General features: G+C 63.6%; 94 protein-coding genes and 2 pseudogenes. 43 read left to right on the top strand and 53 right to left on the bottom strand.

Going from position 1 to position 115,343, the window contains the following annotated elements:
• The first annotated feature begins 104 nt into the window (after positions 1–104).
• From HV675_RS05300 to HV675_RS05290, 3 genes are all read left to right on the top strand, one after another.
• Positions 105–965, top strand: a complete 861-nt coding sequence (locus tag HV675_RS05300) for a MurR/RpiR family transcriptional regulator (RefSeq protein ID WP_175109738.1) — start codon at positions 105–107, stop codon at positions 963–965.
• Positions 966–1,113: 148 nt separating this feature from the next.
• Entirely contained in the window at positions 1,114–2,460 is a 1,347-nt protein-coding gene (locus HV675_RS05295; RefSeq protein ID WP_175109737.1) for an aspartate aminotransferase family protein, read from the top strand.
• 41 nt (positions 2,461–2,501) lie between these two features.
• Complete coding sequence (locus HV675_RS05290; protein ID WP_175109736.1) at positions 2,502–3,056, top strand: carboxymuconolactone decarboxylase family protein; 555 nt, start codon at positions 2,502–2,504, stop codon at positions 3,054–3,056.
• Positions 3,057–3,114: 58 nt separating this feature from the next.
• On the opposite strand, the pseudogene HV675_RS32385 reads toward HV675_RS05290, so the two are convergent.
• The 4 genes and pseudogenes from HV675_RS32385 to HV675_RS05275 form a co-directional block, all read right to left on the bottom strand.
• Positions 3,115–3,237 (bottom strand): annotated as a pseudogene (locus HV675_RS32385) (amino acid ABC transporter substrate-binding protein); the annotation flags it as partial.
• 11 nt (positions 3,238–3,248) lie between these two features.
• Positions 3,249–4,322, bottom strand: a complete 1,074-nt coding sequence (locus HV675_RS05285; protein ID WP_175109735.1) for a DUF6765 family protein — start codon at positions 4,320–4,322, stop codon at positions 3,249–3,251.
• Between the two features lie 175 nt (positions 4,323–4,497).
• Positions 4,498–5,472 (bottom strand): alpha/beta hydrolase, encoded by a 975-nt coding sequence (locus tag HV675_RS05280; protein ID WP_175109734.1) that lies wholly within the window; start codon positions 5,470–5,472, stop codon positions 4,498–4,500.
• Positions 5,473–5,748: 276 nt separating this feature from the next.
• A complete protein-coding gene (locus HV675_RS05275) occupies positions 5,749–7,071 on the bottom strand; it encodes a TIGR00366 family protein (RefSeq protein WP_175109733.1) in 1,323 nt (440 codons plus the stop codon).
• Positions 7,072–7,326: 255 nt separating this feature from the next.
• Here HV675_RS05275 and cuyB point away from each other — a divergent pair, with 255 nt between their 5' ends.
• From cuyB to HV675_RS05235, 8 genes are all read left to right on the top strand, one after another.
• Positions 7,327–8,076: a cysteate racemase gene (gene cuyB, locus HV675_RS05270; protein ID WP_175109732.1), complete on the top strand. Its 750-nt coding sequence runs from the start codon at positions 7,327–7,329 to the stop codon at positions 8,074–8,076.
• 161 nt (positions 8,077–8,237) lie between these two features.
• The gene (locus tag HV675_RS05265; protein ID WP_217478028.1) at positions 8,238–9,581 is read left to right on the top strand and encodes a dicarboxylate/amino acid:cation symporter; all 1,344 of its coding nucleotides are present in this window, start codon (positions 8,238–8,240) and stop codon (positions 9,579–9,581) included.
• Positions 9,582–9,810: 229 nt separating this feature from the next.
• On the top strand, positions 9,811–10,521 hold the full coding sequence (locus HV675_RS05260) for an NADPH-dependent FMN reductase (protein WP_175109730.1): 711 nt from the start codon (positions 9,811–9,813) through the stop codon (positions 10,519–10,521).
• 259 nt (positions 10,522–10,780) lie between these two features.
• Positions 10,781–10,996 carry a transcriptional regulator gene (locus HV675_RS05255; RefSeq protein ID WP_175109729.1) on the top strand — a complete coding sequence of 72 codons (216 nt, stop codon included), beginning with the start codon at positions 10,781–10,783 and terminating at the stop codon, positions 10,994–10,996.
• Between the two features lie 211 nt (positions 10,997–11,207).
• A complete protein-coding gene (locus HV675_RS05250; RefSeq protein WP_175109728.1) occupies positions 11,208–12,110 on the top strand; it encodes a ferritin-like domain-containing protein in 903 nt (300 codons plus the stop codon).
• A gap of 90 nt (positions 12,111–12,200) precedes the next feature.
• The gene (iaaH, locus tag HV675_RS05245; protein WP_175109727.1) at positions 12,201–13,649 is read left to right on the top strand and encodes an indoleacetamide hydrolase; all 1,449 of its coding nucleotides are present in this window, start codon (positions 12,201–12,203) and stop codon (positions 13,647–13,649) included.
• Between the two features lie 19 nt (positions 13,650–13,668).
• Positions 13,669–14,415, top strand: coding sequence for a CDP-diacylglycerol diphosphatase (locus tag HV675_RS05240; RefSeq protein ID WP_175109726.1), 747 nt, complete (start codon positions 13,669–13,671; stop codon positions 14,413–14,415).
• A gap of 227 nt (positions 14,416–14,642) precedes the next feature.
• The gene (locus tag HV675_RS05235) at positions 14,643–15,695 is read left to right on the top strand and encodes a fatty acid desaturase (protein WP_175109794.1); all 1,053 of its coding nucleotides are present in this window, start codon (positions 14,643–14,645) and stop codon (positions 15,693–15,695) included.
• Here HV675_RS05235 and HV675_RS05230 read toward each other — a convergent pair.
• The 3 genes from HV675_RS05230 to HV675_RS05220 form a co-directional block, all read right to left on the bottom strand.
• Positions 15,674–17,185, bottom strand: a complete 1,512-nt coding sequence (locus HV675_RS05230) for an aldehyde dehydrogenase (protein ID WP_175109725.1) — start codon at positions 17,183–17,185, stop codon at positions 15,674–15,676. The two genes, HV675_RS05235 and HV675_RS05230, sit on opposite strands and share 22 nt — an antisense overlap.
• A gap of 35 nt (positions 17,186–17,220) precedes the next feature.
• Complete coding sequence (locus HV675_RS05225) at positions 17,221–18,624, bottom strand: MFS transporter (RefSeq protein WP_175109724.1); 1,404 nt, start codon at positions 18,622–18,624, stop codon at positions 17,221–17,223.
• Between the two features lie 200 nt (positions 18,625–18,824).
• Complete coding sequence (locus HV675_RS05220) at positions 18,825–19,556, bottom strand: enoyl-CoA hydratase/isomerase family protein (protein WP_175109723.1); 732 nt, start codon at positions 19,554–19,556, stop codon at positions 18,825–18,827.
• A gap of 182 nt (positions 19,557–19,738) precedes the next feature.
• On the opposite strand from HV675_RS05220, the gene HV675_RS05215 reads away from it, so the two are divergent.
• Both HV675_RS05215 and HV675_RS05210 read left to right on the top strand, forming a co-directional pair.
• Positions 19,739–20,494: a GntR family transcriptional regulator gene (locus HV675_RS05215; RefSeq protein ID WP_246270103.1), complete on the top strand. Its 756-nt coding sequence runs from the start codon at positions 19,739–19,741 to the stop codon at positions 20,492–20,494.
• A gap of 97 nt (positions 20,495–20,591) precedes the next feature.
• Positions 20,592–21,392, top strand: coding sequence for a phosphate/phosphite/phosphonate ABC transporter substrate-binding protein (locus HV675_RS05210; protein WP_175109722.1), 801 nt, complete (start codon positions 20,592–20,594; stop codon positions 21,390–21,392).
• Between the two features lie 46 nt (positions 21,393–21,438).
• On the opposite strand, the gene HV675_RS05205 is transcribed toward HV675_RS05210, so the two are convergent.
• From HV675_RS05205 to HV675_RS05190, 4 genes are all read right to left on the bottom strand, one after another.
• Positions 21,439–23,469, bottom strand: a complete 2,031-nt coding sequence (locus tag HV675_RS05205; RefSeq protein ID WP_175109721.1) for an acetyl-CoA carboxylase biotin carboxylase subunit — start codon at positions 23,467–23,469, stop codon at positions 21,439–21,441.
• Between the two features lie 109 nt (positions 23,470–23,578).
• Positions 23,579–24,373 carry an enoyl-CoA hydratase/isomerase family protein gene (locus tag HV675_RS05200; RefSeq protein ID WP_175109720.1) on the bottom strand — a complete coding sequence of 265 codons (795 nt, stop codon included), beginning with the start codon at positions 24,371–24,373 and terminating at the stop codon, positions 23,579–23,581.
• A gap of 95 nt (positions 24,374–24,468) precedes the next feature.
• Positions 24,469–26,076 carry a carboxyl transferase domain-containing protein gene (locus HV675_RS05195; RefSeq protein WP_175109719.1) on the bottom strand — a complete coding sequence of 536 codons (1,608 nt, stop codon included), beginning with the start codon at positions 26,074–26,076 and terminating at the stop codon, positions 24,469–24,471.
• A 73-nt stretch (positions 26,077–26,149) separates the two neighbouring features.
• Entirely contained in the window at positions 26,150–27,331 is a 1,182-nt protein-coding gene (locus tag HV675_RS05190; RefSeq protein ID WP_175109718.1) for an isovaleryl-CoA dehydrogenase, read from the bottom strand.
• Positions 27,332–27,606: 275 nt separating this feature from the next.
• Between HV675_RS05190 and HV675_RS05185 the strand changes: the two genes are divergently transcribed.
• Positions 27,607–28,392 (top strand): TetR/AcrR family transcriptional regulator, encoded by a 786-nt coding sequence (locus tag HV675_RS05185; protein ID WP_175109717.1) that lies wholly within the window; start codon positions 27,607–27,609, stop codon positions 28,390–28,392.
• Positions 28,393–28,617: 225 nt separating this feature from the next.
• Here the strand turns inward: HV675_RS05185 and HV675_RS05180 are convergent, their stop codons facing one another.
• Positions 28,618–29,439, bottom strand: a complete 822-nt coding sequence (locus HV675_RS05180; RefSeq protein WP_175109716.1) for a hypothetical protein — start codon at positions 29,437–29,439, stop codon at positions 28,618–28,620.
• 463 nt (positions 29,440–29,902) lie between these two features.
• Between HV675_RS05180 and HV675_RS05175 the strand changes: the two genes are divergently transcribed.
• Entirely contained in the window at positions 29,903–31,438 is a 1,536-nt protein-coding gene (locus HV675_RS05175) for a class I adenylate-forming enzyme family protein (protein ID WP_175109715.1), read from the top strand.
• 197 nt (positions 31,439–31,635) lie between these two features.
• Here HV675_RS05175 and HV675_RS05170 read toward each other — a convergent pair whose 3' ends face one another.
• Complete coding sequence (locus HV675_RS05170; protein ID WP_175109714.1) at positions 31,636–31,971, bottom strand: hypothetical protein; 336 nt, start codon at positions 31,969–31,971, stop codon at positions 31,636–31,638.
• A gap of 467 nt (positions 31,972–32,438) precedes the next feature.
• Here HV675_RS05170 and HV675_RS05165 point away from each other — a divergent pair, with 467 nt between their 5' ends.
• The 3 genes from HV675_RS05165 to HV675_RS05155 all read left to right on the top strand — a co-directional run bounded on the left by HV675_RS05165 (position 32,439) and on the right by HV675_RS05155 (position 35,503).
• Entirely contained in the window at positions 32,439–34,031 is a 1,593-nt protein-coding gene (locus tag HV675_RS05165; protein ID WP_246270102.1) for an amidase, read from the top strand.
• A gap of 338 nt (positions 34,032–34,369) precedes the next feature.
• Positions 34,370–34,792 carry a winged helix-turn-helix transcriptional regulator gene (locus HV675_RS05160; RefSeq protein ID WP_175109713.1) on the top strand — a complete coding sequence of 141 codons (423 nt, stop codon included), beginning with the start codon at positions 34,370–34,372 and terminating at the stop codon, positions 34,790–34,792.
• A 267-nt stretch (positions 34,793–35,059) separates the two neighbouring features.
• Positions 35,060–35,503 carry a hypothetical protein gene (locus tag HV675_RS05155; RefSeq protein WP_175109712.1) on the top strand — a complete coding sequence of 148 codons (444 nt, stop codon included), beginning with the start codon at positions 35,060–35,062 and terminating at the stop codon, positions 35,501–35,503.
• Positions 35,504–35,606: 103 nt separating this feature from the next.
• Here the strand turns inward: HV675_RS05155 and ilvC are convergent, their stop codons facing one another.
• The 3 genes from ilvC to HV675_RS05140 all read right to left on the bottom strand — a co-directional run bounded on the left by ilvC (position 35,607) and on the right by HV675_RS05140 (position 38,021).
• Positions 35,607–36,623, bottom strand: coding sequence for a ketol-acid reductoisomerase (gene ilvC, locus HV675_RS05150; RefSeq protein WP_175109711.1), 1,017 nt, complete (start codon positions 36,621–36,623; stop codon positions 35,607–35,609).
• A gap of 226 nt (positions 36,624–36,849) precedes the next feature.
• Positions 36,850–37,422, bottom strand: coding sequence for a TetR/AcrR family transcriptional regulator (locus tag HV675_RS05145; RefSeq protein ID WP_175109710.1), 573 nt, complete (start codon positions 37,420–37,422; stop codon positions 36,850–36,852).
• 86 nt (positions 37,423–37,508) lie between these two features.
• Positions 37,509–38,021, bottom strand: coding sequence for an HPP family protein (locus tag HV675_RS05140; protein WP_217478026.1), 513 nt, complete (start codon positions 38,019–38,021; stop codon positions 37,509–37,511).
• Between the two features lie 666 nt (positions 38,022–38,687).
• Between HV675_RS05140 and HV675_RS05135 the strand changes: the two genes are divergently transcribed.
• Positions 38,688–40,241, top strand: a complete 1,554-nt coding sequence (locus tag HV675_RS05135) for a GMC family oxidoreductase (RefSeq protein ID WP_217478025.1) — start codon at positions 38,688–38,690, stop codon at positions 40,239–40,241.
• A gap of 63 nt (positions 40,242–40,304) precedes the next feature.
• On the opposite strand, the gene HV675_RS05130 is transcribed toward HV675_RS05135, so the two are convergent.
• Positions 40,305–41,177, bottom strand: a complete 873-nt coding sequence (locus HV675_RS05130) for a LysR family transcriptional regulator (RefSeq protein ID WP_175109708.1) — start codon at positions 41,175–41,177, stop codon at positions 40,305–40,307.
• 100 nt (positions 41,178–41,277) lie between these two features.
• On the opposite strand from HV675_RS05130, the gene HV675_RS05125 reads away from it, so the two are divergent.
• The 3 genes from HV675_RS05125 (at position 41,278) to HV675_RS05115 (ending at position 44,167) form a co-directional block, all read left to right on the top strand.
• Positions 41,278–42,288 (top strand): HPP family protein, encoded by a 1,011-nt coding sequence (locus tag HV675_RS05125; RefSeq protein ID WP_175109707.1) that lies wholly within the window; start codon positions 41,278–41,280, stop codon positions 42,286–42,288.
• Positions 42,289–42,352: 64 nt separating this feature from the next.
• Positions 42,353–42,889 carry a carboxymuconolactone decarboxylase family protein gene (locus HV675_RS05120; protein WP_175109706.1) on the top strand — a complete coding sequence of 179 codons (537 nt, stop codon included), beginning with the start codon at positions 42,353–42,355 and terminating at the stop codon, positions 42,887–42,889.
• Positions 42,890–43,156: 267 nt separating this feature from the next.
• Positions 43,157–44,167, top strand: a complete 1,011-nt coding sequence (locus tag HV675_RS05115) for a DUF2891 domain-containing protein (protein ID WP_175109705.1) — start codon at positions 43,157–43,159, stop codon at positions 44,165–44,167.
• Here the strand turns inward: HV675_RS05115 and HV675_RS05110 are convergent, their stop codons facing one another.
• Positions 44,168–45,574: a tetratricopeptide repeat protein gene (locus HV675_RS05110; RefSeq protein WP_175109704.1), complete on the bottom strand. Its 1,407-nt coding sequence runs from the start codon at positions 45,572–45,574 to the stop codon at positions 44,168–44,170. It abuts the gene before it with no gap.
• Between the two features lie 397 nt (positions 45,575–45,971).
• Between HV675_RS05110 and HV675_RS05105 the strand changes: the two genes are divergently transcribed.
• On the top strand, positions 45,972–46,847 hold the full coding sequence (locus HV675_RS05105; RefSeq protein WP_175109703.1) for an alpha/beta fold hydrolase: 876 nt from the start codon (positions 45,972–45,974) through the stop codon (positions 46,845–46,847).
• 362 nt (positions 46,848–47,209) lie between these two features.
• Positions 47,210–48,556 carry an oxalate/formate MFS antiporter gene (oxlT, locus tag HV675_RS05100; RefSeq protein ID WP_175109702.1) on the top strand — a complete coding sequence of 449 codons (1,347 nt, stop codon included), beginning with the start codon at positions 47,210–47,212 and terminating at the stop codon, positions 48,554–48,556.
• A 165-nt stretch (positions 48,557–48,721) separates the two neighbouring features.
• Here the strand turns inward: oxlT and HV675_RS05095 are convergent, their stop codons facing one another.
• Positions 48,722–49,708 (bottom strand): aldo/keto reductase, encoded by a 987-nt coding sequence (locus tag HV675_RS05095; RefSeq protein ID WP_377700547.1) that lies wholly within the window; start codon positions 49,706–49,708, stop codon positions 48,722–48,724.
• Between the two features lie 862 nt (positions 49,709–50,570).
• Between HV675_RS05095 and HV675_RS05090 the strand changes: the two genes are divergently transcribed.
• From HV675_RS05090 to HV675_RS05075, 4 genes are all read left to right on the top strand, one after another.
• The gene (locus HV675_RS05090; protein ID WP_175109700.1) at positions 50,571–51,575 is read left to right on the top strand and encodes a sugar ABC transporter substrate-binding protein; all 1,005 of its coding nucleotides are present in this window, start codon (positions 50,571–50,573) and stop codon (positions 51,573–51,575) included.
• Between the two features lie 156 nt (positions 51,576–51,731).
• Entirely contained in the window at positions 51,732–52,727 is a 996-nt protein-coding gene (locus HV675_RS05085; RefSeq protein ID WP_175109699.1) for an ABC transporter permease, read from the top strand.
• 112 nt (positions 52,728–52,839) lie between these two features.
• Complete coding sequence (locus HV675_RS05080; protein ID WP_175109698.1) at positions 52,840–53,649, top strand: ATP-binding cassette domain-containing protein; 810 nt, start codon at positions 52,840–52,842, stop codon at positions 53,647–53,649.
• A 71-nt stretch (positions 53,650–53,720) separates the two neighbouring features.
• Positions 53,721–54,944: an ROK family transcriptional regulator gene (locus tag HV675_RS05075; RefSeq protein ID WP_175109697.1), complete on the top strand. Its 1,224-nt coding sequence runs from the start codon at positions 53,721–53,723 to the stop codon at positions 54,942–54,944.
• A gap of 64 nt (positions 54,945–55,008) precedes the next feature.
• On the opposite strand, the gene HV675_RS05070 is transcribed toward HV675_RS05075, so the two are convergent.
• Complete coding sequence (locus HV675_RS05070; protein WP_175109696.1) at positions 55,009–58,098, bottom strand: biosynthetic peptidoglycan transglycosylase; 3,090 nt, start codon at positions 58,096–58,098, stop codon at positions 55,009–55,011.
• A gap of 290 nt (positions 58,099–58,388) precedes the next feature.
• Here HV675_RS05070 and HV675_RS05065 point away from each other — a divergent pair, with 290 nt between their 5' ends.
• The 3 genes from HV675_RS05065 to HV675_RS05055 all read left to right on the top strand — a co-directional run bounded on the left by HV675_RS05065 (position 58,389) and on the right by HV675_RS05055 (position 60,753).
• Complete coding sequence (locus tag HV675_RS05065; RefSeq protein WP_175109695.1) at positions 58,389–59,666, top strand: NAD(P)/FAD-dependent oxidoreductase; 1,278 nt, start codon at positions 58,389–58,391, stop codon at positions 59,664–59,666.
• 302 nt (positions 59,667–59,968) lie between these two features.
• Entirely contained in the window at positions 59,969–60,316 is a 348-nt protein-coding gene (locus HV675_RS05060) for a hypothetical protein (protein ID WP_175109694.1), read from the top strand.
• Positions 60,317–60,480: 164 nt separating this feature from the next.
• Complete coding sequence (locus tag HV675_RS05055; protein WP_175109693.1) at positions 60,481–60,753, top strand: hypothetical protein; 273 nt, start codon at positions 60,481–60,483, stop codon at positions 60,751–60,753.
• Between the two features lie 15 nt (positions 60,754–60,768).
• Here the strand turns inward: HV675_RS05055 and HV675_RS05050 are convergent, their stop codons facing one another.
• The 6 genes from HV675_RS05050 to HV675_RS05025 all read right to left on the bottom strand — a co-directional run bounded on the left by HV675_RS05050 (position 60,769) and on the right by HV675_RS05025 (position 66,067).
• Positions 60,769–61,104, bottom strand: a complete 336-nt coding sequence (locus tag HV675_RS05050; RefSeq protein ID WP_175109692.1) for a hypothetical protein — start codon at positions 61,102–61,104, stop codon at positions 60,769–60,771.
• 42 nt (positions 61,105–61,146) lie between these two features.
• Positions 61,147–61,959 (bottom strand): AraC family transcriptional regulator, encoded by an 813-nt coding sequence (locus tag HV675_RS05045; RefSeq protein WP_175109691.1) that lies wholly within the window; start codon positions 61,957–61,959, stop codon positions 61,147–61,149.
• Positions 61,960–62,171: 212 nt separating this feature from the next.
• The gene (locus tag HV675_RS05040; protein ID WP_175109690.1) at positions 62,172–63,560 is read right to left on the bottom strand and encodes an NAD(P)/FAD-dependent oxidoreductase; all 1,389 of its coding nucleotides are present in this window, start codon (positions 63,558–63,560) and stop codon (positions 62,172–62,174) included.
• Between the two features lie 6 nt (positions 63,561–63,566).
• Positions 63,567–63,836, bottom strand: coding sequence for a (2Fe-2S)-binding protein (locus HV675_RS05035; protein WP_175109689.1), 270 nt, complete (start codon positions 63,834–63,836; stop codon positions 63,567–63,569).
• The gene (locus HV675_RS05030; RefSeq protein WP_175109688.1) at positions 63,829–65,016 is read right to left on the bottom strand and encodes an NAD(P)/FAD-dependent oxidoreductase; all 1,188 of its coding nucleotides are present in this window, start codon (positions 65,014–65,016) and stop codon (positions 63,829–63,831) included. The genes HV675_RS05035 and HV675_RS05030 overlap by 8 nt, the downstream gene beginning before the upstream one ends.
• Before the next feature lie 94 nt (positions 65,017–65,110).
• The gene (locus HV675_RS05025; RefSeq protein WP_175109687.1) at positions 65,111–66,067 is read right to left on the bottom strand and encodes a 4-hydroxyproline epimerase; all 957 of its coding nucleotides are present in this window, start codon (positions 66,065–66,067) and stop codon (positions 65,111–65,113) included.
• A 380-nt stretch (positions 66,068–66,447) separates the two neighbouring features.
• Here HV675_RS05025 and HV675_RS05020 point away from each other — a divergent pair, with 380 nt between their 5' ends.
• Positions 66,448–67,353: a dihydrodipicolinate synthase family protein gene (locus tag HV675_RS05020; RefSeq protein ID WP_175109686.1), complete on the top strand. Its 906-nt coding sequence runs from the start codon at positions 66,448–66,450 to the stop codon at positions 67,351–67,353.
• Between the two features lie 194 nt (positions 67,354–67,547).
• Entirely contained in the window at positions 67,548–68,690 is a 1,143-nt protein-coding gene (locus HV675_RS05015) for a branched-chain amino acid ABC transporter substrate-binding protein (RefSeq protein ID WP_175109685.1), read from the top strand.
• 73 nt (positions 68,691–68,763) lie between these two features.
• On the opposite strand, the gene HV675_RS05010 is transcribed toward HV675_RS05015, so the two are convergent.
• On the bottom strand, positions 68,764–69,489 hold the full coding sequence (locus tag HV675_RS05010) for a response regulator transcription factor (protein ID WP_175109684.1): 726 nt from the start codon (positions 69,487–69,489) through the stop codon (positions 68,764–68,766).
• Positions 69,490–69,700: 211 nt separating this feature from the next.
• Between HV675_RS05010 and HV675_RS05005 the strand changes: the two genes are divergently transcribed.
• The gene (locus tag HV675_RS05005; RefSeq protein ID WP_175109683.1) at positions 69,701–71,227 is read left to right on the top strand and encodes an MFS transporter; all 1,527 of its coding nucleotides are present in this window, start codon (positions 69,701–69,703) and stop codon (positions 71,225–71,227) included.
• Between the two features lie 156 nt (positions 71,228–71,383).
• On the opposite strand, the gene HV675_RS05000 is transcribed toward HV675_RS05005, so the two are convergent.
• Positions 71,384–71,656 carry a hypothetical protein gene (locus HV675_RS05000; RefSeq protein WP_175109682.1) on the bottom strand — a complete coding sequence of 91 codons (273 nt, stop codon included), beginning with the start codon at positions 71,654–71,656 and terminating at the stop codon, positions 71,384–71,386.
• Positions 71,657–71,730: 74 nt separating this feature from the next.
• Positions 71,731–72,162 carry a DoxX family protein gene (locus HV675_RS04995; protein ID WP_175109681.1) on the bottom strand — a complete coding sequence of 144 codons (432 nt, stop codon included), beginning with the start codon at positions 72,160–72,162 and terminating at the stop codon, positions 71,731–71,733.
• Between the two features lie 261 nt (positions 72,163–72,423).
• On the opposite strand from HV675_RS04995, the gene HV675_RS04990 reads away from it, so the two are divergent.
• A complete protein-coding gene (locus HV675_RS04990; RefSeq protein ID WP_175109680.1) occupies positions 72,424–73,149 on the top strand; it encodes a DeoR/GlpR family DNA-binding transcription regulator in 726 nt (241 codons plus the stop codon).
• Between the two features lie 94 nt (positions 73,150–73,243).
• Here HV675_RS04990 and HV675_RS04985 read toward each other — a convergent pair whose 3' ends face one another.
• The 8 genes from HV675_RS04985 to deoC all read right to left on the bottom strand — a co-directional run bounded on the left by HV675_RS04985 (position 73,244) and on the right by deoC (position 83,067).
• Positions 73,244–74,293, bottom strand: a complete 1,050-nt coding sequence (locus tag HV675_RS04985) for an ABC transporter permease (protein ID WP_175109679.1) — start codon at positions 74,291–74,293, stop codon at positions 73,244–73,246.
• A 46-nt stretch (positions 74,294–74,339) separates the two neighbouring features.
• Complete coding sequence (locus tag HV675_RS04980) at positions 74,340–75,872, bottom strand: sugar ABC transporter ATP-binding protein (RefSeq protein ID WP_175109678.1); 1,533 nt, start codon at positions 75,870–75,872, stop codon at positions 74,340–74,342.
• 108 nt (positions 75,873–75,980) lie between these two features.
• A complete protein-coding gene (locus HV675_RS04975; protein ID WP_175109677.1) occupies positions 75,981–76,985 on the bottom strand; it encodes an autoinducer 2 ABC transporter substrate-binding protein in 1,005 nt (334 codons plus the stop codon).
• Positions 76,986–77,082: 97 nt separating this feature from the next.
• Complete coding sequence (locus tag HV675_RS04970) at positions 77,083–78,126, bottom strand: ABC transporter permease (RefSeq protein ID WP_175109676.1); 1,044 nt, start codon at positions 78,124–78,126, stop codon at positions 77,083–77,085.
• A gap of 31 nt (positions 78,127–78,157) precedes the next feature.
• On the bottom strand, positions 78,158–79,096 hold the full coding sequence (rbsK, locus tag HV675_RS04965; RefSeq protein WP_175109675.1) for a ribokinase: 939 nt from the start codon (positions 79,094–79,096) through the stop codon (positions 78,158–78,160).
• The gene (locus tag HV675_RS04960) at positions 79,093–79,572 is read right to left on the bottom strand and encodes an RbsD/FucU family protein (protein WP_175109674.1); all 480 of its coding nucleotides are present in this window, start codon (positions 79,570–79,572) and stop codon (positions 79,093–79,095) included. Before HV675_RS04960 ends, rbsK begins: the two co-directional genes overlap by 4 nt.
• Positions 79,573–79,622: 50 nt before the next feature.
• Entirely contained in the window at positions 79,623–82,028 is a 2,406-nt protein-coding gene (locus HV675_RS04955; RefSeq protein ID WP_175109673.1) for an aldehyde dehydrogenase family protein, read from the bottom strand.
• Between the two features lie 28 nt (positions 82,029–82,056).
• On the bottom strand, positions 82,057–83,067 hold the full coding sequence (deoC, locus tag HV675_RS04950) for a deoxyribose-phosphate aldolase (RefSeq protein WP_175109672.1): 1,011 nt from the start codon (positions 83,065–83,067) through the stop codon (positions 82,057–82,059).
• Positions 83,068–83,501: 434 nt separating this feature from the next.
• Between deoC and HV675_RS04945 the strand changes: the two genes are divergently transcribed.
• Positions 83,502–84,398, top strand: a complete 897-nt coding sequence (locus HV675_RS04945; protein WP_175109671.1) for a fructose bisphosphate aldolase — start codon at positions 83,502–83,504, stop codon at positions 84,396–84,398.
• Between the two features lie 423 nt (positions 84,399–84,821).
• The gene (locus HV675_RS04940) at positions 84,822–85,760 is read left to right on the top strand and encodes a LysR family transcriptional regulator (protein WP_175109670.1); all 939 of its coding nucleotides are present in this window, start codon (positions 84,822–84,824) and stop codon (positions 85,758–85,760) included.
• Here the strand turns inward: HV675_RS04940 and HV675_RS32380 are convergent.
• Positions 85,724–86,056, bottom strand: coding sequence for a hypothetical protein (locus HV675_RS32380; protein WP_246270101.1), 333 nt, complete (start codon positions 86,054–86,056; stop codon positions 85,724–85,726). The two genes, HV675_RS04940 and HV675_RS32380, sit on opposite strands and share 37 nt — an antisense overlap.
• Positions 86,057–86,093: 37 nt before the next feature.
• Entirely contained in the window at positions 86,094–86,462 is a 369-nt protein-coding gene (locus HV675_RS04930) for a nuclear transport factor 2 family protein (protein WP_175109669.1), read from the bottom strand.
• Positions 86,463–86,894: 432 nt separating this feature from the next.
• On the opposite strand from HV675_RS04930, the gene HV675_RS04925 reads away from it, so the two are divergent.
• The 3 genes from HV675_RS04925 (at position 86,895) to flhC (ending at position 89,334) form a co-directional block, all read left to right on the top strand.
• Complete coding sequence (locus HV675_RS04925; protein WP_446687007.1) at positions 86,895–87,764, top strand: helix-turn-helix domain-containing protein; 870 nt, start codon at positions 86,895–86,897, stop codon at positions 87,762–87,764.
• 588 nt (positions 87,765–88,352) lie between these two features.
• Complete coding sequence (gene flhD, locus HV675_RS04920) at positions 88,353–88,673, top strand: flagellar transcriptional regulator FlhD (RefSeq protein WP_175109667.1); 321 nt, start codon at positions 88,353–88,355, stop codon at positions 88,671–88,673.
• Between the two features lie 16 nt (positions 88,674–88,689).
• A complete protein-coding gene (gene flhC, locus HV675_RS04915; RefSeq protein WP_175109666.1) occupies positions 88,690–89,334 on the top strand; it encodes a flagellar transcriptional regulator FlhC in 645 nt (214 codons plus the stop codon).
• A 56-nt stretch (positions 89,335–89,390) separates the two neighbouring features.
• Here flhC and HV675_RS04910 read toward each other — a convergent pair whose 3' ends face one another.
• The 6 genes from HV675_RS04910 to HV675_RS04885 all read right to left on the bottom strand — a co-directional run bounded on the left by HV675_RS04910 (position 89,391) and on the right by HV675_RS04885 (position 99,196).
• Positions 89,391–90,713: an Nramp family divalent metal transporter gene (locus tag HV675_RS04910; RefSeq protein ID WP_175109665.1), complete on the bottom strand. Its 1,323-nt coding sequence runs from the start codon at positions 90,711–90,713 to the stop codon at positions 89,391–89,393.
• A 62-nt stretch (positions 90,714–90,775) separates the two neighbouring features.
• On the bottom strand, positions 90,776–91,969 hold the full coding sequence (locus HV675_RS04905; RefSeq protein ID WP_175109664.1) for an acyl-CoA dehydrogenase family protein: 1,194 nt from the start codon (positions 91,967–91,969) through the stop codon (positions 90,776–90,778).
• 280 nt (positions 91,970–92,249) lie between these two features.
• Positions 92,250–93,779 carry an efflux transporter outer membrane subunit gene (locus tag HV675_RS04900; protein ID WP_175109663.1) on the bottom strand — a complete coding sequence of 510 codons (1,530 nt, stop codon included), beginning with the start codon at positions 93,777–93,779 and terminating at the stop codon, positions 92,250–92,252.
• A gap of 22 nt (positions 93,780–93,801) precedes the next feature.
• The gene (locus HV675_RS04895; protein WP_175109662.1) at positions 93,802–96,987 is read right to left on the bottom strand and encodes an efflux RND transporter permease subunit; all 3,186 of its coding nucleotides are present in this window, start codon (positions 96,985–96,987) and stop codon (positions 93,802–93,804) included.
• A gap of 55 nt (positions 96,988–97,042) precedes the next feature.
• Positions 97,043–98,266 carry an efflux RND transporter periplasmic adaptor subunit gene (locus tag HV675_RS04890; RefSeq protein ID WP_175109661.1) on the bottom strand — a complete coding sequence of 408 codons (1,224 nt, stop codon included), beginning with the start codon at positions 98,264–98,266 and terminating at the stop codon, positions 97,043–97,045.
• A 36-nt stretch (positions 98,267–98,302) separates the two neighbouring features.
• Positions 98,303–99,196, bottom strand: coding sequence for an alpha/beta hydrolase (locus tag HV675_RS04885; RefSeq protein WP_175109660.1), 894 nt, complete (start codon positions 99,194–99,196; stop codon positions 98,303–98,305).
• Positions 99,197–99,420: 224 nt separating this feature from the next.
• Here HV675_RS04885 and HV675_RS04880 point away from each other — a divergent pair, with 224 nt between their 5' ends.
• Entirely contained in the window at positions 99,421–100,425 is a 1,005-nt protein-coding gene (locus tag HV675_RS04880; protein ID WP_175109659.1) for a LysR family transcriptional regulator, read from the top strand.
• Between the two features lie 159 nt (positions 100,426–100,584).
• Complete coding sequence (locus HV675_RS04875) at positions 100,585–100,845, top strand: type 2 periplasmic-binding domain-containing protein (protein WP_175109658.1); 261 nt, start codon at positions 100,585–100,587, stop codon at positions 100,843–100,845.
• A gap of 224 nt (positions 100,846–101,069) precedes the next feature.
• On the opposite strand, the gene HV675_RS04870 is transcribed toward HV675_RS04875, so the two are convergent.
• The 4 genes from HV675_RS04870 to HV675_RS04855 form a co-directional block, all read right to left on the bottom strand.
• Complete coding sequence (locus tag HV675_RS04870; RefSeq protein WP_175109657.1) at positions 101,070–102,185, bottom strand: purine-nucleoside phosphorylase; 1,116 nt, start codon at positions 102,183–102,185, stop codon at positions 101,070–101,072.
• A gap of 373 nt (positions 102,186–102,558) precedes the next feature.
• Positions 102,559–103,464, bottom strand: coding sequence for a cation diffusion facilitator family transporter (locus HV675_RS04865; RefSeq protein WP_175109656.1), 906 nt, complete (start codon positions 103,462–103,464; stop codon positions 102,559–102,561).
• 45 nt (positions 103,465–103,509) lie between these two features.
• Positions 103,510–104,574, bottom strand: a complete 1,065-nt coding sequence (gene selD / locus HV675_RS04860) for a selenide, water dikinase SelD (protein ID WP_175109655.1) — start codon at positions 104,572–104,574, stop codon at positions 103,510–103,512.
• A 241-nt stretch (positions 104,575–104,815) separates the two neighbouring features.
• On the bottom strand, positions 104,816–109,666 hold the full coding sequence (locus HV675_RS04855; RefSeq protein WP_175109654.1) for an NAD-glutamate dehydrogenase: 4,851 nt from the start codon (positions 109,664–109,666) through the stop codon (positions 104,816–104,818).
• Between the two features lie 528 nt (positions 109,667–110,194).
• Here HV675_RS04855 and HV675_RS04850 point away from each other — a divergent pair.
• Positions 110,195–111,745, top strand: a complete 1,551-nt coding sequence (locus HV675_RS04850; RefSeq protein WP_175109653.1) for a coiled-coil domain-containing protein — start codon at positions 110,195–110,197, stop codon at positions 111,743–111,745.
• An 87-nt stretch (positions 111,746–111,832) separates the two neighbouring features.
• Here the strand turns inward: HV675_RS04850 and HV675_RS04845 are convergent, their stop codons facing one another.
• From HV675_RS04845 to HV675_RS04830, 4 genes and pseudogenes are all read right to left on the bottom strand, one after another.
• Complete coding sequence (locus tag HV675_RS04845) at positions 111,833–113,608, bottom strand: hypothetical protein (RefSeq protein ID WP_175109652.1); 1,776 nt, start codon at positions 113,606–113,608, stop codon at positions 111,833–111,835.
• A gap of 7 nt (positions 113,609–113,615) precedes the next feature.
• Entirely contained in the window at positions 113,616–114,395 is a 780-nt protein-coding gene (locus HV675_RS04840; protein ID WP_246270100.1) for a C39 family peptidase, read from the bottom strand.
• A gap of 14 nt (positions 114,396–114,409) precedes the next feature.
• The gene (locus HV675_RS32375; RefSeq protein ID WP_246270099.1) at positions 114,410–114,925 is read right to left on the bottom strand and encodes a hypothetical protein; all 516 of its coding nucleotides are present in this window, start codon (positions 114,923–114,925) and stop codon (positions 114,410–114,412) included.
• A gap of 181 nt (positions 114,926–115,106) precedes the next feature.
• Positions 115,107–115,343, bottom strand: a pseudogene (locus HV675_RS04830) (hypothetical protein); the annotation flags it as partial.

The raw sequence follows: 115,343 nt of genomic DNA, 5'->3' as shown, positions 1-115,343 counted from the left end.
CTGCGCCGCGCGGCGACACGTCCGGCGGCCGGCTTCGCCGCCTGGCCGGACAACACTTTGCTCGTGGTTAAATAACGCCGGCGCAGCCAACCACGAGACCCCCGGTGACCCAGACCTTCGACGAACTCGCGGCAACGATCCGCGAGAGGTTTCCTGAATTGAGCCCGCAGTTTCAGCTTGCGGCGGCATTCCTGCTCGACAATCCCGACGAAGTCGCCGTGCTGTCGATGCGCAAGGTCGCCGAACGTGCGAGCGTGCAGCCGGCCGCGATGGTGCGTCTTGCGCAATACCTCGGTTTTCCGGGCTGGAATGAGTTGCGCGAAATTTTCGTCGGACGCGTGCGGACCCGGCCCGAACCGCTGACCGCGAAAGCGCGTTCCCTCGTGAAAGGCGGCTCCGGCAGCCGGCTGACGCAGGAGCTCGCGCTCGCGCAGGCACACAATCTCGACACCACCGTCGCACACAACACGAGGCTCGTCGAGCAAGCCGCGAAACTGATTCGCCGCGCGCCGCACGTGCACGTCGCGGGCTTTCGCTCGTGCTTTCCGGTTGCGTTCGGGATGGTCTACGGATACCGGCTCTTCCGCTCGTCGGTCAGCCTGATTTCGGCGGAAGCCGGCACGCTGGAAATGCAGTTGCGCGCCATCGACAAGCGCCACGCGACAGTGGTGATCAGCTTCGCGCCTTATTCGGCCGAAGCGGCGCGCGTCGCCGACGCCGCGGTGCGACAGGGCTCGCGCCTGATCGCGCTGACCGACAGCGCGGTATCGCCGATCGCGCTGAATGCGGACCACACGCTGATTTTCTCGCACGAGACACCCTCCTTCTTTCCGTCGCTGGTCGCCGCGTCCGCGCTCGCCGAGATGCTGGTCGCGCATCTGCTCGCGCTAGAAGGCAAGGAAGCGCTTTCACAACTTGAAGAAGCAGAAGCCGCGTTGCATGCGGGCGGCGCTTACTCCACATAAAAGCCCTGCCGTGCCGCGCACGAATCGGCACTCGCGCCAGATTGCCCCGCCTTCCCCCATCTCCACGCGCCTTCCCTTATTGACAACATTTGTTGTTGACGATGTATAATTTGACATCGTATGTTTCAGACGATCAGGAGGCGGGAAAATGACCAGCGTTTTCCATCGCGCGCCGCGCGCCACATTGCCGGTCGCGGTAGCCGGCGACGGCATCGAGATCATCGATTCGCAAGGCAAGCGTTATATCGATGCATGCGGCGGCGCCGCCGTTTCGTGCCTTGGGCACAGCAACCCGCGCGTGATCGACGCCATCCGGCGCCAGCTCGAGCAACTGCCGTACGCGCATACGTCGTTCTTCACCACCGAAGCCGCCGAGCAACTGGCCGGGCGTCTCGTCGCTGAGGCGCCGCCCGGCTTGAGCCATGTCTATTTCGTGTCCGGCGGTTCCGAGGCGATTGAAGCGGCGCTGAAGCTCGCGCGCCAGTATTTCGTCGAGAAGGGTCAGCCGCAACGGCGCCATTTCATTGCGCGGCGCCAGAGCTATCACGGCAATACGCTCGGCGCGCTGGCGATCGGCGGCAATGCATGGCGCCGCGAGCCGTTCCTGCCGATCCTGATCGAAGCGCACCATGTGAGCCCGTGTTTCGCGTATCGCGAACAGCACGCCGGCGAAACCGACGAAGCGTACGCGCAGCGTCTGGCCGACGAACTCGAAGCGAAGATTGTCGAACTCGGGCCGGATACGGTCGCGGCCTTCGTTGCCGAAACGGTGGTGGGTGCGACGGCGGGCGCCGTGCCGCCGGTGCGCGAATACTTCCGCAAAATCCGCGCCGTATGCGACAAATACGGCGTGTTGCTGATTCTCGACGAGATCATGTCCGGCATGGGCCGCACCGGCTATCTGTTCGCATGTGAAGAAGACGGCGTCGCGCCGGACCTGCTGACCATTGCGAAAGGCCTCGGAGCCGGCTATCAGCCGATCGGCGCAACGCTCGTCAGCGACGCAATCTACCGGACCATCGTCGGCGGCTCGGGCTTTTTTCAGCACGGGCACACTTATATCGGCCACGCGGTGGCCTGCGCGGCCGCCCTCGAGGTACAAAAGGTGATTGCCGACGAGCGGCTGCTCGATAACGTGCAGGCACGCGGCGAGCAGTTGCGCGCGCTGCTGCGCGAGCGCTATGCGAACCATCCGTCGATCGGCGACGTGCGCGGCCGCGGGCTGTTCGTCGGCGTCGAACTCGTGCAGGATCGCGCGACCAGAGCGACCTTCGATCCGAACCACAAGCTACATGCGCTGATCAGACGCGAAGCGATGCAACGCGGCCTGATGGTGTATCCGATGGGCGGCACCGTCGACGGCAAGCGCGGCGATCATGTACTGCTTGCGCCGCCGTTTATCTGCACCGAGCAACAGATTGCGACGATCGTCGAGAGGCTTGGCGGCGCGATCGATGCGGCGCTGACGACGATCGGCGCGGCAGTCGCGCGCTAGCGCGATGCGCGGCAACGCACCCTACTCACCTGAAAACCACCATGAGCCCAAGACTTCCGGATTTCCAACCCGCCGCAGCCACCGGCGAACAGAAAGCCGTTCTCGATGAGATTCTGAGCGGCCCGCGCGGCAACCTGAATGGCCCGTTCCTCGGCTGGATCTTCAGCCCTCAGCTCGCGCAACACGCGCAGCGCCTCGGCGCGTTCTGCCGCTACCAGACCGGTCTGCCACTGCGTCTGTCGGAACTGGCGATTCTCGTCACCGCGTCGCGCTGGCAAGCGCAAGCCGAGTGGTATATCCACTATCCGATTGCGCTGCAGGCGGGCCTTCCCGCGGACCTCGCCGAAGCGATCCGGGTCGGCGCCGAACCTGCATTCGTCGATACGGACGACCATCTCATCTATCGCTTCGCAACCGAACTGTACGAGACGAAACGCGTGTCCGATGCGACCTACAGGCAGGCCGTCGACCGCTTCGGTCATACCGTGGTCGTCAATCTGGTCGGCCTGCTCGGCTATTACGCGCTGGTTGCGATGACGCTCAACGTGTTCGATATGCGCGCCGAAGGTCAACAGTCGTTGCCGTTCCCGGAATAAGCGCCGGCGCAAAAAGCGATGCGCGCCGCCAGCTCAACGCGCGCGTCGTGGTTCATCGCTTGATGCCGGAATCCTTACGCGTCAGCAGCCGTGTGGTCGCGACGAAAAACGGTTCGGAGCACGCGACCTGATTTTGCCGCGCCGTCAGATTCGTCGTGCCCCCGCATTCAAGGTCGACCGACGGACATCCGCTTATGCAAGCCGCAGCCCGCTGGCCGGCAGAATCTCCTGCACCACCACGAAGCGGTGTTCCTTCACCGCGTCGTGAAACTTGCGATAGTCGCTCGTTTCGAAGCCCGGCGTCCATTGCGGGAAATCGTCGCCGTCGTCGGCAACCTTGATGCCGGTCGCGAGATGCTTCCATGAACCCACGCCCTTGGCGATGTAGTCTGGAATACGCTCCTTGATGCCCGGTATCGATCCCGCGGCGACCGCATCGCGAATCACGTCGAGCCGCTTTAGTTCGTCCATGTTGATATTGTTCGCGAGCAACTGCTGCAGCGCCGTCTTCGCGGCGGCCGGCAAGCCCGGCTGGTCGACGAAATCGTCCGTCTTCGCGACCCACGCCTGCACGACGCGGCAAGCCATGTCCGCGGCCTCGGTGAATTGCGGCAGGTTGTCCCGATGCACCGGCTCGCCCTTGCCATTCACGTAGTGCCATTTCGCCCAGGGCAGGTCGGGGTACGTCAATGCGGCGCCGTGCCCGAGCGGCAGCGCGCGCGCCACCACGTCCGATTGCAGCCGGTCCAGCAGATGCGCGGTGAAACGCTCGAGGCGTTCGAGCCAGTCTTCGCGCGTGCAATCGTCCGCTTCGAGGTACGACACCTTGTTGTAGTCGGATTCGATGCCCGAGAAGCCCTGATGCGCCCACGTATCGACATATGTATGCAGCGTCACGCCGAGCCGATGCAGCGCGTTGTCCGCGTCGCGGCGCGCCAGCGCATGCCTGACGAGATTGCGTGCGACCTCGCTGTCGGGTCTGCAGATCGCGCGTTGCTCCAGCGTCTCGCCGATGCCCGCGGGCAGAAAATGAAACGGCGTCCAGACAAGCCGGTTCAGGTCGTCCTGCACATTTTCATAGTCGAACAGCTTGTGCGCGGACGCGAAGCGTTCAAACTGCGCGCCGCCGTCGAACTTCAGGAGTCCCGGTGTCGTCGCGTCGTCGATGTACTGGCATGCATGCGCGACTGTTTGCGCGTCTTGCGCGGACAGGCCGCCGAGCCGCGCGGCGATATAGACCACCCCGTAGTGGAAATCGATATTCATGAAGTCTCCTGTCGTTTTTCGCAAACCATCGCTGATATGCCGTTCAGGCATCGCCCGGAATACACCGGCCGTGCCCGACGCACGTCCCTCATCGGGAAATCGAATCAGCTATGCCTGCTTTTTAACGAGAAGAGTCTTCGTCAGTCAATTAATCAGAATTTTTTATGACAGAACGTCATGACAGCGCGCCGCGCAGCGCCGCTGCGGACCGTTCGATCAGCGCCTTGCCCGCATCGAGTGCGCCGGCCATCGACGCGAAGCCGTGCACCATGCCTTGCCAGCAGACATGTTCGACCTTGACGCGCGCGCCGCGCAGTTTGGCCGCGTACTCGTTGCCTTCGTCGCACAGCGGGTCGTGGTCGGCGGTGACGATCAGCGCCGGCGCAAGGCCGGACAGGTCCTGCGCAAAGAGCGGCGAGACCTCGGGCGATGCACGGTCGATTTCCGGCGGCAGCCACGCGTCGTAGCGCTCCTTCATATCGTGACGGTCGACCAGATACGCCGACGTGCCGAATGACTGCCAGGACGGGCGCGACATCGTCGCGTCGGTGTTCGGATAGAGCAGAAGTTGCAAACGCAACGACAGGCCCTCGCGTTTCGCGCGTTGCGCGACATGCGCGGCCAGCAGCCCGCCCGCGCTGTCGCCGCCCACCGCGAGACGCGCGGCGTCCACCTTCACGTCGGCCGCGTGATCGGCCAGCCATTGCAATGCCGCCCACGCGTCGTCCGTCGCCGCCGGATACGGATGCTCAGGGGCGAGCCGGTAATCGACCGCGACGACGACGCACCCTGCGCGATTCGCAAGCGCGCGCATCAACACGTCGTGACTGTCGAGGTTGCCGGCAACGAAGCCGCCGCCGTGATAGTAGACGAGCGCCGGTGCGGGTTCGGCAGCCGCACCGTCCAAGTGATCGCCGCGCGGATCGTAAATACGCACTGGAATCGGACCGCCTCGTCCCGGCAGCGTTCGATCGGCTACGCTCGCGACGGCTTCCGGCGTGCCTCGCAATGGGGTCGGGCGGGCGATGCGCGCACGCATGGCGGCAAGCCGTTCGAGCCACGTTGCGGGGGGCGCAGCAGTGGACTGTAAAGCAGCCTGCCGCCGCATTTCCTCGAGCATGGCCACTACTTGCGGGTCCAGTTCCTTCATCTGTATGCCTTCCGTCACGGGATTGGTCGATGTCTCCCTAACGTTTGGGCCAGTGCAATATTCCGCGTCGCGGCCGTGAGTCGACTGGGCAGTTGCCTGACCCGCCGTTCCGCTCACGCGAAAGAACTGCGCGGCCGACGTGCCGCGCATGCCATCGCCGGCGGAAAGCCCAACCAGCAGTGGTGAACACGCTGATCGATACGCCTGCCCGCACGAGTCTGCTCACGCGGGACTTCGTCTATCACGTCGCATACACGCGCGAATAATTGGCAGATCTTAGAACAGGTACATCCCGGCGACGAATATGACGCCCGAGAACAGCAGCGCGGTCACGCAATAGCCCATGATGTCGCGTACGCCGAGCCCGGCAATCGCGAGCGCGGGCAGCGCCCAGAACGGCTGCGCCATATTGGTCCACGCTTCGCCGTACGCAATCGCCATGGCCGACTTGCCGAGATCCGCGCCGAGCGCCTGCGCGGCCGGCATCACGAACGGCCCCTGCACGACCCAGTGGCCGCCGCCGCTCGGCACCGCGAAATTGATTACCGCGGAGCTCAGGAACGCAAGCAGCGGGAACGTGTGCACGTTCGCGATATCGACGAACCATTTCGTAATCACGCCGGCCAGACCCGAGTGATCCATCAGCGCCTGAATGCCCGCATAGAACGGGAACTGGATCATGATGCCGGAGGCGCCGCGCGCCGCCGCGGCCACTGCGCGCGCATAGGCCATCGGCGTCTTGTGCAGCAGCATGCCGGTCGCGAGGAACGCGAGGTTCACCGTATCGATGTCGAGCGTGAAGCCCTTCGTCACCGTGCGCACGACGAGATACCCATAGCAGACCAGGGCGACCAGCATCGCGAGCAGGCGGCTTTCTTCGAGGCGTTCAGCAAGCGTCGCATTGGCGGGCAGCTTGCGTTCGACGCTCGGCGGCTCCTCGAGCAGCGCCGGGTCCACCGCCACCACGTCCTGCGGCTTCGGCATCATCAGGCGCGCGAGAATCGGCAGCATCACGATCAGGCCGAACGTGATGAACGCGTTATAGCCGGTGAAAATCGTATGCGACACCGGAATCAGGCCGATGGTCTTTTCCATCGGATTGCCTTTGGTCGCCGCGACCAGCGGTATCGAGCCGGACAGGCCGCCGTGCCACGTGAGAAAGCCCATGTACGCGCACGCGACGAGCAGCCGGTAGTCGGTGCCGCGCACGCGCCGCGCGACTTCACGCGAGAGCATCGCGCCGAGCACGAGCCCGAAACCCCAGTTGATCGCGCACGCGACCGCGCCGACGAACGCGACCAGCATCACGGCCTGGCCCGGCGTGCGCGCCGAGTTCGCGAGCGCGACCAGCACCCGTTTGACCGGGCCGGAACTCGCCAGCGCGTGCCCGGTGACGAGAATCATCGCCATCTGCATCGAGAACGCGAGCAGATTCCAGAAGCCCGCGCCCCACAGCGAAATCAGCTCGGCGGGCGGCTTCGGCGTGAGGCCGAACGCGAGCGCGAAGGTCGCGATGGTCAGGAAAATCGCGAAAATCAGGGGGTCGGGAAGCACGCGGTGCACGACCTGCGTGAAAAACTGCGAGATGCGCTGAATCAACTGTCTACTCCTTGTCGCGTATTGGTTGGTATATGGCTGGCTGCTGCGCCGATGGCCGGGCGACCTTTCGTTTTTATTCATCGCGCCGCCGGCAAGGGCAGAATTTTTGCATAAAACGGCCGCGCGCGTGGCGGGACGTATGCAATTCGCAAGCCTTGCACCGCTGCCAAACATCGCTGCCGCAAAAGATTCTGGAAGATTACGGCCCTGAAAACTATCATCGACGGCATCACACTTCGGCTATCGGGTATCGTCATGGCGAACGGCGCACCACCGGCAACTCTCGTGATCGGCGTACTGGGCGGCATGGGCCCGCAAGCGACCGCCGACTTTCTCGCGAAGTTGACTGCCGCGACGCCGGCCGAATGCGAGCAGGACCATCTGCGCGTGCATATCGATTCGAACCCGAAGGTGCCCGACCGCAGCACAGCGCTTACCCGTGGCGGCGAATCGCCAGGCCCCGTGCTCGCCGCGATGGCCGCCGGCCTCGAACGCGCGGGCGCCGATTTTCTCGTGATGCCGTGCAACACCGCGCACGCGTACGAGGCCGAGATTCGCGCGGCAGTTGGCGTGCCGTTCGTCAGCATGATCGACGAGACCTGCGCCGCCTGCGAGCTCACCTTTCCGGATGCGCAGCGTTTCGGGCTGCTAGCGACCAGCGGCTGCGTCGAAGCCCGTCTCTATCAAAGCGCTTTCGCGCGCGCCGGCCGCGCGACGATCGTCCTTGCGCCGGCGGATCAGGAGCGCCTGACGGCGCTGCTGTATCGAATCAAACTCGGCGATCGATCGCACACGGTACACGACGCAATGCGCGCGTTCGGCGAAACGCTGATCGACGCCGGGGCGGACGCGGTCGTGGCGGCCTGCTCCGAAGTGCCGCTCGTTCTCGGCGACGGCGAGCTCTCACGGCCGTTGCTCGACGCGACCCTCCAGCTCGCGCGGCGCTGCGTGCGTTACGCGTACGGATGCGAACCCTTGCCTGCGGTCTGTCTGTCAGCTACGTGACAGCCAGCGCCCGCATCCCACGCTGCGGTGCATCGTCGCCGCAGGCGGCGCAATGAATTTTGGTCGACGAAGATACGCATGCCGCACGCGAGGCAGGCCATCGCGCGCGGCTCGCAACGCATAAGTCCAACTCGATGCGCACGATGCGCGGGAGACAAAGCGTGAAACAGAACAGATTGGGACTCGCGATCGTCGTCGGCATGCTGGCGGGCATCGCGGCCGGGTACGTGTGTCACCAGAGCGCCGACTCGCCGGCCGCGGCGAAAGCGATGGCCAGCAACTTCTCGTTGATTACCGATATCTTTTTGCGGCTAATCAAGATGGTAATCGCACCGCTCGTGTTCAGCGGCCTCGTCGCGGGACTCACCGCGATCGGCGACGCGAAAGTGGTCGGGCGCGCGGGCCTGAAGGCGCTCGGCTGGTTTTTCTGCGCGTCGTTCACGTCGCTGCTGATCGGCATGGTGTTCGCGAATGCATTCGATCTCGGGCACGCGATGAATCTGCACGTGCCCGAGGCCGGCGCGAGCGCGGCTGTCAGCACCGCGGCGTTCAATCTGCATAACTTCATCACGCATATCGTGCCGGCCAGCGTATTCGAAGCGATGGCAAACAACGAGATCTTGCCGATTCTCGTGTTTTCGCTGTTCTTCGGCATCGCGATGGGCTCGATGAAGGACCGGCTGCCGAGCGCGCTGCTCGCATCGATCGAGGGGATCTTCTCGATCATGCTGAAAATTACCGGCTACGTGATGTGGTTCGCGCCGCTCGGCGTATTCGGCGCGGTAGCCGCGGTGATCACCGTGCAGGGCCTCGGCATGCTTGTCACCTATGGCAAGTTTATCGGCGCCGTCTATTTCAGCATGATGGTGTTGTGGTGCGTGCTGCTCGCCGCGGGCTACGGCGTGCTCGGCAAGCCGATCTTCGCGCTGATGAAGCTGATCCGCGAACCGATGATCATCGCGTTCTGCACGTCGAGCAGCGAAGCCGCCTACCCGAAGACCATCGAACAGCTGACGCGCTTCGGCGTGAAAGCGCGCATCAGCAACTTCGTGCTGCCGCTTGCGTACTCGTTCAACCTGGACGGCTCGATGATGTACCAGGCGTTCGCCGCGCTCTTTATCGCGCAGGCCTACGGCATTCATCTTTCGTTCGGGCAACAGTTCTGGATGCTGCTCGTGATGATGTTGACCAGCAAGGGCGTGGCCGGTGTGCCGCGCGCGGCGATCGTCGTGATCGCCGCGACGCTGCCGCTGTTCGGCTTGCCGGTCGAGGGCGTGGTCCTGCTGCTCGCGATCGACCAGTTCATCGACATGGGCCGCACGACCACCAATGTGGTCGGCAACAGCATTGCATCGGCGGTCATCGCGAAATGGGAGAACGGCCTCGAGCCGTGGACCGGGCGCGAACATCCGTTGTCCGATGCAACGCCGGCCATGCACGGCCAGATGGATGACGGGCGCAACGCGGCGCCGGCCGCGCTGTCCGCATCACAGTCTTCGCATTAGCCTGCTGCCGCAGCGGGCGGCGCAAAGCTCACCGGTTTTGAACTTCGCGCCGCCGCGTCATGGCGGCGCGAAGTGGCCTATATCGGCCGCACATCAGGTGGTCTGCCTGCAGACACGCGTGGTTCGGTATATCGTTAGCACGAAAAGTCGGTTCGCGCCGCAAGAACCGAACTCTAAAATAGCGATTCCAGCCGGTTGCCTTGATTCTCGCGTACGCAGTTCGCACTGCATGCGCAACGGCCGTCGCGGCGACCGGCGCCGTACAGGAGCCATTCATTTGAACCGTATCGATCACCCCCGCAAGCCGCTCGTGGTCGGCATCGGCGGCACGACACGCGCCGCATCGTCGACTGAGCGCGCGCTTGCATTGGCGCTGCGCGGCGCGCAGGAGGCCGGCGCGCAGACGCGTCTGTTCGACGGCGCGTTCCTGCACCGGCTGCCGCATTACGCGCCTGAAAGCGTCGAGCGCACCGGCGAACAGCTCGAACTGATCGAAGCGGTACGCTCGGCCGACGCGATCGTGATCGCGACGCCCGGCTATCACGGCGGCGTATCGGGGCTCGTAAAGAATGCACTCGATACTTTCGAAGACCTGCGCGACGATGCGCGCCCGTATCTCGATGGCCGTGCGGTCGGTTGTATCGTGACCGCGTATGGCTGGCAGGCCGCGGGCTCGGTGCTCACGTCGCTGCGCTCGATCGTGCATGCGCTGCGCGGCTGGCCCACGCCGTTCGGCGCAGGCATCAACACGCTCGAAACCCGCTTCGACACCGCCGAGCGCTGCTCGGACCCGAAGGTCGTGGAACAGCTCGCAACGGTCGGGCGGCAGGCCGCGCAATTCGCGCTCGCGTTCGGCGCGCAAACGCGGGCGGGCGACGCCGCCGCGCCCGGCGGCGCCTCGCCGGCAAGCCTCGCCGGCATCTTCGCGCTGGCCGACTAGCCGCGCATCACGCGCGTCATGGTGCGGCGCGGCCTTTCAACCTCGTGCATCGGCCTTGCTCATTGGCCTGACTCGACCACCTCGCCGACCGCTTCGCTCATGCATCCGCCGATTCGCCGGACGCGGCGGCCAGGCGGGCGAGCTATGCGGCCATCCGCACAGAGCGTCTTGCGAAACGGTGTGCCAGCCCACAGACGCGCGACCATTGGCGACCGATAGTCGCGTCACCGGACGAACAAAAACCGGACGCACGAGACACATGAACCGACTGATTCGCTACAAGGGTTACCAGGTCGCCCCGACCGCACAGCGTTTGCCAAACGGACTGTTCGCGGCCAATCTGACCATCGAGAAAAGCGCCGCCGAGCCGGGCCGCGCGTACTCGTTCGACGCACTCGACTATTTCTTCGACGAAGAACACGCGCTCGCCTATGCGTTCCGGTGGGGCCGTCTGTGGGTCGATGACCATCAGTAAGGCGGCAGCGCCCCGCTCGCTTTCCGTCGAACCAACCGCCTGAAAGCAGGCGATCGCACGCCTTCGCGAGCGCCGCGCAGGGCCTCGCCGATCCCTCGCAAAAGCGCGCCAGCCGCGCCCAGCGGGGCTGTGCAAGCGGCCATGCGGCAGGTTATGACAAAATAGGGCGCCAGATCCGCCCTATCTGCGACAAGCCGCGAATAACCCTGCCATGTCCGATACCCTGACAGACACAGACGCTGCCCATGACCACGCGCTGCGACACTGGACCTTCCGCGACCAGACCCGCATGCGGCCAGGCTCCGACGCCCACAAGCAGATGTTCTGCCGCATGCTGCTCGAGACCCATAACCCGTACAAACCCGCTGTCCTGGACTGGCCGCCGCTCGACCCCGACGCGCTGCGACGCCTGACGTCCCTGCCGATCTGGGACATCGCCGTACAAACCGAAGGCCGCGCATCGATCCGCGTCTCCACTTACGCCGCCACGCTCTCCGACCCGCTGTTGCGCGAAGCGATCGAGATGGATGCGGCCGAAGAAGCGCGTCACAAGCATGTGCTCTCGCGTCTGGTTGCCGCGTATGGCATCGAACTGGCGCCGGAACCCGAGTACCCGGCGCCGCGCGATGCCGAATGGGCGTGGATGTTCACCGGCTATAGCGAATGCATCGACAGCTTCTTCGCATTTGGCCTGTTCCGTTCGGCCCAGCAGTCCGGCTACTTCCCCGAAGCGCTCGTCGAGACCTTCGAACCGGTCATTCAGGAAGAGGCGCGCCATATCCTGTTCTTTATCAACTGGGTCGCGTGGTACCGCCGCACTATGCCGTGGTGGCGCAGGCCGTGGCATTCGCTGCGCGTTGCCGCGATCTTTGTCAAACTGGTGTGGGACCGGGTGGGCATCGCGAACGGCATCGATGCGGACGGCGTGATGCACGACTCGAACTTTCTCGCCAGCAACAGCGCGACGATCGGCGACGGACTCGATGCAAGGCAACTGCTCGAGCTGTGCCTCGTCGAAAACGAGCAGCGCATGAGCGGGTACGATGCAAGGCTCATCCGCCCCACGCTGATGCCGCGGCTCGTGCGGCTCGCGCTGCGGTTCATGAAGAAGTAGCAGGCGCACCCCTGGCGGTGCCCGTTGCGCCCGGCTCGACCGTGCGGGCGCGGGCACGGCTGTGTGCGTCCGACCGGGAGAGAACACTGCATGGCATGGAGCGTCGACGAACAACTGGCACTCACGGCAAGCGAAGCGGTCGCCGCGATCCGGACGGGCAAGCTGCGCGCGACCGATTACGTCGCGACGCTGCTTGCGCGCGCGGCGGCGCTCGCGAGCCTCAACGCGCTGACGGTGCTGAATATGGAAGGCGCGCTGGCCGCCGCGCAGCGTATCGACGCGCTATCGCCGGATGAGAAGGCGCGCCTGCCGCTCGCGGGGTTGCCAATCGTCGTGAAGGACAACATCAATACCGCGCAGCTCCAGACCTCCGGCGGCACGCCCGCGCTCGCCGGCTTCACGCCGAAGACCAATGCGCGGTCCGTGCAGCGGCTGCTCGACGCGGGCGCGGTGTTGCTCGGCAAAGCCAATATGCACGAACTCGCGTGCGGGATCACCAGCACCAATCTCGCCGCGCACGCGGGGCCGGTGCGCAACCCATACGACCCCGGCCTGATTCCGGGCGGCTCGTCAGGCGGCAACGCGGTCGCGGTGGCCGCGCGCATCGCCCCGGCGGGCCTCGGCACCGATACGAACGGCTCGAACCGCATTCCGGCCGCGCTGACCGGATGCGTCGGCTTTCGTCCGTCGGTCGGCAATGGCGGTGCGGAGCGCCGCTATCACGATCCGGACGCGGTCCTGCCGTTGAGTCATACGCGCGACACGGTCGGCCCGATCACGCGCACGGTGGCCGACGCCGCGCTGCTCGACGCGGTGATCACCGGCGACGACGCGCTGCCTGCGGTGACGCTCGCCGGCTTGCGCATCGGCCTGCCCGCGCCGCTGTGGGACGATCTCGACCCCGCGGTGGAAGCGGTCGCACGCACCGCGCAGCGCGCGCTCGAAGCAGCCGGCGTGAGCTTCGTCGAGATCGGCATGCCCGAGCTGATGCGGTTGATCGAACAGACCTCGCCGGTCACCGCGCACGAAACGCTCGACGATATGCGCGCATGGCTCGTCGCGAACGATGCGCCGGTGCAGACGCTGCAGGAACTCGCACTGTCGATTGCCAGCCCCGATGTGCGCAAAGTCTTCGCGGCCATTCTCGCCGACCCGTTCGCGCCGCTCTATCAGGCGGCGCTCACCACGTGGCGGCCACGGCTGCAGCAGCTTTACGCATCGACGTTTGCGACCGACCGCGTGGACGCGCTGCTGTTCCCGACCACCTGCCTCGCGGCCGCGCCGCTCGATGAGATTCGCGGCTCGTCGATGGTGTCGGTCAACGGCACGGCGCGCGACACGATGACCGCCTACCTGCGCAACACCGAGCCGGCGGCCAGCGCCGGGCTGCCCGGCCTGTCGCTGCCGGCAGGCCGTACCGCGGATGGCCTGCCGGTCGGTATCGAGCTCGACGGGCCCGTTGGCAGCGACCGGCGTCTGCTTGCGATCGGCAGCGCATGTGAACAGATTCTCGGCGCGCTCGCGCCACCCATTATCTAACTACCGATGAGTCTTCCCGATGCTTCAGTTTTTGCGAAAAACCCTCGTCTTTTCGCTGGCCGTGTTCGCAGGCGGCTGTGCGACGCTGGCGGCCAGCAACCCCGATGCGTTATGGAAAATCGTTCATGAACAATGTGTGCCGGCCGAACAGGCCAACGGCAAACCCGGCGTCTGCACCGACGTCAACCTGACGAAACGCTACGCGATCCTGAAGGATATCGTAGGCGACACGCAATTCCTGCTGATTCCGACCGATCGCGTGACCGGCATCGAAAGCCCGCTGATTCTCGCGCCGGATGCGCCGGATTACTGGGTCGATGCGTGGGATTCGCGGCACTACGTCGACGAGCGGGCGAAGGTCCAGTTGCCGGATAACCAGATCGGGCTCGAGATCAACTCGCAGTTCCGGCGATCGCAGAACCAGTTGCACATTCACATCGATTGCATGCGGGAGGATGTCGTTGCCGCGCTCGCGCCATATCGCGATCAGGTACTCGACAGGTGGCGGCCGGTCACGCTCGACAAGCAGCACTATCGCGTGATGCGGGTGACGAACCTGATGGCGCAGAACAATCCGTTCCGGGTCGTGGCGCGCGATCGCCCGGGTTCGGATCAGATGGCCGAGCAGACCATTTTTGTGACGAGCGCGGGGCCGACCACCAGGGACGGCTGGCTGATCGTCAATAGCGCGCTGAATATCGAGGATGGCAGCGGCACCGCCGAGCCGTTGCTCGATCACGCGTGCAAGATCGCGAAGCACGGTTAAATAACCGGGTGCCGTGTGGGTGCGCGCCGTATGCGGTGCGCGTCCTGTACGTGTACCCGGCACACGCTTCGCATCGCATCGCTTCGCTAAGCGTTTTTTCAGCGAAGCTTTGCGTGACAAATTGGTTTTGTCGCGCGCGGCCAGCCGGTAGCATCGCTTTCAATCGGCGTTCGGGCGCCTCCCACCCGAACGCCTTGAAAATGATCGAACGACGACCGGTGCCGCCGATGGCCTTCTATCTCGACGACGCTCAGCGTCGCATGCTGTTACGCCGCCGCGCCAGTTGGACCTGGCGCAGCGAATGGCCGACATGGCTCGTGATCGTCGCGATTTACAGCGGATGGTTCGGCGCCGCGACGCACGCTCACGCGCTCGGTCTGCCGGCGACGCTCGCGCTGCTCGCGCTGTTCGGCGCATGGTATCTGTCGCTGCAGCACGAATTGCTGCATGGGCATCCGACGCGTTCGCCCTTCGTCAATGCGCTGATCGGTTTTCTGCCGCTCGCGGTGTGGTTTCCGTATCGCGTGTATCGCGACCTGCATTTGCGGCATCACGACAATGCGCATCTGACGCATCCGGAACAGGATCCGGAAAGCTATTTTGTCAGCCATGCCGCATGGCATCGCGCAGGCCCCGTTCTGCGCGCGTTGCTCACGGCGCGCAACACGTTTGTCGGCCGCCTGCTGCTCGGCCCGGCGTTCTCGCTCGCCGCAACGGTCAGCGATGCATGGCGCAAGCTCGCGCGGCACGATTTCAGCGACGTGCCGGCGTGGCTCGCTCATGGCGCGGCGCTGGTCGCGTTGACGCTGTGGCTCGCGCGCCATTGCGGCATTCCACCGTGGCTGTTTATCATCGGCGTGGGCTATCCGGCGCTGGCGCTGAATTCGATTCGCTCGTTTCACGAGCATCGTGTCGCTCACGCGCACGAACACCGCTCGGTGATCAACGAAGCCGCATGGTTCTGGCGTCTACTGTTTCTGAACAACAATTACCACGTGGTGCACCACGATTTGCCCGCATTGCCGTGGTTCGCGCTGCGCGGCGTGTATCGCGAGCGCCGCGCGGACTACCTGCTGCGCAATGGCGGATTTCTCGTCAACGGATACCGCAACTGGTTGACGTCGTATGCGGTGACGCCGGTGGCGCATCCGTTGCACGCCAATATGAACGCCGATATGAAAACCGGCGCCGCTTTGAGCCGGCGCCGGTCATTGCAACGGAAGCTTCCGCTACGGCTGCTTCGCATGCAGCAACGGCTTCAGTTCAGACGCTTCAACTGACCGTCATCCGCATACCAGTCGACTGTCTTGCCGGTCGTATTGATCGTCACCGCGCGCGGTTCGCTGAACTGGTCGAACGACTCGATACCGGTTTCGCGACCGACGCCGCTGTTCTTGAAGCCGCCCCACGGCGATGCCGGGTCCAGCCGGTGATGGTCGTTCACCCACACCATGCCGAACTCGAGCTTGCTCGCCACGCGATGCGCCCGCGCGACATCGTTCGTCCATATCGATGCGGCGAGGCCGAACTGCGAGTCGTTGGCGATGCGGATCGCGTCCGCTTCGTCCTTGAACGGCATCACGACCGTCACCGGGCCGAATACTTCGTCCTGGCCGATCTCGCACTGCGGGTCGACGTCGTACAGCACTGTCGGTTCCAGATAGAAGCCTTGCGACAGATGCGACGGAATCTTGCCGCCGGTCAGCAGTTTCGCGCCGTCCTGCTCCGCGCGCGCGAGCATGCCGAGAATGCGTTGCCGCGAACGGTCCGAGATCACCGGGCCGAGTTGCGTCTTCGGGTCTTCCGGGTTGCCGATGCGAATGCCCGCCGCCTTGGTGCGGAAGCGTTCGAGGAACGCCTTGTAGATCGTTTCGTGAACCAGAATGCGCGAGCCGCATACGCACGTCTGTCCCGCGCCGATGAATGACGCGAACGCGGCGCCGTTGACTGCGCGCTCGAGGTCCATATCGTCGAACATGATCACCGCGCCCTTGCCGCCGAGCTCGAGCGTCGTCAACGCGAACGTGCGCGCCGCCGCTTCGCCGATCGAGCGGCCCACTTCAGTGCCGCCGGTGAACACCACCTTGCGAATCAGTTCGTGCTTCGCGAGCGCCGCGCCGCATACCCGGCCTTCGCCGTTCACGACATTGACCACGCCCTTCGGCACGCCCGCTTCTTCGAGCAGACGTACGAGACGCACCGTCGTGAGCGGCGTCTGCTCGGACGCCTTGATCACGACGCTGTTGCCGGTTGCGAGCGCCGGCGCGAGGCTCTTCGACAGGATCATCAGCGGATGGTTGAACGACGTCATCAACGCGACGACGCCGAGCGGCACGCGCTGCGTGTAGCACAGGTACGGACCCTCGATCGGAATCACGTCGCTGCGACGCGTCAGCGCAAGCGCGGCGAAGTAGCGGTAGAACTGCGGCAAACGTGAAATCTGCGCGCGCGTCTCGGAGATCGGCCGTCCGTTGTTCAGCGTTTCGAGCTTGTAGAAGTTCTCGAGATCCGCTTCGAACAGATCGGCGAAGCGATTCAGCAGGCGCGCGCGCTGCTGGATCGGCATATCGCGCCATTCGCCGCGCTCGAACGCCGCGTGGCCGGCGCGCACCGCGCGATCGACGTCCGCTTCCGAAGCGGCCGCGAGACTGCCGATCACCGCGCCGGTTGCCGGATTCACGACGTCCATCGTGCGTCCGCTTTCAGCGCCGGTCCATTCGCCGTCGATCAATAACTGGGCTTCGAGGTGCTGCTTGTTGACTGCATCCATTGCGATTTCCTTTCCGGTTTCCTTGCGGTTTCCCATCAGCGTGACTTGAGCGGCGACACCCGGGCGGCGGCGTTCACGCCATCGTGTGCGGGCGCGTCGCCGGGTTGGAGGTCTTCGAGACGCTGGCCGGTCGGTTCGACGCCCAGCCATGCGACTACGACAATCTGAATGGCGAGCAGGCCGATCATCAGCGCGAGCACACCGACGACGCCATGCTGGGCAAACAGCGCAACGACGATAAACGGCGTCACGATGGTTGCCCCACGCCCCAGCGTATTACAGATGCCGGATGCGCGCAGGCGCACTTCCGTCGGAAACAGTTCGGGCACATAGACCGCGAACAGCAACGCGACCAGCACGTAAATCGGCACGGTCAGCAGGAAGCCGACCACCGGCAGCAGCAGCGGATTGCTGACGAACGGATACATCGCGCCGAACACGATCGCGAGCAGCGACGCGCCGATGATGGTCTTCTTGCGCCCCCATGAATCAGCGGTGAATGCGCCGATTGCCGAGCCGACCGGCGCGCCGATCGACATCACGAGCGCATAGCCGAACGACTTCGCGATACTGAAACCCTGGTGTACGAAGAACGTCGGCAGCCACGTGACGAAGCCGTATAGCAGCGTGTTGATTACGATCAGACACACACAGCCGACAATCATTCGCTGCAACATCGTGCCGACGAATAGCGAACCGACGCCAAGCGACTGCGGGCGCGCCGGCCTCGCGGTTGCGAGCGCCGGTTGCGGCAACGGTTTGCCCTGTTCGTTTGCGACTTCCCGCTCGATGCGCTGCAGGATCGCTTCCGCTTCCTTCTCGCGGCCCGCGGCCTCGAGCCAGCGCGGCGACTCCGGCAGCGACTTGCGCGCGTACCAGACGCCGAGCGCGCCGATGCCGCCCAGCACGAACATCGCGCGCCAGCCGAACGCGGGTATCACGAGCAGCCCGATCAGCCCCGCGACCGGCAGGCCGGTCACGACGAACACCGCCATCAGGCCCTGCAGCCGGCCGCGCTTGCGCGGCGGCACGAACTCCGCGAGCGTCGAATAACCGACCACGTTCTCCGCGCCGAGTCCGACCCCCATCAGGAAGCGGCACGCGATCAGTACGTTCATGGTCGGCGAAATCGCGGCGCCGAGCGACGCGATGCCGAAGATCGCGAGATTCACCTGATAGGTGAAACGGCGGCCGAAGCGGTCGCCGAGAAAGCCGGTGACGAGCGAGCCGAGCATCATGCCGACGAACGTCAGCGACACGAACAGCGCGGTCTGCGGGAGCGTCGAGAAACCTGACTTCAGCGTCGCGCCGAGCACCGTCGACGCGACATAGATGTCGAAGCCGTCGAAAAACATGCCGATGCCGATCAGCCACATGATCCGGCGATGAAATGCAGACATCGGCAGCCGGTCGAGTCTTGCACCTGCGTTCACGTTCATGTCTTACGTCTCCAGCCCGTTTCCGGTCAGTTCTTGTTTTGCGCGGCGCGGGCGAGTGGCCGCGGTTGCGTCGGTTGCGTCGTTTGATACGTCGTTCGTTGCGTCGTCGGATCGTTCGGTCGCTGCGTCGTTCGTTGCGGCCTGGGTCCGCGGCTCAGTTCTGCGGCTCAGTTCTGCGGCTTTGCTTCAGCGGCTTTGTATCAGCGGTTCTGCATCAGCCGCAGGCTCGTCACCGTCAGCGTTTCAGTCGCAAAGCGGAAGTTCTGTTCCAGCGCATTCTCTTCAGTTGCCTGGAAGAACGCCTTGCATTGCCGCGCCCCGGCTTCGTCGAGCGCGAGGATGCGTTCGATCAGCGCAGCGGTGGCGCCGCCCAGTTCGCCGGGCGCGGCCACCTGTGTGATCAGGCCCGCGTCGAGCGCGGCAGCGGGCGCGATCGGGTCGCCGAACAGCACCAGCGGAAACACGCGCTTGGGCAACGCATAGCGGCCGAGGTACGCCATGATCGCCGCGGGCGGCAAGCCCGCTTTCATTTCGGGGAAGGCGAGGCGCGCATCGCTCGACACGATCGCGAAGTCGCACAGGATGGCGAGACCGAAGCCGAAGCCCAACGCATCGCCTTGCACTTCGGCGACACTGATCAGCGAGGTGCCGCGCAACAGCCGTTTCAATTCGATCAGCCGCTCGACCTCCGCATGTATCGACACGGCGTCGCGGCCCGCGCGCTCGCGGCCCGTGCAGAACGCGTTGCCGGTGGCGCGCAGGCGCAGCACGCGCGCGCTCGGCTCAATCGCTTCGCTGCGTAATGCGGCAATCATCGCGTCGAACATCGGCCCGGTGATTTCGTTGCCGGCATCCGGATTGTTGAGCGTGAACGTGAGCACCGCACCGGCCTTTTCGATCGATACCGGCTGAGGCAAAGAGACGTGATCCACGGGTTCTCCGATGTTGTATAATCTGTATACAGCGTATTCAATCACTGCCGCAGTGTCAACCGCATCGCGTCGACCGGCATGCCGGATGCGACGTTTTTACGGCAGGTTGACTGATGGCGGGGAACGGATGGCAAGCGCGCCGCCACGCGTCGCCACCGTAACCGGGAGAAGGGAGCTCCGATTTGCGAACCGCAAAAAAGGCTGAAAAAAGCCAGCGTCAGGACATACCGCTGGCGCCGCCGCTCGATACGATCGGCCGCAAGTACCACGCGCGCATGCGCACCATTCACGCGGCCAGCGATTCATTGAGCGAAGGCGTGGTCGTGCCCGCGCTGCGCGAAGCGATCGTCGAAGGCGTGCTCGCGCCCGGCAGCCGGCTGTCCGAGGTGCAGGTCGCGAGGCAGCTGAATGTGAGCCGCACACCGATGCGCGAAGCGTTCGCGCAGCTCGAACGCGAAGGGCTCGTCACGGTGTTGCCGCGAATCGGCGCATTCGTGCGCTCGGTCAGCGTGCGTGACGTCGAAGAAATCTATACGGTGCGCGCGGCGCTCGAATGCCTCGCGGTGCAGCTCGCCGCGGACCGCATCGCCGCGCTCGGGCGCGCGCAACTGGATGACGTGGTCAGCGTGATGGAGGTGGCCGTCGCCGCCAACGATCCCGCAAGCTATGTCGACGCGCTCGACCGCTTCTATACGGTCGTGATGACGATCGCCGACAACCGCACGCTGCAGGAGAGCCACGCCGCGCTGATCGGCCCGGTGCGGCGCGTGCGGCGCATCGCGATGGCGCGCGGCGGACGGATGCGCGCGTCTTTCGAACAGTCAGTGCGGATTCGCGATGCGATCGTGAACCATGATCCGCGCGTGCAGGATTTGATGCGTGAGCAACTGCAGGGCGCGTGCAAGGCGGCGCTGGATGTGCTGAATCACGTCGAGTGACGCGTCGGTGTCGCGCTAGCTCCGGGTTGAGTGCCGGTTGTGCGCAGGTTAGGCGCAGGTTGAGCGTCAGGTCGGCCGATGTGCCAGAATCGGCCGCATGAATGCTACTCAATGGGTTGCCGCGCTGCCGATGTACAACGTCACGCCATCGCTCGAAGCGTGCTGGCGTGATTGGCTTGCGGATGTACTTGTGGCGGCCGGAACGGCGGCACAGGTCGTCAATGTGCGCGATGAGCTCACCGCGCTGTGGCGCCGCGACGATCTGCTGCTGTCGCAAACCTGCGGCTATCCGCTCACGCATGGCTTGAGCGATGCGGTGCAGCTGGTCGCGACGCCGTGCTTCGATGCGCCAGGCTGCGATGGTCCGAACTATGCGAGCGCGATCGTCACGCATGCGGACGCACCCTTTTCAACCTTGGAAAGCTGCCGCGGCACGCGTGCCGCATTCAATCAGCTCGACTCGCACAGCGGCTTCAATGCGTTGCGGCATGCGGTCGCCCCGCTTGCTCACGGCGGCCGGTTCTTCGGTTCGGCCGTGCAAACAGGTTCGCATCTTGCGTCATTGCAGGCGCTCGCCGAACGCCGCGCGGACGTCGCTGCCATCGACTGCGTCACCTTCGCGTTGGTGCGAGACGAACGGCCGGCACTCGCGCAGGCAGTGAAAACAATCGGCTGGACCAGCATGTCGCCCGGCTTGCCGTTGATCGCTTCGAAGCGCGTGCCGGCCGATCGGATCGAGGCGTTGCGACGCGCGCTGCGCGAAGCGATCGCTGCGCAGCCGGAGCGTGCCCGGCGCTTACGATTGAAGGGTGTCGACGTGTTGTCGATGGACGACTATTCGCGCATCACGCTACTGGAAAACGAGGCGGTCGAACTCGGCTATCCGCAGCTTGCGTGATCGCGACAGCGCCGGCTCGCGCGTTGCGCGCGCCGGCCGCGTTTCATCATTCGCTTTCCAGCACCAGCAATTGCGCGCCGTCCGCCACCTGGTCGCCGACCTCATACAGCACCTCCGCGACTGTGCCCGCAGCCGGCGCGCCGATCGTATGCTCCATCTTCATCGCTTCCATCACGATCAGCGGCGTGCCCTTTTCGACCTTCGTGCCCGACGCCACCAGCACCGCGATCACCTTGCCCGGCATCGGCGCGGTCAGCCGGCCTTCGCCGTGCTCGGCATCCGCCGCGTGCGCCAGCAGGTTCTGCCATTCGAACGCGAACGCTTCGCCACGGCAAAAAACGTGAAACGTGTCGCCGTCGATAAACACGCGGCCTGTTACGCGGGTATGGCCAAGCGTGGCGCCGTATTCGTGCGGCGCGCCGCTGGCCCACCATGCGAAAGGCGCGCGGCGGTCCGCATACTCCAGTTCCTGTACGTCCCGGTCGCGAACAAAAGTGACAGCAAGCTGCACATCGCTTTCGACGTCATTCCAGTTGAACGTGCGTCGATAGTCGCCATTCAGGCGCCAGTGCGCGAGCGCGTCCCATGGCGACGAAGCGCGCGCCGCCGCACTGCCCTCACCGTTGCCCTCGCGCTCCAGTAACGCCGCGCAGGCGAGCGCGAGCGCAGCATCGAGCGGCTTGTGCGACGGCGCGAACAGCGCGTCGCGATGCCGCTCGATCAACCCGGTGTCCAGATCGCCGCTTGCGAACGCTTCGCTCGCGACGATGCGCCGCAGAAATTCCACATTCGTATGCGGCCCGACCACTTCGCATGCCTGCAGTGCGCGGCTCATCCGCTGCAACGCGTCCGTGCGAGAGGCGCCGTATGCGATCAGCTTCGCGATCATCGGATCGTAGAACGGCGTGATCGTGTCGCCCTCGCGCACGCCGCTGTCGATACGCACCGGCGCGCGCGGGCCGCCGGCGTGTGCACTCGTCACGAACTCGACGCCGTCGGGCATCCGCACATGCTTGAGCGTGCCTGTCGACGGCAGAAAGCCGCGCGCCGGATGCTCCGCATAGAGACGCGCTTCGATTGCGTGCCCGGTCAACTGCAATTGCTGCTGCGTGCACGGCAGCGGTTCGCCGGCCGCCACGCGCAACTGCCATTCGACGAGATCGTGTCCGGTCACCATTTCGGTAACCGGATGCTCGACCTGCAGCCGCGTGTTCATCTCCATGAAATAGAAGTCGTCGCCGGTCATGATGAATTCGACTGTGCCGGCGCCGACATAATCGACCGCGCGCGCCGCTGCGACCGCCGCTTCGCCCATCGCGCGGCGCAATGCGTCGGACAGCCCGGGCGCGGGCGCTTCTTCGAGCACTTTCTGATGGCGCCGCTGCACCGAGCAATCGCGGTCGAACAGATATACCGCTGTGCCGTGCGTATCGGCGAACACCTGCACTTCGACGTGGCGAGGCCGCGTCAGATACTTTTCGATCAGCACGCGATCGTTGCCGAAGCTGCTCGCCGCTTCGCGCTTGCACGACGCGAGCGCCGCCGCGAAGTCTTCGCCGCGCTCGACCACGCGCATACCCTTGCCGCCGCCGCCCGCGCTCGCCTTCAACAACACCGGATAACCGATCGCATCCGCTTCGCGACGCAGCAGGTCGGGGCTTTGATCGTCGCCGTGATAACCGGGCACGAGCGGCACCGCTGCCGCGTGCATCAGCGCCTTTGCGGCTGCTTTCGAGCCCATCGCGGCAATCGCCTCGACCGGCGGCCCGATGAAAACAAGGCCGGCCGCCTTGCAAGCCTCCGCGAAATCTTCGTTCTCGGATAGAAAGCCGTAGCCCGGATGCACCGCCTGCGCGCCGCTCGCACGCGCCGCCTCGATGATCCGTTCGATGCGCAAGTAGCTTTCCGCCGCCGCCGGGCCGCCGATATGCACGGCCTCGTCGCAAGCCGCCACATGCTTCGCCTTGGCGTCCGCATCGGAATAGACCGCCACGCTCGCGATGCCAAGCCGCTTGCATGTGGCCGCAACGCGGCACGCAATTTCGCCACGGTTCGCGATCAGGATCTTGTTGAACATATGTTTGCCTTGGCGCCGTGGTCGGATGGGTTCGCTTGGTTCGCGTGCGTTGCGGGTTTGCTTGCGTTGCGGATGCGTTTGCGCGGGTTCGTTCGTCAGTCAGCGCATGTCAGTTGCGCCACGATGGCGCGCGCTTCTCGAGGAACGACGCAATGCCTTCGCGGCCTTCGACGCTGGCGCGCACCCGCGCGATGCGCGCGGCCGTCTCTTCGAGCAATGCCCGGTCGAGGTCGCGGCCCGCGATGTCGTGCACCAACTGCTTCGATGCGCTCACCGCCAGCGGCCCGTTCGAGCACAGAATCGCGGCGAGTTGCTGCACGGCGTCGTCAAGCCGGTCCTCGCTCACGGCTTCGCTGACAAAGCCCAGACGCAGCGCGGTCGTGCAATCGAACTGCTCCGCGGTCGTGAAGTAGCGGCGCGACGCGCGTTCGCCGAGCGCGCGAATCACATACGGCGCAATCGTTGCGGGAATCAGGCCGAGGCGCGCTTCGGACAGACAGAAGTGCGCGGTGTCCACCGCGATCACGATGTCGCACGCCGCGATCAGGCCCATGCCACCCGCGTACGCGTCGCCGTTCACGCGCGCAATCACCGGCTTGCCGCAGTGGTAAATCGACCACAGCATATCGGCAAGACGCAACGCGTCGGCACGGTTCTCGTCCTCCGAGTAGCCGGCCATCTTTTTCATCCAGTTCAGGTCCGCACCCGCGCAAAACGCCTTGCCGTTCGCACCCAGCACCACCGAGCGCACGTCGTCGCGCGCACTCAGGTCGCGAAACACCGCCGTAAGCTCGGCGATCATCGTTTCGTTGAACGCATTGCGCACCTCCGGACGATTCAGCGTGACCGTCGCGACCCGGTGCGCGAATTCGACGATCAGCGTCTCGTGCTTCCGTTCATTCATGATTCGACACTCCTTGCGCGGGCCTTATCACTTCCTGCACGTCGCATTCCGGGTATTGCGTTTTGCGCATTGCATTCAGCTCAGCATCCTGCGCATCACATTCTGAATACGCCGAAACGCGTGTCTTCGATCGGTGCATTCATCGCGGCCGACAAACCGAGGCCGAGCACGTCGCGCGTTTGCGCCGGATCGATCACGCCGTCGTCCCATAGCCGCGCACTGGCATAGTATGGGTTCCCCTCACGCTCGTATTGCTCGCGGATCGGTTGCTTGAACGCCTCTTCTTCGTCGGCGCTCCACGCGCCGCCCTTCGCTTCGATGCCGTCGCGCTTTATCGTTGCGAGCACCGACGCCGCCTGCTCACCGCCCATCACCGAAATCCGCGCGTTCGGCCACATCCATAGAAAGCGCGGCGAATACGCGCGGCCGCACATTCCATAGTTCCCCGCGCCGAACGAGCCGCCGATGATCACGGTGAATTTCGGCACCTTCGCGGTGGCGACCGCAGTCACCATCTTCGCGCCGTTGCGCGCAATGCCTTCGTTCTCGTATTTACGCCCGACCATAAAGCCCGTGATGTTCTGCAGAAACACGAGCGGAATCTTGCGCTGGCAGCACAGTTCGATGAAATGCGCGCCCTTCAATGCCGACTCGGAAAACAGAATGCCGTTGTTCGCCACGATGCCGACCGGATGACCCCAGATATGCGCAAACCCCGTGACGAGGGTCGTGCCGTAGCGGGCCTTGAACTCGTCGAATGCGGAATCGTCGACGATACGCGCGATCACTTCGCGGATATCGAACGGCTTGCGCGTATCGACTGGAATCACGCCGTATATGCTGGCCGCTTCGTAGCGCGGCGGCTTCGGCGCCTGCAGCGCAAGTGGCGCGTCCTTGCGCCGGTTCAGATTCGCGACGATGCTGCGCGCAATCGCCAGCGCATGCGCGTCGTTTTGCGCAAGGTGGTCGGCGACGCCCGATAGCCGCGTATGCACGTCGCCGCCGCCGAGATCTTCCGCGCTCACCTCCTCGCCGGTCGCCGCCTTCACGAGCGGCGGGCCGCCGAGAAAAATCGTGCCCTGGTTCTTTACGATGATCGACTCGTCGCTCATCGCCGGCACATACGCGCCGCCCGCCGTGCACGACCCCATCACGACTGCGATCTGCGGAATGCCCGCCGCGGACAGGTTCGCCTGGTTATAGAAAATCCGGCCGAAGTGATCGCGATCGGGAAACACCTCGTCCTGATTCGGCAGATTCGCGCCGCCGGAATCGACGAGATACACGCACGGCAAATGGTTCTCAGCCGCGATCTCCTGCGCGCGCACATGCTTCTTGACCGTCATCGGATAGTAGGTGCCGCCCTTCACGGTCGCATCGTTGCAAACGATCACGCATTCCTGCCCGGCGACCCGTCCGATGCCGGTGATCACGCCGGCTCCGGGTGCGTCGTCGTTATACATGCCGAACGCGGCGAGCTGCGACAGCTCGAGAAATGGCGTACCCGGGTCGAGCAACTGCGCGACGCGCTCGCGGGGCAGCAGCTTGCCGCGCGACACATGTTTGTCGCGCGCGGCTTCGCCGCCGCCGAGCGCGAGCTTGCCGATGCGCTCGCGCAGCTGCGCGACGAGCGCTTCGAGCGCAGCCGCATTCGCGCGGAAATCGTCGGAGCGCGGATTCAACTTCGTTTCGATGACCGGCATTGCGTGCCTCTCCTCGTGCTCTTGTGCGCAGCGGACCGGCACTTCGGCGCTGCGATGCTTCGCGTGCGTACGATTACATCGTCTCCGCGAACAGCTCGCGGCCGATCAGCATGCGGCGGATCTCGCTCGTGCCCGCGCCGATCTCGTACAGCTTCGCATCGCGCCATAAGCGGCCGACCGGATATTCGTTGATGTAGCCGTTGCCGCCGAGAATCTGGATCGCTTCGCCCGCCATCCAGGTGGCCTTCTCGGCGGTATAGAGAATGACACCGGCGCAGTCCTTGCGCACCTGGCGTATATGGCCCTGACCCAGCGAGTCGAGATTGCGGCCCACGGCGTAAAGATACGCACGGCAAGCCTGGAATGTCGTGTAAAGATCGGCGACCTTGCCCTGGATCAGCTGGAATTCGCCGATCGATTGACCGAACTGCTTGCGGTCGTGAATATATGGCACGACCGCGTCCATCACCGCGGCCATGATGCCGGTCGGGCCGCCCGCCAGCACCGCGCGCTCGTAATCGAGCCCGCTCATCAACACCTTGACGCCGCCATTCACTTCGCCGAGCACGTTTTCTTCCGGCACCTCGACATTGTCGAACACCAGTTCGCCGGTATGAGACCCGCGCATTCCGAGCTTGTCGAGTTTCTGCGCGACAGAAAAACCCCGCGCATCTTTCTCGACGATAAACGCGGTAATGCCGCGCGCGCCCGCTTCGATGTCCGTCTTCGCATAGACGACCAAGGTATCGCAATCGGGACCGTTGGTAATCCACATCTTGGTACCGTTCAGAACGTAATGGTCGCCCTTTTTGTCCGCGCGCAATTTCATGCTAACGACATCCGAGCCCGCATTCGGCTCACTCATGGCGAGCGCCCCGACGTGTTCTCCCGATACCAGCTTCGGCAAATACTTGCGCTTCTGCACGTCGGTGCCGTTGCGATGGATCTGGTTCACGCACAGATTCGAATGCGCGCCGTAGGACAGGCCGACCGACGCCGACGCGCGCGAGATTTCTTCCATCGCCACCATGTGCGCCGTATAGCCCATGTTTGCGCCGCCGTACTCTTCGGACACCGTCATGCCGTGCACGCCGAGGTCGCCGAACTTGCGCCACAGGTCCATCGGAAACTGATCGGTACGGTCGATCTCGGCGGCACGCGGGGCGATCTCTTTCGCGGCGAACCCCGCGATGCTGTCACGCAGCATTTCGATCTCTTCACCGAGCGGGAAATGCAGGCCGGGCACAGTGCTCATTCGTAGCTCCCAAATAACCTGCCGGATGGACAGCACGCATGCCGCAGCGCGACATCCGGCAATTTCTGAGCGAGGCTCAGTATTTTCCGCGACCGCCCGAACGATGTACCGTTCCGGACGCCATGACATTACGCATTTCACGCCAGATTTACGTAAGCGTCAATAGGTATTTCTGAGCGAAGCTCATAAAACAGGACACGTACTGGAACCTTACGTGCCATGCTAGTATCGAAGCGTGCCGGACCCATCCGGCACTGAATCTGAATTGGGCTCATATGATGCGCGTAACAAGGGACGAGACGCCGGCCTCGCGCCGGCAGCCGGCCGGACGCAAGTCGCAGCAGCGTGTGAAGGAAATTCTCGAAGCCGGCCGCGACGTGTTCTCCGAAAAAGGATACGAGCGAGCGACCACCGCGGAAATTGCGCATCGGCTCGGTATTTCCGAGGCCACCGTATTCAGCTATTTCCGTGGCAAGCGCGAGTTGTGCGCGCGCGTCATCGGCGATTGGTACGACGAAATCATCGAAGCGATCGAGGCGGGGCTGCCGCGCGACAGCGGCGTGCGCCAGCAGTTCGCGTTTATCGTTCGCACCCATTTGCGGCTGATGCTCGTCAACGGCACCGGGCTGTGCTCGCTCGTGCTATCCGAAGGACGAACGCAGCAGCACGAGTTGAGCGAGGCGCTCACCGGCCTGCACCGTCGCTATACCGCGCCGCTGATGCGTGTGCTTGCGCAAGGCCAGGCCACCGGGCAGGTGCGTGCGGACATGCCGCTGCGGCTGTTGCGCTCGCTGGTGTTCGGACCGATGGAGCATGTGCTGTGGGAAGCGACCCTCGTGAACCGCCGCACCGATATCGACGCCACGGCGGACCGGTTAATCGATGTGCTGTGGTCCGCATTGCAGCCACCGGACATTGCGCGAACGGGGCTCGTCCAGTTTCGCAACGACGTATTCGAAGCGGCCCGCCGGCTCGAGCAGGCCGAGCGTGCACACTGCGAAGCGCCAGTTGCACGCGACACACGGCGTTCGCGCAAGGAGAACGGTACCGACGGCACGTAGGCGCCGCCCGGTCGTCGCCCATCTTCGACACGGCTGCCAGGAACAATGGCTTCGACTGCGCATTCGCGACGGGTGCACGCCATGACAAGCAGACATCGGATTGCTTTAATTCCGGGCGACGGAATCGGTGTCGAAGTGATGCACCAGGTAGAGCACTGAGGCCTGCGCGTATTGATGGCCATGCTCGCATTCCGGATCGCATTACATTGGCGATGCCCGCCGACGTCACGAACTCCAATGCGACAGATTGATGCTGTCCAGTTCTCTTCTAATCGACAGCAATTCGATATTCGCATAGGAGAATTTGCTCGATTCGGAACTCCTTTCGCGATTGATCTCGTCTTCTTCGCGCTTTAACATCAGTGCATCGGCCCTCAGTCTGGCACTTTCATACAATATCTCTGCGCTCGCGGGTCCATGCGAACGGCGCTCGAGTTCCGCGACCCTGCGGTCGATTTCGTCGCACCTGCGTGCCAGGTCTGTAGAGCGCCGATCGAGCTGCATCATTCGGTCCTGGCATCGACGCATCTCGGCTTCAACTGACTCTTTGCGATTGGTGAGTTCGCTGAACCGTTGCGACTGGGTATCTCCGCCGCCCTTCAGTCCGACATCGGAATGGATGCGCCAGGTTCCATCATCGCTTCGTGTAACGGGAATTCCAGGCTTTGCGGGATTATCGGGTTGCCAGATCCGCCAGGTCCGATTGGACGCGTCGTACTTGACCGGGTAACCACGGTCGCCGCTCACAATAAACTCTCTTCCTTTCGCATCGACCATGACGCCTGGTGTCGGCGAATGGCTGTATTCGTCCGGTAATTTTGCTAATGCGTAGCTTTGCGGCCAGTTGGACTGGGCGCCTGTCGAACCCGACGCGCTACGCGGACGGTTGCCGTTCTGATGTGTAGCGATGCGCACTTTGCCGGTCGAACCTGAAGACCCGCCCTTCTTTACCACCTCTGCGGAAGGACCTGGTCGCACCACTTCGGCCGGAACCTGCTCGACATGGGGCGTACTCGGTATGGACTCGCGATGAACAGACGGCAGCATATGACCTCTTTCAAAATGGAGAAATTCGATGCAACCCGCAACAGGTTTGCCAGCGCAATACAGGAAGTTGCGCGCGCAAGCATCGAAGTCCGTTGCGGTTGTTTCGCCATTAAATCAATCGCGCAATGGACCAGGTAGTAATCCGGAACCCAGCCGGAACTTGCGCGCTCCCGCACTCGAACCCGGCATGTTGTATCACCGGGTTCGCGAGCTCTTCTAGCCGAACGCTTGCGCGTACCTGATGACAGACTAAAAAGTCCGTACAGCGTCGGAATTCGAACGCCTACTTCGTTGGAACGCTTTGCCATGAGCGTCGCGCCTATGCTTTACTAAAGATCATTTTTCCGGAGATCGGATACCGCTGCATGCGCTCTATCGACCACCGCTGTTGTCCGCACCGTTACCGGGGCAACGCAGCTCCCGGACAGCTGATTGATCGCGCAGGCAGTACCGAAGGAGCAGCATGACTGCCGGGACGAATAGGTCGACGTCGCCCCTCGCGGCGCTCGCCGCACGCGCCAGAGTGGCGCCCGACAAAACGGTCCTCATCTGCGGCAGCAGGCATTGGACCCCCGCCCGTCTGCTGGAGGATTGCGACCGGCTGGCGTCCGCGCTGGCCGCACGCGGCGTTCGGCCTGGTGATCGCGTCGCCCTTCACATGCTGAACATCGCGGAAGCCGTGATCGCCTACCTCGCCTGTTTTCGCATCGGCGCGATCGCGACACCACTCAACACGCGCTTCAAGACTGCGGAGCTGTCTCACTGGATCGAGCGGACGACGCCTGCGATCTACCTTGGACAAGGCGACCTGTATGAGAATTTCGCCGACGTCCCACAAGACCTGCTGCCAGACACGGCACGCTATGTGGTGGGCTCGACCGGGTCCATCGGCAAGGCACGGACCTGGGTGGAGCTGATGGAAACGGGTCGACCCCGTCGCTTCTTTGCCGCCCCTGATCCTGATGCCGCGGCCGTTTTGCTGGCGACGTCCGGCACGACAAGCGGGCGCGGCAAGCTCGTGGTCTGGACTCATCGCACCCTCGCCTCGTTCGGCCCGGTTGCGGCAGCGCGCGGGCCTGCGGGAGAAATGGTGTTTGCGGTAGTCGCTACGTTGATGCACACCTCCGGTATGGTCATTTCCATCATCTCGCTCATCCGGGACTTCGTGATGGTGCTGATCCCACGATTCGATCCGGACATGGTGCTCGACGCAATCGAACATCATCGCTGCACCAGCATCGGTGGCCTTCCCTTCATGTATGCCGCCCTCGCGCAACGACAGAAACTCAAGCCGCGTGATGTCGCCTGCCTGCGCGCCTGCACGTATGGCGGCGATACGTGTGCGACCGAAATCGCCGAATCGTTCGAAGAGCAATTCGGCGTGCATTTGCGCTCGATATGGGCAGCCACCGAAGAACCGGGCGTATCCACGCCTGGCACAAGGGCCGGTCCATATTTCGGCTTGGTGCCGGAAGCCGAATTCCGCGTCATGAATGAGGCGGGCAATCCTGTGCCGGACGGCGAAACGGGCGAGATGTGGCTGAGATCGCCCACTACCGCGCCGGGCTATTGGGAAAGCCCCGGCGTCATCACTTCGCTACCGGATGGCTTCTTCCATTCCGGCGATCTTGTACGCGTGAGTGGCGAACGCGAGGTTCAGTACATAGGCCGCAAGAAGGATCTGATCGTCCGCGGCGGCTCGAAAATATCCCCACTCGAGGTCGAAGCGGTGTTGCAGGATCACCCGAACGTTCGCGAAGTGGCGGTTGTGGGTCTTCCCGATCCCGTGCTCGGGCAACGGGTTGGCGCGCTGCTGGTCCTGAAAGACGGGGCGGACGCCGCGCCAATCCTCGCGGCGGCGAAGAAGAGACTGGCCGACCATAAAGTGCCCGAGATCTGGGCGATGATCGACAAGCTGCCGCGCAATGCGCTGACCAAGATCGACCGCAACGCGGTGGCGGAAGCCATAGCCAAAGATGGTGAGCGCCTGGATGTCTGATCACGCCACATTCGCCCTTCGATCACGCGAATACGATCGCGCCGCCGCATCGAAATAAGGCTCGCTCTTTAGATACCGGCCGCCGATTCGTGGATGGGTCCCTGCAGCGAATACCTATGGCGGCGCGGCCTCTTGCAATCTCTCGCTCGATGCAACGCATCTGAACCCGTGCGACAGGCGTGAGTTCGAGGAACGCGCTACTTGTACTCCACCAATATCTCGCGATAGCGCTTGTCTCCCTCATTTCGCGCTTTGTGAGTGACGGGAACGCGGGTCCCCTTGCCGACACTCGACAGTATTTCAAGGTATCCGTTTTCACACAGCAAGGAATAGACCCCGCCCGTCGATACCTCGAAGACGCCGAGGTCGCTGCCGTGTTCGTCGTAGATGCGCAGCGGAGCGCCTTCAATGGCGTACCACATGTATGAACGCATATGGGTATGTACAGGTGTCTCTTCGCCTGGATCGAGAATGAGATCCCATACGATGATCTTGTCGTTTTCAAATACCTTCTCGGTACCCACGTCGGCCATGATTTTCTCCTTGAATTTTCGTAAGCGATCGGTCCAGATGTCACGATTCTCCACGCCAACGTCGTGAGCCGCCCGCGAACCCCGGAAGACCAGAGGTATTGCGCGAAGCGCCCGACCCCGTAATTTCGCTAACCTGGCTGCGCGGACACGCGACGTGCCCCCTGGATCATCGCCGGACCAGCATTTTGAGCGCCGGCTGTAATCCCGCACCGATGGTTGTTGACGAGTTGAATGGCAGCCTCTACCATTCACCTAACCTAACGTTAGGTAGGTACACGACCTCGTGCATCGACGTGCAGTGAAATGGATCGCGTCGCTAGGTACGGCCAGCCACGGCCAAGGTTTAACCAACCTCTCCTGAAGCAGGCGATGCGTGTATTCGTGTATATACACATACAAACTTGCGAATGGGGCGCTTAGGGCCCATTCGTCGATGGAACGACCGCGTTCTCCCTGGAGGAAAACTGATGACTGTCACTCGCCGGCATATTCTCGCGACCGTCGGCGCCGTCGCCGCGACCCTGGCCGCTTCGAAGAGCGCCTTCGCCGGGTCAAACAGCCAGGACCATCGGAGTCGTACTGTGTCACAACCCGATCGCCGTGAAAACACACGCATTCCGCCGGCGGAACCGCCGATGCACTACAAGGACGCAACGGAGATTGCCGCCTTGATACGATCCAGGCAGGTCTCTCCTATCGAAGTAATGCAATTGCATCTTGATCGAATAGCGTCGGTAAACCCGAAGTTGAACGCAATTGTCACCCTCGTAAGCGAGCAGGCACTGGAGAACGCCAAAATCGCGGAAGCGGCCGTCATGAACGGATCTGCACTGGGCCCGCTTCATGGTGTGCCATTTACCGTCAAGGATGCGATCGACACGGCCGGCGTTCTAACGCAACGTGGCTCACATATCTTCAAAGGACGCATTCCCGGCACGGACGCAACAGGTGTCGCACGCCTGAAGTCGGCTGGCGCGATCCTGATGGCGAAGACCAATCTTCCCGAATTTTCATTCGGTATCGAGACCGACAATGTCTTGACCGGAAGAACCAATAATCCGTGGAATATCGATCACACGCCAGGCGGATCGAGCGGAGGAGAAGCGGCCGCGATCGCCGCGGGCATGTCGCCGCTCGGATTTGGCAGCGACGTTGGTATCTCGATCCGCGGACCTGCCGCCCATACCGGAATCGTAGGATTCAAGCCGACGCACGGACGCATTCCAACAACCGGACACTGGCCGCAAGTCCCGCGCCGATACTGGCACGTCGGCCCGTTAGCCCGAAGCGTGAGAGACATCGTGTTGGCTTACTCGATCCTTGCAGGCCCAGACGGCGTCGATGGATACGCGCAGAGCCCGTTGGACATGGACGCGTACGTGCAGCGTAAGTCCGATCGCCCGTTGCGAGTCGGATGGTTGGCAGAGCCAGGATTTGGCCCGGTTGCGTCTGACGTTGCCGCTACTGTCAAGGCTGCAGCGTATGCGTTGCGAGATTTGGGTTGCCTTGTCGAAGAAGTTCGACTGCCAGCCCTCGAGCAGCTCAATAGTCTGGAAATCTACTCCAAAGTCAGTGTTCCGGAGCGGAAATCCTATTTTGCGCACTATGTTGGAGACCGCCAATCGCTCCTTTCGAGGAACGTTGCAGCGTACCTCAAGGTTCCCGATCCGTCCCAGCAGGAATATGTTACAGCCGAGCAAGCTGCAGAGCGCTTCCGCGACGTGTTCGCCGGGTTTTTCCAACGCTATGACGCCTTCCTTTGCCCGGTGACCCCTATTCATGCGCCGATACACGGTCTCTCCGAGTATGTGATCAATGGTGTCACTGTACCCGCCTGGCATATGGTGCGAGCCACCGTCCCGTTCAATCTGACGGGGCTGCCCGCGTTGTCGCTGCGCTTCGGAACGAGCGACGATAACCTGCCGATCGGTGTTCAACTGGTTTCACGGTGGTACGCCGATTCGACCGTCCTTCATCTGGCTTCGTTGCTTGAATCGGTCAGCGCGGTACGAAATCTGCATCCGGAAATCAACGCGAAGACGGACCCGGCGATGACGTGATATTTGCCACGGCAAAATGAGTTCGCCAATTGAGCACGATTCATTTCCATAATTTCTTTAGCATCACTTTCTGTCAGGCAAAGCAGGACGGGAAGCAAACACCCGATCTCTAACGCTCAGGGCTCAAAAACTTGGTATCTTAAAAGATACCAGGCAACACGATACGTTCCTTGAACCAGCATCGGGAATACGCTTTGGTCAAAATAAATTTACCGTCTTCCCGGAGCAAATAATGCGCGGCAATACGACGTACATACATGACGAACGCTATAGTACGGTCTGGTGTGTTGTCTGAAAATGATTAGCGCGATCCTAAGTATCCTTAACGGAACTGCAGTATGCTCGAGCAAGTTAATTCTTCCGATGTGGACGCATGTCGCGTTCTTCTAGATCAACTGGCCGATAAATGGACTTTCACTGTCTTTCTGGCTCTTCGCGACCGCCCGCTCCGTTTTAACGAACTCAAGCGGCGAGTATCCGGTATCACCCAGAAAGCGCTCACTCAAAGCTTACGCCGACTGGAACGTAATGGCATGGTCTCGCGACGCATCGTCGAAACTGCTCCGCCAGGCGTCGAGTATTCCGTCTCCGCAATTGGAAAGAGCATGTCGGAGCCGCTTGGCGTGCTCGCTCAATGGGCAGCGCAACAGCTTCCGTCGATACTGGCGGCCCAGGCACAATTCGACGCGCGCCCCGAAGGCCTTACGCATACCGACGCGGCCGACCTCTCAGACTACGACACGGTCACTGTGCGAGACTAGCTTTGGAATTTTTTTGTTCGCTAATATGATGCATATCATATAATTCCCAGCCGACGTTTTCCGTTCCGAGATATATCCGGACAACGTCGACAATGTCTATGTCTGCGGAGGAACCGCAGAGCCGTCAGCGGACGTCGCGCGACGCCTCATGTCACCAGCCAGTCGAAACAGCAAGACGTAATCGATCGAAAACGTGTGGGTATCTGCGACCTGGAATAAATTTCCAAGGATGCTGTTTTATCATTCAAGCGACATCTATAGCGAACGATGGTGAATATCCAGCATTCAATTCTTCTGCCTGCCGTTGTTCTGGCGACATGGACGTCGATCTGGCACTGGGGGCGCAGTCTGATTGGATTTTTGCTTACCTTGATATTTGGCATCCCGATGCGTAAGGACGCGCAATGGGCATCGAACCGTACGATTGCTCTCGATTCCCTTAAAGACGGTGTCTGGCTGAACCCGTACCGTGATGGCTTGCTGAATGTATCAGTGACTTTTTATGTCCTGTCTATGGCATTCGCAATCACAGGCAGGGTCGACAGTCTGTATTTTATATTGGCTTGGGGCTATGTGATACTTGGTATCGTTTTTAGCCTAAGCAGCGCACTTGCCATTGGCGCCATCAACAGACAATTCTTGTTTTTTGTTTCAATAGCCTTTCTTCAGATACTCTCCGTACGGTTTATTCTCGTCGAATTCGTTTGCTAAGCGCGCGCACAGTTCGCGTTCAAATGCCCGTCATGTCCAGGAGGCCCGCACCGACGTCGCACAGATGACATCGGCCGGGCCACACCAACTTTCGGATAACGTATCAATTCTTCGACTGATCGACGAGCTTGTTCTTCGCGATCCACGGCATCATCGCGCGCAGCTTCGCACCGACCTGTTCGATCTGGTGCTCGGCCGTCAGTCGGCGGCGCGACTGCAGCGTCGGCGCGCCCGCGCGGTTTTCGATGATGAAGCTCTTCGCGTACTCGCCGGTCTGGATGTCCTTCAGCACATCCTTCATCACCTTCTTCGTTTCTTCCGTGATGATGCGCGGACCCGTCACGTACTCGCCGTACTCCGCGTTGTTCGAGATCGAGTAGTTCATGTTCGCGATGCCGCCTTCGTAGATCAGATCGACGATCAGCTTCAGTTCATGCAGGCACTCGAAGTACGCCATTTCCGGCGCGTAGCCCGCTTCGACCAGCGTCTCGAAGCCGGCTTTGATCAGGTCCACCGTGCCGCCGCACAGCACCGCCTGTTCGCCGAACAGGTCGGTTTCCGTTTCTTCGCGGAAGTTCGTCTCGATTACGCCGGCACGGCCGCCGCCGTTGGCCGCCGCGTACGACAGCGCGATATCGCGCGCCGCGCCCGACTTGTCCTGCGCCACCGCGACCAGATGCGGCACGCCGCCGCCCTGCGAATACGTGCTGCGCACCGTGTGACCCGGCGCCTTCGGCGCGATCATGATCACGTCGAGATCCGCGCGCGGAATCACCTGGCCGTAGTGCACGTTGAAGCCGTGTGCGAAAGCGAGCGCCGCGCCCTGCTTGATGTTCGCGTGCACTTCGCTCCTGTACACCTCAGCGATCTGCTCGTCGGGCAGCAGCATCATCACGACGTCGGCGCCCTTCACGGCGTCCGCCACTTCCTTCACGGTCAGACCCGCGTTCTCGGCCTTGCTCCACGAAGCGCCGCCCTTGCGCAGACCGACCGTCACCTTCACGCCGCTGTCCCTCAGGTTCAGTGCGTGCGCATGGCCTTGCGAGCCGTAGCCGATGATCGTGACCTGCTTGCCTTTGATCAGGGAGAGGTCGGCGTCCTTGTCATAAAAAACCTTCATATTTCCTCTTACTTAATGAAAATGGTGAGTAGTCGCTGTGTGGGAGAGCCTTCTGCGATTACTTTCGGTTTCCTTATAGTCTAGATACCGAAAAGCTACCTGGCAGACAACGTTCGCAGTTTACCCTAACGATCGTTAGTTCGCTCGGTGGATGGTTCGGCAGGTATTTCAGTGAACCAATCAGGGAAGCTATCTCGCGCCATTCGTCGGGAAAGTTCGTATGGCTTCAAGCGGTCCCGGCGACGAGTGCACGGGCAACTTCCTTCGCATCGGTCGCGGCGTCCGCGTTTCCTTCCACCATGGCCAGCGTGATCGCTCCATCGAGCAGGACGAGCAGTTGGCGCGCAAGCGCGTGCGTGTTGGTTGCGCCACTCGCGATGCACAGGCGTTCGACGAATTCGAGCAGCCGTGCGCTATGCGCGCGGGTGACGAGCTTGATCTCGCGACACGTATTCCTCATTTCCGCTGCGGCGTTCAGTAGCGCGCATCCGTTCAAACCGTCGCGGTGAAGCCAATCGCACAAGACGTCGAACATGCCGACCAGCTGTTCGGATACGACGATACTCCTCGCGAGCGTGCTGCATTCGAACCACGCAATCCATCTTTCGCTTCTGCGCTGAAGCACCGTGGAGAACAGTTCGTCCTTTGATTTGAAGTGCCGATAGAGGCTTTTTCGGGCCGCGCCCGAGTGGCGTACGATCGCGTCGACGCCCATCCCATTGATACTCGCTGAATCGAGGAGTTCGTCGACGGCGTCGAGTAGCCGCTCGCGCGGACCGAATGGAGATGAATAGTGCATGGAGTACACCGGGGAAGAATGTTGAACGGGTGCCGCGGCGGTCATCGCGCAACTGTCACGGCTCATGTGCAAAACCCGCGGTCGGGTCAGCACCAGTATTTCGGCCAGGATTTGTCCTTGCCGACGTTATTGACCAGCAGAGCGACCAGTACGAGGATCACGGTGCTGGCCAATACTGGGGTCACGAGAAAGCTCCAGCTCAGTTTGCCCGCGATCATCACGACGAGTGGATCCGCTCCAGCAGGCGGATGCGAGACTCGCGTGTACAGCATCAACGCAATGGCTATGCCGACCGCGACGCCCATCGCTATTGGGCCGACGCCGATGAACTTGAGGAAGACCAGTCCGACAAGGCTGGATAGCAGATGGCCGAAAACAACGTTTCTGGGCTGCGCAAACGGGGCATCAGGCGCACCGAAAAGCAGAAAACATGAAGCGCCGAGCGGCGCCATCAGAAGCGGTACGTGGTAAGACCGCGTAATGGCCGCAACGATGCCTATGCCCAACCCGCCGCCAATCAGGCCATTGACAATATGCCTCAACGAGGGTGCTGCGGGACGCACGCCACCGCCCCGGATCTTTTTAATGATTGTCGACATCGAATAACTCCATAAGTGGTTGGTGCATGAGTTGATTGGTCTCCTCTTGCACGTTAGCAACACCATCGATCAGACTCAGCGTCTTTTCTGAAGCGGCACGACGTTGACCGGTCGAGAAGCTACGCAAGACGTACCTCGATCGTCACCAGCCCGCACGGCTCGTGCATATGCCTCGCGGCCGACTGCCTTCATGTCGACAGGAAGTTGGCCTGCCTTATCGAGCGGAGTCGTCAAGTCTTCGGCGTACGTTGTCAAGCCATTCGAGCGCGCGCGCAAATCGCACCAGCATCTCGACTCTTCGCGCTTCAAGGTCGCCTGCACCACCGGGTGGCTTTCAGTTTCAACCGCATTGGGAAAAATCACCTGAATTCAGGTTACCCAACCAACTCCGCTGCTAATTTAAGAGGAGCATGTCCGCTACGGAGGACTGAATCGCGAAAGTAACGCGCATGGCACGAAAGAATATTTTTAATATTTTGACTAATGTAGATACCAGATTTCCAAATGACACCCACCATTCTCTTTTGATTCTTACTATCGAATTTCTGGCTAAGCGCTGTCTTTAGCGAGAAGTGTGGAAGGCTTCAACACTGTGCTCATGTTTAACGTTAGCTTGATCAGGTCTTTGCTAGGCTTAAGATGATCAACCATTCAAAGGTGCCGACAGTGTCAAGCGAAGTGTTCGACTACATCGTCGTTGGAGGAGGCGCTGCCGGTAGCGTGCTGGCTGCGCGCCTCAGCGAGCGCGCGGACGTAAGCGTTCTCCTGATCGAGGCAGGAAGTTCCGATTACGCGCCGGAAATCAATGTCCCGTTAGCCTCAATGCAACTCTTCAAGACGAAGTTCGATTGGGACTATTGCAGCGAACCAGAGCCGGCGTTGGATAGGCGAAGCATTTATGTTCCGCGAGGAAAGACCTTGGGGGGCAGCACGTCGATAAACTCGATGCTATACCTGCGAGGCAACCCGGCTGACTATGATGAATGGGCTCGAGCCGGTGCGTTCGGGTGGTCATATGAGGAACTGTTGCCCTACTTCATCAAATCGGAACGGAACAACCGATGGGACGATCGCTGGCATGGCCGGGGCGGTCCTTTGGCGGTTCAGGATGGCCGGTCCGGTCTATCGGAGTTCGACTGGTTTATCGATGCAGCCATCGAAGCCGGCCATCCACGCAACGACGACTTTAACGGCCAGTCACAAATGGGCGTCGGCTATTATCAATTGATGCAGCACAGGGGCGTGCGATGCAGTGCGGCCCACGCGTATCTGCATCCCGCCCACGAACGGAAAAATCTGACTGTCAAAGCGAACGCGCTAGTCACAAAGGTGGTCCTGGACGGAATGCGTGCGGTCGGCGTCGCGGTCGATCGCGACGGGGCCGAAGAGATCTATCGTGCGGATCGCGAAGTCATTCTGTCGGCCGGAAGTTACAACTCGCCTCAGCTTCTCATGTTGTCGGGAATCGGACCGGCAGCTCATTTGTCCGGGATGGGATTGAATGTGGTCGCCGATTTGCCGGTCGGCGAGGGTCTTCAGGATCATCCGATGCTCGGGCTCATCTACCTGACCGATGAACGTACGTTGAGTTTCGCGGGTACCGCGGAAGATTTCCGACAGTTTCAGACTGAGGGGAGAGGGCCGCTTACTTCAAATGCCGTGGAAGCAGGCGGTTTTCTTTCGACTCAGGGGCATGCGTCTATTCCGGACATCCAGTTGTACTTCTGCCTGGCGCTGTACGGCAACGCCGGCTTGATGAAGCCTCACGACGAGGGACTCGGAATCGCTGTGAACCTTATGAAGCCGTTGAGTAGAGGCCGTGTGTCGCTGCGCTCCAGCCGACCGGACGCGAAACCTCGCATTCTTTTCAACTATTTCCAGGAAATTGAAGATCGCAAGGTTGCGCTGGAAGGCGTTCGAACGGCGCTTGAAGTTTGCCAGCAGCCTTCGTTGCGAGGCCGACTGCGTGCGCCATACCTGATTCCAAAGTCGCCTGATTCCACGGATATCTGGAAGTTCGTGCAAGAGAACATTGAAACCGGGCATCATCCGGTCGGCACATGCGCTATCGGCACAGTGGTCGATCCGCAACTTCGAGTGCTCGGCATGGACGGACTACGTGTGGTCGACGCGTCCGTGATGCCGTCCATCATACGCGGCAACACGACTGCACCTGTTATCGCGATAGCAGAACGTGCGGCCGATATTTTGAATCAATAAGCCGGCATCCTAATTATTTTTCATCGGTGTCTCGCACATCAGCCGTCACACGTCCAAAGCGTCCTAACCGTTATCCGCAAAGACCGGATTTTCGGCTACGACTTTCAGCAGGAAGTCCATGACTGCCCGTATTTGCGGCGAACGGCGCAGGTCTTCATGGACCGCCATCCAGATATCGCGCGAAAACGCTTCGCCATCGTACGGGACCCGCTGCAGCTTCGCATCGGTATCGGCCAGGAAATCGGGCAGACCCGCCACGCCGGCGCCTGCCCGAGCGGCTACCAGATGCCCGTTGATATCGCTGATTTCGCAGGCAATCGGCCTTTTCCCTGCTATGTTCATCAACCACTTCTGCTGCGACACGCCCACAAAGCCAGCGTCATAAGCAATGAACTCCCAGGCGGACGGATCGTGCAGATGCGGATAGTCCTTGCTCGCGTACAGGCCAAACGTCACGCGCCCCAACTTCCGCACGACGCTGGTGGGTTCCTCGGGCCGAGTCAGTCTCAGAACGACATCCGCCTCGCGTCGGCTGAGAGAAACCTGCCGCGTCTCGCCGGAAACCGACAGCTGTACGCCAGGATTGGCGTGACGAAAGACTGTCAGATGCTTCACCAGAAAATTCGCCACTAGCATCGGCGGTGCGCTAAGCGTGACCTTGCCGCTCAACGGCGAACGGCTGGCGTCGAGGAATCGTTCAATCGCGTACGCGCCCTCTTCCATTTCCTGCGCCAACTCGAGCACGCGCTGGCCGATTGGCGTGAGCTTGCAAGCCTTGGGCTGGCGTTCGATCAAGCGGGTCTTGATTTCGCCCTCCAGCGCGCTCAAACGCCGACTGACCGTCGCGTGATCGACCTTAAGGCTGCGGGCGGCGCCCGACAACGTCCCGGTGCGGGCGACGGCCAGGAAGTATCGAATATTTTCCCAATCGAACATCTGTGCAATTACTCAAGGATGGGTTGCAGGTGTGGGGAATATTCGCACAGTTCCGAAATCCCTATCATCAGGCCAGTTAAGCCGTGAAGGTGCGTTTCTGATGAGCCTGTCCATACACCGCGATCGACGCGGCACGTTTGCCGACCCCTTGATCCTTGGGGCCGTGCTTTCGATCGCCCTTCTGGCTGTTGTCGCAAAGGTCGCACTTCTGACTGGCGCGTTCTATGTTCTTTTTCCCGAACTGGCCGCGTTGAGTTATGACGTATTCACGCGCCCCGCGGGAGCATGGGCGCGCTCGCCCGTCATGCTGGCGATCACTCCCGCGGTGACCGCGGCGCTGGGCACCGCGCTCACGCAAGCGATGGTGTACAGCCTGTGGTCTGTCATGCTGACCATTGCCGGCGCAATAGTCATCATCGGTTTGATGCGTTCGCCCATCATGCCCGCCATTTCCGCGGCCTTTCTGCCACTCGCGTTCGGTATCACGAGCTGGTGGTACCCGGTCTCCATCGCCGCCGTGATGGCCCTTCTCGCTGTCGTCTCGACAATTTACGGCCGCATGCTGGCTTCGGGCGATGTTCGTCAAACACCCGCGCCCGACATCGCAGCGCAAGCCGATGGAATTGTGCGTGCGCCACGCGTCAGAAAGCGGCTGCCCATTTTCATTTTCTTCGCGTTTCTTCTCCTTGCGTACGGATTAGCCGCCGTCACCGGTCTGCGGCTGATTCTGTTTCCGCCGCTTGTCATGTTCGCCTTCGAGATCTTCAACAACGCTGACAACCGTCCATGGGCGAAGCGGCCCCTTGCCTTGCCGCTTGTCTGCACGATCACCGCCGGCGCGGGGCTCGCCGCGCTTGTGTGGTTCGGCGCCGGCCCGCTGTCAGTCGTCATTTCGTTGCTGGTCGGAATCGTGACGTTGCGTGCGCTGCGCCTCCACTTTCCACCCGCCCTGACAGTGGGCCTTTTGCCGCAGATCATGCTGCAGCCCGACTGGCGTTTCGTGCTCGCCGTCACACTCGGCAGCGCGGCGCTTGTCGGCGTATTTCTGCTCGCTCGTCCACTCGTGCTCAAGCAAACCGTAGCCCTCGAAGCGGACGGAGAAACTGCTTAGGTTTACTACGCTACTGCCATACCACGTGTCATTCACTTATTTCCACCACTCGAAGGAAAGCATCATGCCTCGTCTCCATACTATCGCGCTGTCCGAAGCTACCGGCCGCGCGGCTGAATTGTTCAAAGGTGTCAAAGCGGCCGTCGGCAAGGTCCCGAATTCATACGTTGGCATCGGCGGCAATAGTCCGGTCGCGCTGGAGGCGTTGCTGAATCTCGAGGCATCGCTGAAAAAGAGCAGCTTGAGCGCGCGCGATATTGAAGTCGTCAAACTGGTCGTCAGCGAGACCACCGGCTGCGACTATTGCCTCGCCGCACACACAATGGTTGCCCAAAAATTCGGCTTTGACCGTGAAGCCATTCTGGCGTTGCGTCAGATCCGGCCGTCGGGCGATGCGCGCAATGACACGTTGGCCTGGTTTGTGCGACATCTGCTCACCACGACCGGTACCGTTCAAACCGATGTGGTCGCGGTAGTCAAAGAGGCCGGCGTCACCGACGAGCAGATCGTCGATCTCACAATGGCCGTCGCCGCCATCGTCTTCACCAACCTGTTTAACCGTATCAACGACACCACGCTCGACTTCCCTGCTGCGGACTAGCGCAAACGGCGGCGCCGTCCGCCTGTCATAGGAAGTGCCGAAATTTACATGTGTGGGGTGGCGTAAGCGCCGCATTGCTTCTGGTCGCAGCGCCTTCATGGAGGCTACACTTCAAGCGTGAACTATCACGATCAGGTGCCGGACGAGGGCGTGACGTGCGATAGCGTGTCACCGCTTTGCGATCAAATGCGCGACGGTCAATGTGTCTCGCGCGCGAGACACGTCGCGCCCTCCCCCTAACGGCTCGCCTCCACCCGAAAGACCTCGATGAACTCCCGACTCACCGCCGACATCGCATCGAAATTCGCCGCCCTTGCGCTCCAACACCTGACGCGCGAATACCCGAACAAGCTGACGCATTCGCTTGCCGGACCGCAGGATGTCAAAAGCCCACGCGCGCTGCATCCGATCTTCTACGGCAGCTACGACTGGCATTCATGCGTGCACGGCTACTGGCTGGTGTTGCGACTCGTCGACCGTTTTCCGGACTTGCCGGAAGCCGCTTGCATCGTGCACGTGGCCGATACGCACTTCACCGAAGCGAACGTTGCGGGCGAGCGCGCGTATCTGGATTCACCGCATCAGCGCGGCTTCGAGCGCCCATACGGATGGGCGTGGCTGCTCGCGCTGGCGGCGCAAATCGATGCCTCGACACTGCCGCAGGCCGCTCGCTGGGCGAGGACCCTCGCGCCATTGACCGATGCGTTTGTCGAACGCTTCGAAGCATTCCTGCCGAAATGCACCTATCCGCTACGGGTCGGCACGCATTTCAACACGGCCTTTGCACTCGCGCTGGCGCTCGATTTTGCGCGTGCGTCAGCGCGCAAGTCGCTCGAAACGTTGATCGTCGACACCGCGCGGCGCTGGTATGGCGACGATGCCGGTTGCCAGGCGTGGGAGCCGTGCGGCGATGAATTCCTGTCGCCGTCGTTGATGGAAGCGGAACTGATGCGGCGTGTGCTCGCGCCCGCCGAATTCGATGTGTGGTTCGCCCGCTTTCTGCCCGCGCTTGCTTCACGCGAGCCCGCCACGCTGTTCGTGCCGGCGGTGGTGTCCGATCGCAGCGACGGCAAGATTGCGCACCTTGACGGCCTCAACCTGAGTCGCGCGTGGTGTCAACGATCGATTGCGAGCGCACTGCCCGACTCCGACGCGCGCCGCGCCGTGCTGCTCGATGCCGCCGAACATCATCTGCAAAGCGCGCTGGCGCACGTCGCCGGCGACTACATGGGCGAACACTGGCTGGCGACATTCGCGACGCTCGCACTCGAGGTCTGATCAAGCGGCGCTTGCCGCCCCTGCTTCTTTTTCCTTCTGCAGCGCCACGCGGCGCAGCAGCATATGAAACGCGCGCTTGATCCGCTCGACGCTGGCCGTCTTGTACGGAAAGGCTTCGTTGCCGCCGTGCACGAGCATGCACGCGTTGACCTCGAACACGACCACCTTGCCTTGCACATCGAGCGCGCAATCGATCCCGAAGTAGTCGAGGCCGATCTTCTCGCCGATCTCGCGCAGCGCCGCATACTGCGCGTCACCGAATACGCTCGACGGGTTCTCGAGAAACGCCCGTTCCTCTTCCTGCATCCAGGGCGTATTCGCCATCGCGGTCGTCACGTGGTGCACTTTCCACTGGTCGCCAATCGCGAGGTGATACGGCAGGATCTCGCCGTCCACATAGAAGAAGCGATATTTCCGGTAGTGCCCGTCGGCGGAGCGATAGTCGACAAAGGGCGTCAGGTAGTAATCGCAGTCGCCCTGCCGCTCGACGAAGGTGCGCAATTGCCAAAGGTAATGCACCTGTTCGAAGTCGCTGCCGCCATGCGTGCCGGCACGCCGCACGAGTAGCGGCAACGCCCACGGAAACGCCGCTTCGTCGGCCAGCAGCGCACGCAATGCGTCGGCGGTGTACAGGCGGGTTTGCGGCACCACGCAGCCTGGCACATCCGCAATCAGCTTCGCGATCGACTCGCGTCCCGTGCCGGTAATCTTGCGCGGATGATTGACGATCGGTTTGCCGATACGGTCGATGATCTCCTCGGCAAACGCGATGATCGGACCGCCCTGGTCGACATCCGCAATCAGATTGACGACGATGTCGCCGCCATTGCGCAACGCGTCGTCGTCATATTTGAAGTCTTCCAGCAGGTTGATCACGTTGCTTTCAAACGTCGCGCCTTCGATCAGATAAACAAACGGCGTGTTGCCACGCCCGGGCGCGAACACGAACAGCACGCGGAATTCCGGCGGCCCGCCGACTGCCGGCACGGTGACGAGCAGCCTGTGCTCGAGCGCGCGACGGTAATGCGTGTCGGCCTCTTCTTGCAGATGCAGCGATTGCGCGAAATTCGCCACGAGGTGCAGCGTGTCCGCATCGTTCGGCAACGTCTCGAGAATGCTCCGGAAATGCTCGAGCGCGCGTTCGGGGCGCCCGGCGCTCGCGTGCGCAAAACCGAGTTCCTTGTGCAGCGATACGCTTTCATCGGGGTCTTCGGCGAGCATCGGCATCAGCCAGCCGATCGCCGCGTCGTGGCGGCCGGTCCGGCTCAACACCGTTGCAAGCTTGAAGCGTGCGCTCCAGTGCGTCGGCGCCTGCTTGATGATTTCGAGGTAAAGATTTTCGGCGAGATCGAGACGACCTTCGCGGTGATGGTCAAACGCGCTTTGCAGAAGGCTGTTGATCGACATGACGAGGAGCGCGTGAGCGAAACGTACAGCACGATGCGAGAGAGGCGCACGAGACACAGGCACACGCAGCATGCGCAAGCATGGCGTGAGCAGCGTCGACGGCCGGTTGCATGCGGTGCATGACGTGACGCAGTACTGCGCCGCCATACCCGCTGCGGGCAAGAACCTTAGCAGAAGATCGGCGTACACGGAGCAACATGAATGCGCAACGTAAGGTTCTACTTCTTACACCGAAACAATTGAAAGAATAGAAAGTCGCTACGGGAATCGATGCGTGCTTCGTGGCGTCGCCGAACGCCCGATCAGTCCGGCGCAGCGCGGCATCGTGAACGGCCATCGGGCACGGCATGGAATAGGTTGGCGCATCAACCGTTATGTCAATGAAATCTGCCACCCTATGGATCTGCCCGATATGGCCGCCGACAAACCATCTTTCCTTCTTATTCATGGCGCCTGGCATGGCGCCGCCACCTGGCGTCATCTGATACCGCTGCTCGAGGCGCACGGACATATCGTACGTGCGTACGACCTGCCTGGCGCCGGCGCCAATGCAAAAGCGCCCGCGGCCTCGCTGCGGCAACCGCATGATGCAGCAGCGCTCGCCACCGAGCCTTCGCCGAACGCAGGCGTCACTCAGGCCGATCGCACGCAGGCCGCCATCGGATGGATCGAGGACATGCATCGGCAAACTGGCTTGCCGGTGGTGCTGGTCGGTCATTCGATGGGTGGACTGACCGTGACCGCGGTCGCCGAGTCGCGTCCCGAACTCGTAAGCGCGGCCGTTTATCTGAGCGCGTATATGCTGCCGCCAGGCGAATTGCCGGGCGCGGTGCGCCGGCATCCAACCATGAGCGGTTCGCTGATCGGTGCGCTCGCGATAGGCGATCCGCAGAAAACCGGCGCGGCGCGCATCGATCCGCACAATCCGGATCCGGCCTACCGCGACCTCGTGAAGCGCGCGTTCTACGGACAGATCGACGACGCCATGCTCGACGAAAATCTCGCACACATGCATTGCGACGAACCGCTCACCGTATTGACCGCGCCATCGCCGATGACCCGCGAGCGCTTCGGCAGCGTGCCGCGACACTACTTCCGCGCGCTCAACGACGAGTCGGTCCTGCCCGCTGCGCAAGAGCGCATGATCGCGGCCGTCGACGATGCAATGGGCAACCGGACCATGGTTCATACCCTGCCGTCCAGTCACTCGCCGCATGTGACCCATCCGGCGGAACTCGCCGAACAGTTGTCCGCGCTCGCGCGAACCCTCTAGCGCGCGATGCTCCGATCGCCTGTGCGGCGCCGCACTTACCCATACAAACAAAAAACTTTACATTACGTTTAACTTTCATCTATAACGGTAGCGCATGTCGCGAACCCGCTTTGTCTCGCCGCATGTTCTCAGCCCGCCGACCTTACCCGGCGGGCTTTTTTTTGTTCAATACCGTGCATTTATGCACTGCCTTCATTTTCCTTTCTTTCGAATGATTGCCTGGTGAAAACCCCGTCATGCCTTTCGCTTGACTTACTTGATATATCACATACTGTATCGACTTATGACCGGCTTGAATCGGGTTAGGCGGCGACACAGCCGGTCGCCTCCCTTTCCCCACACATAAATCAAAGGAGACAGCGATGCGTACGGATCAGCAGGGACAAACGCCATCATGGATGGCGACGCCATGGGTGCAACTCGTATTCGGCGTGATATGCATGGCGATGATCGCCAACATGCAGTACGGCTGGACCCTGTTCGTCAATCCGATCAACGAGAAATATCAATGGGGGCGCGCGGCGATTCAGGTCGCCTTCACGATCTTCGTCGTCACCGAAACGTGGCTCGTGCCGGTTGAAGGCTATCTGGTCGACCGCTTCGGACCGCGGCCGGTGGTGGTCGGCGGCGGCGCGCTGTGCGCGCTCGCATGGACCATCAATTCGTTCGCTTCGTCGCTGCCGGTGCTGTATCTCGCGGCGGCGGTCGGCGGCATCGGCGCGGGTGCGGTGTACGGCACCTGCGTCGGCAATGCGCTCAAGTGGTTCCCCACCCGGCGCGGACTCGCGGCCGGCATCACCGCGGCCGGCTTCGGGATGGGCTCGGCCGCGACGGTCGTGCCGATCGCGCACATGATCAAGAGCAGCGGCTACGAAGCGACCTTCCTGTGGTTCGGCCTCGGCCAGGGCATCGTCGTGTTCCTGCTGGGTCTGGCATTGCTCGCGCCGCCGCAAAGCCTGCTCGCGACCGCGAAAAATGCGGCCGGCGCGGTGAAGCGCGCGGTCTACAACGCGACGCCGCGTGAAGTGGTGAGCTCGCCGATATTCTGGGTCATGTACCTGATGTTCGTGATGATGGCCGCGGGCGGCCTGATGGCGACCGCGCAACTGGGCCCGATCGCCAAGGATTTCGGCTTGCAGGATTCGCCGGTCTCGCTGCTCGGTCTCACGCTGCCGGCGCTCACCTTCGCGCTGACGATCGACCGCGTGCTCAACGGTTTGACGCGGCCGTTCTTCGGCTGGGTGTCGGACCGCATCGGCCGCGAGAACACGATGTTCGTCGCGTTCGCGATCGAGGCGGTCGGCATCGTCGCGCTGTCCAACTACGGGCACAGCCCGGTTGCGTTCGTCATTCTGACCGGCATCGTGTTCTTCGCGTGGGGCGAGATCTATAGCCTGTTCCCCGCGACGTGCGGCGACACGTACGGGCCGAAATTCGCGGCAACGAATGCGGGCCTGCTGTACACCGCGAAGGGCACCGCCGCGCTGCTCGTGCCGTTCACAAGCGTGATTACCGCGGCCACTGGTAGCTGGCATGCGGTCTTTATGCTCGCGGCCGGCATGGCGGCCATTGCCGCACTGCTCGCGATCTTCGTGCTGAAGCCGATGCGGCGCGCGCATGCGGAACGTCATGCGTCGCCGGCGATCGACCTGCCGTATGGCGGGCCGCTCGTCAGCGATTCGGCGCGGATTTCGGCTGACGGGGGTTAAGCGATGTAACGCGCCACGCTGTGTCGCGCGGCAGTGCATGTGTGTGTAAAAAAAGCGAGTCGCTTCGATGGCGGCTCGTTTTTTTTCGTTGACCTGATCGCGTGACTGCCGCGACCGGCGTTGAGCACGCATTGTGGCGTGCAGCCGTATCGCGGCTAGAGCCGATTACCAGCGCTGATGCACGTGCGGCGCGATCAGTTGATCGTAGATGCGGCGCGCTTGCGCCATCGTCTCTTCCGGCAGCGGAGCCAGCGCGCTTGCGTCGGCATTGCCTTTCGCCTGCACCGCGTTCTTCGCACCCGGAATGACGACCGAGACCGCTTTTTCCATCAGAATCCAGCGCAACGCGAACTGCGCCATCGTCGCGCCTTGCGGCACGTACGCGCGCAGCGCTTCGACCGCTTCGAGCGCCACGTCGTACGGCACGCCCGAGAAGGTCTCGCCTACGTCGAATGCTTCGCCATGCCGGTTGAAGTTGCGATGGTCATCGGCAGCAAAGGTGGATTGCGCGTTGAGCTTGCCGGTCAGCATCCCGCTTGCGAGCGGCACGCGCACGATCACCGCGACGTTTTTTGCGTGCGCCTCGCGGAAGAACAATTGCGCGGGCCGTTGCCGGAATATGTTGTAGATGATCTGCACGGACACGACGTTCGGATACTCGATCGCCTTCAGCGCCTCCTCGACGCGCTCGACCGAGACGCCATAGTGGCGCAGCTTGCCGGCCGCGACGAGTTCGTCGAGCCCGTCGAACAGTTGCGGGCGGAAATAGACGTCGGTCGGCGGGCAATGCAGTTGCACGAGATCCAGCGTATCGACACCGAGGTTCTCGCGGCTGCGATCGATAAACGCTTCGATATTCGCCTTCGTGTAGCCGTCGGCCACATGCGGGTTCAGACGGCGCCCGGCTTTGGTCGCGACTATTGGCCGCTGACCGCCGCGTTCGCGCAGCACGTCTCGGATGATCCGCTCGGAGCGGCCGTCGCCATACACGTCGGCTGTATCGATGAACGTGACGCCCGCATCGAGCGCCGCGTGCAGCGCCTGCCGGGCGTCCGCGTCGGATACGTCGCCCCACGCACCGCCGATCGCCCACGCGCCGAAGCCGATTTCCGAAACGTCCCAGCCGGTACGGCCGAAACGGCGATGATGAATCTGCATGACAGTCTCCTGGATGTTCACGATGTGGGCTGGGCTTGCGCCAGCGAGTCCGCTAGTTTGCCAGCAACTTGTGACATGCGCTCATCGAGCAAAGCATCGGCGAACGGACCGGTCGGTTGCTCGCGCAACCATCGGTACACAGTGAGCGTTTCGTCTCGCGCCAATGCCGGCACCGGCTGGTCGTACTCCGGCACCTCGAGCGGCGTGCGCACATACGGACAAATTTTCCCCTCATATCGACGTGCTCGTGGAGATCGCGCGTCATCTCCACCATCGGGTCATTTTTGCGGGTCATCTTGCATCCCACCGTATGGTGATTGACGGTTGTGACAAGCTTGCGTGCCAGATGAGACGATGCAAAAAGCATGCTGATCACGGCAATATTGTCCGGCCACGCTGGTGTCGACGTGCCGCGCATTGAGAAAGAGCCACGCGGTCAACCGGGAGATCGGGTCGCGAGCCGCGCTCGCCACAACAGCGATCCCTGTCTCGCAGTTCCGTCGCTAACCGCTCTCTATGGTCTGAGCATTGCGCACGCACCACCCCCTCGCCCTCCTGATTTACCCGAACCCATCCGCGCCGATACCGCATCGCATAAGCGCCCCCTTCCTTGCTCCGCTTGCGTTGCGGCGCACTGCCGCCTCATTGGCTACGCACCGCAGCAAACCGCCCATTCCTTGACACTCACGCAGCGCGCTGCTGTACTAAATAAAACCAATTGATTTAGTCCCGACAGGCCGACGCAATCCAACGCGAACCTGTACCACCAGAAACGAGGCCGGCCCACCGCGCCCAAACCCGATCGAATCGACTGCAGTCCATAACGTCGTTGTCAATCAACCGGAGGAGCGTTCCCATGAACCTGAAATCGAGCGTGCCACGCGCCGCGCAGCGGATCGTCGCGGTCTGCGCAGCGGCATCGGCTGTGTTGTGCATCGGCACGAGTCACGCGGCGGACCAGCCCGTGGTCGGCCTGATCACGAAGACCGACACGAACCCGTTCTTCGTGAAGATGCGCCAGGGCGCAGACGCAGCAGCGCAGAAAGACGGTGCGAAGCTGATGACCGCGGCCGGCAAGTTCGACGGCGATAACGCAAGCCAGGTCACCGCGATCGAAAACATGCTGACCGCCGGCGCAAAAGCGATTCTGATCACGCCGAGCGACACGAAAGCCATCGTGCCGAGCATCCGGAAAGCACGCGCGGCCGGCGCGATCGTAATCGCACTCGACACGCCCACCGAACCGCAGGACGCGACCGACGCGCTCTTCGCCACCGACAACTTCAAGGCGGGCGTGCTGATTGGCGAATACGCGAAAGCGGCGCTCGGCGGCAAGCCCGCGAAGATCGCGACGCTCGACCTCGCACCGGGCGTATCGGTCGGCGTGCTGCGGCATAACGGCTTTCTGAAGGGCTTCGGCATCAAGGAAGGCGACGCGTCGATCGTCTGCAGCCAGGACACGCGCGGCGACCAGGCGAAAGGACAAACGGCGATGGAAAACTGCCTGCAGAAAGCGCCGGACATCAACGTCGTCTACACGATCAACGAACCGGCCGCGGCGGGCGCGTATCGCGCACTCAAGGCCGCGGGCAAGGACAAGGGCGTAATGATCGTGTCGATCGACGGCGGCTGCGAAGGCGTGCGCAATGTGAAGGCCGGTGCGATCGCCGCCACCTCGCAGCAATACCCGCTGAAGATGGCCGAACTCGGCGTGAATGCCGGCGTCGACTATGCGAAGACCGGCAAAAAGCCGACTGGCTATCACGATACCGGCGTCACGCTGATCAGCGATAAACCGCAGTCGGGCGTCGATAGCAAGGACACCGCGTTCGGTCTCGAGAACTGCTGGGGCAACAAGTAACGCCATGCAGCATCCGGCGCGGCGCAGCTATGCGCGGCGCCGACCGCCACACTGCGTGCGCCGGCCGCATATCCGTCGCCGCGCGCCGCACCCGTTGCTCGCGCACTCCACGTTGGACGCATCACGCATTGCATCATCGCATCGAGGAAACGCATCATGTCGACTCCCACCCCCGCCGCCCCCGCCCACGACCATCGCCGCCTGACCGAGCGCTTGCCTTCGCTTGCCGAAGCCGGTCCGCTGATCGCGCTGGTGCTTGCGTGCGCGTTCTTCATTTCGCAAAGCGACCGCTTCCTGTCCGCACAGAATCTATCGTTAATCCTGCAACAAACGATGGTGGTCGCGGTCATCGCAATCGGCCAGACACTGATCGTACTGACCGGCGGCATCGATCTGTCGTGCGGCATGGTGATGGCATTCGGCTCGATCGTGATGACCAAGTTCGCGGTCGTGCTCGGCGTGCCGCCCATACTCGCAATTCTTTGCGGCATCGGCGCGAGCACGCTGTTCGGCCTCTTGAACGGCGCGTTGATCACGCGCATCAAGCTGCCGTCGTTTATCGTGACGCTCGGCACGCTGAATATCGCGTTCGCGTGCACGCAGATCTATTCGAATGCGGAGAGCGTGTCGAACCTGCCGGAGGCGATCATGTTCTTCGGCAATACGTTCAGGCTCGGTCCCGCAGAGGTGACGTACGGTACCGTGCTCACCCTGTTGATGTACCTCGCGACCTGGTTCGTGCTGCGCGACACGGTGCCGGGCCGTCACCTGTATGCGCTCGGCAATAACGCGGAAGCGGCGCGCCTGATGGGCCTGTCGTCGCGAAAAATCCTGCTCACGGTTTATACGCTGTCCGGCGCGATCTACGGCGTTGCCGCGCTGCTCGCCGTATCGCGCACCGGCGTCGGCGATCCGCAAGCGGGGCAGACCGAAAACCTCGACAGCATCACCGCGGTCGTGCTGGGCGGCACGAGCCTGTTCGGCGGGCGTGGCTCGATCGCGGGCACGCTGCTCGGCGCGTTGATCGTCGGCGTGTTTCGCAACGGCCTGACGCTGATCGGCGTGTCGTCCGTGTATCAGGTGCTGATCACCGGCATTCTCGTGATCCTCGCGGTCGCTGCGGACAAGCTGTCGCACCGCGGTGCGCGTTAGGCGCAAGCAACGCGCTTCACCCTTGCATCGGCATTCGCGCTTCGCCTTCGCCTTCACGGCCCGCGCCTACGCCGCATCATCTTTCGCACCGCATTCAAGCATGGAGCCCGTCATGTCGACGACACCCGTTCCCTCTTCCGCCGTTTCCACCGCCGCGCCCGTGCTCGAGGCACGCGGCCTCGTCAAACGCTATGGCAACGTCACCGCGCTCGACGGCTGCGATTTCGAAGTGATGCCCGGCGAGATCATGGCCGTGATCGGCGACAACGGCGCCGGCAAATCGTCGCTGATCAAGGCGCTGTCCGGCGCGACGCTGCCCGACGAGGGCGAGATTCGCCTCGATGGCAAGCCGGTGCGCTTTCGCAGTCCGCTCGATGCGCGCGAACAGGGAATCGAAACGGTCTACCAGGACCTCGCGGTCGCGCCGGCCATGAGCATCGCGGAAAACCTGTTTCTTGCGCGCGAATTGCGCAAGCCCGGCTGGCGTGGGTCGGTTCTCAAGATGATCGACAAGCGCCGCATGCTCGACGAAGCGACCGCGCATATGAAGGATCTGCAGATCGGCATCCGCTCGATGCGCCAGGCCGTCGAGACGCTGTCGGGCGGTCAGCGTCAGGGCGTGGCCGTGGCCCGCAGCGCGGCATTTGCACGGCACGTCGTGATTCTCGACGAACCGACCGCCGCACTCGGCGTGAAGGAAGGCAATATGGTGCTCGAACTGATTCGCCGTGTGCGCGACCGCGGCTTGCCGGTCATTCTGATCAGCCACAACATGCCGCACGTGTTCGACATCGCGGACCGCATTCATATTCAACGGCTGGGCCGGCGCGCGGCGCTCGTGAACCGGAAAGACATTCATATGTCGGAGGCGGTCGCGATCATGACCGGCGCGAAGGAAGCGGACGTCAAGGCGATCGCGTGATGCGCGCTGCGACGACGCCCCTCGTGCGCATCGCGCCCGTCATGCGCTCTTGCGCTTGAACGGACCGCGCAATGGAAACCGGTATCCGTTCGCCGCTGAAACGCACGGTCGGCTCGAACCAGGTCGGCATGCGGCAGTTCAACGAGCGGATCGTGCTGCAGGCCATCCGCTTGCACGGCCCGTTGCCGAAGGCCGACGTCGGCCGGCTCACGCGCCTGTCGATGCAGACCGTATCGATGATCGTCGATCGCCTGATCGACGACGGTCTGCTCGTCAAGCAGGCGCGCGTGCGCGGACGCATCGGCCAGCCGTCCGTGCCGATCGCGTTGCGGCCCGAAGGCGCGTATACGATCGGCGTGAAGGTCGGACGGCGCAGCCTCGATGTGCTCGCGCTGGATTTCGTCGGCCGCGTTTGCTGCCGCGAAGTGCTCGAGTACGCGTATCCGGACCCGCACACCCTCTTTGGCGCGCTGGAAAGCAAGCTCGCGCGCGTCAACGATACGCTGGGTGCGGCCAGAAGACGCAAGGTGGTCGGCGTCGGCGTGGCGGCGCCTTTGTGGCTCGGCGGCTGGCGCGAGTTTCTCGGCGCGCCGCGCGATGCGCTCGACGCATGGAACGATATCGACATCCGCACGCGTATCGCGACAATGACGGGCTTGCCCGTCGAGTTCGCAAAAGACACCACCGCCGCCTGTGCAGCCGAACTGGTGATGGGCCAGGGGCGCGGCATCCACCACTTTCTTTATCTGTTCGTCGGTACGTTTATCGGCGGCGGTCTCGTGATCGACGGACGTCTGCATGGCGGCCCGCACGACAACGCCGGCGCGGTCGGCTCGATTCCGATCGCGGGCCGCGCGCGCGACCCCGCGAGGCAGTTGCTGCACGCGGCGTCGGGTTTCGTGCTCGAGCGGCTGTTCACCGAAGCCGGCGCACCCGCCGCCGCCGCGCACGATCATCGCGCGTTGTCTGCGGACCTGTGGCGGCTGACCGCACAATGGCTCGACACCGCGTGTCCGGCAATCGCAAGCGCGTTGACCAATGCGGCGGCGCTGCTCGATCTGGAAGCGGTCGTGATAGACGGCGAACTCGATCGTCAACTCGTACGCGAAATCATTCGCCGCACGGAGCGCGTGCTCGACCGGTTCGAATGGGAAGGCATGGTGCGGCCTCAATTGCTGGAAGGCGCGATCGGCGCGGATGCGCGCGCGATGGGCGGTGCGATTCTGCCGCTTTATGCGCACTTCGCGCCGGTGCACGAGCTGTTCCTGAAGCCCGCGGTGGAAGTCGATTATTGAAGGACGCGGCACGGCGCGGCGAACTCGCGAGCAATTGCGCTTGCAATCGCAATCGCTCCCATCGTTAGCGCGCCTGTGCCTCTGCGCCCGCCGCCGCGACGCGCTTCGCTTGACGCTCAGGCGGCTCGTCAAGCAAAGGCTGCAGCGCCGGCGCCATCGATTTCAGCAACTGCACCGACAGCGCACTCGTAAAGTCGAAACGTGCCGCATACGGCTCGTGCACGAAGGCCGTCAACGTACCGTAGAACCGGTCGCCGATTTGGAACACGAAGGTAGCCGTACGATTCACCTTGCGCGATTCGATCAACCGGCCGCCTTTCGCATACACATTGAAGCGCTGGTCGCCGGTCCCGGTCTTGCCGGACACCTGCAGCGTCTGGCCATTCGGGAACGTCATGCCTTGCGCCATCCGCCGCGCGGTGCCGCCCGCCACCACATCGCGCAGCAGCGATTGCACGACCCGCGCGATATCCGGCGACAGCACCTGGTTCGGCTGCGCCGCGGCACGCGTAAAGCGCGTTTCATACGGCGTGCCCTTCGCGAATTCGAGCTCGGCAATGCTATGTGTCGGCACCTGATTGCCGCCGTTCGAGATGATGCCGATCAGTTGCGCAAGCGCGACCGGCCGGTCGCCCGACGCGCCGATCGCCGCGCCATACGACGGCGTCAGCTTCGCGAACGGGTAGCCGAGCGCGCGCCACGACTTGCCGATCTCCTCATACGCGCGCTGCTCGACCATCCGCTTGATGCGGCGGTCCTGCGTCGCGTGATAGCGGGTCTTGAAGAGCCACTTGTAGGCATCGGCGCGTGGGTCGCGGCTCGCTTCCTGTATTTCATTCAGGCTCGCGTCCGGATGCGTGCGCAGATAGTTGAGCGTCCACAGCTCGAGCGGATGCACGCTCGAAATATAGCCGCGGTCGTTCAGGTTGAACTTGTCGATCCCGTACTTCGCATAGAGGTCGGCGAGATCTTCATTGTCGAGAATCACTGCGGCGGGCGTGCCCTTCAGCGCCGCGCGCATCTGTGCATTGAACCATTCCTGCGACGCGTCGGGCGCCACACTGCGCAGCACGGTCGCCACCTTCGGCGGCGATTTGCGCACCGTGCGCAGCAAAGCGGCGAGCGCGGCGTCCGGGGTTTTGCCGTGGTACTTGGTGTAGAAGCGATTCATGTACACGCGGCTTTCCTGATCCGCGAAACGCGTCAGATACATTTTCCGCACCGCCGGATCGTCGAGCCATTGCGACGTCGGGCCGGTTGTCTGGATCATTTCGTAGTGGACGATATCGCGCATCATCCGCACGAAGACCAGATTCACCGAATGCTGGAACGCACGGTGCACGGTCAGAATACGGCCGTTGTCGGTCGATTCGAAGTTGCTGAACACCTGGCCGCCGCCGCCCGTATAGAACATCTCGCCGGCGCTCGCCGAATACTTGCGCTCGACGGCCGCATCGAGCATGGCGGGAAGCGAATGGTCCGTCGTATGCGACAGATAATCGACCGCCCAATACGTCAACGGATCGGAGCGCTCCGGCTTCACCGCACGCAATTCGTCGACGCTCATTTCGGCATAGCGGCCGTGCAGTTCCTCGACAATCTGCAGGTACGTGACGATGGTGCGCAGCTTCGCCGTCGAGCCGAGATTGAGCCGTGCGCCCTGGTTGATGTCGAACGGCTGGTTCACGCTATCGGTTTGCACGCGCACGAGGTTCTGGCCGTCGTGCTTTTCGAACAAGGTCAAGCTATACGAAATTTTCGACGGATCGTCCTGCGGACGCAGCATATCTTTGCCGTAGAGTCCGGCGGCGCGCGCGCCGTCCTTGCTTGCGGCCGCTGCGAGACGGTCGCTGACGGCCTGCTGCACCTCGTTGTCGAGCGTGGCCGTCGCGCTCAGATCCAGCCGGTCGAGGTCGTACAGGTTGCCGACGCCTAGCGCCGTCATCAGATGCGAACGCAACGACGTCACCGCCTTGCGCGATACGAACGACTCCGTGGCCGGCGGCAGCGACGAGCGATGCAGTTCAACCGGCGCGGCCAGCGACGCGTCGCGCAGCGAGGTCGAAATCGCACCGCCGCTTGCGAGCAGACGCAGATAGCTGTCGGTCAGCGACGCGAGATCCGCGTTTCGCCGCAGCAGAAAGTGCGACGGCCCGCGCTGCGCAATCATCAGCGACAACACCTGGCGGAATGCCAGGCCTTGCGCCGCGAGGTTTTCATCGGTCGGCGGCGCCGCAAGAATGCGGTTCACGTCGTCGAAGTCGCGGCCATACCATGCGGCGAGGCCATCGCCGATCCCGTTGACTTCGCCGATCCCCGGCTGCGCGGCAAGCGGCACCGAATTCAGATAACGCACGACGATCTGTTCACGCGCCTCCATCGTGCGCGGGCCGCCGAGATAAGCGCGCACCGACGCCGACGCGATTTGCCGCAGCTTTTCCCGCGGCGTCGCGGTGCGCCCGCCCGGCGAATGGCGGAATTTCTCGATCTGCGTCGCGAGCGTACTGCCGCCCGGCTGCGGCTGGTTATGGTTGAAAAAGCGTGCGCCCTGGTCGGCGAGCGCGCGGCCGAATCGGGTCCAGTCGACCGCCGGATTCCGGTTCGGCTGGTCGGCATCGAGCAGGTGACGGTCTTCGATAAACAGCAGCGCGTTGACGACAAGCGGCGGAACCGCACTGAAATTGCGGTAAATCCGTTTCGGATAATCGTCGCCGAACAACGCTTCGCCGCTCGCGTCGTACAGGCGCAAGCCGGCCTGGTCTTTCTCTTCGTATGGGATAAACAGGTCGTCGTCGGCGAGCGAAAGCATGCGGTCTGAATCGCGCGCCTGCGATGCGACCGTGAAGCCGCGCTCGCGCAGGCGCCGTTCGATCGACGGCAGCAGCGTATAGCCGAGCCTGATGTCGTACGGGCCGTCTTTCGGGAAGCGGATGCGGTCGCTCGGCCCGGTTGCGACGGTAAAGCCGACTTCGCTCGTCAGTTCGGACAGGTAGCGCGCCTGCAGCCGCGACGTATCCATTTCGATCTGCACGACGCGCACGCCCGCTGCGACCGCCACCAGAAACGCCAGAAAAACTCCCCACTTCAACCACTTCCACGAGGAGGTGGTGCCGGTGGTGCGCAGTTGCGGAATGCGAAGCAGCGGCCGATTCATGGTGGCGTCTCCTTGCAGATGCCGGACCACAAAAAATGCGACTCGTATCAGTCTAGCGCGTTACCGTGAATTGCGAGGGGCCTCGGTGCAAACTGGCGCCTGCATTGAGTACGCCACGCAACACTCGTGCCGTGCGATGCGCCGGTGTAGGGCGCCGCACCGGCGTTTCCGGCGTGGCGCGCACGTGCCAGGACGGGCGGCAACGAGCCTACCTGTGGAAAGCCCGATATAGGAGCGCGGCGCGATTTTCAGTACCATAGCCGCCCACCCTGGGCGGAACGAACGCACCTATGCAGAGTTTCTACGAGGCGACCGTCAAGCGTCCTGAACGCCTTCGTTTGACGGGCCGTCACAGCGCACATGTGTGCATCGTCGGCGGCGGGCTGGCTGGTTTGTCCACTGCCCTCGGACTCGCCGAGCGCGGCCTGCGCGACGTCGTCGTGCTGGAAGCGCAACAGGTGGGCTTTGGCGCCTCCGGGCGCAACGGCGGCTTCGTATTCGGCGGCTATAGCCTCGATTGCGCGGATTTGCTGAAGGTGCTCGGCGCCGCACGCGCGCGCGAACTGTACGCGCTGACCACCGATGCCGTCGATCTGATGCGCAAACGCATCCGTCGTTACAACATCGATTGCGACGTTACCGATGCCGGCGTGATTCTCGCAAACTGGTTCGACGAGCCCGCGCGGCTCGATGCGCAACGCCGGCTGATGAAAGAATCGTTCGGTGTCGACTGGGAACCGCTTGGCGAACGGGAACTCTCTGCGCGGCTCAAAACCAACCGCTATCACGGCGGCCTTTTCGAGCGCAACGCGTTCCACTTTCATCCGTTGAAGTATGTAGCCGGCATCGCGGCTGCGGCGGCCGATGCAGGCGTGCGCATTCATGAGCATTCGCCGGTGCGCGCACTGCGCGCGCAGCGCGGCGGCTTCGTGGTCGACACCCCCATGGGCACCGTCGATGCGCAGCATGTCGTCATGGCGGGCGGCGGCTATGCGCGCAACGTATACCGGCGCGTCGAGCGTGCGGTGTTGCCGATCGCGACCTATGTGATGGCGACCGAACCGCTCGGCGCGCGCCTGAAAGACGCGATCGATTGCACGTCGGCCGTCTATGACACGCGCTTTGCGTTCGACTACTACCGGCCGTTGCCGGATACGCGCATTTTATGGGGCGGCCGCATCTCGATCGTCGAACGCGCGCCGCAGGCCATCGCGCGGCTGCTGCGCGGCGATCTGCTGAAGGTGTATCCGCAATTGCACGGCGTGCGCGTCGACTATGCATGGGGCGGGTTGATGAGCTACGCGCGGCACAAGATGCCGCAGATCGGCCGCAGCACCGACGGCGTCTGGTACGCGGTCGGTTTCGGCGGTCACGGTATGGCGCCGACCACCGCGTGCGGCGAATTGCTCGCGGCGGCGATCACCGGCGAACGGCCGGTACCGGAAGCGTTCGCGCAATTCGGACTCGCGCATACGTTCGGCGCGTTCGGCCTCGCGGCCGCTCAGCTGACTTACGCGGCGATGCAGACACGCGATGCAATTGCCGCGAGGCGGCGCGCGGTTCGATAAGCGCAGCATGCAAGCGCGAAGTGAAGTGAGCCGCGCTGCGGGATCGCATGGTCGCGCCTTCAAATTCATGTTTGACTATCTCGGCAAACACCCCGCCCTCAACCATGCATTTGCATGACTCCCGCGCGCCTCGTCAACGTCGTTGCTCATCGACGTCGGCCGTGGATGGCGTTACCGGCCAGGCACGCCCCTTGCACGGATATAATTTCATTCAGTGTCACGGTCGCAGTGGTTGCTTGAAGCGCCACTTATGAGCGCCACTCGTGAGCGCCGCTCAAAGAAATTCAACGTCAGGGAGAGTCATGAGGAATCCGTTCAAAGCATCGTTATGCGCCACGCTGCTCATTCCGTTCGCACTCAGCGCGTGCGCACAGCTGCAGAGCAATCCCGATGCGGGCGATCCGGAAAACGATACGATGACCCAACGCCCGGTCGCCGACGTCGTGCAATGCCTCGAACAGGAAGCCAAAAAGCACGATACGAACGTCAGCACGTCGCCGATTCCGCAAGGCACGATGCTCGATTTCGGCGACTCGAATATCGTTAAGGTCCGCAGCGACAACGGCGGAACGACATACCGCTATTACGCGGGAAAGCGCCATATGTCGAATATGTGGATCGAAGCGGCGAGCAAGACCTGCGCACCGTGACGATGCGAAGCGTAAGCAAGTAGCAATCCGATCGACATGCGAATGCGCAAACGCACGAGCGAACGCATGCAGGCGCTGTCACGTCCCCGTCTTAAGTGTCGTTTAAGTTTGGCTACTCATGATCCGGTCACTCGAATCGAAGCGCGATCTGTATGAGGTGCCTGATGGATAACAACGCTAACAACAACGAACACGACGCCCAGAAGACTCCGGTAGCGACGAAACGGCCCACCATGTTGCGCCGTTTGCTGAGCCACCACGAACTCGCGACGCTGCTGCTGTTGTTGCACGCGCCCGTCGACGCGTACGCGAAACCGGAAATTCCGAGGCTGCAGGAAGCCGGACTCGTCGAAAGCATTCTGTCGGATGCCGGTGCGCCGCAGTTTCGTCTAACCGATGAAGGCAACGCAATCTTGCGCGGCCTCGGCATCAAATAACCGGCATTGCTTTCATCAGGCTTGCCACACCGCATAGCCGGCCTCGCGCAGCCCGATGGCCAGTTCCACTTCCATATCCCGCGCGCCTTCGTACGGCATCGGATTGTAAAAGTCATACAGTTCGGGCATTAGCCGCACACCGTAATCGCGCACATAGCGGTTCGCCTGAATATCCGCCTTGTGCCGATCGAAGCGCAGATCCGGGTCCAGTCCTGTCATGCCCACGTATACACACGGCTTGTCGAAACGGTAGCCGGGGTTCGCGCGCCTGAAGCGCGCTTCGTTCCAGACGGTGTCGTCGAGGATCACGACGTACACGTAATAGCGATGTGCGGGGCCGCGCCTGTTCATCGTTTGTTCATCTGCCGCGTGCGTCGTCGTCCGGCTTCAACTTCATGCCGCCGCGCGCGGGCGACCGTTGCCGAGCAGCAGCAACCGGTATTCGGTCGGCGTGACGCCGACTGTCGCCTTGAATTGCCGCGTAAACGCACTGTGATCGGTGTAGCCGCACAACGCGGCGACGTCGGTCACCTTGTCATGCGAGACGAGCAGCGCGGTCGCCGCGTCGAGGCGCGTTTTCAGCAGCACCTGCCGCGGCGTCAGGTGAAACACCTTGTGAAAGTAACGCTCGAGCTGCGCCACCGACATATCGGCCATGTCCGCGAGTTGCTTCAGGTTCAGCGGCTGCACGTAGTTTTGCTGGATGTACTGGACCACCGTCGCGAGACGGCTGTACGCCGGGTGGCTGCTCTCGTCGGCCTTCAGATCGCGCGACGTGCCCGCGAGGCCGACGATGCGGCCGGACGCGTCGCGCAGCGGCTGCTTGCAGGTCAGACACCAGCCGGGCTGCCGGCCCGGATACAGATGCAGTTCCAGTTGATCGAGCATCTGGTTGCCGACATGGATGACCGCCTTGTCCTGCGCGGTATAGATGCGGCCGAAGCGGCTCGGGAACACGTCTTCGGCGGTCTTGCCGAGCAGCGCTTCCTTTTCCTTGTGCCCGCAGCGCGACACCAGCGTGCGGTTGACGAGCGCATAGCGCGCATCGGCGTCCTTCACGAAGAACACCGTATCGGGCATCGCGTCGAACACCGGCGCGAGCAGCGTGAAATGCGCGAGCATCGCCGCAAGCGCAGCGGCACCTTCGCCCGGCGTGCCGAAGGGACTGCCGTCGGGCGCTTCCAGCGGGTAGGCCTGCGTGTTCATTCTGCGGGTTCCGATATGTCGCGGGTGCGGTGCCGGTGTCGTGTGCGCACGATTATAGGGCCGCACGGACAGGTGAAAGAATTCGGGGCGCGCCGGAGGGGTTGTGCAGAAGCGGTGGGTTGCGGTTTGCGGTTTGCGGTTTGCGGTTTGCGGTTTGCGGTTTGCGGTTTGCGGTTTGCGGTTTGCGGTTTGCGGTTTGCGGTTTGCGTCGCCTATTCGTCCGCTGGCGCGGTGTGCGGTGCGATATCCAGCGCCGCGTCCGCCGCGGCCTCGAGCAGCGTTGCGATCCGCGCGGGACTGAACGGCGGCCGTGCCGGTCCGGCATGCCAGCCAAAATAAACCGCGGCTGCCGTCGCACAGATACGCCCCTGGCACGGCCCCATGCCGCAACGTGTTTGCAGTTTCGCGTCGCGCCAGTTCGTGTGCTCGCGCATTTGACCGCACGTGACATCTTCGCAGCGGCACAGCACGGTATCGTCGGACGGCAACGCGCGCGCCGCCTCGCCGAGCGCAAACGCGCGCTCGACACGTTTCGCAAAAAGCCGCCACCGATCGCGCCGCGTATGCAAGCTTTGCGCTTCGCGCGTCGCACCCGCCGCAATCAAACCGGCAATCTCCCCTTCGACGCTCGCCAGTTCCATTCCGCCGATGCCGGTGCATTCGCCCGCCGCAAACACATGTTCGAGCGACGTGCGTTGTGTTTCGTCAACCACGAGCGCACTGCCCGCTGCGTCATCGCCGCGTATCGCGCAGCCAAGCGCTTCGCCAAGCGTAATGTTCGGTACGAGACCATAACCGCACGCGATGCGCTCGCACTCGAGCACAACGTCATTGGCCGCGTCGCCGCTTGGGTTGCCGCTTGTGCCGCAGCCACCACGGCTGCTGTTGTGAGCCAGACCGCGCTGGATCTGGATTCTCACCCGCTCGACGCGCCCGTCGCCCAGCGCCTCACGCACCACGCCGCCGGTCCAATAGCGCAGTCCCGCAAAACCGCGCGTAAGCTGTGCGGCCTGCCATAGCTTCGACGGCGTCGCAGCCAGCCCGATGCCGAAGCGCACGAGCGCCGTCCACGGCGCCTGCTCGACGACCGCGACGACCTTGGCCCCCGCTTGCCGCGCGGTGGCAAGCGACGCGATCAGCAACGGCCCGCTGCCGGCGATCACGATGCGCTCGCCGCGCACCGGCACGCCGCCTTTGATCAGCGCCTGCAGGCCGCCCGCGCCAGTCACGCCCGGCAAGGTCCAGCCGTCGAACGGCAGAAGCCGCTCGCGCGCGCCAGTCGCGAGAATCAGACGTTCGTAGCCCAGTCGAAGCGCACCGTGCGCCGCGGATTCGACGAGCAATCCACGTTCGTCGAGTGGCGCGACGACGCGCGCTGACGACCACAGCACGACGTTATCTGCGCGTTGCAATGCGGCGAGGCGCTCGCTCAACGCGGGCGCCGGCGGATGTTGCGGGCCGTGACGCCAGATCTGGCCGCCCGCGCGCGGGTTGTCGTCGAGCACGGCAACGCGGGCGCCGTTACGGGCCGCCGCCCGCGCGGCACTCAGCCCCGCGGGACCCGCGCCGACCACGACGACGTCATAGTGTTGTCGGTTCATGTCGTTTCAGTGCGGGGCGGTCGTTTCGATCATCTGGCCGTCGCGGCATAGCGTCTGGCACGCAAGCATGTGCGCGCAACCGTCGATGGTCACGCGGCATTCCTGGCAGATGCCCATGCCGCACAGCGCGGTGCGCGGCATGCCGCTAACCGATGTGCGCGTGCCGGCGATGCCCGCACTTATCGCGAGCGCGGCCGCGACCGTCGAACCGTCCGGCACCTCGAGCGTACGCCCGTCGATGCTCACGCGCACGCGTTCGCCGTTCGCATCACGCATGGCAGACTCCCCGTGCAAAACGCGAAGGAAGATAGGGTTCGGCGGGAATGCCTGCCGCGCCGCCGGTGATTTGCGCGGCGAGCAATTGCGCGGTCGCAAGCGATGTCGTCACGCCGAGGCCCTCGTGGCCGACTGCAAGCCAGACACCGGCGGTGGAATGGCCGGCCTCCGGACGAATCGCCTCCGAGTAGTCGCGCTCCGGATGACCGGCCCCCGGCTCCTCTACCCGACCGATCAGCGGCAACCCATCGGGCGTCGCGGCGCGAAACCCGGTCCACGCCCGAATCCCGTTCAGCCCGGGCAACGCGGGCAGATAACGTGCCGCGCGGCGCAGCATGTGCGCCAGCACCGGCATCTCGACGGCGGGATCGTTCGTGTCGAACTGGCGCGACGAGCCGATCAGCAATTGCCCGGTCGGCCGCGGCTGCGCATTGAACGCCACCGACGTGCCCGCCGCATGATGCGCGCTCTTGATGTAGCCGAGCTCCAGCAGTTGATGCCGGATCAGCCCGGGATAGCGATCGGTGATCAGCAGATGGCCTTTCTTTGGTTGTATCGGCAACGACCGCACGAGCTCCGTTGCGGCTGCGCCGTTCGCGACGATCACATGCGCCGCCTCGATGCGTTCGCCATCGTCGAGCGTGACGGACCGTGCGTCGACCGCCACGGCTCGCGCGCCGAGCCGCACATCGATACGCGCCGCGGCCGGCGACAACGTCAGCAGCCACTGTGCCGCCGCCGGCGCATAGACGATGCTGTCGCGCTCGACACGCAGGCCGCCGGCCATGCCGTGCGCCAGCGCGGGCTCGCACGCGCGCAACGCACTCGCGTCGAGCAGTTGCGAGGAAACGCGCTGTGCGGCAAACGCGTCATGCATGACTTGCGCAGCCTGCCATTCCTCGTCGTCCGCTGCGACCCACAGCGTGCCGCAGCGCGCGAACGCGTCGCGCGCGCGCAAGCGCGGCGCGAGCTCGAGCCACAAATCGCGCGAGTAACGGCTCAGCGCGAATTCGGCCGGCGAATCGTGCATCACGACGATATGCCCCATGCCCGCCGCCGTCGCGCCACCACCGATACCTTGCGCATCCAGCACCGTCACGCGCAGGCCACGCGCAGCGAGTTCCGCCGCGCACGCAGCGCCGACGATGCCCGCGCCGACGATCAGCGCATCCGCTTTCATCGCTTGCCCCGTATTGCGGCAAGCCGGCTCGCTGTGCGCACGATAGTTGCGCGTACAACCGGGCCGGCCGCCGTACGCACCGCTAAGACTGACGTCATCGCGTCGGAATACCCCACGCAAACGGGTCGCGTTCGTCGAAACACAAGCGGCTCTCCGCCATGATGTGCGCATGGCCGGTGATCGTCGGCACGATGGCCGCCAGACCGTCGATGCTGTCCGCGCTCGCATAGCTCGCCTCGAACACGCTGCCGATGATGCTTTCCTGACGCCACACCGCGCCCGGCGCGAGCTTGCCGTCGGCCGCGAGGCACGCAATCTTCGCGCTCGTGCCGGTGCCGCACGGCGAACGATCGTATGCATTGCCCGGGCACAGCACGAAGCTGCGGCTGTCGATGCCGTCGCGCGAACCAGGTCCGAACAGTTCGATGTGGTCGATATATCCGTCCGCGGCGCCGGTTATACCCGACGCACTCAACGCGTCACGCAGCGTCGAACTGAACGTGGTCAGTTCGGCGAGATGCGCGGCCTCGAGTGTGCGCCCATGGTCGGCGACTAGAAAAAACCAGTTGCCGCCCCAGGCGATATCGCCGTTGAATGTACCGTAACCCGGCACGTCGACGCGCACGTCCTTCCGGTAGCGGTACGACGGCACATTACGCACCGACACGCTCAGGTCGTCGTTCAGCGTCGCTTCGACGATGCCGACCGGCGTCTCGATCCTGTGCCGTCCGGGACCGATACGCCCTCTATGCGCGAGCGACACGACGAGCCCGATCGTGCCGTGCCCGCACATGCCGAGATACCCGACATTGTTGAAAAAGATCGCGCCCGCCGCGCATTCCGGATCGTGCGGCTCGCACAGCAACCCGCCGACGACGACATCCGAGCCGCGCGGCTCGGTCACGATGCCGGCCCGCCAGTTGTCGAAGCGCGTACGGAAAACATCGAGCCGCTCGGCCAGCGTGCCGCTGCCGAGGTCCGGGCCGCCGGATACGACAAGCCGCGTGGGCTCGCCGCCGGTGTGTGAATCGATGACGTTCAGGGTTTTCATGGCGACATGGTAGAAACGCAGCCCGCGCGAGTCTTGACCTCGCTGCGCGCCGTTCGTGACGATTTCAGCACAGCTTACACAGCCGTGCGTGATTGTAGCGAAGCGCCGCCGCGCCTGCTGCGGCAGCAGCCGAAAGGTGTGCGTCGCGCGTAGCGGAAACCGGCTCGACGCAGCGTTCTTCTTCTGCGGTTCGGCCGTACGGGCGACCACCTGGTGTCAACCCCAATTGCCCCACCATCAACGCCAGAGCGGATCAGGACACCTATTCGTCGCTCGCCCGACTATGCTGAAATCGTCACGCGGCACGCGCGAATCGCGCAAGACGGCCTTTTTTTCCGTGCTTACACTGCGATCGATTCATCAACATCAGGAGAGCAGTCGTGGCGCACATCTGGGAAGGCGTAATGCCCGCCGTCACCACCAAATTCAACGCGGATTTCAGCATAGACCGCGGGTGGACCGGGAAGAATATCGAGGCACAGATCGACGCGGGCGTCGACGGCAGCATCGTATGCGGCTCGCTCGGCGAAGCGTCGACGCTTTCTCTCGATGAAAAGCTGCAGGTGCTCGATATCGCCGTCGAAGCGGCGCGGGGCCGCGTGCCGGTGCTGCTGACCATCGCTGAAAACAGCACGCTCGACGCGTGCCGCCAGGCCGAAGCCGGAGCGAAGCACGGCGCGGCCGGCTATATGGTGCTGCCCGGCCTGCGCTATCTGTCGGACCGGCGCGAAACGCTCAACCATTTCCGCATGGTTGCGAATGCAAGCAGTTTGCCGCTGATGATCTACAACAATCCGCTCGCGTACGGCGTCGACATGACGCCCGAGATGTTTGCGGAAATCGCCGATGAAAAGAAAATCGTCGCGATCAAGGAATCGTGCGGCGACGTGCGGCGCGTGACCGATCTGATCAACGCGGTCGGCGACCGTTACGCGATTCTGTGCGGCGTCGACAACCTCGCGCTCGAGGCGATGCTGATGGGCGCGCACGGCTGGGTCGCGGGCCTCGTCTGCGCATTCCCGCATGAGACGGTGGCGATCTACAAGCTGTTCAAGGCCGGCCGCGTCGAAGAGGCGCGTGCGATCTACCGCTGGTTTGCGCCGCTGCTCGCGCTCGACGTGTCGGCCAAGCTCGTGCAGAACATCAAGCTTGCCGAAGCGATCGTCGGCCTCGGCACCGAGCCGGTACGGCCGCCGCGTCTGCCGCTCGCGGGCGACGAGCGCAAGGCCGTCGAAGCGCTGATTCGCCGCTCGATCGAAGCGCGCCCGGCCCTGCCGAAGCTGTAACCGCAGCGACGCGCGTTTTTCGCTGTTTGCGTTTTTCGCGCTGTTGCCGTTTTTTTGCGCCCACCCGCGGCATGCGTGCTCAACCCGCACGTACGCCGTGTTTTACGGCAGTCGCAGCACCACGCTTGTCAACGACGCACCCGCGGCACGCATCGCTTGCCGTGCCGGTGTGCATTCATACTCGGGGAGTCACAGTGAAGCTGAAGATATCGCAGATCGTGATCGCATCGGCGCTCGCGTACGCAACCGGCACGCAAGCCGCGGACACCGACGTCGTGCAGATCGGTTTTGCCGCGCCGTTGACCGGCCAGCAGTCGAACTACGGCACTGACATGCAAAAGGGCGCGCAGCTCGCCATCGACGATTTCAACGCGACGCATCCGGTAATCGGCGGCAAGCCGGTTACCTTCGCGTTGACGTCGGAAGACGACCAGGCCGACCCGCGCACCGGCACGACGGTCGCGCAGCGGCTGATCGACGACGGCGTGCACGGCATTGTCGGCCACTTCAACTCGGGCACGAGCATTCCGGCTTCGGACCTGTACAACCGCGCCGGCCTGCCGCAGGTATCGATGGCGACCTCGCCGGTGTACACCGCGCGCGGCTACAAGACGACCTACCGCCTGCTGACGAGCGATTCGCAAGCCGGCAGCGTTATGGGTGCGTACGTGGTCAATCACCTGAAATACAAGCGCGTCGCCATCATCGACGACCGTACCGCATACGGCCAGGGAATTGCCGACGAGTTCGCGGCAGCCGTGACGGCGGCGGGCGGCACCATTGTCAAACGTGACTATACGAACGACAAGGCGCTCGATTTCTCCGCCATCCTGACTAACATGAAGGGCCTCGACCCGGACGCGATCTTTTATGGCGGCGGCGACGCGCAATCCTCGCCGATGATCCGCAAGATGCGTCAGCTCGGCATCAAGTCGGCGTTTATCACCGGCGAGATGTCGAAATCGCCGACCTTCCTGAAGGTCGGCGGCAGCGCGGCGGAAGGCTCGATTGTCTATATGGGCGGCTTGCCGAAAGAGAAGATGCCAGGCTTCGCCGGCTTCGAAACGCGCTACAAGACGCGCTTCCACGAAGACCCGGTCACGTACTCGCCGTACTCGTACGACGGCACGATCGCGCTGCTCACAGCGATGAAGGAAGCGAACTCGACCGACCCGAAGGTGTACACGCCGTGGCTCGACAAGGTGACCATCAAGGGCGTCACGTCGAACGACGTCGCGTATGACGCGAAAGGCGACCTGAAAGACGCGCCGGTGACGATCTACAAGGTGGAAAAAGGCGGCTTCGTGCCGATGGATACGATCGGCGGAAAAAGCTGACCGACGCAACGCGCGGCTACGCGCCGCGCGTTGCGTGAGGCATGCTCAGTTGACAACAATCAGGTGGCAACGATCAGGCGGCAGCGGGCTCGACCGCTGCCGCTTCGTTTTCCGTGCGCACGCAAAGCAGCCGGTAGCCGCTCTTGTACACGGGCTGCAGACGGTAATCGTTGTGCGGCTCGATCTGCAGCAACAGGCGTAGACGCGACACGTGACTATCGATGGTGCGCGTGACCTCGCGGAACTCACGCCCCCACACCATCGCAAAGATATGGTCGCGCGACAGCACGCGGCCCACATTCGAAAAGAACAGCGACGCAAGACGATATTGCGTGCCCGACAATTGCACCGGCACGCCGCGCAACGTGACGATCTGGCGGCGCGTGTCAAAGTGGTAGGGGCCGACGTCGAAGCTGGTGACGCCGAAGCGCTCCGGATACGCGCGCCGCAACAGCGCGGTGACCCGTTCGCGGAACTCGGCAATGCGCACCGGGAACGTCACGTAGTCGTCCGCACCGGCGGCCAGCGCGCGCACCACGCTTTCTTCGGAGTCGTCGGTTGAGACAAAGATCACCGGCACGCGATCCCCGCTCACCGCGCGCGTCGATTTGAGCACGTCCGCACCGGACATTCGCACACCGTGCCAATCGAGCACCAGCAGATCCGCAGTGGATCGCGCGAGCGCCTTGGCCATCGTTAAACCATCGTCATAGACCATGCAGCTATGGCCGGCCTGCACCAGGATTCGCTCCAGCTGCTTGCTGCGCACCGGGTCTCGTTGAAGGATTGCTATACGCATTGTAAAAATTCTCGACTAGTAGCCTCGGTGGCGATTCTCTGGGCACGAAATACCCATGCCCATAAGACCAGTCTGAAATTGCGTATGCGGTGCGGCGTACGATCGTGCGCGCTGGCCGTGCGTGCCGCGCTCCTGCGCGGTCCGGACCTTGCATCGACGCTTCACGAGACTGTGAAACTTCGTGGCAGCGCGCAGCCATAACATGGATCACATGAAGATCCTTCACCGTTCCCCCTCGCCCCAACCGCCGTCTGCCCCGGCGCGTCTGACACCTGCGCTCGCGCGGATCGTCGCGACCGTCAGCGTCGGCTTCGTCGTCACGCAACTCGATGTGACGATCGTCAATGTCGCGCTCGCGCGGATCGGCGCCGACCTGCATGCGAATGTGACCGCGCTGCAATGGATCGTCGACGCCTACACGCTTGCGTTCGCGGTGCTGATGCTGTCGGCAGGCGCGCTCGGCGACCGCTTCGGCGCGCGCCGGATATTCGCGGCCGGCATTGCGCTATTCGCGTTCGCGTCGCTGCTGTGCGGACTCGCGGCGAACGATGCACTGCTGGTCGCGGCACGCGCGTGCCAGGGCGTCGGCGCGGCCGCGATGCTGCCGAATTCGCTGGCGCTGCTCAATCAGTCCTGCGCGCATGACCCGAAACTGCGTGCGCGCGCTGTCGGCTTATGGACCGCTGCCGGCGCGATTTCGATCGCCGCGGGCCCCGTCGTCGGCGGTCTGCTGATCGATGCGTTCGGCTGGCGCAGCATCTTTCTCGTCAACCTGCCGTTGTGCGCGGCAGGCCTCGCTGCGACGTTCGCGTGGCTGCCCAAAGCGAAGCCAACGCGGACGCCGGCATCGGAACCTGTCGCGCGCGGCATCGATCCGCTCGGCCAGGTGCTCGCGGTCATCGCGTTGACTGCGTTCACCGGCGCCGTGATCGAATGGCGGCCGCTCGGACTCGCGCATCCGCTCGTCGCAGGCGGCCTCGGGCTCGCGCTCGTCACAGCGCTTGCGTTTATCGCAACCGAGCGGCGTGTCGCCACGCCGATGCTGCCGCTTGCGCTGTTCGGCAACCGCACGTTCAGCGCCGCAGTCCTGTTCGGCGTGTGTGTGAATCTGACGTACTACGGCGTCGTGTTCGTGTTGAGCCTGTTTCTGCAGCGGGTGCGCGGCGATACGCCGTTGCAGGCGGGCCTTGCGTTCCTGCCGCTGACTGGCGGCTTCCTGTTGTCGAACGTCGCGAGCGGCTGGGTGGTGGGCCGCTACGGCACACGCGTGCCGATGCTGCTGGGCGCGCTGGTTGCCGCTCTCGGCTATGGGTGGTTGCTGCGGGTCGGTGCGCATACGCCGTCATGGGCGCTACTGCTGCCTTTCCTGCTGATTCCGTCCGGCATGGGACTCGCCGTCCCCGCGATGACGACCTCGGTGCTCGCATCGGTTGATGCGCGGCGCGCCGGCACCGCTTCCGCCGTCCTGAACACCGCGCGCCAGGCCGGCGGCGCGATCGGCGTCGCAGCGTTCGGCGCGCTCGCGAGCGGCGCACAAGCTGCACACATCGTGAACGGTCTGCATACGGCCACCGCCATTTCGGCCGGCGTGCTGCTGATTGCGGCACTGCTCGCGCGCTGCGTCGATCCGCATCCTCATGCGCGGGCACAGCATCAAGCGCACGCGCAGCCGCCTGGCCCGCAACGCGACACCCCACGCGTCGGCGATCACACGCCTTGCCGGCGCCACGCGCCGTAGCGCGATATGCACGCATCACACGCACAGACCACGTCGCGTCGCGCCACGTCGCGCTGCAAACAACGACGCCCGCGATGTGCATGACATCGCGGGCGTCAGATCGCGCGGCGTGCGTCGGCTACGGCACCGCGCGCCCTTCGACTTCGACACAGTTTCCTACAAACTCACTTCCTGGATCTCGCCCGTATCGAGCGCCTTTTCGATCAGCCCTTCGCTTTGCGCCTTGCGGATCGCGTTCGCGACGAGATCCTTGGGCTCTTCGATCTCCGCCTTGATCGAGCCGATCAGGCCGGATGCGTCGAGCACCACAAGCGTCTTCGCCGAATCCGCCTGACTGATGATGACGCGATGCGGTGTCGGCCCCTCGCCGAGGCTCGCGCAAAACTGCCTGACCTGGCCACCGATCAAATGGTCGAAAGCTTGAATCATTGCGTGCTCCTTGTCAGCTCAAAAACGATACCGCTACAGGTTGCCGCACGGCCCGCGCAGCCGGCGCCGGCCTGCTAGAGGCTCAGCCCGCCGCGCGGCGCACGCGCGCCGTCGATGCTGATACGTCCCGCGCCAGTGACGATCAGCAGCAGAAAACCACCGGCAATGCCGATGTTTTTCCAGAAATGCACGACCATCTCGCGCTGCAGACTGGCATCGGTGACGTTCCAGAAATCATGCCCGAGAATGGCGGTCGCCACCGTGTAGAGCGCAAGAATCAAACCGAGCGCGCGAATCCGCAGGCCGACCACCAGCAGAATGCCGCCGAGCACTTCGATCGCGACGACGAGCGGCGCCACAAACGTCGCGTAAGGCACGCCCTTCGCGTTCAGGTAGCCGATAAAGCCTGCGTAGCCCAACAATTTCATTGCCCCGCCCCACAAAAACAGCGTCGCAAGCGCAATGCGCGCAATGAAAATCACGCCGGACTCGACGGCACGCGTCATGGATTGTCTCCTCCCATTCGAATAAGCAGAAGACCGTGGCTCAGGGCGTCAGTTCCCCGTCTTTTCAGATGAATGGCCGTCGGCACATGCAGCCCGCGTTGCATATGCCATTCGTATATCGCGGCCGCGCAATGCGTAGAGCACGCGCAAAAAGCGCAATCGATTGAAGTTTTGACTCACGGAGTCTCACGCCGGTTGTTATAATTCTCTCATAACCCGAACGAAATCTAACGTGCATGTGCGCGTCTTTTTGAGGACTCCATGGTCAAGACCGAACGTCTGCGTGTGCTTGCCGAAGCACTGGCAAGACAAAGCGTGATGCGCCTGCGCGACGCGGCATCACTGCTCGGCGTTTCGGAAATGACCGTGCGCCGCGATATCGCCGCGAGCCCCGGCAAATTCACCTATCTCGGCGGCTATATCGTCAGCGCGACCGACGTGCCGAATTCCGCCGGCTATTCGCTCGAACAGGAAAAGGATCACTTCGCACAGGCGAAGGCGGAAGCGTCGTCGGTCGCGGCCGGACTGCTCGCCGATAACGAAACCCTCTTTATCGATTGCGGAACGACCCTCGCCACGCTCGCGCGGCTGATTCCCGCGGAGATGCACGTCACGGTCGTCTGCTATTCGCTGAACGTCGCGGAAATTCTGCGGCGCAAGCCCAATGTGCGGATGATTCTGCTCGGCGGCGTCTATGTGCCGTCGTCGGATTCGTTCGCCGGTGAAGAGAGCATCGAGGTGCTGCGCCGCATGGGCATCAACAAGGCGTTTATTTCAGCGGGCGGCGTCGATGCCGCGCGCGGCGTCACATGCTGGAATTTTCACGAGGTCGGGCTCAAGCAGGCCGCGATGGCCAGCGCCGTCGAGAGCCACCTGGTGGTCGACAGCAGCAAGTTCGGCGTCGTGAAGGCGGTGCGCTTTTCGAAGATCGACGACTTCGATTCGATCATCACCGAGAAAGGACAGGAAGTACGCCGGCGCAAGTAAGCGCGCCGGCGTTTCAGGTTCGTAGCGATCGTCGCATGCGCGACGATCAGCACGGGCGCGACAGCCGTCAGTGAAGTTGCGCCGCCACCGCCGGCTATTGCTGCTTGCGCTGCAGCGAGAACAGCGTGCCCGCGATCAGAATGAACGCGCCAATAATCACCTTCTGCCAGGTGCTCGGCACGCCGATCAGAATCAGCACGTTGTTGATGAGCGTCACGAGCACGACGCCGAGCAGCGTGCCCACCACCGTGCCGCTGCCGCCCGTGATGCGCGCGCCGCCGAGAATCACCGCCGCGATGACGTCGAGTTCCGAGCCCACCAGATCGAACGGGTTCGCGAGGCGGTTGTTCGACACATGCAGAATGCCCGCGATGCCGGCCAGCATGCCCGTATAGCCAAATACGAACAGGTGAATCGCGCGCAGGTTGTAGCCGAGGCGCTCGGCAATCGCGAGGCTGCCGCCCATCGCGTAGACGCCGCGCCCCATCATCGTACGGTTCAGCAGCCACCACGTGAGCGCCACCGCCAGCACGAGCGCGATCACCGAGGCGGGCAGCACCGCGCGCAAGCCATCGGCGGTGTGATAGAAGAACAGCGGAATACGGCCGAAGTGGTCCATGCTGCGCGGAATGTTCATAAAGAACGTCGTGCCGATGAACGTCAGCAAAATTCCGCGGAACAGGTACTGCGTGCCGATCGTGACGATCAGCGAAGGCGCCTTCAGCCGGAACACGAGCACGCCGTTGACCAGGCCGAGCATGATGCCGCCCACGGCTCCTGTCAGCAGGATCAGCGCGAATGGCGCGTCGGGCCACCACGCGAACACCGCCTTTGTGATTGCGTACATGGTCAGCGCGCCGATCGCGGTGAACGACACGTCGATACCGCCCGACGCGAGCACGACAAGCGTGCCGAGCGCGAACAGCGACACGGTCGTCGCCGAATGCAGCAGGTCGAACAGCGTCGCGAGCTGAAAAAAGCGCGGATTGATCGCGCCGACGATGACGCACGTCACGACGATCAGCGCCGCGGTGAACCACTCCGGCTGTCGCGCGAGACGCGTGCGCCAGCCCGGCGGTTTGATCTTCGGTGCGATTTCAGCAACGGTGGGAGTGGCCATGGTCTGGTTCATACGCGATGACATCGATGACTTCCTTTAACCCTTCATACCCTTGAAGCCCCTGAAAACGCTACGCCGCTTCCGACAGCAGCGCGTGATACAGGTCGGCTTCATCCAGCCGGTCCGCGCGGTACTCGTTGGCCACGCGGCCTTTCTTCATCATCAGGATCCGGTCGCAATTGCGCAGCAGTTCGGGCAGATCGTCGCTGATCAGAATGATGCCGATCCCGCGCTGCGACAGTCGCTGCATGATCCGATAGATGATGTCCTTCGATCCGACGTCGACGCCGACCGTCGGCCCATGCAGGATCAGCACGCGCGGATCGATCGCGAGCCACCGGCCGATCAGCACGCGCTGCTGGTTGCCGCCCGATAACGACTGCACCGCCTTGTCGACGTCGGGCGTCGCGATCTGCAGCTCTTTCACGGTGTCGACCGCGAGCGCCTGCGCGCGAGCACGATCGACCTGACCGAAGCGGTCGCGCAGGCTCGAGATCATCGCGGTGATCACGTTGTCGCGAATCGGCTTGTCGAGAAAGAGCCCTTCGTTGAGCCGGTCTTCCGGCACGTAGCCGATCCGATGGTCTTTCGCATCGGACGGCGTGCGCACGGCAATCGTCTTGCCGTCGAGCACGAGCGTGCCGCTGTCGGCCGGCGCGACGCCGGCCAGTGCGCGCGCGAGTTCGTTGCGGCCCGAATCGAGCAGCCCGGTCACGCCGAGAATTTCGCCGCGATGCAGCGAGAACGTCACATCCGCGAATTGCGCGGCGCGCGTCAGGTGCTTTACGTCGAGCACCACTTCGCTGCCCACTTCGCCGTCGCGATAGCGTTCGTTCGACAACTGGCGCCCGGTCATCAGTTCGCTGATCTGCGCCTTCGTGTATTGCTCGATCGGCCCTTGCGCCATCTTTTGCCCGTCGCGAAACACGATGACCTCGCCGCCGATCGCATAGCATTCGTCGAGCTTGTGGCTGACGAATAGCACCGTCACGCCTTGCGCGCGCAGATTGCCGAGCACCGCGATCAGGTTGTCCACTTCCTTTTGCGTCAGCGACGTGGTCGGTTCGTCCATGATCACGAACTTCGCCTCGCTCGCGATGGCGCGCGCGATCGCCACGAGCTGGCGCGTCGCGAGCGGCAACTGTTCGATCAGCGTTGCCTGGAAATCCGCGTCGCCGGGCAGGCCGACCGCACGCAGCGCGCGCTCCGCGGTCGCCGCGAGCGCCTTGCGGTCGAACGTGCGCGTGAGGCGCCCGTTGTGCTCGGCGAGTTCCGAGGTCAGCGCGATATTCTCCGCGACGCTCATGTTCGGCAGCAGCGACAGGTCCTGGTACACGGTCTCGATGCCGGCCGCGAGCGACTCGAGCGCCGACAGCCGCGCATGCCGCACGCCTTCGATCACGAGTTCGCCTTCATCGGGCGGTTGCGCACCGGAGATGATCTTGATCAGCGTGCTCTTGCCGCAGCCGTTTTCGCCGAGCAGATGGTAGATCTGCCCGCGCTGGAACGACAGGCTCACGCCGCGCAGCGCGTGCACGCCGGTAAAGCGCTTGTGCACGCCGACCACTTCGAGAAACGGTGTCGAGGAAACGGATGAATTCATGGTGCGAGGCCGTAGTCTTCAAACGCGCATCCGCGCCGGTATGCCAGCGACGACGCGGATGCGCGGTAACACAAACGTCAAACCAGCTTCAAAACGCGACAGCGGCGCTTAGAACGAATACTGCTTGTAGTTGGACTTGTCGACGCTTACCCAACCCTGGCCGCGCACGATGATGCCCTTGCCCGGTCCCTTCGAAACCGTCACCTTCTCGTAGCCCGGCAAGCCGAGGTTCGCGCCGTTCTCGACCGTCTTGCCGTCGAGCAGCATCTTCGCGACCTTGTTCATCGCGATGCCGGCGAGCTTCGGATCCCAGAACGCGATGCCGTTGATCGCACCGCTTTCGAGGTACTTGCCCGCCTCGGTCGGCAGGCCCGTGCCGTACACGCAGATCTTGCCCTGCCGGCCCGATTCCTCGACCGCGCGCCCGATGCCGATCACGTCGAGCGACGACGAGCCCTGAAAGCCCTTCAGGTCCGGATACTTGCGCAGCACTTCCTTCGCCACTTCATACGCGCGCTCGCCGTCGTTATTCGTTTCGAGATTCTTCTCGACGAGCTGCATCTTCGGGTACTTCTTCGCCGCATTGTCGATGCCGCCGTCGGCCCATTGCACCTGCGAGCGGCTGCCGAGCGAGCCGACCAGCGTCGCCCACTTGCCTTCGTCGTGCATGCACGATGCGAGCCGCTCGTTGAGCGCCGCGCCATAGGCGCTGTTGTCGAACGCCTCGACGTCGACCATCGTGTTCTTTTCGTTGTCCGCCTCGTGCGTGACGACCTTGATGCCGCGGTCCATCGCCTTCTTCAGTGCGGGCTCGAGCGTCGGCGGGTCGAACGGCACGACGGCAATCGCACTCACTTTCTTCGCGATCAGGTCTTCGATGATCTTCAGCTGCTGGGCCGCGTCGGCACGCCCCGGGCCGGTCTGGTAGACGGTCACGCCCGGATTTTCCTTGCCGAACTCCTTGACGCCCTCGTCCATCCGGTTGAACCAGCTGATGCCGGTCACCTTGACGACGGTGACGATCGTTTCATTGGTCGCCGCATAGGCCGTTGCGGCAATACCAGCGGCCAGTGCACACGCTGTCAGGGCCACGCCCAATCGAATGCGTTTCATGTCGGTTGTCTCCTTGTTTTTTCGTTGACGCCCCACCCATAACGAAGACGGACGCCCGAGGCACGATGTCCGCCTGATTGTTGCCACCTCTGACGCGCTAGCCGCCCGCCGGACGTTTGGCGCCGCCGGACGCCTGCCTGCCGCCGATGCCGAAGATCGCGCGCACCCGCTCGCCGCCCGCGAATGCGAGCGAGAGCAGCAGCAGGAAACCCCACGCGCAATCGCCGAAAAACTGCGACACGCCGAGCAGATTGAAAAGGCTCGACAGAAACTGCAGCACGGTGGCGGCGAAGAACACGCAGATGATGCGTCCGTAGCCGCCGGCCGGATTCACGCCGCCCATCACCGCGATCAGGATCGCGATCAGCAGATACGAATTGCCGTAGTCCCATTTCGCCGAGAGCGTATGCGACACGCTGACAAGCCCGGCCAGCGACGCGAGCACGCCGCACATCGTGTACGTGATGATCAGCATCCGTTCGCGCGGAATGCCGGCATAGAACGCGGCGCGCTGGTTGGTGCCCATCAGATAGAGACGCAAACCGAACGGCGTGCGCCTGAGCAGCCAGCCGAGCAGCACGACGGCCACCATAAAGATGCAAAACTGGATCGGCACCTGGAAGAACGTACCGTTGCCGATATCCGAAAGCGGTTCGACGTAATCGACGTGAACCGATGCGCCGTTGCTGAGCGCGACCGCGAAGCCGGTAAAGAGCAATTGCGTGCCCAGCGTGCAAAGAATCGGCGTGAGCTTCAGGCGCGCGATGATAAAGCCGTTCAGCAGGCCGCCGAGCACGCCCGCGGCCAGCACGATCGCGCAGAACAGCGCGGTGAAGAGAGCCGGCGAATCGTCGCCGCTCACAAAGCGCGGCACGATCAGCGCGGCAATCATGCCGGAGAGGTTCGCCAGCCCGACACCCGATAGATCGATGCCGCCGTTGCCCGACAGCATCGACAGCATGATGCCGAGCGCGAGCAGCGCGATTTCGGGCAGTTGTGCGCCCATCGACTGCAGGTTGTCGATCCCGACAAACGCGCCGTGCGAAAGCCCGATGGCCACGAGCACCACGAGCAGATTCACGGCCACCAGGAAGTTCAGCTGCCGGTCGCGAAACCAGCTTGCGAGTGGAGAAGCATTCATTCGCGCAATCCTCACGACAGTTCGCGCGCGTTCAGCGCGCCGCCGCGGCCATCCGGCCGAGCACTTCATCGACTTCCCGGCGCGTCGGCATCGACGGCGCAGTACCGGGACGCGTGACCGAAATTCCCGCGAGCGCGCAGCCGAAGCGTGTCGCCGCGACCGCGCCTTCGCCGCGCGCGAGCGCCGCCGCGAAACCGCCGGTAAAGCCGTCGCCCGCGCCGGCCGTCTCGACCACCGGCCCGCATTCGAACGCGGGCAGCAGCAGCGACTGCTCGCGCGAATGCAACAGCGCGCCGGCCTCGCCCAGCGTGACGATGACGGCGCCCGCGCCCTTGTCGAGCAGCACGTCGGCCGCGCGGCGCGCGTCGTCCGCGTTGCGAATCTCGATGCCGGTCAGCGCCGCCGCCTCGGTTTCGTTCGGCGTCACATAGTCACACAGCGGGAAGATGTCGTCGGGCAGCGGCATGGCCGGCGCCGGATTGAATACGGTGCGCACGCCGTGCCGGCGCGCGAGTTCGAGACCGCGACGCGCCACCGCGAGCGGCTGCTCGAGCTGCGTGACGAAGACTTGCGCGGCGGCGATGTCGGCTTCGATCGCGTCGACGTCGGCCGGCTCCATCGTGCCCGCGGCGCCGGCTGCCACGATAATCGCGTTCTTGCCGGTCGTTTCGTCGACGAAAATATGCGCGGCGCCGGTGGCCGTTCCATCGACCACCGTGGCGCGCGCGGTGATGCCTTCGGCAGCCCACGTCTTGCGCGCGATCTCGCCGAACGCATCGTTGCCGAGGCGCGTGCAGAACACCACATCCGCGCCCGCGCGAGCGGCGGCCACCGCCTGGTTCGAGCCTTTCCCGCCCGGTCCCATCTTGAACGCCGAACCCGCGATGGTTTCGCCGAGCACCGGCATGCGCGGCGCGCGAAACGCGAGATCGGTCACATAAATACCCAGAATCACCACACGACCGCTCATTGACCGCTCCCTGCTGGCCTCGCGGCGTCCGGCGCCAGCATCACGCCTTTTGTGAACACGAAGCAGCCGTAGCCGCGCAGCTCGCCCGTCGCGATCACGCAATAGGCCTTGCGGGCACGCGCATAGAATGCGTGCCGTTCGATCGGCGCGAACGGCACGTCACGGCCCTCGGCCGCGTTCACCTCGGCTTGCGCTTCGCGCTGCACGGCGGGAATCGTGTTCGGCTCGCCGACCACTTCCATGCGCATCGCGGGCGATTCGACGAACGTATCGAGTGGCAGCACCGACAGCACCGCGCGAACCGCACGCGGCGCATCCGCGCCGTCGATGCGCAGCAGTTTGCCGAGCACCGTTGCGCGAGCAACGGAATCGGCGGGGAAATTCGCATCGCAAATGATGAGTTCATCGCCATGCCCCATCGCACGCAATGCGTGCAACACGTCGGCGTTGAGCAGCGGGTCCAGATTCTTCAGCACGTTGTCTCCTCCGTTTCGGATGGCGGGCGATCGTTCGCGTCTCGCGTGGATCAGTCGCCGTACGGTATCCAGATGTTTTTCACCTGCACGGCCTGGCGCAAGAGCGCCGGGCCTTCCGTCGACCGGTCGAACCAGTCGAAGCGCCGGCCGTAGTCGACGAAAGTGCGCTTCAGGTTGCCGGTCGATGCGCGTTCGACCTTCGTCGAATCGCTCGCGTCGCCGAAGCACCACAGCGCGTCGACGTCGTCATGTTTGGCTAGCGCGTCGAGCAACCCGGCGCGTTCGCCGGTCACGATGTTCAACACGCCCGCGGGCACATCCGACGTTTCCACGACCTGATAAAAATCCGTCGCGGCGAGCGGGCATGCGACGCTCGGCAGCGCGACGACGCGGTTGCCCATCGCGAGCGCCGGCGCCACCAGCGACACGAACGCGAGCAGCGGCGCTTCGTCCGGGCATGCGATGCCGATCACGCCAAGCGGCTCGTGCATCGCGAGCGCGACGCCGCGCAACGGCGGCGCATGCACCGCGCCATCGAACTTGTCGGCCCACGCCGCGTACGTGAAGAGGCGCGTGACCGATGCTTCCACTTCGTTACGCGCGTCCGCTTCGCTCATGCCGGTTCGTGCGACCAGTTGCGCCGCGAACTCGCGCGCACGGACCGCAAGATTTTCCGCAAGGAAATACAGCACCTGTGCACGATTGTGCGCGGTTGCGCCCGACCACTTCTGCGCGCCTCGCGCAGCCGCCACCGCATTGCGGATGTCCTTGCGATTGCCAGCGCCGACCTCGCCCGCGAACGTGCCATCGGGCGCATGCACCGGCAGCGAATAGCCGCTGTCCGGGCGCACCTGCTTGCCGCCGACAAACAGCTTCGCGGTGCGGTCGACGCTGAGTACGTCTTCGCTACGCCACGCATCGCTTTCGTCTGCACTGGGCACGTCGCTCGCGACCCGCTGCGCCGCACGCCGCTGCGGCAGATTAAGCCATGCGTTCGGCTTCAGGTATTCGTAAATGCCCTCGCGCCCGCCCTCGCGCCCGTACCCCGATTCGCGATAGCCGCCGAAACCGACCGCCGCATCGAACAGATTGGTCGCGTTGACCCACACCACACCGCAAGCCAGACGCGGCGCGATATCGAGCGCGCGGCCGATCGTCTCGCTCCATACGCTGGCGGCGAGCCCATAGCGGGTGTTGTTGGCAAGCGCAACCGCTTCGTCGGGCGTGCGAAAGCTCATCGTCACCAGCACCGGGCCGAAGATCTCTTCCTGGGCAAGCGTCGACGACGGCGCGACGCCGGTCACGAGTGTCGGCGGAAAGAAGCAGCCTGTGTTGGGCATCTGCGTTTCGGCCGCTTGCCAGACCATGCAGCCTTCGCGCCGCCCGGTTTCGATCAGCGATTCGATGCGCTCGAGTTGCACCGGGTCGACCAGCGCACCGATGTCGATGCCCTTGTCGAGCGACGGGCCGACGCGCAGCGTCGCCATGCGGCGCTTGAGCTTTTCGATAAAGCGCGCTTCGATGCCTTCCTGCACGAGCAGCCGCGAACCGGCGCAGCAGACCTGGCCCTGGTTGAACCAGATCGCGTCGACTACGCCTTCGACCGCGCCATCGAGGTCCGCATCGTCGAACACGATGAACGGCGACTTGCCGCCGAGTTCGAGCGTCAGCGATTTGCCGGAGCCCGCGGTGGCCTCGCGAATCAGCCGGCCGACTTCAGTCGAACCGGTGAACGCAATCTTGTCGACGTCCGGATGCTCGACCAGCGCCGCACCGGTGCGGCCGTCGCCGGTCACCACATTCAGTACGCCGGCCGGCAAACCCGCGCGTTGCGCGAGCTCGGCGAACAGCAGCGCCGTCAGCGGCGTGTATTCGGCGGGCTTCAGCACGACACAGTTGCCGGTCGCCAGTGCGGGCGCGATCTTCCACGACAGCATCAGCAGCGGGAAATTCCACGGCACGATCTGGCCGATCACGCCTAGCGGCGCAAAGTCGGCGAATTCGCTGTCCTGCAGTTGCGCCCAGCCGGCGTGATACAGGAAGTGCCGCGCAACGAGCGGAATGTCGATATCGCGCGTTTCGCGGATCGGCTTGCCGTTGTCCAGCGCTTCCAGCACCGCGAACAGGCGGCTATGCCGCTGCACCATGCGCGCAAGCGCATACAGATGACGGGCGCGCCCCGCACCGCCCAGTGCGCGCCACGCAGGCTGCGCGGCACGCGCGGCGGCCACCGCGGCGTCGACATCGGCCGCTTCGCCTTGCGCGATCTGCGCGAGGGGCTGGCCCGAGGCCGGCTCGTGCGTCGCGAATCGCTCGCCCGAAGACGGCGCGCGCCACGCGCCGCCGATGAAATGACCGAAGACACCGTCATGCTGCGCGAGCCACGCGCGTGCGGGCTGGTCGTCTTCCGGTGCGGGACCGTACTCCATCGAAGAAAAATACTCGGCTACGCTCATGAGAATCGGATTGCTTGCGGATACAACGTTATGCAACGGGGTGGCGATTGAAGGCGGAGTAACGGCCGCTCGCGTGATGCTCGAGCTGCCGTTCGATATCGGCCAGCAGACTCGATGCGCCGATACGGAACAGTTCCGGCTCGAGCCATGCTCGCCCAAGTTCTTCCTTCATCAGGATCTGGTACAGCAGCGCGGTCTTCGCGTCCGATACGCCACCGGCCGGCTTGAAGCCGATCAGCACGCCGGTGCGCGCGTGATACTCGCGGATCATCCGCACCATCACGAGCGACACGTCGAGTGTCGCGTTGACGCCTTCCTTGCCGGTCGACGTCTTGATGAAGTCGGCGCCCGCCATCATGCACACCATCGATGCGCGGGCGATGTTCGACAGCGTGCGGATGTCGCCGGTCGCGAGAATCGCCTTCAGATGCGCGTGACCGCAGACGGCGCGAAACTCGCGCACCTCGTCGTAGAGTGCACGCCAGTTGCCGGTCAGCACATACTCGCGCGTCACGACAATATCGATTTCTTCAGCGCCGTCCGCCACCGAGGCCTCGATCTCTTTCAGCTTCAGCTCGTGCGGATTCAGGCCGGCGGGAAAGCCCGTCGAAACCGCGGCCACGGGTATGCCGCTGCCGCGCAGCGCGTCGACCGCGGCCGCGACGAAACGGTGATACACGCACACCGCGCCGGTCGTGATGCCGTTCGACGCAATGCCCAGGTCCGCGAGGATGTCGGCGCGCACCGGCTGCCGCGCTTTCGCGCACAGGCGTCGCACGCGGCCTTCGGTGTCGTCGCCGTTCAGCGTGGTCAGATCGATGCAGGTGATCGCTTTCAGCAGCCACGCGGCCTGCGCATCTTTCTTCACGGTGCGGCGCGTACCGAGCGTCGCCGTGCGCCGCTCGACCGCGGACTGATTGACGCGCAGGTCGTCGAACCACGATGCATCCAACGGCACGCCGGGGTTGCGTGCGGGATGAACGATGGCGCCGCGCGGAAGTGCGACGACCGAGGAAGACAAAGTAGAAGCTTCAGACATAAGGCGTTCGCGGTTTCGTGCAATGCACAACAACGACTGATGGTTTGTTCGCAATCAATCGTACGTCAATGAGAGGATCGTAACAAGTGTCGTTACATTGATTTCACACCCATTCCACGTCAACGACGGCCAGCGGGCTTTGCGGCACGCGGGCGAGCCCCGTCGCACAAGGCTTTCGCGTCCGGCCGCCGCACCCTCGGGGTTTTCACCTAGCGCGTGCGCAGCGTGGCGAAGCGGACGGAATGCGGGGCACATCCGTTGCTAACGTCACGAGCGAAATAACGGGCAGCGGCAGCGCGGCCCGCCGCTCACGGCGACGCACCGTTTTAACAAGTTCGTGCGCCAATGCCAGTACACTTTGATATCGACGGATTCAACGGACCCGTATCGGGTGCGCTTTGCAGCGATTTTTGATTGCTCACGGAGAAACACTCATGGCAAACGACAAAATGCTTGCGCAAATGACCAACCAGCCGGGATTCATCGCCGCGCTCGATCAGAGCGGCGGCTCGACGCCTGGCGCATTGCGGCAATACGGAATTCCGGACGACGCGTACAGCGGCGACACGGAAATGTTCAAGCTGATGCACGAGATGCGCGCGCGCATCATCACGGCGCCGTCGTTTACCAGCGACAAGGTGATCGGCGCGATCCTGTTCGAAATGACGATGGACGGCCAGGTGCAAGGCAAGCCGGCCCCGTCGTTCCTGTGGGAAGACCGCGGCATCGTGCCGTTCCTGAAGGTCGACAAGGGCCTCGTCGACGAAGCGGATGGCGTCCGTCTGATGAAACCGATCCCCGGCCTCGACGCGTTGCTCGAGCGTGCCGCGAAGCTCGGCGTGTTCGGCACGAAGATGCGTTCGCTGATCAACCAGAACTCGGCCAAGGGCATCGCGGCAATCGTCAAGCAACAGTTCGAATACGGCGCGCAGATCAGCAAGCACGGACTCGTGCCGATTCTCGAGCCGGAAGTATCGATCAAGACCCCGGACAAGGCCGGCGCGGAAAAAGTGCTGCTCGCCGAGTTGCACAAGGGCCTCAACGCGCTGCCGGAGACGGAGCGCGTGATGCTCAAGCTGACGCTGCCGGAAGTGGCGGATTTCTATCGTCCGCTGATCGAGCATCCGCGCGTCGTACGCGTCGTCGCACTGTCGGGCGGCTACTCGCTCGACGACGCGTGCGAGCGGCTCGCGTCGAACCACGGGATGATCGCGAGCTTCTCGCGCGCATTGATCAATGACCTGAAGAAATCGATGACCGACAGTCAGTTCAATACCACGCTGTCGGAGGCGATCGATCAGATCTATCAGGCGTCGGCTGTGAAGAACTGAGCGGGCCCGATCGACGGGTTCTGCTCGCGACGAAGCGGGGCTAGTGCAAGCTAGCCCCGCTTTTTTTGCGGCGCGCGCGGCGCATGCTGCGGCACGCGGTTTCAGATGCGGATGCAAGGCTTCCTCAATCGACCGGCACCGGCACGAAGCCGATGCTGCTTTTGCGATATTCGAAGGTTTCGCGCGCAACGCCTTGCGCAATTGCACTATTGTCGCCGGTTCGAACGCTTCGCCCGGAACGTTCTTCGGAGCATGCCGCACCCGACCCGCAGTCATCACTGTATGGAACGGCGTGTGGTTTTTGAATGATCGCGCCATCCGTAGAATGGCTCGTCGCGCCGGGTTTCGCATCGGTCGCGACAGCCGCCGTTCGCCATGACCGGCGGCTCATTACGTCGCACACCTTCGATAGTCGAGGACAAGATGGATCTCTCCGCCGTAGAGGCTTTCGTGCGCGCCACCGAATCCCGCAGCTTCACCGTCGCCGCGCGGCAGATGGGCCTGACCGCATCCGGCGTCAGCAAGGCGGTGACGCGGCTCGAGACGCAGACCGGCGTCGTGCTGTTGCAACGCTCGACGCGCAGTCTCGGACTCACCGCGGAGGGCGCCGCGTTCTTCGAACGCTGCCGCGCGATTCTCGCCGAGCTGCGCGAGGCCGAGGCCACGCTGCTGCAATCGGTGCAGATGCCATCGGGGCGGTTGAGAGTGACCGCACCGATCGCGTTCGGCCGGTCGATTCTGCTGCCGGCATTGATCGAATTCAGGCGGCGTTACCCGGCAGTGGTGGTCGAGGCGAGTTTTTCGGATGCGATACAGGACATCATCGAAGAAGGCTTCGATATCGCGATTCGTATCGGCGACGTTTCCTCGAGCAGACTGGTCGCGCGCGAGATCGGCGCGGCGCACTGGATCGCATGCGCAAGCCCTGCGTATCTGAAAGCGCATGGACGCCCGCGTTCACCCGACGACCTGAGCGCGCACGACTGCGTCGCGCAGATTTCGGCGAACACGCGACGCTACCGCGACTGGTACTTCACGTCCAGCAGCCGTGAATGGGCAATCCATACCGGAGCGTTCGCGCAGCAGGTGTTCGACCATGCCGATGCGTTGATCGATGCGGCGCTCGCCGGCGCGGGCATCGTCTACGTGCACGACTACGCGGCGCATGACTTCCTGCGCGCCGGACGGCTCGAACAGGTTCTTCAGGAGTACGCCACGCCCCGGCGCGGCATTCAGATTCTCTATCCGGCGACGACGCAGCTTTCGCCGAAGATCAGGGCGTTCGCCGATTTCGCGGTCGCGACAATCAGCCATCCGAAGTTATGCTATACGGCCGATGAGGAATCCGATGTGGCCGCATAGTCTGCCGCGATAACCTGCACATCGCCTGTGGACGACCGGTCCGGCACGCCGCGGCGCGCCGCCGCGCGCTCGGCCATCACGTGCAGGCAGAACCATCTGACCCACCCGACGATTGCAAGCAGTACGAGCCCGGCGCCGCCGAGCACCGGCTCGCGAAACGCGACCACGGCAAGAAACGCAAAAGCACGCGTTCCCGCGAATAGCGCAAATCCCGCGATGGCGGCGGACAACGCGTCGACGACGCCAAGCGCACGCGCGAATTTTGCGGCGGACGGCGCGGCAGCGGGCTCATACATTTCAAGTTCTCCTTGTCTGTTTAGAATGCCTGGGTGATCAGGCCGCACCCGGCGCTGCATCGAGAAAACCGGTCACGGCCAGCAAACGTCCTTCCGCATCGAGCTGGCCGAAGTCCGAACCCTTCGCAATCGGAACGCCGTCAGGTGTCTTCAATTCCCACGAAAACCGCAGACGGTCCGCGAATCCGTCGACATCCGTCGTACGCCGAAACGTGTGACGCGGAAAGCGCTCATGCACCGCGCGGATCATCGCGTCGATGCCGTCGTGCGCGCGACCGGACAACAGCGGATCGACGTAGGTCGCATCGCTTGCCCACGTTGCGGCAATGAGCGCCTTGCGGCGTTGCGCGTCGGTCTCGTTCCAGATATCGAAATAGCGGTCGATCAAAACGGTGTGCGCGTTCATCGCAGACTCCTTCAAAAAAGGTTGAACTCAGTCGAGCCCTGCTGGCGAATTCATGGTTCGCTGCAAGCTCTGACTGAAGGTTCTGCGATGCGCGGCCGGCTGTCGATTACGTGCGAGGTAATGTGTTTGCGCGGCCGCGCTACGGCGCGGGCGCGCGTTCATCATTGCCGTACGGCGAGCGTCTCGCACTGCATAAGGACCGCAGATCGAAACAGCCGATGCCTACAAAACACGCGTGCAAGGCGATGTATTCCGGCCATCGTCGTGCGGCGCTGAAAGCTCGACAGGCAGGTCTGCGAATATTCGTTAAAGAAGCACGACCGTGCAGCGACGGATCGGCCGCACGGTGAAGCGCGGCGTCCCGGCACGCGGCCCCGCTCCTTTACGTTGGAGGTAATGGATTGCGGACCTGCATTGGCTATCATCGCTGACATGGACACACATACGATCCCCGCGAGCGGGCGCGCCACGCCGCTCAACCGCCCGGTCGGCGACCTGCTGCGCGAATGGCGGCAGCGCCGGCGCATGAGCCAGTTGCTGCTCGCATCCGAAGCGGACATCTCCACGCGGCATTTGAGCTTTGTCGAATCGGGCCGCGCCACGCCGAGCCGCGAAATGGTCATGCATCTGGCCGAACGGCTCGACGTGCCGCTGCGCGCACGCAATGCGCTGCTGATCGCGGCGGGCTACGCGCCGCTCTTTCGCGAACGGCCGCTGACGGATCCGCAACTGAGCGCCGCGCGCGAAGCGGTCGAGCGGGTGTTGAAGGGACACGAGCCCTATCCGGCCGTCGCAATCGACCGGCACTGGACGATCGTCGCGATGAACAACGCACTCGCGCCGCTGATCGCGCCGGCTCAGCCCGCGCTGCTCACGCCTCCGGTCAATGCGTTGCGGCTGAGCCTCCATCCGGACGGGATGGCGCCATCGATCGTCAATTGGCATACGTGGCGCGCGCATCTGCTGGCGCGGTTGCAACGGCAAATCGAAGTCAGCGGGGACGCCACGCTCGCGGCGCTGCATGACGAACTGGCCGGCTACCCGGCTCCCGCCGGCGCGCAACACGCGTCGCCCGACGACGCCGCGCCGCTCGATCAGATCGCGGTGCCGCTGCGGCTCGATACGCCGCACGGCGTGCTGTCCTTCTTCAGCACGACAACGGTGTTCGGCACGCCAGTCGATGTCACGTTGTCGGAACTCGCCATCGAAGCCTTTTTCCCCGCCGATCAGCACACGGCCGACACGTTGCGCCGGCTCGCCCCCACCCGGCCCGCGGCGAGCGACGCTCACCTGCAGGCTTGAGCCGCCCCGGGCGCGGCCGATTTACACGCTTTTTTGAGACTTCGGCCATCGCCTGCAGCGCAACGAACGCTGTCCGGCCAACAAGTTACAAATGGCCGCCTGGCTGTTACATCCATTGCGCATAAGCGTTACAAAATGCGAATTCCAGGCCAGCACGGGAATTCCCGCATTTTTTACCGCGAAGTCAATTGCTTGCTTTTTGCTTTCTAAAAAGAATTGACCACCGCGACGCTCGCAACGCGTCCTCGCCGAGGGTCGGTAAATTCCTCCAAGACCCTTATCCAGCAAGGCTCTCAGTAAATCTTCAGGAGCCCGATTTTCATCACCCCATGAGTATTACGCCATTGTGAAAAACTTACCGGAATTGCGTGGAGTTTATGAGACATTTTTTTGAGAAAACGATTGCTTTCCGCAAAAGCTCTTCATACAATTCGCTCCAAGCTGTTACTAAGTGTAACGACCTGTATCAAAGAGTCGCCAGTTGTTTCAGAGCGACCGAGCGACCGGAGCCAAACGTTTCCGGCGACTCAATAGACCATAACGGCATACGAATGCCGGCAAACAATCGGGGCTTCGGGAAACGAAAAAATGGACCGTAGCAGCGAGACGCTGGATTCAATCCGCGAAATCAACCTGTCGTACATCATGCTCGCGCAACGTATGTTGCGCGAGGACAAGCCGGTCGGGATGTTCCGCCTGGGTCTGTCGTCGGAATTGGCCGAATTGCTGGCCGGTCTGTCTCTCGCGCAGATCGTCAAGCTGGCCTCTTCCGACCAGCTTTTATGCTTTTTCCGCTTCAACGATCACACGATGCTGTCGGCGTTGACGCAAACGGCGAAGAACGCGGAAGTCGCTTCGACGCACGCGGCGATTCTGCTTGCCGGCCAGCCCGCAGAGCAGTTTGCCTGACGGACGAGGGACTGCAATGCTCAAGCGAAGCCTGACTGAAGACGCGCAAGAAGTCTTTCGCGCGATCGCGCTGATTGAACTCGGCGCGCGCATGCAAGTGCTGGAAAGCGAATTGACGCTGTCGCGCGACCGCATGATCCGGTTGTATCGCGAGGTGAAGGGCGCGTCGCCGCCGAAAGGGATGCTGCCGTTCTCGGCAGACTGGTACATGACGTGGCTCGCGAACATTCATGCGTCGCTGTTCTACAACACGTACCTGTTTCTGAAGAACGAGGCACGCTGCTCGCACCTGGACGCGTTGACGAAAGGCTACCGGTTGTATCTCGAGCATTGCCGTCACGCTGAATCGGAGCCCGTACTCGATCTGACGCGCGCCTGGACGCTCGTGCGCTTCTTTGACGCCGACATTCTGCAACTCACGCGCTGCTGCCGTTGCAGCGGCAAGTTCGTCGCGCACAAGCACGATCTGCAGCACAACGTGGTGTGCGGCGCCTGCCAGCCGCCGTCGCGTGCGGGCAAGACGAAGAAGGCGGCGGCCGCCAAGCTCGAAGTGCGTGCCTGCGAGGCTGCGCCCGCTCCGGTGCCGACTGTCGTGCCCGCGGTGCTCATCGCGGCAGTCGAAGCCGGGCTGAAACGTACGGCGGCTCGAGCCGCCGCCTGAGCCAGTCTTTCCCCTGCCGGTCCAGTACCGGTGCGCGCTCGCGCACCGGTGTCGTCTCACCCCACCACCGCCTGCACCACCAGCCAGATATTCGCGACGCTGATCGCGACGAACAGCGCCCATGCGAGCACGCGCGTCGGCAGCCGGTTCGCGAACTCGCCCATCAACGCCCGGTCGTCCGTCATGCGGATCAGCGGATACAGCGCGAACGGCAATTGCAGGCTCAGCACGACCTGGCTTGCGACCAGCAATTCGCCCACCGCGCCGTTGCCGAGCAGTTGAATGCCGATCAGCGCGGGAATCAGCGCCAGCGCGCGCGTGATCAGGCGGCGCTGCCAGCATGGGATGTTGAGGTCGAGAAAGCCCTCCATGATCACCTGGCCGGCCACCGTGCCGGTGAACGTCGAGCTCTGGCCGGACGCCAGCAAGGTCACCGCGAACAGAACCGCCGCGACGCTCGTGCCGACGATCGGCGCGAGCAGCTTGTACGCGTCCTCGATTTCGGTCACCTGCGTGTGGCCGGTCGCATGAAACGCGGCGGCGGCGAGCAGCAGAATCGCCGCGTTGATCAGCAGCGCGAGCAGCAGCGCGACAATCGTGTCGATGCGCGACATCGAGATCGCCGAGCCGATGTCCCGCGCATTGCGCTTCACCGCGCGCGTCTGCACGACCGACGAATGCAGATACAGGTTGTGCGGCATCACCGTCGCGCCGAGAATGCCGATCGCCAGATACAGCGGCTCACGGCCCGACACCGCCTGCAGCGACGGCACCAGACCGTGCGCCACGGCCGACCAGTCCGGTTTCACCAGCACGAGTTCGACGACATAGCCCGCGCCTATGGTCGCGATCAGGCCGAGCATGATCGCCTCGAGGTCGCGAAATTTCTTGCCCTGCAGGCCGAGGACGATCAGCGTATCGAGCGCGGTGAGCAGCACGCCGGCGGTCAGCGACATCTTGAACAGCAGGTGAAACGCAAGCGCGCCGCCGAGCACTTCGGCGAGGTCGCACGCGATGATCGACAGTTCGGCGAGCAGCCACTGGAAGCGCGCCACGCCCGGCGAATAGCGGGCGCGCGACAGTTGCGCGAGATCCTTGCCGGTGACAATGCCGAGCCGCATGCTCAGACACTGCAGCACCATCGCCGCAACGCTCGACAGCACGACGACGAACAGCAGGTTATAGCCGTAACGCGAGCCGGCTTCGATATCGGTCGCCCAATTGCCGGGGTCCATATAACCGATCGACACCAGCAGGCCGGGGCCCGCGAACTGCAAGAGACGTTTCCAGAACGGCGCGCCGGGGTTGACGGCAACGGAGCCCTGCACTTCGGCTGGGCAAAACGGCGCGGTCGCCGTAGTCGGTAGTTTGAACTGCAAGCCGGTGACCCTCGAGTTGATAAAGCCGGGCTGCACTGCGAGGCCGCGCGCCGCTGACTCCCTCAAGTGTACAAAGAAACGTCCGGCAATGTCCCTTCGAGCGCGTACCGTCCGATGTCGCGAATGCGGTAATCGAGCGGATCGTGCAGCGTGTGCACGCGCGCGTTGCGCCAGAAACGATCGAGCGCGTGCGGTGCGCCCGTCGCGCGTGCGCCGCACGCGTCGAACAACGCTTCGCTCACGTCGAGCGCGGCGCGATGCGCGAGCACCTTCGCTTCGGACGTGGCGAGCGCAACCTGTGCGCGTTCCTGCGCGTCGAGCGCGAAGCCTTTTTGCCATGCGCCGTCGAGCGCATCGGCCGCGCGATCGGCCAGCGCCTGCGCACCGATCGCCTTCAGACGCATCTCGCCGAAGCGCTGCAGTTGATATGGGTCGTCGGCCGCGCGCGTCACGCCCGACGTGATCCACGGTCGTCCGTACTGCGTCACATAGCGGCGCGCTTCGTCGAGCGCGCCCTGTGCGATACCGACGAACAGATTGGTCAACACGAGTTGCGACACGAGCGTGCGCAGCGTGGCGCGCGGCGCCTCCGAACGGTGCAGCACCTCGTGCGGCTCGAGCCGTACGGCGTCGAACGACACGCTGCCGCTATCGGTCTGGCGTTGGCCGATCGGATCCCAGTCGTCGTGGACCGTGATGCCCGCGCGCGCGGTTGGCACGACTCCGAATACCGGCTGGTTGGCGAGCGGATCGTGCGCGGACACGGTCATCATCTGCGAGCCGCGCGTGCCGGAGCAGAAGCCTTTCGCGCCGTCGAGCCGGTAGCCGCCGCCGGCCATTGCGGTCGCAACGAGACGCGTATCGAGCGGATTGACCGCGTTGCCCCACCACCAGCGCTGATCGACCGTGCCGCCCAGATAGCGGGAACGCTGCTCGTCGCGGCCCCAGACATCGACGCTCACGACCTGCAGACACTGAAAACCGAGCAGGTGCGCCAACGCGCTGTCGACGGTCGCGATTGCTCGAATCGTCTGGTAGATATCGCGCCAGCGTGCGCCGACGCCGCCGAATTCGCACGGCACCGCAAGCGTCAACAAGCCTGCATCGGCGATCCATTGTTTTTCGCGGGCCGCGTGACCGCCGGCGCGGTCGCGTTCGGCGGCGCTTGCGCGCAATGCGGTAATGAGGGTGGTCAGGTCGTGCACCGGCGCGCTCGCTTCGGGTTCGCGTTCGGCCGGCTTGCGCAAGTCGTTCATGCGTTCTCCGTCGACATCCGTGCCGAAAGCGGCACAAGTGCCGACAGTGTAGCGGCATCGTGGATTGCGAAGCACGCTGTCGCCACAGCGCGTGCGCTTGCGGCAAGCCAGTCCGTGCGGGACCGGCCAATCCCTATCTCCGCGGGACGTGCGGCGTCCGCCGTTACTGTCGGATCGACGCTAACGCGGACATTGACGCCGTCGCGGCGCCGATGCCCACGTCTGCGCATCTCGCGATGCGCGCGGGTCTCGCCGGCTTACCCGGCGAGACCCGCGATGGTCACTGCTTCGCGACCTCTTGCGTGCCGCCGTTCATCCCGACCGCGTTCGCGTTGTCGGCTTTCATGTCGCCCCAGCCGCCGCCGAGCGCGCGGATCAGATTCACCGTCGCCACGGCCTGCACGCCGGTCAGCTGACTCGCCTGCAACTGCGTCTGCAGCACCTGACGTTCCGCGTCGATCACATCGAGATACGCAATCTGCCCTTCCTGATACTGCGTAGTGGACAGATGCGCGGAGCGTTGCGACGCATTCACCGCATCGTTCTCCTGCTGGATCTGATCGTCGAGCAGACGCAGGTCCGACAGGTTGTCCTCGACTTCGCGGAACGCCTGCAGCACCTGCTGACGATACTGCGCGACATCTTCGTCGAACTTCCCGCGCGCCTGTTCGACACCGGCACGGCGTCGGCCGCCGTCGAAGATCGGTACGGTCAGCGCGGTGCCGGCGAACGGCCCGAGCAGGAAGGCGCGGCTCGACCAGTGGAACAGGTCCGCCAGCGTGCCCGCCTCGAAACCGCCCGCCGCCGTGATATCGAGCTTCGGGAAATACGCGGACTTCGCGAGACCGACCCGCGCATTCGCCGCGGCTGCCGCGCGTTCGGCCGCCGCGATATCCGGACGGCGCTCGAGCAGCACGGACGGCAAGCCGGCCGGCACGCGTGCGGTAACGGGCACGAGCGGCGTCGCGGGGAACGAGAAGTCGGCGGGCGCCTTGCCGAGCAGAATGGCGAGGCTGTGTTCGGACGTCGCGCGCTGGCGCGCGACGCCGACTGCGTCCGCACGCGCGGTCGCCAGCTCGTTTTTCGCTCGCGACAGATCGAGCTCGCTGATCTCGCCTTCGCTGAAGCGCCGCTGAACCAGCTTCAGCGAATCCTCGCGCAACGCGACGGTGCGCCGGAACAGATCGACCTGCGTATCGAACTCGCGCAACTGGAAGTAGTTCTGCGCGACATCCGCCTGCAAGGCGAGCTGCACCGAGCGGAACAGCGCCTCGCTCTGCTCCGCGTCCGCCTGTGCCGCATGCACGTTCGAGCTGACGCGCCCGAACAGATCCACTTCATACGAAGCGGTCGCCTGCGCGCGCCACAAGGTCTGCGCGGGCACGTTCGCGTCCGGCGGCAGGAACTGCGACGCCGGCGACAGACGCTGACGCGTCGGGCCGAAGCCGCCGTCGATTGTCGGGAACCAGTCGGAACGCGCGTTGCGCACCAGCGCGCGCGACTGCTGCACGCGGGCGGCAGCCGCTTTCAGATCCTGGTTCGCGTCGGCCGCCTGGTGCTCGAGATCGTCGAGCATCGGATCGTTGAAGATCTTCCACCACTCGCCGCGCTGGGCGGCTTCGGCCGGCTCGGCGGTTTTCCACGTGCCGGCATCTTTCGCGTCGGCCGCCGGCGCTTCCTTGAACGCAGTCGGCGTCGCCGCATCCGGCCGCTTGTAGGTCGGCTCGAGCGAGCAGGCCGCCAGCAGCGTCAGCAACAGCGCACTGGCTGCCGCGCGGGCGAGGCCGCGCATCGTTTGGTCTTTTTTCATGTTCTCGTCCTCAGTGCGCACATCAGGCATCGGTTGTCTGCGCAACCAGATGCGGCGCATCTTTCTGTGCCACGTGAATCGTGCCGCCCGCCATCCGGCGCAGCACCACATAGAACACCGGTGTCAGCATCAGGCCGAACAGCGTCACGCCGAGCATGCCGAAGAACACCGCGATGCCCATCGCGTGGCGCATTTCCGAACCCGCGCCGCTCGACACGACAAGCGGCACCACGCCCATGATGAACGCGATCGACGTCATCAGAATCGGGCGCAGCCGCAGCCGGCTGGCTTCGATCGCGGCCTCGAGCGGCGTGCGTCCGTCGTGTTCGAGCTCGCGCGCGAATTCGACGATCAGGATCGCGTTCTTCGATGCGAGGCCCACCAGCACCATCAGGCCGATCTGCGTGAAGATGTTGTTGTCGCCCTGCGTGAGCCACACACCCGTGAGCGCCGACAGCACGCTCATCGGCACGATCAGGATCACCGCGAGCGGCAGCGTCAGGCTCTCGTACAGCGCGGCGAGCACGAGGAACACGAGCAGCACGCTGATCGGGAACACCCACAGGCCCGCATTGCCGGCGAGAATCTGCTGATACGTGAGGTCGGTCCATTCGAGCTTCACGCCGCGCGGCAACACCTGCGCCGCGACGCGTTCGGCCGCCGCCTGCGCTTCACCCGACGAATAGCCGGGCGCCGGGCCGCCGTTGATGTCCGCCGCCGTGTAGCCGTTATAGCGAACCACCATCTCCGGCCCGAAGGTCGGCGTCACCTTGACGAGCGACGACAGCGGCACCATGTCGCCGTGCGCGTTGCGCGTCTTCAGTTGACCGATGTCGTCGGCATTCGCGCGGAACGGCGCATCGGCTTGCACGCGCACCTGGTAGACGCGCCCGAAGGTGTTGAAGTCGTTCACATACAGCGAGCCGAGATAGATCTGCATCGTCTCGAACACATCCGTCACCGCGACGCCGAGCTGCTTCGCCTTCACGCGGTCGAGGTCCACGTTCAACTGCGGCACGTTGATCTGATAGCTCGAGAACGTCGGGCCCAGCTCCGGCGTTTGCGCGGCCTTCTTCACAAACGCTTCAGCCGCGTCGTTCAGCGCCGCGTAGCCGACCGAACCGTGATCCTCGATCTGCATCTTGAAGCCGCCGAGCGTACCGAGGCCCAGCACCGGCGGCGGCGGGAACACGGCGACAAACGAGTCCTTGATCGCCGCGTACTTCTGGTTCAGCGCACCCGCGATGGCGCCGGCGGCGAGCGCCTTGCCCTTGCGCTGATCGAACGGCTTGAGCGTAACGAACACGATGCCCGCGCTCGAGCTGTTCGTGAAACCGTTCACCGACAGGCCCGGAAACGCGACCGCGCTTTCGACGCCCGGCTGCTTCAAGGCAATCGCGCTCATATCGCGAATCACCTTTTCGGTGCGATCGAGCGAAGCGCCATTGGGCAATTGCGCGAACGCGATCAGGTATTCCTTGTCCTGCGCCGGCACGAAACCGCCCGGCACCGCGCGATAGACGAGCGCCGTCAGCGCGAGCAGCACCGCGTAGACGACCAGCATTGCGCCCTTATGACGCAGCACGCCGGTCACCCCCTTGCCGTATGCGTCGGAACCGCGATGGAACACCTTGTTGAAGCGCCGGAAGAAGCCGCCGAGCACGCGGTTCATCGCACGCGTGAGCCAGTCTTCCTTATCGCCGTGGCCGCGCAGCAGCATCGCCGCCAGCGCCGGTGACAACGTCAGCGAGTTGAACGCGGAGATTACCGTCGAGATTGCGATGGTCATCGCGAACTGCTTGTAGAACTGGCCGGTCAGGCCCGTCATGAATGCAAGCGGCACGAACACGGCGACCAGCGTGAGCGCGATCGCGATAATCGGCCCGCTCACTTCCTGCATCGCCTTGTAGGTTGCCTCGCGCGCGGTGAGCCCACGCTCGATGTTCCGTTCGACGTTTTCGACCACCACGATCGCATCGTCAACCACGATACCGATCGCGAGCACCATGCCGAACAGCGACAGCGCGTTGATCGAGAAACCGAACGCGAGCAGCAGCGAGAACGTCCCGACGATCGACACCGGCACCGCGATCAGCGGAATGATCGACGCACGCCAGGTCTGCAGGAACACGATCACGACCACCACCACCAGCGCGATCGCTTCGAGCAGCGTGTGAATCACCGCTTCGATGCTCGAGCGCACGAACTGCGTCGGGTCATAGACGATCTTGTACTCGACGCCGGCCGGCATATCGGCGGCGAGTTCTTTCATCGCCTTGCGCACTTCATCGGAGATCTGCAGCGAGTTCGCACCCGGCGACTGGTTGATCGCAAGCGCGACCGCCGGCTTGTTGTCGAGCAGCGAACGCAGCCCGTATTCGGACGCCGCGAGCTCGACCCGCCCGATATCGTGCAGATACGTGACGGCCCCATCCGGCGCAGTCTTCACGACGATATCGGCGAATTCACTCTCGGTCTTGAGCCGCCCGCGCGCATTCACCAGCAGTTGCAGTTGCGTGCCCGGCACCGAAGGCGACGCGCCGACCACACCCGCCGCGACCTGAATGTTCTGCTCGCGAATCGCATTCACCACTTCGGTCGCGGTCAGGTTACGTTCGGCCACCTTGGTCGGATCGAGCCACACGCGCATCGCGTAGTCGCCCGCGCCCCACAGCTGCACCTCGCCGACGCCGCGAATCCGCTGCAGCCGGTCGCGCACGTTCAGCAACGCGTAGTTGCGCAGATACGTCATGTCGTAACGATCGTTCGGCGAGATCAGGTGCACGACCATGGTCAGCGTCGGCGAGCTCTTGATGGTCGTCACGCCCAGACGCTGCACGTCTTCCGGCAAACGCGGCAAGGCCTGGTTCACGCGGTTCTGCACAAGCTGCGTCGCGAGGTCCGGGTTGGTGCCGAGCGCGAACGTCACGGTGAGCGTCAGGTTGCCGTCGCTATTGGCCTGCGACTGCATGTACAACATGTTCTCGACGCCGTTGATCTGCTCTTCGAGCGGCGACGCCACAGCTTCGGCGATCACCTTCGGGTTCGCGCCGGGATATTGCGCTTTCACGACCACCGACGGCGGCACGACTTCCGGGTACTCGGAAATCGGCAGCTGAAACAGCGCGATCACGCCTGCCAGCAGAATCAGGACCGACAGCACACCCGCGAAGATGGGCCGGTCGATAAAAAACTTGGATATGTTCATGGGAGGCTCTGTGTGTTGAAGCGTTGGCGCACCGACGCGGTGCGCCGCGCGAGCATCACGAATTCTTCTGTGCGTTCGTGCGCGCCGGCTGGCCTTGCGCAACCGACGGATCTTTCGGATCGGCGTCGCCGGTCATCGGCACCATGTGGGCCTTCACCTGTTCGCCAGGACGCACACGCTGCGTGCCGTTCACGACGATCCGCTCGCCGTTCTGCAAGCCGGCCGTGATCACGCGCAGGTTGCCTTGCAGGTGACCGAGTTGCACTTCGCGATACGCGACATGGTCGTTCTTGTCGACGATCAGCACGAACTTCTTGTCCTGGTCGGTGCTGATCGCGGCATCGTCGATCAGCAACGCCGCATGCGGCGCGCTGCCGCCCACCTTCACGCGCGCATACAGGCCCGGCACCAGCGTGCCGTCGGCATTGTCGAAACGCGCGCGCACGCGGATCGTGCCGGACGATGTATCGAGACGGTTGTCGACCGAATCGATCACGCCCGAGCGCGAGTAGCCGGTTTCGTTCGCGAGGCCCAGTTCAACCGGCACCTTGCCGCTGTTCTTCACCTGGCTGATGTACTGCAGGTAGGTCTGCTCGTCCGCATCGAACGATGCGTAGATCGGCGAAACCGACACCAGCGTGGTCAGCGCCGGTGCGCCCGCACCCGCGCTGACCACGTTGCCGAGCGTGATTTCCGCGCGCGATACGCGGCCCGACACGGGCGCGGTGACCTTCGTGTAGCCGAGGTTGATCTGCGCCGCTTCCAGCGCGGCCTGCGCGGCCTTCACATTCGCGTCGGCCGAACGGGCGGCGTTCTGCTTCTCGTCGTAATCGCGTTTTGCGATGGCGTTGTCGCCGATCAGCCGTTGTGCCCGCTCCCAATCGGTTTGCGCGTAGAGGCGCTGCGCCTGCGCGGCGGCCACCTGCGCGGCCGTGCGGTCGACTTCCGCCTGATACGGACGCGGATCGATCACGAACAGCGTGTCGCCCTTCTTCACCAGCGCGCCGTCCTTGAAGTTCACCGCGACGATCGTGCCGGGCACCTGCGGGCGAATATCGACGCGGTCGATTGCTTCGAGGCGGCCCGAATACGATTGCCAGTCGGTGACGGTTTTCTGCAGCACGGCGGCAACGTCGACTTCGGTCAGCGGCGCGGCCGGCGCAGCCGATTCCGAGCGCGCGTCGACACGCATCGCGCCGATCGTGCCGAGCCCGGCGATAACGACGACTGCGATGGCCGCAACCGCTAGCCTGGAACGTTTGAGAGGAAACAATGACATGACGGACTCCCGTTAGATTGGTTGAAGTTGGTTTATTTATCGGGTTGTGCGCGGGGTAGTGCGCGGCGCGGTGCGCGAATCACGCTCGCCGCGTGCAGCAAAGCGGCAGCGCAGAAACCGCACCGCTTCCTGCAGCGCGGCGGGATGATCGGCGAGCGCCGCGTGCGACAGATTCGGAAAGCGCACCACCTGGGTCAGCACACCGGCGGCGATCAGGTTGCCGGCGTACTTCTCCGCTTCGACGTGCAGCACGTCGTTGCCCGCGGTCGCGATCAGCGTGTCGGGCAGGTTCGCGAGACGCACCGCCTCGAGCGGCGCCGCATACGGATGCATGCGCTGCGCCGCCTGCGGCAGGTACGCGCGGTAGCACGCCGCGCATTCGCTTGCGGTGATATCCGAGCCGAGCCGCGATTCGTCGCCGAGGCGCGTCAGGCTCGGATCGAGCATCGGTCCGAACAGCGCCTGCGCTTCAATACGCACATCGCCGCGATCGCGCGCCATGAACGCCAGACAATTCGCCAGTTGGCCGCCGGCGTCGTACCCCGCGACGCCGATCCGTTTCGTGTCCGCACCAAAAGCGCGCGCCCGCGTCTGCACCCATAGCACTGCGCGATGCGCGTCTTCCGGTGCGGCTGGAAACGGAAACTGCGGCGCCAGCGAATAGCCGACCGACACCACCAGCGCCGGCAAGTGTTCCGCAAAGAAGCGCGACGCAAAGTCGGCCTCCTGAAGCGATCCGCGCACGAAGCCGCCACCATGGAAGTACAGCAGGATCGGCAGACTGGACTTGCCGGTCAGCCGGTAAAGCCGCAACGTGATGTCCTGCGCGTACCCCTCGATGCTCACGTCGGTGACATCGAGCGACGTGCGACCGCCTGCCGGGCCGCTGCCCGGAGGAACCAGCGAGTGACGCGATTTGAATGCATCCATAGCGAACGGCGACAATGCGCGAAAGTAATCGAACGGGGCGAATTGTGCGTTCTGCAAACTTCCAAATAAATGCCTATAATCCGGCAACACAATTCGGTGCGCCTGAACAATAAGTCGTGTTGTTCACAGTGAGGCCTGCTTGAGGCCAGTTTGAGGCCTGTTTAATCGCAGGTTTGCCTGTCTCCGCCGCGCACCGCTTGCACCTAATCTTCCGGAGGTTTGCAATGGACCGACTCCAGGCCATGCAAGTGTTCACCCGGGTCGTCGACACGAACAGCTTCACGCGCGCAGCGGAAACGCTCGACCTGCCACGCGCATCGGTCACGACCATCATCCAGAACCTCGAGGCGTTTCTCGGCACGCGTCTGCTGCATCGGACCACGCGCCGGCTATCGCTGACGCCGGACGGCGCCGCCTACTACGAGCGGTGTGCGCGCATCCTCGCGGATGTCGAGGAAACCGAAGCGAGTTTCCAGCACGGCAGCAAGAAGCCGCATGGCAAGCTGCGCGTCGATATGCCCGGCTCGCTCGGACGGCTGCTCGTCATTCCGCAGTTGTGCGAATTCCACAAGCTCTACCCGGATATCGACCTGCAACTCGGTTTGACTGACCGGCCGGTCGATCTTCTGCAGGAAGGCGTCGATTGCGTGGTGCGCGTCGGTGCGTTGCAGGACTCGTCGCTGGTCGCGCGCCGCATTGGTCTGTTCGAAGGCGTGTCATGCGCGGCGCCGTCGTATCTCGAGCGCGCGGGCACACCGCAAACGCTCGAAGACCTCGAGCAACACCAGGCGGTCAATTACTTCTCGAGCCGCACGGGCCGCACATTCGATTGGGAGTTTCTCGTCGAAGGCAAGGAAGTCCCTGTGAAGATGAAGGGCATTGTGTCGGTCAACGATGCGGATGCGTACGTGACCTGCGGCCTCGAAGGCTTCGGCCTGATCCAGCCGCCGCTTTTCATGGTGCTGCCGCATCTGCGCTCGGGTCAGCTGGTCGAAGTGCTGCCCGACTACAAGCCACTGCCGATGCCGATCTCGGTCGTTTATCCGCACAGCAAGCATCTGTCGCAGAAGGTGCGTGTGTTCGTCGACTGGGTGGCCGAACTGTTCGATCGCTGTCCGCTGTTGAGCGGCCGGGGCAGCCTCGACAAGCCCTGCACAGCACGTACGTTCGAACAGCGCGAGAGTGCGCCCGCACTCGATACACCCGTCGTCGCCGAATGGGTCGCGTGATTTCCGTCTGATGAACAATCGCAGCGCGCGCTGCGATTGTTCCGCATTCGCGACAATTCATTTCGCCAAAGGCGGATTTATCCGCCGTCCTTCCCCGCCTACATTTCACCCTGTCGCAGCGCTAAACGTCGGCGCTGAAACGAATGACAGGAGTGGATCATGAAACGCAGTCTCTTCGCAGCGCTCGTCCTTTCGGTACTGGCAAGCACCTCCGCATTCGCCGATGGCGGCGGCGGAATCGGTCGTGCGGGTACGTATAACCAGCCGTGGTGGTCGCAAGGCAGCAGTGTGTCGCGTGCGGAAGTCAAAGCGGGTATTGCCGCGTCGCACGGCTACACGGTGCAAAACACCGACACCGGCAACACCGAGCATGTCGCTGCGCAAAACGGTCGCGCCACCAGCAGCGCAAACGGTCAGTAAGACCTTTGGCGCCGCGCGAAACGTCGTTGCGTTTTAACGAAGCCGCGCGGCCAGGAGATGGTCAGAATTATCGAATGCAAGGAGTCGAACATGAACCCATCCGAACTCGATGATTGGTCGACGAACGTTCCTGTGTGGACGCCGTATCGTTCCCGATAAAGCAATACGGTCTTACGGTCGCCTCCGGCCAAGCAGGCGACCGTCAAAGAGGGCGGGGCTGCGCGTTAGTCTTGCGGCACGCCCTCACGCCATTTACTCCATTGCGTGACGATCGACTGTACGAGCGGGCTGCCCGCGCGATAGAGATTCGCCAACGCGATATCGCCGCCGCCCTGCCCGTTTGTATTCAGCAGATTGTCGACGCTCGATTGACCCTTCGGCGGGCGATCGAAGTCCGAGCCGGTGCGCAGCACCGCGACGCGCTGCAAATCGACGCGTTGCACGCTCGCCGCGCGTTTGAGCGCTTCATACGTCGCGTTGTCCTCCTGCTGCGTCGTGCAAAAAGTGCCATTGCCGTCGGTGAGAATTTTCATCCATTGACGCGCGCGCTCGCCGATCCCATCGCCGGACCACCAGATGTCGCTTGTCTCGGTGTCGCATTGGACCACCTTCGGCGGCTGATTGGCCGGCGCATAGTCGTATTTGGCGCGCGTCGCCTGCGCTTGCGATGCATCCGCGAGATCGACGTCGCGCGACAGCGCGAGCGCGGCATCGGTCAGTTGATGGTTCAGCTCGAACACTTCCGTCCGGTATTCGAGCGCCGGCTTGTCATTCGGGTTTTTCGCAAAGATGCCAAGAAACCCGTTGGGCCAGCTCGACGGCGCTTCGCGCGCATCGACTTCCCATTGAATGCCGAAGTCGACCAGATAGTTAGCCCAGGCCGCGGTGCCGAGCGTACCCTGCGCGGGATCGATACCGGCCACGCCGGCGATCAGGAAATACGTGCGCCGCAAATCGAAGCGCGGCGAGAAGGTCAACGCCATCATCGACGCCGCCGCATTCGCGTGCCCCATACCGGTCGTCATCACGCAAACGTCCTGCTCGTTGCAGCGGACCACCGGATAGTCCGGCGACAGTCCCGCGACGCGAATCTCCTGCCATGGGCCCAGCTTGTCGAGCCAGACCTTGCCTTCCGGGCCGAACATCGACACGATCATCACCTTCGGCGTGCGAACCTGAGCCGGGTGTGCCGTGTGTGCGGCAGCGCTCGCAGCGGGCGCCGCACGGGTCTGTGCGCCGGCGAGTGCGGGCAGCGAAGTCAGGCATGCAACCGCGGTGGCGAGCACGCATGCGGCGTAAGTGGTTGAAGCGCGAGCAACGGACGAGCGGCGTGTCTTCATGAAGCGTCGTTCCTTTATTCTTTGCTATCAGAGGAGGAGGCTCGCAACGGCCGCGGCAATCGCGCGTTGCATGAAGCACATGCGATGCGTTTGAACCATTGCAATGCGTTTAGCGATTTGAAATGCCCAGGTCGAAATACTTTAAGCGCAGGCAATGCTCAAACTTGTGCGAGGCTTAAGCGAATGCGAAGCTGCGAGCGAAGGCAAGCGCTCCCGCACGCGGCCGCAATGCCCTGTGCCGAACATCATTCGGCAAAGCAACCTTGAGCGAAAAGCCATGACTTGAGCGCGAACAAGTATAGGCCCGCGGCCACGCACGTTCATTAAATTTTCGGTAGGTCGCCACCACGCTGCGCGATGCAACGCGGCACGCTCAAGCGCGCGGCACATCCGGTTCGAAGAACACCCAGCGCACTTGCGGAAACGTCTCCTGCAGTTCGGCTTCGATGATATTGATCGCATCGACCATCGCACGTCCGCTGTCGTAGTCGATCATCTCCGCCTGCACGGCCACCACCACATGCCGTCCCCACTGCAGCGTGATCAGATTGATGATGCTGCGGATCTCCTTGCGCGCGCGCAGATGCGCATCGATCGCGCGGCGCACCTCCGGGCTCGCCGATTCGCCGATAATCATCGACTTCACTTCGCGTGCAACCAGCCAGGCGATCACCATCAACAGCAGACCGACGCCGACCGAACCCAGTGCGTCGAAAACGGGGTTGCCGGTGATCATTGTCAGCAGCACGGCCAGAAAAGCAATGGCGAGCCCCGCCAGCGCCGCGACGTCTTCGCCGGCGACCACCAGCAACTCCGACTCGCGCGTTTCGCGAAACCAGCGCCATAACGACTTGTCCGGGTTGCTCTTGCGAATTTCGCGCATGGCGCCCGTGAGCGACAGCGCCTCGAGCACCACCGACACGCCGAGCACCGCGAGCGCGACATACGCATACGACAACGGCTCATGCACCAGCACCCGGTGCACGCCTTCATATACCGAGAATGCGCCGCCGACGAAGAACAGCAGCAGCGCGACGATCAGCGAATAAAAGTAAATCGCGCGGCCCGCGCCGAGCGGATGCAGCGCGCTGGCGGGCCGGCGCGCCTGGCGCAGGCCGAACAGCAGCAAGATCTGGTTGCCGCAATCGGCACTCGAGTGAATCGCTTCGGCGAACATCGCGCCGGACCCCGTGAAAGCCGCGGCCGCGAACTTGCAAACCGCGATGCCGAGATTGGCGGCCAGCGCGTAGAAGATGGCTTTCGGCGATTCTTCCGTCATTGTTGGTATGAGCGAGTGTTATTGGACGTGTCTGTCAAACGATCTTCAGGCAACCTCAACGCGCGCCGCGCCACCGGTCATTTCACCGATCACCGCCGCCTGAGCAAAACCGCCTGCCCGGAAAATGGCGAGCACGTCGTCGACGCTGTCGGGCGCGCATGCCACCAGCAGGCCGCCCGATGTCTGCGGATCGGTCAGCAGCGTGCGCGCGGTGTCCGGCAGGCCGTCGGCAAGCTGCACGTGCTCGCCATACGACGCCCAGTTGCGGCCCGATGCGCCGGTAAACACACCGGCCGCGGCAAATGCATCGACACCGTCGAGCCACGGCAGGTCCGCATAGCGCACCCGCGCGGCGAGCCCCGCGCCGCGCGCCATTTCGAGCGTATGTCCGAGCAGGCCGAAGCCGGTGACGTCGGTCAACGCATGCACGCCCGGCAGCGCCGCCAGCTCGGTGCCCGGGCGGTTCAGCTGCGTCGTCGACGCGATCATCTGCGCGTAGCCTGCGTCACCGAGCTGGTTCTTTTTCAACGCGGCCGACAGCACGCCCACGCCGAGCGGCTTGCCGAGCACGAGCACGTCGCCGGCCTGAGCGGCGGCGTTGCGCTTGACGCGCTGCGGATGCACGACACCGAGCGCCGCGAGGCCGTAGATCGGCTCGACCGAATCGATCGAGTGGCCGCCCGCCACCGGAATGCCCGCCTGCGCGCAGATGTCTTCGCCGCCGCGCAACACCGCGGCGATCACGTCGTGCGGCAGCACGTTGATCGGCATGCCGACCAGCGCGAGCGCAAGAATCGGTTTGCCGCCCATCGCGTACACGTCGGACAGCGCGTTGGTCGCGGCGATGCGGCCGAAGTCGTACGGGTCATCGACAATCGGCATGAAGAAATCGGTGGTCGCGATAATCGCCTGTTCGTCGTTGAGGCGATAGACGGCCGCGTCGTCAGCGGTTTCGGTGCCGACCAGCAGATCGGGAAACGTCGGCAGCGGCATGCTGCGCTTGAGCAGATTCGACAGGACGGCCGGTGCGATCTTGCAGCCGCAGCCGCCGCCGTGCGACAGGCTTGTCAAACGCGGGACGTTGAGGTTCGGCGAAGCGGTTTCGTTCATAACAGGCGCCATGCAGTGGTGAATACAGCCGATATTATCGGCAATCCGGCTCAAAGAGGGGAACGCAGTGGCGAAGAGGCGGCGAACACACCGGCGTGCTCCACCCGCGTTTCCGCCCTCACGTGGGCGCGGGTGCGGCGACACGGCCGGACGACGCGATCGATGCCACTTACGCGCATAGCGCTACGGCCGCTGCGAAAGCTACGCCGCGTTGCCACCTCGGACCTTCATCCGGCAACGCTCAATGCCGCTCCAGCGCCGCCATCTCCCGCACCACGACGAGCAGCATCGACAGACTCGCCCCGCCTGCCGCTCGCAGATCGCCAAGCAGTTGCGCGTAACGCGCAAGCGCCGCTTCGCGACGGGCCCGCCACGCGTCGACAAGCATGGCGGGTTCGGTCAACGCCGACGCGTCCGGCGCCTGCGCGAGCGCGCTCGTCGCAAGCTGGCGCTTGAGCCGCGCGAGTTCGGCGAGCGCGGCGGCGCGTGCCATTACGTCCCAATGCGTGGGCGTCGGCAACGCGGCGGCGCGCTCGCCGATCCAGTTGTAATTCAGCTGTGTGCCGAGCGCGAAATACACGCCTGCGACCTGCTCAAGGCTGCGCCCGCTCGTCGCCGCGACTTCCGCGATATCGAGCAATGCCGCCGGAATCTCGCCGCTCGCGACGCGCACCGCGAGTTCGCTGTCGACGCCCGCATCCACCAGCACGCGCTGCCGCTCGGACAACGCTTCGATATCCGCCGCGGGCAATAGCGCCGGCAGTTGCGGCGCGAGGCGCTGCGCGGCGTCGCGGCAGCGCGCGATCAACGCCGCGGCGCCGCCGTCCTTCAGCTCGCCCGCTTGCAGATGCCGCAGGAACCACAGTGCCGCGCTTTCGAGCAGGTGCGTGATCTCGACGAACATGCGCGCCTGCACGTCGTCCGGCACACGATTATCGAGCGCGTCGATCTTGCGCCACACGTCGTCGAGATCGAACACGCTGCGCGCCATCAGACACGCACGCACGATATCGCCCGGCTGCGCATCGGTTTCCTCCATCAGCCGATGCACGAATGCACAGCCGACGCGATTGACGAGTGCGTTCGTCAGATACGTCGCGAGAATTTCGCGGCGCAGCGCATGGCGATGCATCGGTTCCTCGAAACGCTGCCGCAGCGGCTGCGGAAAGTACTCGGCCAGCATGCCGGTAACGAGCGCGTCTTCCGGCACGTCCGATTCGAGCAGCGCATCGTATAGCCACATCTTGCTGTACGCGAGCAGCACCGCGCGTTCCGGCGACGTCAGACCCTGCTTCGCGGTGTGCCGCTCGTTGATCTGCTCATCGGTCGGCAGGAATTCGATTACCCGATTCAAACGTCCCGCGCGTTCGAGCCAGCGCATCAGCCGCGTTTCCGCATCGAGCATGTCGGCCGGGTAGCGGCCCGCGATCGACAGCGCCTGGGTCTGGTAGTAATTGTCCTGCAGCACCAGCAGCCCGACTTCCTCGGTCATCTCCGCGAGCAGCGCATTGCGTTGCTTGTCGGTCATCTCGCCGTCCGCGACCACCAGCCCCAGCAGGATCTTGATGTTGACTTCATGATCCGAGCAATCGACGCCCGCCGAGTTGTCGATCGCATCGGTATTCACCCGTCCGCCGCGCTGCGCGAATTCGATGCGCCCATATTGCGTCAGCCCGAGGTTGCCGCCTTCCGCGACCACCTTGCAACGCAACTCGTTGCCGTTCACGCGCACCGCCTCGTTGGTGCGATCGCCGACCTGCGCATGCGTTTCGTAGCTTGCTTTCACATATGTGCCGATGCCGCCGTTGTACAGCAGATCCACCGGCGCCTGCAGAATCGCGCGGATCAGCTCGTTCGGCGTCAGCGCGGTCGCGCTGATGCCGAGCACCGCCTGCACCGCCGCGGACACCGGCACCGTCTTCGCGGTGCGCGGAAAAATGCCGCCGCCCGCCGAGATCAGCGACGGATCGTAGTCCGCCCAGCTCGAGCGTTCGAGATTGAACAGGCGTTGCCGTTCGGCAAAGCTCGTGGCCGGGTCGGGATTCGGATCGACGAAAATATGGCGATGATCGAACGCCGCCAGCAGTTTGATATGCGGCGACAGCAGCATGCCGTTGCCGAACACGTCGCCGGACATATCGCCGACGCCGACCACGGTGAAGTCGGTGGTTTGCGTATCGATGCCCATTTCCCGGAAGTGCCGCTTCACCGACTCCCACGCGCCGCGCGCGGTAATGCCCATCTTCTTGTGGTCGTAGCCGACCGAGCCGCCCGATGCGAATGCATCGTCGAGCCAGAAGCCGTATTCCTGCGAGATCGCATTCGCGTAGTCGGAAAACGTCGCCGTGCCCTTGTCCGCGGCAACCACCAGATACGGGTCGTCCGGATCGTGCCGCACGACTTCAGGCGGCGGCACGATCTCCGCGCCCGAGCGGTTGTCGGTCAGATCGAGCAGCCCGCGCAGGAACGTCTGATAGCACGCGACGCCTTCGCGCAGCCATGCTTCGCGATCGGTGACCGGCGGCGGATTCTTCACGACGAAACCGCCTTTCGAACCGACCGGCACGATCACGACGTTCTTCACCATCTGCGCCTTCATCAGCCCGAGCACTTCGGTGCGGAAATCTTCGCGGCGGTCGGACCAGCGCAGCCCGCCGCGCGCCACGCGGCCGCCGCGCAAATGCACGCCTTCGACGCGCGGCGCATAGACCCAGATCTCGAACATCGGCTTCGGTTCGGGCAGGCCCGGCACTTTCGACGGATCGAACTTGAACGACAGATACGGCATCGGCCGGCCGTGCGCGTCGCGGCGAAAGTAGTTCGTGCGCACCGACGCGTTGATCACGCCGAGGAACTGCCTGAGGATGCGGTCTTCGTCGAGATTCGGCACCTGGTCGAGCGCGCCTTCAATCACCTTCAGCAACCGCTCGATGCGCGCTTCGCGTCCGGTGCCCGGCGACGGATCGAAACGCGCGAGAAACAGTTCGACCAGCATGCGCGCAAGCGCCGGATTGCCGGTCACCGCGCGCTCGATATACGCGTCGCTGAAGGTCGACCCGACCTGCCGCAAATACTTCGCATACGCGCGCAAAATCGTCACCTCGCGCGCGGCCAGATGCGCGCGCAGCACCAGCCGGTTGAAGTCGTCGTTTTCGATCGTGCCGGTCCATACCTGCTCGAACGCATCTTCGAACAGATCTTTCACGCGCTCGATATCGAACTCCGTTTCGTCGGCCAGTTCGAGGCCGAAATCGTGAATCCAGGCGGGCTGCGCATGCGGCGCCTCGATCAGATAAGGACGCTCTTCGTCGACGCGCACGCCCAGGTGCTCGAGCATCGGCAGGCTGCGCGAAAGCGCGATCGGCTGCCCGACGCGATACACCTTGAAGCGGAACGCGCATGGCGCGGATTCGATCGGCCGGTACAGGTTCATCGCCAGATGGCCGCTCGCCTGCACGCGTTCGATCAGCTCGATGTCGCGCACCGCGGTACGCGCCGCGTAGTCGTCGCGATAGCCGGCCGGGAACGAATCGGCATAGTGCTGCAGCAACCGGTTGCCCTGCTCCTCGCCGAATGCATCGAGCAGCGCATCGGCGAGATCGTCCTGCCAGCGCCGCGTGACCTGCACGAGCCGCGTTTCCAGCTCGCGCGTATCGACCTCGCGCATCGCGCCCGGCTCCGCGCGCACCACGAAGTGAATCCGCGCGAGCGTCGACTCGGACAACAGCGGCGTAAACTCGACCGCCGAGCCGTTGAACACATCGAGCAGCAGCTTCGCGATGCGCCGACGCAAATCGGTGTTGTACTTGTCGCGCGGGACGAACACGAGACACGACACGAAGCGGTCGAAACGGTCGCGCCGCACGAAGATTCGCGTGCGCTGATGCTCCTGCAAGCGCAGGATGCCCATCGCGATGTCGTACAGCTCGTTTTCGTCGGCCTGAAACAATTCGTCGCGCGGATAGGTTTCGAGCACCGTCACCAGCGATTTACCGAGGTGCCCTTTCGGCAGGAAGCCCGCGCGCCGCACGATATTCGCGCATTTGCGGCGCACGATCGGAATCTCCGCGGCCGACACGCTATACGCGGTCGACGTATAGAGCCCGATGAAGCGCCGCTCGCCGGTTATCTTTCCATCCGGCCCAACCAGCTTCACGCCGACGTAATCGAGGTAGCCCGGCCGGTGCACGGTCGCGCGCGAGTTGGCCTTCGTCAGAAAGATCGGCAATGCGCCGCCGATGATCTCCGCGGCGGCCGGCGGCAGCGGTGTCACATCGGCGGCGGGTTCGTCGCGCAGCGCGTCGCGCAGAATGCCGAGACCCGTGCCGGGAACCGCGCGCAGTCCGAAGCCGCTGCCATGCGACACCAGTGCGTAGTCGCGCTGGCCGAGAAATGTGAAATGATCGGCGACCATCCATTCGAGAAAGGCGCGCGCTTCGACGCCGTCCACGCTCGTTTCGCGCGCCGCGAGGTCCTTGATCGTATTGCGCGCGATCTCGACTATCTTGTGCCAGTCTTCGACCGCCGCGCGCACGTCGCCGAGCACGTGCGCAAGCGACGTGCGCAGCGCCTCGAGCTTCGCCGCATCGCCGCAGCGGTCCACTTCGAAATGGATAAACGACGCGAGCTGCGACTTCCCGTCGTCGGCTACCGAGCCGCCGACCGCGACGCGCACGATGCTGCCATCCTTGCCGCGCCAGATGCGGAACACCGGATGCACGACCGAATGCAGCGCGAGCCCGAGGCTGTTCACGGCCATCGATACCGAGTCGACCAGAAACGGCATGTCGTCGTTGACGATCTCGATGACCGTGTGGTCCGAATGCCAGCCATGCTGCTCGAGAATCGGGTTGTACACGCGCAGGCGCTCGCTGCCCGGCACGAAACGCTGCGCGGTTTGCCAGTGCGCCATCGCGGCGCCGTACAGGTCGGGAATGTTGCGGCTTTGAAGCTCGTCTACGTCGACGAAATCGTAGTAGTGCCGCAGGAAAGGTTCGACGATCGCAAAGGCCGGCTCGGGCAGCCGGCTCCCCGCAAATTCGACGATATCGTTGAGCAGGTGCGCGACGGTTTCCTCGTTCTTCGCTAGCATGACGTCCTCCCCAGCGGGTGGTGGCGACTCATTGCATCGTCGATAGATGGGCATTATGCACCCAGCCTGCCGCCCCTCTGTGTGCATGCGCACATGGAAAGAAGGACCGCGCGCCGCGATTCCGCAGCGCACCCCCGCATCTAAAACGCTTATTGATTTATTACTCGCATTCCTGATGAATTTTTAAAAGCGTATCGACTTGCTTCGTATAGTTAATTGACCATGCGAGCCAGGGTTCTTCTGATTAGCGAACCTCGCGGCAATGCACTAATCTCTTAAAGTGCGTCGCCCCCCGGCGGATTCGCGCAATGCAATTTCCCCTGTTGGCAAAACCCGGCGTACATGGCGGTATTTTTCGCGCGCTTCCCCAAGCGCCCCAGCCGCCGCTTTTTCACGTAACGCGCATACGAGTCTCAATCGAGTTGCCATCATTTGCCGGCGTGGCGCCGCATCTGTTCGCCATTGCCCTGCCGGTCTGCTGTCGAAGTGTACGCGGTCGAACCTGCAAGCCTGGCATGGAGACGCACCATGAAGCGCGAGCCATTGCGACATTTCCGCACAATCAGTTATGCGACTTTATTGATTTTTTTTCATGCCGAATTACATGCGCAATCGCTCGACGATCAGACCGCGCAGGAAAACATTGCAACGCTTCGGCAGGAATTGAACGAGCGCATTAAAGAGCTCGACGCATTGAAACGGAAACTCGCCGAAGAAGAAGCGAATTTCCAGAGATTGAGTCAGGCGCTCGATACGCGCCTGCTCGAATCGAAGCGCGGCGCGGGTGAACCGGCCGGCAGCGGTACGGCGGCGCCTGGCATCGCGCAAGATGCGGCCGCGGGTGCCGGCTCGGGCGCAGCCGTGGGCAATGCAAGCGGCGGCGCGAATCTGGCCAACGGGACGAACGCGGTAAGCGGCGGCGGTGCGAATACCAGCGCGGCAGCAGGGGGAGCGGCGGGCGCGGCACAAGGCGTCGCGCCGGCGCAGAACGCGCAGAACGCGGCGCCGGGTTCGAATCAACCCGCCAGTCAACCGTCGAATCAACCCGCGGTTCAGTCCACTGCGCAGGCTGCCGCGCCGTCGCCGCAACAGCCCGTCGGCCAGGCGCCGGTGCCGGACACCGCGCCGCCCGCGGTCGCGCCGATTTTCGATCAACCGGGTGTGCTCACGCCGCGCAACAAGTTTGTGCTCGAACCGTCGTTCCAGTTCGGCTATTCATCGTCCGATCGCGTTGCGCTGGTCGGCTACACGATCATCCCCGCATTGCTGATCGGTCTGATCGATGTGCGCGAGATCAAATCGACCGTACTCACCGCAGGTCTTGCCGCCCGTTACGGGGTCACCAACCGGATGGAAGTGGAAGTGCGCGTGCCGTATGTGTACTCGACCAACGACACCGTGAGCCGCGAGGTCTTCACCGGCACCGCGCAGGACAACGTGTTCAACAGCAGCGGCCATAATATCGGCGACGTCGAAATGACGGTGCGCTACCAGTTGAATGAAGGCGGCCCCGACAAGTTCTACTACGTCGGCTGGCTGCGCTTCAAGACGGCGACCGGCAAGAGCCCGTTCGACGTGGTGACCGATTGCGTGACGCGCTGCATCGGCAATACGACCGGCACAGGCCTGCCGCTCGAACAGCCGACCGGCACCGGCTTTTATGCGATCCAGCCTGGTCTCACATGGCTGTTTCCGAGCGACCCGGTCGTGTTCTTCGGCAACTTCAGTTACTTGCACAGCTTCGGTCGCAGCGATTTGAGCCTGACGATTCTCGACGGCGAAAAAGACTTCGTCGGCCGCGTGCAGCCCGGCGATATCTGGGGCTTCAATATCGGCATGGGCCTCGCGCTGAATGAAAAGTCGTCGTTCAGTATCGGTTACGACCAGAGCATCGTGTTGCCGACCAAACAGAATGGCCAGACCGTGCCCGGCTCGGTGCGCGTCGTGCTCGGCACGCTGCTCGTCGGTTACTCGTACCGGCTGTCGCCGAAGACCACGCTGAACTTCTCGCTCGGTGCGGGCCTCACGCGCGATACGCCGGACCTCACCCTCACGCTGCGTCTGCCGATCACGTTCTGAGCGGCGCGCGGTGCATGACGCATGCGGCGCGCGGGCCGCGTGCTGTGCGTTTATCCGATGTCACGCCGCATGGTTATTCATTGCTCGCTATCGCGTGCGCACCGCGTTGATCAACGCGCCGTTCAGCGTGGAGCCGACATTGAAATTCTTGAACATCGACAGCGAATTGACCGTCGTGTTGATCGTCGTCAGTGCCTGGATATTCTGATTGTTCAGCGTGTTCTGAATCACCGCGCCCGACACCCCAGGCAGCGCGCCGGGCTGCACGACATTGCCCGGCCCGTTCTGCACCAGCGCACCTGCATTGACCGACGCGAGTTGCTGCGCCTGCTGCGCGCTGATGTTGCTGATGTCGGGAATGTTGAAGCTCGTCGTCGTCAGCAGATTGCCGTTGACGACCACCATCCGCGAGATGCCGAACGATACCTTCAATCCCGACGACAGATCGAAGCCGCCGCGCATCTTGTCGAGCCGTTCGTCGCTGATCGCGACCTTGTCGGACGCGGACCAGTTCGGGTCTTCGCTGTTTGCCGCAGTTGCGGCCGGTTGCGCACGCGTGGGCAGCGCAGGTTGTGCCTGCTGCTGGCGGGTGGCGGCAGTTGAATTCGCGCGCGACGGCGCCGCGATCGGCGCGGCATACGACACCGGCGGTTTCGCCGGCGGCGCAGGCAGTGCGGCGGGCGCGGCAGCGGCTCGCGGCGACAGTGTTGGCGATGGCGACGCCAACTGCGATGATGATTGAGGCTGCGAGGACAAAGCGGGCGATGCTAGCGGCCGCGGCGTCTTTGACGGCGGTGCTAACAATTGCGGTGTCGGCGACGTCGATGCTTGCGCGATCGATGCCGGTGCGTGCGGCGCTGTTGCGGACGTGAGCGCGAATGGCTGTGCTTGCGCAAGCGGCTGCGCCGCTTCTCTCGCTTCACGACGCGCGCTCGCGTCGCCGCGCGGCCTCACTTCAATCGGCGCCGCGTAGGACACGAGGCGGGAGCGCGCGATTACGCCGGCGCGTTGCGCATCCGGTTGCATGGCGTGTTGCGTTTGAGCAACCGCATCTTCCACCGCATGTGCTTCGTCTACAGCACGCGTTTCTTTCATCGCGTGCGTTTCTTCCACCGCACGCGCTTCTTTCACCGCATGTGTCTCTTCCACAGCGCGCATTTCTTCCACCGCATGCACTTCTTCCACCGCTTGCACCGCATGAACCGGAACCGCAATCGGCGCCGCGTATGAAACCGGCCGCCGCTTATCCGGCAATGGCAGCATGTTGCCCGGAATCGCCGGCGCGCCGGCAAGCGGCGCAGGTTGCTGCGCGTCTTCGGCCACACGCGGAGCCTTGAGCGCGTCGAGCGTATCGGCGACATCCACAGTCTCGTCCGCGCGCACCGCATCTTCAACCGGCGCCGGCGGCAATGACGACGGCGACGGCGACGCCACCCGCGCCGACGCCGGCACCTCGTCGAGATCCGCCTGTTGCACCGCGTCGCCGCGCGGCTCGCCCCATTCCAGTTGATTCGCCCGCGCTGCGGCGAAGACCGGTGCTGCTGTCTGAGTACTCATGGTCGCAACCGTGTCCGTATGCGCTGGAACGGCGATCGGCGCGGCGTACGAAAGCGGTACGTCGCGCGCATTCGCCGCGTCGGTCACGCATTGTGCATCCGATTGCGCCGCATCCACAATCGGCAAATTTGCCGACGCACGCGCGCTTTCCTCGTCTGAATACACGACGGGCGCGGCAGCCATGGCAGCAGGTCCGGTCACGGGTCCGGCGACGGCCTCAGCCTGTTGCGCATGCGCCGCAAACGGCGCGACGCTGCCGCACACGACAGTGGCAATGCGCGCGAGCTTGCGGGTCTCCGTCTTCATGATCGCCTCAGAAGTCGCTCGGTCCGTGTTTGGGCATCACGACAAAGAACAGCCCGTCGCGATTGATCCCCGTGTAAAGCGGTGCGCTCGGCGCGACGCGCCAGTCGTCCGGGCTATTGAATATGCCCATACCCGGTTTGTTATGGATCACGAACAAAACCTGGTCTTCCCACTTCTTCTCGAAGCTTTCCTGCGGCATCGGCCGGGTGCCGGTCGCCGGGTCGCCGATCAGCACGCGTTTGTTGCGCACCCCCTTGACCACGACGAAATGGTGATACCCGCTCTCGCTGATCAGCACGATCGCCGGCGTGTTGGTGTCCGCGAGTTTCTGCAGCGGCAGCTCGTAACCGTCCGCGATAAAACCGCGCCGTTCGAGAAAGCGCTTGATATCGAGCAGCGAGAAGCCCTGCTGGCGAATCTTCGCCTGATCGCCGTCGAGGAACATTTCCTGGAACGCGATCTGTTCGCTGACCGGATAGTTGTACTGGTACGTCAGCAGCGTCGCGACCGCGGCCGACCCGCAACTGAAATCGTATTGCTGTTTGATGGTTCGCTTGAAACGCGCCTCTTTCAGGCTCGTCACGTGCATCGCGTAGTTCGCGCCCGCCGGATCGATGATCGTGATGTCGTCCGCGTGCGCGACCGGCACCCACGCCAGCGCGCATGCGAGCGCAACCGCGCGCCACGCCGCGACCGCGGCCGCGCGCGAAGCCCCGTGCCGGGCGGTATGCGAGGCCCGGAAGCAGACACCGCCGGCGCGACGGACCGGATGAGCAGAACGGAACATGGCGATGTTTCCGCTCATTCGCCGAAGCGTACGTTCAACACGGTCGCGTTCTGAATCAGCACGTTCGCGCCGGAATTCTGGATTACCGTCGGCAAGCCGCTCGAATTCGCGAAGGAACCCTGACTGATCGAATTCGACCCGGTCACGACGCGGTTCGCCGTGTTGCTCGCGACGGTGCCGGTCAGGTCGTTCTGCCCGATCAGCGCGTCGCCGCCGCGATGTTCGTCCAGTTGCCCGGCGGTCATTGCGACGCCGAATCCGTCGTCCTGCGCGGCGGCCGCCGGTGAAGCCTGCGGCACCGCCGCTTGTGTCGTGTGCGTCGCCTGCGCCGCTTGTGTGGAACTCACGGCGCCGGCAGGCATGGCGCCGATATCGGGAGACAGGTTCGCGGTGGGCCGGCCCGCCGTATCGGCTGCGACCTGCTGCGTAGCCGACGGTAAAGACGGCGTCGAGTCCGCCGCGCACGCGAGACCGTGCACGACCAGCATGAACGGTACGGCCAACAGCGTAAAGCTCTTGCGCGCTTGCATGAGCGTCTCCTTCGTCCCGATGCGGCGGAAAGCCACCGCACCGGGACCGGATTCTATGGTCAGCGCCGGGCAAGCGAACCTTGCAGCGGGATCGCCCGCCCGGTCGTGAAGCTCGCTGCGGTGCGCGCAGATGCACGCACCGCAACGGCTCCTCGGCATCGACGTTCGAAGCGTTGCCGGATCAGTGTCCGACAGTCAGATTCGCCTGAACGGTGATGGCCTGTTGCGCAAGCGAAGCTGCGGCAGTCGTCTGGTTCATCACCGAGATGCCCGCCGCCGATTGCGCCGCTGCCGTCATCGTGTTGCTCATGTCGAACGTGCCGGCGTTGACGGTATTGGTGCCGCCCGCACCGCCTGCGCCGCCCGCGCCGCCGGTGCCCGTCGCGCCGGTTCCGGTTGCGCCCGCCGCGCCCGCCAC

The organism is Paraburkholderia solisilvae, from assembly GCF_902859875.1.
Taxonomy (GTDB): Bacteria; Pseudomonadota; Gammaproteobacteria; order Burkholderiales; family Burkholderiaceae; genus Paraburkholderia; species Paraburkholderia solisilvae.
The sequence above is the reverse complement of the archived record's forward strand: the minus strand, read 5'-3'. Positions and strand labels throughout refer to the sequence as shown.

What these genes read in the sequence shown, in the direction of transcription:
- HV675_RS05025 (WP_175109687.1), bottom strand. Translation starts at nt 66,067, where the DNA reads ATGAAAACCCTGAACGTCATCGATTCACACACCGGCGGCGAGCCCACG.
- HV675_RS05290 (WP_175109736.1), top strand. Translation starts at nt 2,502, where the DNA reads ATGAGCCCAAGACTTCCGGATTTCCAACCCGCCGCAGCCACCGGCGAA.
- HV675_RS04905 (WP_175109664.1), bottom strand. Translation starts at nt 91,969, where the DNA reads ATGAACGACTTGCGCAAGCCGGCCGAACGCGAACCCGAAGCGAGCGCG.
- HV675_RS04875 (WP_175109658.1), top strand. Translation starts at nt 100,585, where the DNA reads ATGAAACGCAGTCTCTTCGCAGCGCTCGTCCTTTCGGTACTGGCAAGC.
- HV675_RS05000 (WP_175109682.1), bottom strand. Translation starts at nt 71,656, where the DNA reads ATGATTCAAGCTTTCGACCATTTGATCGGTGGCCAGGTCAGGCAGTTT.
- HV675_RS04850 (WP_175109653.1), top strand. Translation starts at nt 110,195, where the DNA reads ATGAAGCGCGAGCCATTGCGACATTTCCGCACAATCAGTTATGCGACT.
- HV675_RS05060 (WP_175109694.1), top strand. Translation starts at nt 59,969, where the DNA reads ATGAGGAATCCGTTCAAAGCATCGTTATGCGCCACGCTGCTCATTCCG.
- HV675_RS05145 (WP_175109710.1), bottom strand. Translation starts at nt 37,422, where the DNA reads ATGCACTATTCATCTCCATTCGGTCCGCGCGAGCGGCTACTCGACGCC.
- HV675_RS05165 (WP_246270102.1), top strand. Translation starts at nt 32,439, where the DNA reads ATGACTGTCACTCGCCGGCATATTCTCGCGACCGTCGGCGCCGTCGCC.
- HV675_RS04990 (WP_175109680.1), top strand. Translation starts at nt 72,424, where the DNA reads ATGGTCAAGACCGAACGTCTGCGTGTGCTTGCCGAAGCACTGGCAAGA.
- selD (WP_175109655.1), bottom strand. Translation starts at nt 104,574, where the DNA reads ATGAACGAAACCGCTTCGCCGAACCTCAACGTCCCGCGTTTGACAAGC.
- HV675_RS05240 (WP_175109726.1), top strand. Translation starts at nt 13,669, where the DNA reads ATGCTTCAGTTTTTGCGAAAAACCCTCGTCTTTTCGCTGGCCGTGTTC.
- HV675_RS05175 (WP_175109715.1), top strand. Translation starts at nt 29,903, where the DNA reads ATGACTGCCGGGACGAATAGGTCGACGTCGCCCCTCGCGGCGCTCGCC.
- HV675_RS05065 (WP_175109695.1), top strand. Translation starts at nt 58,389, where the DNA reads ATGCAGAGTTTCTACGAGGCGACCGTCAAGCGTCCTGAACGCCTTCGT.
- HV675_RS04895 (WP_175109662.1), bottom strand. Translation starts at nt 96,987, where the DNA reads ATGAACATATCCAAGTTTTTTATCGACCGGCCCATCTTCGCGGGTGTG.
- HV675_RS05110 (WP_175109704.1), bottom strand. Translation starts at nt 45,574, where the DNA reads ATGTCGATCAACAGCCTTCTGCAAAGCGCGTTTGACCATCACCGCGAA.
- HV675_RS05035 (WP_175109689.1), bottom strand. Translation starts at nt 63,836, where the DNA reads ATGCGTGATGCGAACGGCGAACGCGTGCGCGTGAGCATCGACGGGCGT.
- HV675_RS05255 (WP_175109729.1), top strand. Translation starts at nt 10,781, where the DNA reads ATGAACCGACTGATTCGCTACAAGGGTTACCAGGTCGCCCCGACCGCA.
- HV675_RS05105 (WP_175109703.1), top strand. Translation starts at nt 45,972, where the DNA reads ATGGATCTGCCCGATATGGCCGCCGACAAACCATCTTTCCTTCTTATT.
- HV675_RS05250 (WP_175109728.1), top strand. Translation starts at nt 11,208, where the DNA reads ATGTCCGATACCCTGACAGACACAGACGCTGCCCATGACCACGCGCTG.
- deoC (WP_175109672.1), bottom strand. Translation starts at nt 83,067, where the DNA reads ATGTCTGAAGCTTCTACTTTGTCTTCCTCGGTCGTCGCACTTCCGCGC.
- HV675_RS05005 (WP_175109683.1), top strand. Translation starts at nt 69,701, where the DNA reads ATGAAGATCCTTCACCGTTCCCCCTCGCCCCAACCGCCGTCTGCCCCG.
- HV675_RS04925 (WP_446687007.1), top strand. Translation starts at nt 86,895, where the DNA reads ATGGACACACATACGATCCCCGCGAGCGGGCGCGCCACGCCGCTCAAC.
- HV675_RS05120 (WP_175109706.1), top strand. Translation starts at nt 42,353, where the DNA reads ATGCCTCGTCTCCATACTATCGCGCTGTCCGAAGCTACCGGCCGCGCG.
- HV675_RS05090 (WP_175109700.1), top strand. Translation starts at nt 50,571, where the DNA reads ATGAACCTGAAATCGAGCGTGCCACGCGCCGCGCAGCGGATCGTCGCG.
- HV675_RS05125 (WP_175109707.1), top strand. Translation starts at nt 41,278, where the DNA reads ATGAGCCTGTCCATACACCGCGATCGACGCGGCACGTTTGCCGACCCC.
- HV675_RS32380 (WP_246270101.1), bottom strand. Translation starts at nt 86,056, where the DNA reads ATGTATGAGCCCGCTGCCGCGCCGTCCGCCGCAAAATTCGCGCGTGCG.
- flhD (WP_175109667.1), top strand. Translation starts at nt 88,353, where the DNA reads ATGGACCGTAGCAGCGAGACGCTGGATTCAATCCGCGAAATCAACCTG.
- cuyB (WP_175109732.1), top strand. Translation starts at nt 7,327, where the DNA reads ATGGCGAACGGCGCACCACCGGCAACTCTCGTGATCGGCGTACTGGGC.
- HV675_RS04930 (WP_175109669.1), bottom strand. Translation starts at nt 86,462, where the DNA reads ATGAACGCGCACACCGTTTTGATCGACCGCTATTTCGATATCTGGAAC.
- HV675_RS05180 (WP_175109716.1), bottom strand. Translation starts at nt 29,439, where the DNA reads ATGCTGCCGTCTGTTCATCGCGAGTCCATACCGAGTACGCCCCATGTC.
- HV675_RS05280 (WP_175109734.1), bottom strand. Translation starts at nt 5,472, where the DNA reads ATGAAGGAACTGGACCCGCAAGTAGTGGCCATGCTCGAGGAAATGCGG.
- HV675_RS05185 (WP_175109717.1), top strand. Translation starts at nt 27,607, where the DNA reads ATGATGCGCGTAACAAGGGACGAGACGCCGGCCTCGCGCCGGCAGCCG.
- ilvC (WP_175109711.1), bottom strand. Translation starts at nt 36,623, where the DNA reads ATGAAGGTTTTTTATGACAAGGACGCCGACCTCTCCCTGATCAAAGGC.
- HV675_RS05235 (WP_175109794.1), top strand. Translation starts at nt 14,643, where the DNA reads ATGGCCTTCTATCTCGACGACGCTCAGCGTCGCATGCTGTTACGCCGC.
- HV675_RS04940 (WP_175109670.1), top strand. Translation starts at nt 84,822, where the DNA reads ATGGATCTCTCCGCCGTAGAGGCTTTCGTGCGCGCCACCGAATCCCGC.
- HV675_RS04945 (WP_175109671.1), top strand. Translation starts at nt 83,502, where the DNA reads ATGGCAAACGACAAAATGCTTGCGCAAATGACCAACCAGCCGGGATTC.
- HV675_RS04880 (WP_175109659.1), top strand. Translation starts at nt 99,421, where the DNA reads ATGGACCGACTCCAGGCCATGCAAGTGTTCACCCGGGTCGTCGACACG.
- HV675_RS05140 (WP_217478026.1), bottom strand. Translation starts at nt 38,021, where the DNA reads ATGTCGACAATCATTAAAAAGATCCGGGGCGGTGGCGTGCGTCCCGCA.
- HV675_RS05230 (WP_175109725.1), bottom strand. Translation starts at nt 17,185, where the DNA reads ATGGATGCAGTCAACAAGCAGCACCTCGAAGCCCAGTTATTGATCGAC.
- HV675_RS05210 (WP_175109722.1), top strand. Translation starts at nt 20,592, where the DNA reads ATGAATGCTACTCAATGGGTTGCCGCGCTGCCGATGTACAACGTCACG.
- HV675_RS04995 (WP_175109681.1), bottom strand. Translation starts at nt 72,162, where the DNA reads ATGACGCGTGCCGTCGAGTCCGGCGTGATTTTCATTGCGCGCATTGCG.
- HV675_RS05055 (WP_175109693.1), top strand. Translation starts at nt 60,481, where the DNA reads ATGGATAACAACGCTAACAACAACGAACACGACGCCCAGAAGACTCCG.
- HV675_RS05040 (WP_175109690.1), bottom strand. Translation starts at nt 63,560, where the DNA reads ATGAACCGACAACACTATGACGTCGTCGTGGTCGGCGCGGGTCCCGCG.
- HV675_RS04975 (WP_175109677.1), bottom strand. Translation starts at nt 76,985, where the DNA reads ATGAAACGCATTCGATTGGGCGTGGCCCTGACAGCGTGTGCACTGGCC.
- HV675_RS04885 (WP_175109660.1), bottom strand. Translation starts at nt 99,196, where the DNA reads ATGGATGCATTCAAATCGCGTCACTCGCTGGTTCCTCCGGGCAGCGGC.
- HV675_RS05115 (WP_175109705.1), top strand. Translation starts at nt 43,157, where the DNA reads ATGAACTCCCGACTCACCGCCGACATCGCATCGAAATTCGCCGCCCTT.
- HV675_RS05080 (WP_175109698.1), top strand. Translation starts at nt 52,840, where the DNA reads ATGTCGACGACACCCGTTCCCTCTTCCGCCGTTTCCACCGCCGCGCCC.
- HV675_RS05085 (WP_175109699.1), top strand. Translation starts at nt 51,732, where the DNA reads ATGTCGACTCCCACCCCCGCCGCCCCCGCCCACGACCATCGCCGCCTG.
- rbsK (WP_175109675.1), bottom strand. Translation starts at nt 79,096, where the DNA reads ATGAGCGGTCGTGTGGTGATTCTGGGTATTTATGTGACCGATCTCGCG.
- HV675_RS04840 (WP_246270100.1), bottom strand. Translation starts at nt 114,395, where the DNA reads ATGTTCCGTTCTGCTCATCCGGTCCGTCGCGCCGGCGGTGTCTGCTTC.
- HV675_RS32375 (WP_246270099.1), bottom strand. Translation starts at nt 114,925, where the DNA reads ATGCAAGCGCGCAAGAGCTTTACGCTGTTGGCCGTACCGTTCATGCTG.
- HV675_RS05075 (WP_175109697.1), top strand. Translation starts at nt 53,721, where the DNA reads ATGGAAACCGGTATCCGTTCGCCGCTGAAACGCACGGTCGGCTCGAAC.
- HV675_RS04985 (WP_175109679.1), bottom strand. Translation starts at nt 74,293, where the DNA reads ATGTCATCGCGTATGAACCAGACCATGGCCACTCCCACCGTTGCTGAA.
- HV675_RS05030 (WP_175109688.1), bottom strand. Translation starts at nt 65,016, where the DNA reads ATGAAAGCGGATGCGCTGATCGTCGGCGCGGGCATCGTCGGCGCTGCG.
- flhC (WP_175109666.1), top strand. Translation starts at nt 88,690, where the DNA reads ATGCTCAAGCGAAGCCTGACTGAAGACGCGCAAGAAGTCTTTCGCGCG.
- HV675_RS05010 (WP_175109684.1), bottom strand. Translation starts at nt 69,489, where the DNA reads ATGCGTATAGCAATCCTTCAACGAGACCCGGTGCGCAGCAAGCAGCTG.
- oxlT (WP_175109702.1), top strand. Translation starts at nt 47,210, where the DNA reads ATGCGTACGGATCAGCAGGGACAAACGCCATCATGGATGGCGACGCCA.
- HV675_RS05190 (WP_175109718.1), bottom strand. Translation starts at nt 27,331, where the DNA reads ATGAGCACTGTGCCCGGCCTGCATTTCCCGCTCGGTGAAGAGATCGAA.
- HV675_RS05260 (WP_175109730.1), top strand. Translation starts at nt 9,811, where the DNA reads ATGCGCAACGGCCGTCGCGGCGACCGGCGCCGTACAGGAGCCATTCAT.
- HV675_RS04980 (WP_175109678.1), bottom strand. Translation starts at nt 75,872, where the DNA reads ATGAATTCATCCGTTTCCTCGACACCGTTTCTCGAAGTGGTCGGCGTG.
- HV675_RS05130 (WP_175109708.1), bottom strand. Translation starts at nt 41,177, where the DNA reads ATGTTCGATTGGGAAAATATTCGATACTTCCTGGCCGTCGCCCGCACC.
- HV675_RS05045 (WP_175109691.1), bottom strand. Translation starts at nt 61,959, where the DNA reads ATGAACACGCAGGCCTACCCGCTGGAAGCGCCCGACGGCAGTCCCTTC.
- HV675_RS05070 (WP_175109696.1), bottom strand. Translation starts at nt 58,098, where the DNA reads ATGAATCGGCCGCTGCTTCGCATTCCGCAACTGCGCACCACCGGCACC.
- HV675_RS04970 (WP_175109676.1), bottom strand. Translation starts at nt 78,126, where the DNA reads ATGAATGCTTCTCCACTCGCAAGCTGGTTTCGCGACCGGCAGCTGAAC.
- HV675_RS04870 (WP_175109657.1), bottom strand. Translation starts at nt 102,185, where the DNA reads ATGAAGACACGCCGCTCGTCCGTTGCTCGCGCTTCAACCACTTACGCC.
- HV675_RS04890 (WP_175109661.1), bottom strand. Translation starts at nt 98,266, where the DNA reads ATGTCATTGTTTCCTCTCAAACGTTCCAGGCTAGCGGTTGCGGCCATC.
- HV675_RS04955 (WP_175109673.1), bottom strand. Translation starts at nt 82,028, where the DNA reads ATGAGCGTAGCCGAGTATTTTTCTTCGATGGAGTACGGTCCCGCACCG.
- HV675_RS05170 (WP_175109714.1), bottom strand. Translation starts at nt 31,971, where the DNA reads ATGGCCGACGTGGGTACCGAGAAGGTATTTGAAAACGACAAGATCATC.
- HV675_RS05285 (WP_175109735.1), bottom strand. Translation starts at nt 4,322, where the DNA reads ATGAATATCGATTTCCACTACGGGGTGGTCTATATCGCCGCGCGGCTC.
- HV675_RS04845 (WP_175109652.1), bottom strand. Translation starts at nt 113,608, where the DNA reads ATGAAGACGGAGACCCGCAAGCTCGCGCGCATTGCCACTGTCGTGTGC.
- HV675_RS04855 (WP_175109654.1), bottom strand. Translation starts at nt 109,666, where the DNA reads ATGCTAGCGAAGAACGAGGAAACCGTCGCGCACCTGCTCAACGATATC.
- HV675_RS05205 (WP_175109721.1), bottom strand. Translation starts at nt 23,469, where the DNA reads ATGTTCAACAAGATCCTGATCGCGAACCGTGGCGAAATTGCGTGCCGC.
- HV675_RS05295 (WP_175109737.1), top strand. Translation starts at nt 1,114, where the DNA reads ATGACCAGCGTTTTCCATCGCGCGCCGCGCGCCACATTGCCGGTCGCG.
- iaaH (WP_175109727.1), top strand. Translation starts at nt 12,201, where the DNA reads ATGGCATGGAGCGTCGACGAACAACTGGCACTCACGGCAAGCGAAGCG.
- HV675_RS05195 (WP_175109719.1), bottom strand. Translation starts at nt 26,076, where the DNA reads ATGCCGGTCATCGAAACGAAGTTGAATCCGCGCTCCGACGATTTCCGC.
- HV675_RS05050 (WP_175109692.1), bottom strand. Translation starts at nt 61,104, where the DNA reads ATGAACAGGCGCGGCCCCGCACATCGCTATTACGTGTACGTCGTGATC.
- HV675_RS05160 (WP_175109713.1), top strand. Translation starts at nt 34,370, where the DNA reads ATGCTCGAGCAAGTTAATTCTTCCGATGTGGACGCATGTCGCGTTCTT.
- HV675_RS04865 (WP_175109656.1), bottom strand. Translation starts at nt 103,464, where the DNA reads ATGACGGAAGAATCGCCGAAAGCCATCTTCTACGCGCTGGCCGCCAAT.
- HV675_RS04900 (WP_175109663.1), bottom strand. Translation starts at nt 93,779, where the DNA reads ATGAAAAAAGACCAAACGATGCGCGGCCTCGCCCGCGCGGCAGCCAGT.
- HV675_RS05225 (WP_175109724.1), bottom strand. Translation starts at nt 18,624, where the DNA reads ATGAACGTGAACGCAGGTGCAAGACTCGACCGGCTGCCGATGTCTGCA.
- HV675_RS05155 (WP_175109712.1), top strand. Translation starts at nt 35,060, where the DNA reads ATGGTGAATATCCAGCATTCAATTCTTCTGCCTGCCGTTGTTCTGGCG.
- HV675_RS05200 (WP_175109720.1), bottom strand. Translation starts at nt 24,373, where the DNA reads ATGAATGAACGGAAGCACGAGACGCTGATCGTCGAATTCGCGCACCGG.